General features: G+C 66.3%; 101 protein-coding genes, 1 pseudogene and 1 riboswitch (2 of these 103 only partly in view). Of the genes and pseudogenes, 49 read left to right on the forward strand and 53 right to left on the reverse strand.

Going from position 1 to position 113,329, the window contains the following annotated elements; translation table 11 throughout:
* Positions 1-657, reverse strand: partial view of a putative Na+/H+ antiporter gene (locus EYS42_RS07690; protein WP_130967497.1) — the 5' portion only. Its footprint begins 603 nt before the window's first position; 657 of the gene's 1,260 nt are visible here — the first part of the coding sequence; the start codon lies at positions 655-657; the stop codon falls past the left edge of the window.
* 216 nt (positions 658-873) lie between these two features.
* Positions 874-2,100: a hypothetical protein gene (locus EYS42_RS07695; RefSeq protein WP_130967499.1), complete on the reverse strand. Its 1,227-nt coding sequence runs from the start codon at positions 2,098-2,100 to the stop codon at positions 874-876.
* Between the two features lie 208 nt (positions 2,101-2,308).
* Positions 2,309-2,486, forward strand: a riboswitch (yybP-ykoY riboswitch).
* 15 nt (positions 2,487-2,501) lie between these two features.
* On the opposite strand from EYS42_RS07695, the gene EYS42_RS07700 reads away from it, so the two are divergent.
* Complete coding sequence (locus tag EYS42_RS07700) at positions 2,502-3,080, forward strand: TMEM165/GDT1 family protein (protein ID WP_130967501.1); 579 nt, start codon at positions 2,502-2,504, stop codon at positions 3,078-3,080.
* Between the two features lie 71 nt (positions 3,081-3,151).
* On the opposite strand, the gene EYS42_RS07705 is transcribed toward EYS42_RS07700, so the two are convergent.
* Complete coding sequence (locus tag EYS42_RS07705; RefSeq protein ID WP_130967503.1) at positions 3,152-5,377, reverse strand: PhoX family protein; 2,226 nt, start codon at positions 5,375-5,377, stop codon at positions 3,152-3,154.
* 90 nt (positions 5,378-5,467) lie between these two features.
* Complete coding sequence (locus EYS42_RS07710) at positions 5,468-6,466, reverse strand: sodium-dependent bicarbonate transport family permease (protein WP_130967505.1); 999 nt, start codon at positions 6,464-6,466, stop codon at positions 5,468-5,470.
* Between the two features lie 85 nt (positions 6,467-6,551).
* Between EYS42_RS07710 and EYS42_RS17470 the strand changes: the two are divergent.
* Both EYS42_RS17470 and EYS42_RS07715 read left to right on the forward strand, forming a co-directional pair.
* Positions 6,552-6,683: pseudogene (locus EYS42_RS17470) on the forward strand (helix-turn-helix domain-containing protein); the annotation flags it as partial.
* Between the two features lie 126 nt (positions 6,684-6,809).
* The gene (locus tag EYS42_RS07715; RefSeq protein WP_425358881.1) at positions 6,810-7,463 is read left to right on the forward strand and encodes a LysR substrate-binding domain-containing protein; all 654 of its coding nucleotides are present in this window, start codon (positions 6,810-6,812) and stop codon (positions 7,461-7,463) included.
* On the opposite strand, the gene EYS42_RS07720 is transcribed toward EYS42_RS07715, so the two are convergent.
* Positions 7,448-8,500, reverse strand: a complete 1,053-nt coding sequence (locus EYS42_RS07720; RefSeq protein WP_130967509.1) for an AraC family transcriptional regulator — start codon at positions 8,498-8,500, stop codon at positions 7,448-7,450. The two genes, EYS42_RS07715 and EYS42_RS07720, sit on opposite strands and share 16 nt — an antisense overlap.
* 112 nt (positions 8,501-8,612) lie before the next feature.
* On the opposite strand from EYS42_RS07720, the gene EYS42_RS07725 reads away from it, so the two are divergent.
* From EYS42_RS07725 to EYS42_RS07740, 4 genes are all read left to right on the forward strand, one after another.
* Positions 8,613-9,671: a 2Fe-2S iron-sulfur cluster-binding protein gene (locus EYS42_RS07725; protein ID WP_130967510.1), complete on the forward strand. Its 1,059-nt coding sequence runs from the start codon at positions 8,613-8,615 to the stop codon at positions 9,669-9,671.
* 59 nt (positions 9,672-9,730) lie between these two features.
* Positions 9,731-10,927 (forward strand): alkane 1-monooxygenase, encoded by a 1,197-nt coding sequence (locus EYS42_RS07730; protein ID WP_130967511.1) that lies wholly within the window; start codon positions 9,731-9,733, stop codon positions 10,925-10,927.
* A gap of 230 nt (positions 10,928-11,157) precedes the next feature.
* The gene (locus tag EYS42_RS07735; protein WP_130967512.1) at positions 11,158-12,648 is read left to right on the forward strand and encodes a flavin-containing monooxygenase; all 1,491 of its coding nucleotides are present in this window, start codon (positions 11,158-11,160) and stop codon (positions 12,646-12,648) included.
* Positions 12,649-12,886: 238 nt separating this feature from the next.
* The gene (locus EYS42_RS07740) at positions 12,887-14,173 is read left to right on the forward strand and encodes an HD-GYP domain-containing protein (protein ID WP_165456671.1); all 1,287 of its coding nucleotides are present in this window, start codon (positions 12,887-12,889) and stop codon (positions 14,171-14,173) included.
* Positions 14,174-14,182: 9 nt separating this feature from the next.
* On the opposite strand, the gene dinB is transcribed toward EYS42_RS07740, so the two are convergent.
* The gene (gene dinB, locus EYS42_RS07745; protein WP_130967514.1) at positions 14,183-15,367 is read right to left on the reverse strand and encodes a DNA polymerase IV; all 1,185 of its coding nucleotides are present in this window, start codon (positions 15,365-15,367) and stop codon (positions 14,183-14,185) included.
* 27 nt (positions 15,368-15,394) lie between these two features.
* The gene (locus EYS42_RS07750) at positions 15,395-16,663 is read right to left on the reverse strand and encodes an ABC transporter substrate-binding protein (protein ID WP_130967977.1); all 1,269 of its coding nucleotides are present in this window, start codon (positions 16,661-16,663) and stop codon (positions 15,395-15,397) included.
* A 174-nt stretch (positions 16,664-16,837) separates the two neighbouring features.
* Here EYS42_RS07750 and EYS42_RS07755 point away from each other — a divergent pair, with 174 nt between their 5' ends.
* Positions 16,838-19,591, forward strand: a complete 2,754-nt coding sequence (locus EYS42_RS07755; RefSeq protein ID WP_130967515.1) for an ATP-binding protein — start codon at positions 16,838-16,840, stop codon at positions 19,589-19,591.
* Positions 19,592-19,606: 15 nt separating this feature from the next.
* On the opposite strand, the gene EYS42_RS07760 is transcribed toward EYS42_RS07755, so the two are convergent.
* Positions 19,607-20,194 carry a hypothetical protein gene (locus EYS42_RS07760; RefSeq protein WP_130967517.1) on the reverse strand — a complete coding sequence of 196 codons (588 nt, stop codon included), beginning with the start codon at positions 20,192-20,194 and terminating at the stop codon, positions 19,607-19,609.
* Positions 20,195-20,282: 88 nt separating this feature from the next.
* On the opposite strand from EYS42_RS07760, the gene EYS42_RS07765 reads away from it, so the two are divergent.
* The 9 genes from EYS42_RS07765 (at position 20,283) to EYS42_RS07805 (ending at position 28,277) form a co-directional block, all read left to right on the forward strand.
* The gene (locus tag EYS42_RS07765) at positions 20,283-21,494 is read left to right on the forward strand and encodes a PAS domain-containing sensor histidine kinase (RefSeq protein WP_130967518.1); all 1,212 of its coding nucleotides are present in this window, start codon (positions 20,283-20,285) and stop codon (positions 21,492-21,494) included.
* Positions 21,491-22,141, forward strand: coding sequence for a response regulator (locus EYS42_RS07770; protein ID WP_130967520.1), 651 nt, complete (start codon positions 21,491-21,493; stop codon positions 22,139-22,141). Before EYS42_RS07765 ends, EYS42_RS07770 begins: the two co-directional genes overlap by 4 nt.
* 130 nt (positions 22,142-22,271) lie before the next feature.
* Positions 22,272-23,675, forward strand: coding sequence for a CmpA/NrtA family ABC transporter substrate-binding protein (locus tag EYS42_RS07775; protein WP_130967522.1), 1,404 nt, complete (start codon positions 22,272-22,274; stop codon positions 23,673-23,675).
* 3 nt (positions 23,676-23,678) lie between these two features.
* Positions 23,679-24,563: a nitrate ABC transporter permease gene (gene ntrB, locus EYS42_RS07780; RefSeq protein ID WP_130967524.1), complete on the forward strand. Its 885-nt coding sequence runs from the start codon at positions 23,679-23,681 to the stop codon at positions 24,561-24,563.
* The gene (locus EYS42_RS07785; protein WP_130967525.1) at positions 24,553-25,485 is read left to right on the forward strand and encodes an ABC transporter ATP-binding protein; all 933 of its coding nucleotides are present in this window, start codon (positions 24,553-24,555) and stop codon (positions 25,483-25,485) included. The genes ntrB and EYS42_RS07785 overlap by 11 nt, the downstream gene beginning before the upstream one ends.
* Before the next feature lie 23 nt (positions 25,486-25,508).
* Complete coding sequence (locus EYS42_RS07790; RefSeq protein ID WP_130967978.1) at positions 25,509-25,937, forward strand: nuclear transport factor 2 family protein; 429 nt, start codon at positions 25,509-25,511, stop codon at positions 25,935-25,937.
* Between the two features lie 69 nt (positions 25,938-26,006).
* Positions 26,007-26,450 carry a cyanase gene (gene cynS, locus EYS42_RS07795; protein WP_130967527.1) on the forward strand — a complete coding sequence of 148 codons (444 nt, stop codon included), beginning with the start codon at positions 26,007-26,009 and terminating at the stop codon, positions 26,448-26,450.
* 127 nt (positions 26,451-26,577) lie between these two features.
* Positions 26,578-26,799, forward strand: a complete 222-nt coding sequence (locus EYS42_RS07800; RefSeq protein WP_130967529.1) for a hypothetical protein — start codon at positions 26,578-26,580, stop codon at positions 26,797-26,799.
* Positions 26,796-28,277 (forward strand): M20 family peptidase, encoded by a 1,482-nt coding sequence (locus EYS42_RS07805; protein ID WP_130967530.1) that lies wholly within the window; start codon positions 26,796-26,798, stop codon positions 28,275-28,277. The genes EYS42_RS07800 and EYS42_RS07805 overlap by 4 nt, the downstream gene beginning before the upstream one ends.
* A gap of 42 nt (positions 28,278-28,319) precedes the next feature.
* On the opposite strand, the gene EYS42_RS07810 is transcribed toward EYS42_RS07805, so the two are convergent.
* Positions 28,320-29,033 (reverse strand): class I SAM-dependent methyltransferase, encoded by a 714-nt coding sequence (locus tag EYS42_RS07810; RefSeq protein ID WP_130967532.1) that lies wholly within the window; start codon positions 29,031-29,033, stop codon positions 28,320-28,322.
* A 195-nt stretch (positions 29,034-29,228) separates the two neighbouring features.
* Here EYS42_RS07810 and EYS42_RS07815 point away from each other — a divergent pair, with 195 nt between their 5' ends.
* Positions 29,229-30,152, forward strand: a complete 924-nt coding sequence (locus tag EYS42_RS07815) for a CPBP family intramembrane glutamic endopeptidase (protein ID WP_165456672.1) — start codon at positions 29,229-29,231, stop codon at positions 30,150-30,152.
* Positions 30,153-30,158: 6 nt separating this feature from the next.
* Here the strand turns inward: EYS42_RS07815 and EYS42_RS07820 are convergent, their stop codons facing one another.
* The 3 genes from EYS42_RS07820 to EYS42_RS07830 are packed head-to-tail and all read right to left on the reverse strand — an operon-like array spanning position 30,159 to position 31,088.
* The gene (locus tag EYS42_RS07820) at positions 30,159-30,434 is read right to left on the reverse strand and encodes a hypothetical protein (RefSeq protein ID WP_130967536.1); all 276 of its coding nucleotides are present in this window, start codon (positions 30,432-30,434) and stop codon (positions 30,159-30,161) included.
* A gap of 7 nt (positions 30,435-30,441) precedes the next feature.
* Entirely contained in the window at positions 30,442-30,687 is a 246-nt protein-coding gene (locus EYS42_RS07825; protein WP_130967538.1) for a DUF3297 family protein, read from the reverse strand.
* A gap of 20 nt (positions 30,688-30,707) precedes the next feature.
* Positions 30,708-31,088, reverse strand: a complete 381-nt coding sequence (locus EYS42_RS07830; protein ID WP_130967540.1) for a RidA family protein — start codon at positions 31,086-31,088, stop codon at positions 30,708-30,710.
* Positions 31,089-31,204: 116 nt separating this feature from the next.
* Here EYS42_RS07830 and EYS42_RS07835 point away from each other — a divergent pair, with 116 nt between their 5' ends.
* Entirely contained in the window at positions 31,205-31,828 is a 624-nt protein-coding gene (locus EYS42_RS07835) for a methyltransferase domain-containing protein (protein WP_130967541.1), read from the forward strand.
* A gap of 43 nt (positions 31,829-31,871) precedes the next feature.
* Here the strand turns inward: EYS42_RS07835 and EYS42_RS07840 are convergent, their stop codons facing one another.
* Entirely contained in the window at positions 31,872-32,516 is a 645-nt protein-coding gene (locus tag EYS42_RS07840) for a flavin reductase family protein (protein ID WP_130967543.1), read from the reverse strand.
* Between the two features lie 16 nt (positions 32,517-32,532).
* On the reverse strand, positions 32,533-33,345 hold the full coding sequence (locus EYS42_RS07845) for a hypothetical protein (protein WP_130967545.1): 813 nt from the start codon (positions 33,343-33,345) through the stop codon (positions 32,533-32,535).
* Between the two features lie 235 nt (positions 33,346-33,580).
* On the opposite strand from EYS42_RS07845, the gene EYS42_RS07850 reads away from it, so the two are divergent.
* On the forward strand, positions 33,581-35,617 hold the full coding sequence (locus tag EYS42_RS07850) for a CocE/NonD family hydrolase (RefSeq protein WP_130967547.1): 2,037 nt from the start codon (positions 33,581-33,583) through the stop codon (positions 35,615-35,617).
* A 15-nt stretch (positions 35,618-35,632) separates the two neighbouring features.
* Here EYS42_RS07850 and EYS42_RS07855 read toward each other — a convergent pair whose 3' ends face one another.
* Together EYS42_RS07855 and EYS42_RS07860 are read right to left on the reverse strand one after the other, a co-directional pair.
* The gene (locus EYS42_RS07855; protein WP_245503559.1) at positions 35,633-37,987 is read right to left on the reverse strand and encodes a heavy metal translocating P-type ATPase; all 2,355 of its coding nucleotides are present in this window, start codon (positions 37,985-37,987) and stop codon (positions 35,633-35,635) included.
* A 56-nt stretch (positions 37,988-38,043) separates the two neighbouring features.
* The gene (locus EYS42_RS07860) at positions 38,044-38,739 is read right to left on the reverse strand and encodes a Crp/Fnr family transcriptional regulator (RefSeq protein WP_130967550.1); all 696 of its coding nucleotides are present in this window, start codon (positions 38,737-38,739) and stop codon (positions 38,044-38,046) included.
* 127 nt (positions 38,740-38,866) lie between these two features.
* Between EYS42_RS07860 and EYS42_RS07865 the strand changes: the two genes are divergently transcribed.
* Positions 38,867-39,412: an Mpo1 family 2-hydroxy fatty acid dioxygenase gene (locus EYS42_RS07865; protein ID WP_130967552.1), complete on the forward strand. Its 546-nt coding sequence runs from the start codon at positions 38,867-38,869 to the stop codon at positions 39,410-39,412.
* Here EYS42_RS07865 and EYS42_RS07870 read toward each other — a convergent pair.
* Both EYS42_RS07870 and EYS42_RS07875 read right to left on the reverse strand, forming a co-directional pair.
* A complete protein-coding gene (locus tag EYS42_RS07870) occupies positions 39,402-40,238 on the reverse strand; it encodes an SDR family oxidoreductase (RefSeq protein WP_130967554.1) in 837 nt (278 codons plus the stop codon). The genes EYS42_RS07865 and EYS42_RS07870 overlap by 11 nt on opposite strands.
* Positions 40,235-41,209, reverse strand: a complete 975-nt coding sequence (locus tag EYS42_RS07875) for a 3-hydroxyacyl-CoA dehydrogenase NAD-binding domain-containing protein (protein WP_207301133.1) — start codon at positions 41,207-41,209, stop codon at positions 40,235-40,237. Before EYS42_RS07875 ends, EYS42_RS07870 begins: the two co-directional genes overlap by 4 nt.
* A gap of 132 nt (positions 41,210-41,341) precedes the next feature.
* Between EYS42_RS07875 and EYS42_RS07880 the strand changes: the two genes are divergently transcribed.
* On the forward strand, positions 41,342-42,052 hold the full coding sequence (locus EYS42_RS07880) for a TetR/AcrR family transcriptional regulator (RefSeq protein ID WP_130967555.1): 711 nt from the start codon (positions 41,342-41,344) through the stop codon (positions 42,050-42,052).
* Between the two features lie 5 nt (positions 42,053-42,057).
* Here the strand turns inward: EYS42_RS07880 and EYS42_RS07885 are convergent, their stop codons facing one another.
* Complete coding sequence (locus EYS42_RS07885; protein WP_130967557.1) at positions 42,058-43,041, reverse strand: NAD-dependent epimerase/dehydratase family protein; 984 nt, start codon at positions 43,039-43,041, stop codon at positions 42,058-42,060.
* Between the two features lies 1 nt (position 43,042).
* Positions 43,043-43,858 carry an SDR family oxidoreductase gene (locus EYS42_RS07890; RefSeq protein ID WP_130967558.1) on the reverse strand — a complete coding sequence of 272 codons (816 nt, stop codon included), beginning with the start codon at positions 43,856-43,858 and terminating at the stop codon, positions 43,043-43,045.
* A gap of 85 nt (positions 43,859-43,943) precedes the next feature.
* On the opposite strand from EYS42_RS07890, the gene EYS42_RS07895 reads away from it, so the two are divergent.
* Both EYS42_RS07895 and EYS42_RS07900 read left to right on the forward strand, forming a co-directional pair.
* Positions 43,944-45,086: an AraC family transcriptional regulator gene (locus EYS42_RS07895; RefSeq protein ID WP_130967560.1), complete on the forward strand. Its 1,143-nt coding sequence runs from the start codon at positions 43,944-43,946 to the stop codon at positions 45,084-45,086.
* A gap of 79 nt (positions 45,087-45,165) precedes the next feature.
* The gene (locus tag EYS42_RS07900) at positions 45,166-46,455 is read left to right on the forward strand and encodes a GGDEF domain-containing protein (protein WP_130967562.1); all 1,290 of its coding nucleotides are present in this window, start codon (positions 45,166-45,168) and stop codon (positions 46,453-46,455) included.
* On the opposite strand, the gene EYS42_RS07905 is transcribed toward EYS42_RS07900, so the two are convergent.
* Complete coding sequence (locus tag EYS42_RS07905) at positions 46,388-46,951, reverse strand: TetR/AcrR family transcriptional regulator (protein WP_130967564.1); 564 nt, start codon at positions 46,949-46,951, stop codon at positions 46,388-46,390. The two genes, EYS42_RS07900 and EYS42_RS07905, sit on opposite strands and share 68 nt — an antisense overlap.
* A gap of 96 nt (positions 46,952-47,047) precedes the next feature.
* On the opposite strand from EYS42_RS07905, the gene EYS42_RS07910 reads away from it, so the two are divergent.
* The 4 genes from EYS42_RS07910 (at position 47,048) to EYS42_RS07925 (ending at position 52,496) form a co-directional block, all read left to right on the forward strand.
* Positions 47,048-48,271 (forward strand): DAPG hydrolase family protein, encoded by a 1,224-nt coding sequence (locus EYS42_RS07910; RefSeq protein WP_130967565.1) that lies wholly within the window; start codon positions 47,048-47,050, stop codon positions 48,269-48,271.
* 81 nt (positions 48,272-48,352) lie between these two features.
* Positions 48,353-48,811: a MarR family winged helix-turn-helix transcriptional regulator gene (locus EYS42_RS07915; RefSeq protein WP_130967567.1), complete on the forward strand. Its 459-nt coding sequence runs from the start codon at positions 48,353-48,355 to the stop codon at positions 48,809-48,811.
* 21 nt (positions 48,812-48,832) lie between these two features.
* Positions 48,833-49,702: an alpha/beta hydrolase family protein gene (locus tag EYS42_RS07920; protein WP_130967569.1), complete on the forward strand. Its 870-nt coding sequence runs from the start codon at positions 48,833-48,835 to the stop codon at positions 49,700-49,702.
* Positions 49,703-49,805: 103 nt separating this feature from the next.
* Positions 49,806-52,496 (forward strand): bifunctional acetate--CoA ligase family protein/GNAT family N-acetyltransferase, encoded by a 2,691-nt coding sequence (locus EYS42_RS07925; RefSeq protein WP_130967570.1) that lies wholly within the window; start codon positions 49,806-49,808, stop codon positions 52,494-52,496.
* Here the strand turns inward: EYS42_RS07925 and EYS42_RS07930 are convergent.
* Positions 52,484-53,554: an acyltransferase family protein gene (locus EYS42_RS07930; protein ID WP_130967572.1), complete on the reverse strand. Its 1,071-nt coding sequence runs from the start codon at positions 53,552-53,554 to the stop codon at positions 52,484-52,486. The genes EYS42_RS07925 and EYS42_RS07930 overlap by 13 nt on opposite strands.
* 87 nt (positions 53,555-53,641) lie before the next feature.
* Here EYS42_RS07930 and EYS42_RS17475 point away from each other — a divergent pair, with 87 nt between their 5' ends.
* The 9 genes from EYS42_RS17475 (at position 53,642) to EYS42_RS07975 (ending at position 65,978) form a co-directional block, all read left to right on the forward strand.
* On the forward strand, positions 53,642-54,004 hold the full coding sequence (locus tag EYS42_RS17475) for a DUF2946 family protein (RefSeq protein ID WP_165456673.1): 363 nt from the start codon (positions 53,642-53,644) through the stop codon (positions 54,002-54,004).
* 177 nt (positions 54,005-54,181) lie between these two features.
* On the forward strand, positions 54,182-56,239 hold the full coding sequence (locus EYS42_RS07940; RefSeq protein ID WP_130967576.1) for a TonB-dependent receptor: 2,058 nt from the start codon (positions 54,182-54,184) through the stop codon (positions 56,237-56,239).
* Positions 56,236-57,804 (forward strand): ABC transporter substrate-binding protein, encoded by a 1,569-nt coding sequence (locus EYS42_RS07945; RefSeq protein ID WP_130967577.1) that lies wholly within the window; start codon positions 56,236-56,238, stop codon positions 57,802-57,804. Before EYS42_RS07940 ends, EYS42_RS07945 begins: the two co-directional genes overlap by 4 nt.
* A complete protein-coding gene (locus EYS42_RS07950; RefSeq protein WP_130967579.1) occupies positions 57,801-58,760 on the forward strand; it encodes an ABC transporter permease in 960 nt (319 codons plus the stop codon). The genes EYS42_RS07945 and EYS42_RS07950 overlap by 4 nt, the downstream gene beginning before the upstream one ends.
* Positions 58,761-58,765: 5 nt before the next feature.
* Positions 58,766-59,587, forward strand: a complete 822-nt coding sequence (locus tag EYS42_RS07955; protein WP_245503560.1) for an ABC transporter permease — start codon at positions 58,766-58,768, stop codon at positions 59,585-59,587.
* Positions 59,587-61,059, forward strand: coding sequence for an ABC transporter ATP-binding protein (locus tag EYS42_RS07960; protein WP_130967582.1), 1,473 nt, complete (start codon positions 59,587-59,589; stop codon positions 61,057-61,059). Before EYS42_RS07955 ends, EYS42_RS07960 begins: the two co-directional genes overlap by 1 nt.
* Positions 61,060-61,315: 256 nt before the next feature.
* The gene (locus EYS42_RS07965; protein ID WP_130967584.1) at positions 61,316-63,319 is read left to right on the forward strand and encodes a methyl-accepting chemotaxis protein; all 2,004 of its coding nucleotides are present in this window, start codon (positions 61,316-61,318) and stop codon (positions 63,317-63,319) included.
* Between the two features lie 208 nt (positions 63,320-63,527).
* A complete protein-coding gene (locus EYS42_RS07970; protein WP_130967586.1) occupies positions 63,528-65,081 on the forward strand; it encodes a methyl-accepting chemotaxis protein in 1,554 nt (517 codons plus the stop codon).
* A gap of 18 nt (positions 65,082-65,099) precedes the next feature.
* A complete protein-coding gene (locus EYS42_RS07975) occupies positions 65,100-65,978 on the forward strand; it encodes an alpha/beta hydrolase family protein (RefSeq protein WP_165456674.1) in 879 nt (292 codons plus the stop codon).
* Between the two features lie 11 nt (positions 65,979-65,989).
* Here the strand turns inward: EYS42_RS07975 and EYS42_RS07980 are convergent, their stop codons facing one another.
* The 6 genes from EYS42_RS07980 to EYS42_RS08005 form a co-directional block, all read right to left on the reverse strand.
* Entirely contained in the window at positions 65,990-66,676 is a 687-nt protein-coding gene (locus tag EYS42_RS07980) for a response regulator transcription factor (RefSeq protein ID WP_245503561.1), read from the reverse strand.
* Complete coding sequence (locus EYS42_RS07985; RefSeq protein WP_165456675.1) at positions 66,673-68,562, reverse strand: sensor histidine kinase; 1,890 nt, start codon at positions 68,560-68,562, stop codon at positions 66,673-66,675. The genes EYS42_RS07980 and EYS42_RS07985 overlap by 4 nt, the downstream gene beginning before the upstream one ends.
* A gap of 29 nt (positions 68,563-68,591) precedes the next feature.
* The gene (locus EYS42_RS07990; RefSeq protein WP_245503562.1) at positions 68,592-68,789 is read right to left on the reverse strand and encodes an oxidoreductase-like domain-containing protein; all 198 of its coding nucleotides are present in this window, start codon (positions 68,787-68,789) and stop codon (positions 68,592-68,594) included.
* 35 nt (positions 68,790-68,824) lie between these two features.
* Positions 68,825-70,231, reverse strand: a complete 1,407-nt coding sequence (locus EYS42_RS07995; RefSeq protein ID WP_130967592.1) for a saccharopine dehydrogenase NADP-binding domain-containing protein — start codon at positions 70,229-70,231, stop codon at positions 68,825-68,827.
* Positions 70,228-70,557, reverse strand: coding sequence for a hypothetical protein (locus EYS42_RS08000; RefSeq protein ID WP_130967594.1), 330 nt, complete (start codon positions 70,555-70,557; stop codon positions 70,228-70,230). The genes EYS42_RS07995 and EYS42_RS08000 overlap by 4 nt, the downstream gene beginning before the upstream one ends.
* A gap of 104 nt (positions 70,558-70,661) precedes the next feature.
* Positions 70,662-71,933 (reverse strand): FAD-binding domain-containing protein, encoded by a 1,272-nt coding sequence (locus tag EYS42_RS08005; protein WP_130967596.1) that lies wholly within the window; start codon positions 71,931-71,933, stop codon positions 70,662-70,664.
* A 189-nt stretch (positions 71,934-72,122) separates the two neighbouring features.
* Here EYS42_RS08005 and EYS42_RS08010 point away from each other — a divergent pair, with 189 nt between their 5' ends.
* Positions 72,123-72,734 (forward strand): TetR/AcrR family transcriptional regulator, encoded by a 612-nt coding sequence (locus EYS42_RS08010; protein ID WP_130967598.1) that lies wholly within the window; start codon positions 72,123-72,125, stop codon positions 72,732-72,734.
* 17 nt (positions 72,735-72,751) lie between these two features.
* Here the strand turns inward: EYS42_RS08010 and EYS42_RS08015 are convergent, their stop codons facing one another.
* From EYS42_RS08015 to EYS42_RS08080, 14 genes are all read right to left on the reverse strand, one after another.
* Complete coding sequence (locus EYS42_RS08015) at positions 72,752-73,807, reverse strand: putative solute-binding protein (protein ID WP_130967600.1); 1,056 nt, start codon at positions 73,805-73,807, stop codon at positions 72,752-72,754.
* Positions 73,804-76,872 (reverse strand): efflux RND transporter permease subunit, encoded by a 3,069-nt coding sequence (locus EYS42_RS08020; protein WP_130967601.1) that lies wholly within the window; start codon positions 76,870-76,872, stop codon positions 73,804-73,806. The genes EYS42_RS08015 and EYS42_RS08020 overlap by 4 nt, the downstream gene beginning before the upstream one ends.
* Positions 76,869-78,008, reverse strand: a complete 1,140-nt coding sequence (locus EYS42_RS08025; protein WP_130967603.1) for an efflux RND transporter periplasmic adaptor subunit — start codon at positions 78,006-78,008, stop codon at positions 76,869-76,871. Before EYS42_RS08025 ends, EYS42_RS08020 begins: the two co-directional genes overlap by 4 nt.
* Positions 78,005-79,513: a TolC family protein gene (locus EYS42_RS08030; RefSeq protein ID WP_130967605.1), complete on the reverse strand. Its 1,509-nt coding sequence runs from the start codon at positions 79,511-79,513 to the stop codon at positions 78,005-78,007. Before EYS42_RS08030 ends, EYS42_RS08025 begins: the two co-directional genes overlap by 4 nt.
* Positions 79,510-80,310: an SDR family NAD(P)-dependent oxidoreductase gene (locus tag EYS42_RS08035; protein WP_130967607.1), complete on the reverse strand. Its 801-nt coding sequence runs from the start codon at positions 80,308-80,310 to the stop codon at positions 79,510-79,512. Before EYS42_RS08035 ends, EYS42_RS08030 begins: the two co-directional genes overlap by 4 nt.
* Positions 80,311-80,404: 94 nt before the next feature.
* On the reverse strand, positions 80,405-80,632 hold the full coding sequence (locus EYS42_RS08040) for a VF530 family protein (RefSeq protein ID WP_130967609.1): 228 nt from the start codon (positions 80,630-80,632) through the stop codon (positions 80,405-80,407).
* Between the two features lie 217 nt (positions 80,633-80,849).
* Entirely contained in the window at positions 80,850-82,157 is a 1,308-nt protein-coding gene (locus tag EYS42_RS08045; RefSeq protein ID WP_130967610.1) for an MSMEG_0569 family flavin-dependent oxidoreductase, read from the reverse strand.
* A 46-nt stretch (positions 82,158-82,203) separates the two neighbouring features.
* Complete coding sequence (locus tag EYS42_RS08050) at positions 82,204-82,491, reverse strand: MSMEG_0570 family nitrogen starvation response protein (protein WP_130967612.1); 288 nt, start codon at positions 82,489-82,491, stop codon at positions 82,204-82,206.
* Positions 82,484-83,701 carry an MSMEG_0565 family glycosyltransferase gene (locus tag EYS42_RS08055; protein ID WP_130967613.1) on the reverse strand — a complete coding sequence of 406 codons (1,218 nt, stop codon included), beginning with the start codon at positions 83,699-83,701 and terminating at the stop codon, positions 82,484-82,486. The genes EYS42_RS08050 and EYS42_RS08055 overlap by 8 nt, the downstream gene beginning before the upstream one ends.
* The gene (locus tag EYS42_RS08060) at positions 83,698-84,726 is read right to left on the reverse strand and encodes a sll0787 family AIR synthase-like protein (protein WP_130967981.1); all 1,029 of its coding nucleotides are present in this window, start codon (positions 84,724-84,726) and stop codon (positions 83,698-83,700) included. The genes EYS42_RS08055 and EYS42_RS08060 overlap by 4 nt, the downstream gene beginning before the upstream one ends.
* Positions 84,727-84,785: 59 nt before the next feature.
* Positions 84,786-85,391, reverse strand: a complete 606-nt coding sequence (locus tag EYS42_RS08065; protein ID WP_130967615.1) for an MSMEG_0567/Sll0786 family nitrogen starvation N-acetyltransferase — start codon at positions 85,389-85,391, stop codon at positions 84,786-84,788.
* Positions 85,392-85,426: 35 nt separating this feature from the next.
* On the reverse strand, positions 85,427-86,599 hold the full coding sequence (locus EYS42_RS08070) for an MSMEG_0568 family radical SAM protein (protein ID WP_130967617.1): 1,173 nt from the start codon (positions 86,597-86,599) through the stop codon (positions 85,427-85,429).
* A 23-nt stretch (positions 86,600-86,622) separates the two neighbouring features.
* Positions 86,623-87,657 (reverse strand): Nit6803 family nitrilase, encoded by a 1,035-nt coding sequence (locus tag EYS42_RS08075; RefSeq protein ID WP_130967618.1) that lies wholly within the window; start codon positions 87,655-87,657, stop codon positions 86,623-86,625.
* Positions 87,658-87,688: 31 nt separating this feature from the next.
* On the reverse strand, positions 87,689-88,171 hold the full coding sequence (locus EYS42_RS08080; protein WP_130967620.1) for an MSMEG_0572/Sll0783 family nitrogen starvation response protein: 483 nt from the start codon (positions 88,169-88,171) through the stop codon (positions 87,689-87,691).
* Positions 88,172-88,534: 363 nt separating this feature from the next.
* On the opposite strand from EYS42_RS08080, the gene EYS42_RS08085 reads away from it, so the two are divergent.
* A complete protein-coding gene (locus EYS42_RS08085; protein ID WP_130967622.1) occupies positions 88,535-89,929 on the forward strand; it encodes an aminotransferase-like domain-containing protein in 1,395 nt (464 codons plus the stop codon).
* An 18-nt stretch (positions 89,930-89,947) separates the two neighbouring features.
* Here the strand turns inward: EYS42_RS08085 and ccoG are convergent, their stop codons facing one another.
* Positions 89,948-91,351, reverse strand: coding sequence for a cytochrome c oxidase accessory protein CcoG (gene ccoG / locus EYS42_RS08090; protein ID WP_130967624.1), 1,404 nt, complete (start codon positions 91,349-91,351; stop codon positions 89,948-89,950).
* 76 nt (positions 91,352-91,427) lie between these two features.
* Between ccoG and EYS42_RS08095 the strand changes: the two genes are divergently transcribed.
* The gene (locus EYS42_RS08095) at positions 91,428-92,840 is read left to right on the forward strand and encodes an aminotransferase-like domain-containing protein (RefSeq protein WP_130967625.1); all 1,413 of its coding nucleotides are present in this window, start codon (positions 91,428-91,430) and stop codon (positions 92,838-92,840) included.
* 19 nt (positions 92,841-92,859) lie between these two features.
* Here the strand turns inward: EYS42_RS08095 and EYS42_RS08100 are convergent, their stop codons facing one another.
* Positions 92,860-93,741: a metal-dependent hydrolase gene (locus tag EYS42_RS08100; RefSeq protein WP_130967627.1), complete on the reverse strand. Its 882-nt coding sequence runs from the start codon at positions 93,739-93,741 to the stop codon at positions 92,860-92,862.
* Positions 93,742-93,931: 190 nt separating this feature from the next.
* Here EYS42_RS08100 and EYS42_RS08105 point away from each other — a divergent pair, with 190 nt between their 5' ends.
* Positions 93,932-95,383 (forward strand): amidase, encoded by a 1,452-nt coding sequence (locus EYS42_RS08105; protein WP_130967629.1) that lies wholly within the window; start codon positions 93,932-93,934, stop codon positions 95,381-95,383.
* Between the two features lie 7 nt (positions 95,384-95,390).
* Here the strand turns inward: EYS42_RS08105 and EYS42_RS08110 are convergent, their stop codons facing one another.
* A complete protein-coding gene (locus EYS42_RS08110) occupies positions 95,391-96,350 on the reverse strand; it encodes an esterase/lipase family protein (protein ID WP_207301134.1) in 960 nt (319 codons plus the stop codon).
* Between the two features lie 117 nt (positions 96,351-96,467).
* Here EYS42_RS08110 and EYS42_RS17045 point away from each other — a divergent pair, with 117 nt between their 5' ends.
* From EYS42_RS17045 to EYS42_RS08130, 4 genes are all read left to right on the forward strand, one after another.
* Positions 96,468-96,920: a rhodanese-like domain-containing protein gene (locus EYS42_RS17045; RefSeq protein WP_165456676.1), complete on the forward strand. Its 453-nt coding sequence runs from the start codon at positions 96,468-96,470 to the stop codon at positions 96,918-96,920.
* A 65-nt stretch (positions 96,921-96,985) separates the two neighbouring features.
* Positions 96,986-98,473, forward strand: coding sequence for a methyl-accepting chemotaxis protein (locus EYS42_RS08120; RefSeq protein ID WP_130967633.1), 1,488 nt, complete (start codon positions 96,986-96,988; stop codon positions 98,471-98,473).
* A 108-nt stretch (positions 98,474-98,581) separates the two neighbouring features.
* Positions 98,582-99,664 (forward strand): amidohydrolase family protein, encoded by a 1,083-nt coding sequence (locus tag EYS42_RS08125; RefSeq protein WP_130967634.1) that lies wholly within the window; start codon positions 98,582-98,584, stop codon positions 99,662-99,664.
* A gap of 33 nt (positions 99,665-99,697) precedes the next feature.
* Complete coding sequence (locus EYS42_RS08130; RefSeq protein ID WP_130967636.1) at positions 99,698-100,894, forward strand: serine hydrolase domain-containing protein; 1,197 nt, start codon at positions 99,698-99,700, stop codon at positions 100,892-100,894.
* Here EYS42_RS08130 and EYS42_RS08135 read toward each other — a convergent pair.
* Positions 100,882-101,544 carry a TetR family transcriptional regulator gene (locus EYS42_RS08135; RefSeq protein WP_130967638.1) on the reverse strand — a complete coding sequence of 221 codons (663 nt, stop codon included), beginning with the start codon at positions 101,542-101,544 and terminating at the stop codon, positions 100,882-100,884. The genes EYS42_RS08130 and EYS42_RS08135 overlap by 13 nt on opposite strands.
* A 236-nt stretch (positions 101,545-101,780) precedes the next feature.
* A complete protein-coding gene (gene cadR / locus EYS42_RS08140) occupies positions 101,781-102,215 on the reverse strand; it encodes a Cd(II)/Pb(II)-responsive transcriptional regulator (RefSeq protein WP_130967640.1) in 435 nt (144 codons plus the stop codon).
* A 90-nt stretch (positions 102,216-102,305) separates the two neighbouring features.
* Between cadR and EYS42_RS08145 the strand changes: the two genes are divergently transcribed.
* Both EYS42_RS08145 and EYS42_RS08150 read left to right on the forward strand, forming a co-directional pair.
* Entirely contained in the window at positions 102,306-102,962 is a 657-nt protein-coding gene (locus EYS42_RS08145) for a cation efflux transmembrane domain-containing protein (protein WP_130967641.1), read from the forward strand.
* A 4-nt stretch (positions 102,963-102,966) separates the two neighbouring features.
* Positions 102,967-103,317 carry a DUF3703 domain-containing protein gene (locus EYS42_RS08150; RefSeq protein WP_130967983.1) on the forward strand — a complete coding sequence of 117 codons (351 nt, stop codon included), beginning with the start codon at positions 102,967-102,969 and terminating at the stop codon, positions 103,315-103,317.
* 343 nt (positions 103,318-103,660) lie between these two features.
* Here the strand turns inward: EYS42_RS08150 and EYS42_RS08155 are convergent, their stop codons facing one another.
* From EYS42_RS08155 to EYS42_RS08170, 4 genes are all read right to left on the reverse strand, one after another.
* Positions 103,661-105,487 (reverse strand): hypothetical protein, encoded by a 1,827-nt coding sequence (locus tag EYS42_RS08155; protein WP_130967643.1) that lies wholly within the window; start codon positions 105,485-105,487, stop codon positions 103,661-103,663.
* Positions 105,484-105,963, reverse strand: coding sequence for a hypothetical protein (locus EYS42_RS08160; RefSeq protein WP_130967644.1), 480 nt, complete (start codon positions 105,961-105,963; stop codon positions 105,484-105,486). Before EYS42_RS08160 ends, EYS42_RS08155 begins: the two co-directional genes overlap by 4 nt.
* Entirely contained in the window at positions 105,960-107,126 is a 1,167-nt protein-coding gene (locus EYS42_RS08165) for a dsDNA nuclease domain-containing protein (RefSeq protein WP_165456677.1), read from the reverse strand. The genes EYS42_RS08160 and EYS42_RS08165 overlap by 4 nt, the downstream gene beginning before the upstream one ends.
* Positions 107,127-107,824: 698 nt before the next feature.
* Positions 107,825-108,859 (reverse strand): AraC family transcriptional regulator, encoded by a 1,035-nt coding sequence (locus EYS42_RS08170; RefSeq protein WP_130967648.1) that lies wholly within the window; start codon positions 108,857-108,859, stop codon positions 107,825-107,827.
* A 112-nt stretch (positions 108,860-108,971) separates the two neighbouring features.
* Between EYS42_RS08170 and EYS42_RS08175 the strand changes: the two genes are divergently transcribed.
* On the forward strand, positions 108,972-110,471 hold the full coding sequence (locus EYS42_RS08175; RefSeq protein WP_130967649.1) for an amidase family protein: 1,500 nt from the start codon (positions 108,972-108,974) through the stop codon (positions 110,469-110,471).
* Between the two features lie 146 nt (positions 110,472-110,617).
* On the opposite strand, the gene glmS is transcribed toward EYS42_RS08175, so the two are convergent.
* Positions 110,618-112,510: a glutamine--fructose-6-phosphate transaminase (isomerizing) gene (gene glmS, locus EYS42_RS08180; RefSeq protein ID WP_130967651.1), complete on the reverse strand. Its 1,893-nt coding sequence runs from the start codon at positions 112,508-112,510 to the stop codon at positions 110,618-110,620.
* Positions 112,511-112,644: 134 nt separating this feature from the next.
* Between glmS and EYS42_RS08185 the strand changes: the two genes are divergently transcribed.
* Positions 112,645-113,157, forward strand: coding sequence for an Lrp/AsnC family transcriptional regulator (locus EYS42_RS08185; protein WP_245503563.1), 513 nt, complete (start codon positions 112,645-112,647; stop codon positions 113,155-113,157).
* 10 nt (positions 113,158-113,167) lie between these two features.
* Here the strand turns inward: EYS42_RS08185 and EYS42_RS08190 are convergent, their stop codons facing one another.
* Positions 113,168-113,329, reverse strand: the end of a protein-coding gene (locus tag EYS42_RS08190; RefSeq protein WP_245503564.1) for a J domain-containing protein. It continues 642 nt past the right edge of the window; the window shows 162 of its 804 coding nt (coding positions 643-804); its start codon lies beyond the right edge, outside the window — the gene reads right to left on this strand; the stop codon is at positions 113,168-113,170.

The following is a 113,329-nucleotide window of genomic DNA, read 5'->3' on the forward strand; positions in this document are numbered from 1 at the left end:
CGCATTCACCAGCACCGCCACAGCGGCCTTCCAGCCGAAGTTGGAGACCATGAACCACATGTCCCAGTTCCACTTGGCCGCCACCATCAACACCGGGGGCGCCGCAAACGGCGTGAGCGTGCCACCGATCGACACATTGACGAACAGCACACCCAGGGTCACATACTTGAGCTTGTTGGACACGGGCCTTGCCAGCAGGGTGTCACGCAGCATCAGGGCGGCCAGCGTCATGGCCGCCGGCTCGGTGATGAAGGAGCCCAGCAAAGGCACCAGTGACAACACCAGAAAGTACAGCGCCATGCCTTGCGGCATGGGCACATACCGGGCCGTGAAGCGCACCAGCGCGCCCGCCAGCTGCAGGATCGGCCGCGTGGCGGCGATCACCATGATGGCGAACACGAACAAGGGCTCGGTGAAGTTGCGGCTGTCGAGGTAGGCCGTGGCCTGCTGCTTGCCCTCGATGCCGAACATGAACAGCATGAGCACCAGAGCCCAGAAGCCGAAGACCACTTCGACCTCGCCCAGCAAATGCCACAGCCCCGCATGCCTGGGGTAGGTGTGCGAGAGACGCTCGAAAAACTTGGTGGAGAAGGTGTGCAGAACGGCCAGTGCAAACAGCACGGCACCGATCACCTGGATCAGGGTGGGGTCAGTCATGGCGAGCCAGCGCGAATGAACGCGTGAAAGCCGCGAGGCGGCCCGACCTTCGCATGAACCTGCCCTGCGTTCACCACCCATCTGCTTCGAGGCCGATGGCGGCAGCAAGACACCCGCTTCGAGTTTAACCGGAATGCAAAAGGCCCGTGCCGCCGCCGAAGCGACCGCACGGGCCAGGTACCCAAGGGCCCTGGGCCCCCAGGGTTCACCCGCCGATCAGAGGATCGGAGCGTCGACCAGCAGCGCGTCCGGCTCGGGCTTCGGACAGGTCGCCTTCACGCTCTGGCCATTGCCGTTGAACTGGAAGGTGGCCGCAGCCGAACCCATGCCGATCACCATGAACTTGGCGGTGGCATCAGGCTTGTAAGGACCAGCCTGGACGGTGCCTGCGGTGGGCAGCGACAGCACGATGGGCTTGTCACGCTCCAGGCGGGTCAGCGGGATCTCGGTGCCGGTGGGCAGCACATTGGGGCTGTTGGGCGTGCCGCCTTCAACCACCAGGCGCAGCTCGTCGACACGGCCTTGCACGGTGGTGATGCCGTCATCCAGCATCTGGTTCACGGTGGCGGCCGGCACGGTCAGGGCACCCGAGGCATTGGTGAACGACAGCGTGCTGGTGCGCTTGACGGCCAGCGGGAAGTTGCCACCCACCGCGATGCCCACGGCGTACTGCTTGCCGTTGATGGCGCAGTTGTAAGGGGCGTTCACGATGCCGACCACGCCACCACTGGGCGCCTTCGGGAAGTTCAGGGGCTCGCCCTCGTAGCGGGCCGGTGCCGAGGCGTCCACCTGCGGGCCCACGGCCACCGACAGCAGGGCATTGCCTTCCGAGGCCACACATTCGGCCCGCACCTTGAGGTTCACGCCCAGGTTGCTCTTGAGGTTCACGTTGGCCGAAGCACCTTCGAAGCGGAACTGCACGCGACCGTCGGCAGGCGCCTTGTAGGGGCCGACCAGGAAGTCACCGGTCTTGGGCAGGCCCACCACCACCGGCTTGCCGGCCACCACGGGGATGTCGGTCAGGGTAAATTCCTGGGGGTACTTGGTGGCCAGGTTGATGGTGGCCGGCTCAGAGCGCGTGGCGCCGATCAGCAGGCTGTCCACCTGGGCATCGGCCTTTTTGACCACGACCAGGCCGCCCAGGGTGGACAGCCACGCCGGCAGGGTCAGCTCGCCACGGCCCTGGGTCAGGTAGAACTCCTGGCCCGGGCCCAGTTGCACCGGCGCAATGCCCTGGATGTCCACGGTGCCCTTGATGGTGATGACCTTGACGCCCCCCAGCTTGATGCCACAGCTGATGGGCAGCGTGAAGCGGCCGGTGTCGGCGCCGATGGACGGCACCAGGGCAGGGTCGAGTGCCAGGGCCGACGTGTGAACGCCAGCGATGGCGGCCCAGGCCGCGAGGGCCACGCCAGTGCGTTGAAGGAGGGTCAGGTGTTTCATGCGGAAAGGCTCCATCTGTGTGGAATGTGTGAAAAAAGGACGAAGAATCGTCCGGAGAGCACGGGCGTGAGTTGATATGCCATCTGAATGATCAAAAAGCCGGATTTCCCCTTGCAAGTCATCAAATGACAGCCGTTGCACGAAAAAAATGAAACCAGGTGCAAGCGGCAGCTGGCTCCTGAGTGCGCTGGAGGGCTGTGGCACAATCCAGACCGTCATTGGGGAGTAGCCGCTCGAACCCGCCCCAGGGTTCCTGGCGAACGTCAACACACTTGGCCCGCAGGCCATGGCGTTCGCAGTTGCACAACCTGGCAAGACCATTGACCACGCCGCACCCGCTTCTGGCCGGAGGTGCGCGTCGTGGTCATGTGTCTGATTCCGGCCAGAAGTTCGTTCCCCTCATGGAAGCCCTCCTCGTCTCCACCGGCGTTGTCGCCCTTGCCGAAATCGGCGACAAGACCCAGCTGCTGGCCTTCTTGCTGGCCGCTCGCTTCAAGAAGCCCTGGCCCATCGTGATGGGCATCCTCGTGGCCACGCTGGCCAATCACGGTCTGGCCGGTGCACTGGGTGCCTGGGTGACCACCGTGCTCAGCCAGGAGGTGCTGCGCTGGGTGCTGGGCCTGTCGTTCGTGGCCATGGCCGTGTGGATGCTGATCCCTGACGAGATCGAAGAAGACGAAGCTGCCCTGGCGCAACGCCTGGGCGTGTTCGGCGCCACGGTGGTGACCTTCTTCCTGGCCGAAATGGGCGACAAGACCCAGATCGCCACGGTGGCCATGGCCGCACGCTTTCCCGAGCCGATCATGGTGGTGGTGGGCACCACGCTGGGCATGATGCTGGCCAACGCGCCCGCCGTGTTCCTGGGCGACCGCCTGGCCGGCAAGATCCCGATGAAGCTGGTGCATGGCATCGCGGCCGCCATCTTCGCGGTGCTGGGCGTGGCCACGTTGGCCGGTGCGGGGCAGGCCTGGGGCTTCTGACCCCCGATGAAAAAAGGGCCCTGTCCGCCGAACCGGTACAGGGCCCACCTCTCACGGAGACTTCGCAGGCATCAGGAGCCGATCACACCGCCGTCGTTCTTGGTGATGACGATGGTGGCCGAGCGCGGGCGCAGGCCAGCCCCATACCCGGCATTGGCCGGCCACTGGCTGGTGTACTTGCTGGGGTCGGCCACGTCGGCGGCCTTGGTGCTTTCGCCCGGGTGCTGGATGTTCACGAACATCGTGCGGCCATCGGGCGTTTCGCAGATGCCGGTGATCTCGCAGTCCTTCGGGCCCACCAGGAAGCGCTTGAGCTTGTCGGCCGCAGGGGCCTTGCCAGCGTAGGTGGTCACGCTCACGGTGCCGTAGTTCAGGGTCTTGCTGCCACCGTCACCCACCTGCCCCGGGATGCCCGCCAGCATCATGCAGTTGGTGGTGTCGGTGTAGGCACCGTCGTCGGTCTGGATCCAGCAGATGCCGGTCTTGGGGCTGAACCACAGGCCGTCGGGGCTGGAGAAGTCCTGATCGCTGGTCAGGTTGCTCAGGTTGATGAGCCCGGGGGCAGCGCCAGCCTCGGCACCGAACAGGTAGACGTCCCAGGTGAAGGTGGTGGCGGTGGAGTCACCCAAGCCTTCCTTCAGGCGCAGGATGTGGCCGTTCACGTTGCCCTGCTGCGAGGTGGCCGCACCCTTGATGTCGGTGTAAGCACGCGGGTTGGCGGCATCCACATTGACCTGACTTCCGGTGAGCGTGGTGCTTGCGCGGCGGTTGCTGTTGTTCGTCAGCGTGAAGTACACCTCGCCTGTCACCGGGTGCACGCTGCACCATTCGGGGCGGTCCATCTTGGTGGCGCCCATGGCATCGGCGGCCAGGCGGGCGTTCACGCACACATCGCCCTGGTCGGCGAAGGTGTAGGTGGTGTAGCTGGCCGGGATGTTGGCCACGCTGAGCTCTTTCCACTCGCCCGTGCCGTCGGCCTTGAACACGGCCACGTACAGCTTGCCCTGGTCCAGGTACTTGGCCCCGGTGGCCAGGCGATCGGTGGGGTTGGCGTCGGCGTCAGACCAGGTGGCGTCGGTCACGAACTTGTAGATGTACTCGTTGCGCGAGTCGCAGCCCATGTAAACCGCCAGCTTCTGGCCGGCCTTGGGCAACGAGAACACCGCGCTTTCGTGGGCGAAGCGGCCCAGGGCGCTGCGCTTCTTCAGGCGAGAGGTGGGGCTGTAGGGGTCGAGCTCGACCACATAGCCCATGCCGTTCATCTCGTTGCGGTAGTCGTCCGAGCCATCTGGCGAGCTGCCGGTTTTGGAGATGTTCCAGCGGGCGTACTGATCGGCCACACCGCCGGTTTCCCAGCCATGGCGCGACGCTTGGCCCTGGGTGCGGCCATAGCGGTTGAGAGCCACCACGCTCTGGTCGCCACGGGCGGCATCGTCGGTGCTGCTGCGGGTGAAGTAACCGAACCAGTTTTCTTCGCCGCTCAGGTAGGTGCCCCAGGGCGAGTTGCCGGCGCCGCAGTTGTTGATGGTGCCGCGGGTAACAGTGCCGTCCAGGCTGTACTTCGTGACCAGCAGGTCATGACCGCGGGCCGGGCCCGTGATGTCGGCTTCGGTCAGGGGCGTGATGCGACGGTTGAAGTTGCTGGCCTGCTGGTAAGCCCACTGGCCATTGGTGCGGCGCACTTCCACCACCGACAAGCCATGGATGGCCACCTCCTTGTCCACCTCGGCGGCCGGGCGTGGCAAGGTCATGGTGCCGCCGTTGGCGTGCAGGAAGAAGGACGACAGCGTTTCGTCGGTCGTGGCCTCGTGGTTCACGGCCAGCAGGCCGCGGTCGTTCGCGGTGCCGGAGGGCAGACCGGCGGCGCTCAGCGGGAAGAAAGCCATGCCGTCGTGGTGGTCGCCGGCACGCTGGTCGAGGTTGGTGTCGGTGCCGTCGTTCTTGAAAGCCGGCAGGCCCGCCGCCAGCGGGTCGCCCAGGGCGTAGATGGGACGGGCGGTGTAGCCGGCAGCCACGGTCAGCACGTCGGCGGTGGCCTTGGCCACAGGGGTGAACGTCAGCGACGTGATGCGCTCATTGGCCGAAGAGGTGGCGGGCGTGGCGCTGTCGCCGCCACCGCCGCAGGCGCTCAGGGCCAGGCTGCCGAACACGGCGGTGGTGGCCGAGCCGACCGCTCCGCGCAACAGGCTGCGGCGGCTGAGGCGCGCCGACAGCACCTGCTGGAAGTGCGGGTTGTCAGAGGTGTTGGAGTCTTCGTCGTGAAGATCGATGGAGGGGGCGCCGTGTTGCTTGCTCATGACTGCGTTGCTGCCGTTGGGTGTTTCTTGGACAGCCGAGACAGTAAGCAGCGTGCATGACGCTCGCGTGAAGCTTGTGTGACACCCCTGTCATCCGGACAGCACCTGACGCGCGGCCCAGGTGTAGGCCGGAATGCCCAGGATCAGGTTGAGCGGGAAGGTGATGCCCAATGAGAGCCCGAAGTACAGCGCCGGGTTGGCCTCGGGCATGGCATCACGCAACACAGCGGGCACCACGATGTAAGACGCACTGGCCGAAAGTACCATCAGCAAGGCCGCGTCGCCCACCGACAGGCCCAGCAACGCGGCCAGCCCCAGTGCCAGCGCGGCATGCACCATGGGTGCCACCACGGCGTAGGCGATCAGCCAGGCCGAGTTCTGGCGGGCCTGCGGGAAGTGGTGCGCCACCTTCAGGCCCATGTCGAGCAGGAAGAAGGCCAGCATGCCCTTGAACAGGTTGGTGGAAAACGGCGCCATGACGGCCTTGCCCTCGTCGCCACTGAGGAAGCCGACCAGCAAAGACCCCAGCAACAGCACCTGGGCCCCGTCGGTGAACGATTCGTGCAGCACCTGCCGGATCGAAATGTGCCCGCTTGCAGGCACGGCCTGCGAGGAGGAGTTCTTCAACGCTTCGGCCTGCGCCTTGGCGCGCAAGGCATTGGCCAGCACCACGGCCATCAGGATGGCGGGCGACTCCATCAGCACCATGGCCACGGCCATGTGGCCGCCGGGCTGAATGCCCTGCCCTTCCAGGTACTGCATGGCCGTCAGGAAGGTCACGGCACTGACCGAACCATAGGCCGCAGCCACAGCCGCCGCATCGAACTTCGACACCCGATGACGCAACACTGCATACCCCATGGCGGGCACCACGAAGGCCATGAGCATGGCCGCGCCCACACACAGCATCACATCGGCGCTGAGGCCCGCATGCGCCAACTCGAAGCCGCCTTTGAGGCCCAGGGCCATCAGCAGGTACAGCGACAGGAATTTCGAAATGGCCGGGGGAATCTCCAGGCTCGATTTGACCGCGCCGGCGAACACGCCCAACACGAAGAACAGGATCGCCGGATCCAGAAGGCTTTGCATCACATCTCCAATCAGGCGTGATGCTAGGGGCTCGCGTCAACAAAGTAAAATCGATTGTGAAGCCTTCATCCATCGACAAAAGTCTATGAACATCACTTTCCGACAACTGCGTCTGGTGCTGGCCCTGGCCGACACGGGCAGCGTGACCGGGGCGGCGCGCGCGATGCATGTCACACAGCCCACTGCCTCGATGCAGCTCAAAGAGGTGGCCGAATCGGTGGGTCTGCCGCTGTACGAGGTGATCGGCAAGCGCGTGCACCTGACCGAAGCCGGCCAGGCCCTGGCCCGCACGGCGCGCCAGATGGTCACGCAATGGGAAGCCTTCGAGCAGCAGGTCGACAGCATGAAGGGCCTGACCCGTGGTCGACTGCGCGTGGCGGTGGTGAGCACGGCCAAATACTTCGTGCCGCGCCTGCTGGGCGGCTTCTGCGCGCGCTACCCCGACATCGACATCGCACTGGAGGTGCTCAACCGCGACGGCGTGGTACAGCGACTTCGCGAGAACCTCGATGACGTCTACATCATGTCTCAGCCCCCGCATGACCTCGACCTGGAAGACCAGGTGTTCATGCCCAACCCCATCGTGGTGGTGGCACCGCTGAACCACCCGCTGGCACGTAAGCGGGGCCTGAGCCTGTCCGATCTGGCGCAAGAGCGCTTCATCCTGCGTGAACAGGGGTCGGGCACCCGCATGTCGGTCGATGCGCATTGCAAGGCCCAGGGCTTCGTGCCCCAGGTGCGTCTGGCCCTGGGCAGCAACGAAGCCATCCGCGAAGCCGTGGCGGCGGGTCTGGGGCTGTCGGTGCTGTCCAGCCACTCGCTCAAGCGGGACCCTGCGCAAGATGGCGTGGCCGTGCTCAAGGTCAAGGGCTTCCCCATCGAATCGTTCTGGCATGTGGTGCACCCGCAAGGCAAGCAGCTCTCGCCCATTGCGCAGGTGTTCCACGCGCATCTGCTGCGGCAGGCGCGACGCTGGCGCGATCAGCCGGTGGCCTGAGGCGGCCGCCAGGCCGACGGCGCCACGCCCTCCCAGCGCTTGAAGGCGCGCCGGAAGTTGGCCACCTCGGTGTAGCCCAGCAGCCAGGCGATCTCCTGCACCGACAACTGGCCCGCCTTGAGGTGCCCCACGGCCAGCTGGTGGCGCACACCCTCCAGCACCTGCTGGAAGGTGGTGCCTTCGTCTTGCAGGCGCCTGTGCAAGGTGCGGGGCGTCATGTTGAACAGGCGGGCCACCACCTGCAGCGACGGGAAGCCCTGGCGCTTTTCCAGCAACACGCGGCGCACACGGTCACTGAAGGTTTCGCTGCGCTGCAGCTTGTCGAGTTCGTGCTGGCACACCTGCAGTGCCTGCTGGAAGGCTGCGGCATCGGCCATGGCCAGCGGGGCGTCGAGCTGCCCGGCAGGCAACGCAAAACCGGCCCAACCCTGGCGGTAACGCACTTCACAACGGAACAGGTCTTCGGCCAGCGGGGCGTAATCCGGCCTCGCAAATGGAAAGGCCGCATAACGCACTGCACCACCACCGCGGGTGATGAAATCGAGCACATTGCGGACGGTCAACACCACCGCCTCCAGCACCGGGCGGCGGGCCTCGCCCAGCGGCTGGCATTCGGTGATGCGGATGTGGGCTTCGGCTGCAGGCCCCTCGCCCACCTCGTGCAGGCTCACCGAGATCATGGAGGTGCGCAGGTGCACATAGGTTTCGAACAGCTGCACCGCCACGCGGATGGTGTGGCTGGCCGCGGCAGCGAAACCCAGCATGCCGTGGGTGTTGACCAGCAGCCGCTCCCCCACCAGCAGCCCCATGGCGGGCTCGCCCGTGACCTCGATGCCGTCGGACACCAGGGCCTGGAACTGCGCCATGGGCATGTCGATGGTGCCGTCGTTCAGACGCGCTTCATTCAGGCCATGGCGGGCCAACCAGGCCGGAACGTCGGCCCCCATGGTGCGGAGCTGGTCAGCGATCTGGCGCAGGTAGGGCGCCTGCAGGCTCAGGGTCTGCCCGGGGTCGGAAGGGGTGTGCGAGGTGGCCATGGGCGGCGATTGTCAAAAAATGACCCCCGCCTGTCAACAGCCGATCTTCAGCCAGACGCCGTGAATTTTTACGATTCATCCACCTTGAACCAACATCCCTTGAGGAGTCTGCATGCTGGGTTTTCTGTTCGGCAAGAAGTCCAACGCCGCACCGGCCACGGCTCGCATCAACGGCCAGGCCATCACCCTGCAGCCCAAGGAAACCCTGCTGCAAGCGGCCCTGCGCGAGGGCATCGAATTCCCGCACAGCTGCCGTGTGGGCGGCTGCGCCACCTGCAAGTGCAAGCTGGTCAGCGGCCAGGTCAAGGAACTGACCGAGACCGGCTACATCCTGTCGGAGGCCGAACTGGACCAAGGCTACATCCTGGCCTGCCAGGCCGTGCCCAAGGGCGATGTCAGCGTCGAAGTGGACCTGAGTGCGCAGAAGGCCCGCCAGCAGGTCAGCGGCCGCGTGCTGCGCCAGGACAAGCTCACCCACGACATCACGGCCCTGACCGTGCGCCTGGACGCCCCCTTGCTGTGGAAGGCCGGGCAATACGCCCAACTGAGCGTGGCGTCGATGCCGGGAGTGGCTCGCAGCTACTCGTTCGCTGACCCGGTGCAGCCCGAAGGCACGGCCCGCTTTTTCGTGCGTGAAGTGCCCGGGGGTGCGTTTTCCACCCACGTGAACCGCACAGCGCTGGAAGGCCAGACCGTGCAGCTGGACGGCCCGCTGGGCGAGTTCTGGCTGCGCCCGGACGCCCAGGCCCCCCTGCTGATGATCGCCGGTGGCAGCGGCCTGGCCCCCATCCTGGCCATGCTGAAAGATGCACTGACCCAGGGTGTGCAGCGCCCCGTGACCCTGCTGTTCGGCGCCCGCACACAACGCGACCTGTATGCCCTGGACGAGATCGAAGCCCTGGCCCGTCTGAGCACGGCCGGCCTTCGCTTCGTGCCTGTGCTGTCGGAAGAGCCGGCGGACAGCGACTGGCGCGGCGCACGAGGCCTGGTGACCCACGCGCTGGCCGATGCCTCGCAAGGGCTGGTGGTGCCCGGCTGTCACGCCTACCTGTGCGGCCCGCCGCCCATGATCGACGCCGCCCTGCCCCTGCTGGTGCAGCAGGGCGTGGCCCGCGGCCACATCCATGCCGACCGATTCACCACGCTGCATGACCAGCCGGTGGCCGCCTGAGTCGGTCCCCTTTCACGCTTTTCATTCCCACGAAACGTTCACCCCCAAGGAGACATCCGATGAACGTCCTTCACTACCTGAAGTACTTCCTGTTCCACGCCATCGGCCTGCTGGCCGCTGGCTTCATCATGGCCGGCCAGGGTTATGTGACCCTGGGCCTGCTCACGGTGCTGGTCATCTACATGGTGGGCGACGCCGTGGCCGGTGACGACACCAGCACCCCCACCTTCAAGCACCCTGGCATCCTCACCTTCCAGCTGTGGATGGCCCTGCCCCTGCTGACCTTGATCGTGTGGTGCGCGCTGTGGAGCTTCAGCAGCACCGACCCGCTGGGCTGGGGCGCCTTCGTCACCCAGATCACAGGCCATGACGTGATCGCCGCACGCGACGGGACCTTCTGGGCCCACCAGGTGTCGACCGTGATCCTGACCGGTCTGATGATCGGCATGGTGGGCACCATCACGGCCCACGAACTGACACACCGCACCTGGGACCCGGTGTCCATGCTGATCGGCCGCTGGCTGCTTGCTTTCAGCTTCGACACCATCTTCTCGATTGAGCATGTGTACGGCCACCACCGCTACGTGTCGACCGAAGAAGACCCGGCCACCGCGCCCCGCGGTCGCAACGTGTACTTCCATGTGGTGGCCTCGACCCTCAAGGGCAATGTGAGCGCCTGGAAGATCGAGCAAAAGCGCCTGGCCCGCAAGGGACAAGCCCTGTTCGGCTGGCACAACGCCGTGCTGCGCGGCCATGCCATGAGCCTGTTGCTGGTGGCTGGCGCCTGGGCGGTGGCCGGCCCCCTGCCCACCGCATTGCTGGTGGTGTGCATGCTGTGGGGCAAGGCCCTGCTGGAGATCGTGAACTACATGGAGCACTACGGCATGGTGCGCAACCCGGCCACCCCGGTGCAGCCGCGCCACTCGTGGAACACCAACAAGCGCATCAGCTCGTGGACCATGTTCAACCTGACCCGCCACTCGCACCACCATGCCCAGGGTGAAGTGCCTTACCAAGACCTCAAGCCCTTCCCCGACGCCCCCATGATGATCGGCGGCTACCTGACCACCATCGTGGTGGCCATGCTGCCCCCGCTGTGGCACAAACTGATGACGCCCAAGGTGCTGGCCTGGGACCGCGACTACGCCACGGCCGAAGAACGCGCCCTGGCCGCCCGCGCCAACGCTGCCAGCGGCATCCCGGCCATGATGGCGGCCAACCAGGCCCAGCCGCAGCTGTACCGCGCCGCCGCCTGATCGGCAACCCGCCCCGGCACGACCGATCCAGCCCCTCGGTGGGGCGGTTCAGGCCACGTTTCACGCCCCGCAGGCCTTCAGGCCCCGGGGCGTGACTTTTTGCAAGCGCCCTCCCCGTGATCGGATGGATCTAGGGTTTTCACCGGGATTCGCTCGCGACACGCGCATTGACAAGGCGCGTTGTCACAATAAACTGACAACACTCAATTCCTTTTTCGCAGGTGTGTGTCATGTCCGAAAAATTCGATGTCCTGATCGTGGGTGCTGGTCTGTCTGGTGTGGGTGCTGCCCGCCACCTGGCCAAACACTGCCCCGGCAAGAGCTTCGCCATTCTCGAAGGCCGTGACACCATGGGTGGCACCTGGGACCTGTTCCGCTACCCCGGCATCCGCTCCGACTCCGACATGTACACCCTGGGCTACAACTTCAAGCCCTGGACCGAAAAGCAGGTGATCGCCGACGGCGACCGCATCCGCAACTACATCAAGGACGCCGCCCGCGAGGCCAGCATCGACACCAAGGTGCGCTACGGCCACAAAGTGGTCTCGGCTGCCTTCGACAGCAGCACCGCCCTGTGGACCCTGCAGGTGCAGAAGAAGACCGGCGAGACCGTCGAGATGCAATGCGGCTGGCTGATGATGTGCTCGGGCTACTACAACTACGAAGAAGGCTTCACGCCCGAATTCAAGGGCCGCGACGATTTCAAGGGCCAGGTCATCCATCCGCAGTTCTGGCCTGAAAAGCTGGACTACAGCGGCAAGCGCGTGGTCGTGATCGGTTCGGGCGCCACCGCGATCACCCTGATCCCCTCGATGACCGACAAGGCCGGCCACGTGACCATGCTGCAGCGCACGCCCAGCTACGTGGTCTCGGTGCCCCAGTTCGACCCGATGGTGCGCTTCCTGCTGAAGTTCCTGCCCGAAATGACGGTCTACAACCTCAGCCGCGCACGCAACAACTTCATCACCCAGATGATCTTCAAGCTGTCGCGCAAGTACCCGAACTTCATGCGCAAGCTGCTGCTCAAGCAAGTGAAGGCCCAGGTCGGTCCGAACTTCGACATGAAGCACTTCACCCCGCCCTACAACCCCTGGGACCAGCGCCTGTGCGCCGTGCCCAATGGCGACCTGTTCAAGGCCCTGCGCCGTGGCAAGGCCTCGGTGGTGACCGACCACATCGACCGCTTCGTGGACAAGGGCATCCTGCTGAAGTCGGGCCAGACCCTGGAAGCCGACATCATCGTGACGGCGACGGGCCTGAACCTGCGCCTGTTCGGCGGCATGAACCTGTCGGTGGACGGCAAGGCCATCGAGATGAACAAGCACATCTCGTACAAGGGCTTCATGTTCAACGACATCCCCAACTTCTCGAACACGCTGGGCTACACCAACGCCTCGTGGACGCTGAAGGCCGACCTGATCGCCGAATACGTGTGCCGACTGTTCAAGCACATGGACCAGAGCGGCACCAAGATCGCCGTGCCCCGCCGCAACGACCCGAACATCAAGGAAACGCTGCTGCTGGACATGACCTCCGGCTACGTGGCCCGCGCCGAGGCCCACCTGCCCAAGGGCGCCGACCGCGCCCCCTGGAAGCTGTACCAGAACTACGCCATGGACCGCGAACAGCTGCACCACGGCGATCTGCAGGACGGCGTGATGGAGTTCTCCAAGCCCAAGGCCGTGACCGCCGGCAGCACCCCGCAACGCGCCGTGGCCTGAGGCCTGCACGGCCTGGCGCACTCCCGCTCACAGAGAACCCGGCTACGGCCGGGTTTTTTCATGGGCGCGCCCACCGCGGGGCAAGTCGGCATCAAGGGGGCAAGCCCCCCTTTTTTCGTCCGAATTTCACGAACTCCAGCCGCTTACAAAGCAGGGTGCAGTGCGCTGCATTTCCGCATCCCGCAGACTCGACTTCAGCCCCATGCCGGGGTGAGCCTGCTTTTTTGGAGTCATGGCGATGGTCGACACCACTTCCCCCTCGGCCTTCCAGACGGCCAACCCCCACGCCCTCGCGGTGATCCTCGATGCGAGCGAGACCCGCTCGATCATGGCCTCCGAAGACATCTTCGACCTCAAGGGCATGAAGCTGTGGGCCCGCAACCAGCCGGTCACGGCCGACCTTCAGCGCAAGCTGATGGACCGCGCCCTGCAGCGCCCGCTGGAAACCTGCCTGATGGTGGAAGATGGCGTGACCGTGCAGACCCTGAAAGAGCGCCTGAGCAGCCGCGTGCGCCAGCACCCCACGCTGGCGGCCCTGCTGGGCCCGCAGGAAGACCGGCTGATCAAGGCCATGGGCCAGGTGCGCCTGCACTCGGTGGTGCAATTGCTGCTGTCGGCCTGTGAAAGCGCGCGTCCGGCCACCTTCGAACACTCGGTCGACGCCATGGCCCTGGCCGGCGCCCTGCAGGCCACCGCCGGTGGCGACGACACCGCCGTGGCCCGCGCCATGACGGCGGGCCTGCTGCACGACATCGGCGAGATGTACCTGGCGCCCACGCATGGCGAAGGCGATGCCGCCAACAACCTGGACATCGACACCTTCCGGCAGCTGGTGGTGCACCCGCACATCGGGCAGCTGCTGCTGAGCCAGTTGACCGACTACCCGAAAGAAGTGGTGCGGGCCGTGGCCGAGCACCACGAGCGGCTGGACGGCTCGGGCTACCCGCACCGTCTGAAGGCCGATGGCATCAGCCCGCTGGGCCGCCTGCTGGCCGTGACCGAAGAGACCCTGGCCGCCCTGCGCCAGCCGGGGGCAGGCCTGGCCCAGGCCAGCGTGGCCCTGCGCGTGGTGCCGGCCGAGTTCGACGAACGCCACGCGGGCACGGTGGTGGGAGCAGCACGGCGTGCCGCGCAACTGGTGGCCCACCTGAGCGACCAGGAGCTTCATGCCAGACTGGACAGCCTGGACAGCAACCTGGCCATTGCGCTGGAGCGGCTGGAAGGACTGATCGAAGACACGCCCTCGCCAGCCTCACTGCGCCAGGCCGTGATGCTGGGCCACCACCTGGTAAAGCGCCTGCGGGATGGCTGGAACGCCAGCGGCCTGTGGAGCACCGATGGCATCGAAGGTGAAGACGCCGCCGAGGCCGAAACCGTGTGCGCAGCACTGCAGGCCCGTCTGGAGGCCATCGAACGCTCGGTGCGGCTGACCGCAGGCCAGGGCCTGAGTGAAGACGAGCAGGAAACGCTGGATCAGTTGTGCGCCATCATCATCGACCACGCACCCACGGGCGAGGTGGCGTGACCTGACGGGTCAGAACAGGGGCAGGCTTTCCTGCACCTGCAAGGCCGGGCTGTCGGGCACGGTATCGGCCGATTGCAGGCCTTCCACCCGCACGCCCATCAGCCGCAGGCGACGGTCGAGGTCGATGTCGCGCAGGCTGCGGGCAGCCCAACGGCGCAAGGTGGGCCCATCGGCGGTGGGCTGGGGCATGGTCAGGCTGCGCGTGACGATACGGAAGTCTTCATAGCGCAGCTTCACCCCCACGGTGCGCGCCACCAGCTGCTTGCGCGCCAGGTCGGCGGCCACCTGTTCGGCCAGCCGCGTCAGCAGCGCGCCCAAGGCTTCGCGGTCATGGCGCGGGTGCAGGTTCCGCTCGAAGGTGGTCTCGCGGCTCATGGACTTGGGATCGCGCCAGGTCACCACCGGGCGCTCGTCACGGCCATGCGCTGCATCGTGCAACCACTGACCCTGCCGACTGCCGAAGTGGCCGGCCAGCCAGGCCGGATCGGCCGCGGCCAGTTGCCCGATGGTCTCGATGCCCAGCTCGCGCAGGCGCTCGGCCGCCTTGGGGCCAATGCCGTTGATGCGACCGGCCGGCAAGGGCCACACCCGCGCGGGCACCTCGGCATGGGTGAACAGGGTCAGCCCATCGGGCTTGTCCATGTCGGAGGCCAGCTTGGACAACAGTTTGTTGGGCGTCACGCCGATCGAGCAGCTCAAGCCCGTGGCCTCACGCACCGCCTGCTTGAGGCGCTGGGCCACGGCACGCACGCCGGCATGGGCGTCATCGGGCGCGCTGGCCTGGGCACCGGGCACGTCGGTCAGGTCGAGGTAGATCTCGTCGATGCCGCGGTCTTCCATCACCGGTGCGATCTCCAGCACCGCCGCCTTGAACAGGCGCGAGAAGTGCCTGTAACGGTCGAAATCGACCGGCAGCAAGATGGCGTCAGGCGCCAGCAAGGCCGCCTTCATCAGCCCCATGCCCGAGTGCACCCCCAGAGCCCGCGCCGGGTAGGTGGCGGTGGTGATCACGCCGCGACCTGCGTAGTCCCGCAGGCGAGGCCACGCCGGGCTGTCGGCCGGGGGGACGCCTTCTGGCAAGGCCCTGCGCCCGCCGATCACCACCGGCTGCCCCTGCAGCTGAGGGTGGCGCAACAGTTCGACCGACGCGTAAAACGCGTCCATGTCGAGGTGAGCGATCCATCGTTGCAACATGCCGCGAGCATGCCAGAGCCTGTGGGCTCAGCGCGTCGTGTCCGACTCCTTCATGCGCCGAACCACCAGGGCCTGGCTGCGTGCCAGAACTTCGTCCACGGTGACGGGGTCGGTCAGCAGGCTGGCCAGTTGCTGGCCGACCGCAGTGCCGATCGACTGGAATTCCGGCATGATCGGGAACTGGATGCCGCTGTAGGGCGACTTGGGCAAGGTGCTGTCACGCGGATCGGCCTTGGCCAGGGCCTCTTCCTCGATGGCGGCATGGCGTGCCTGCTGCCTGAATGCCGGGTTGGCGTAGGTGCTGAACCGGGTACCGCCGGGCACGGAGCCCCAGCCCTGTGTGGCCGCCACACGCTGCAGGTAGGTCTTGGACGTGGCCCATCGCACGAAAGCCTGCGCCTGAGGCTGCTGCTTCGACGACGTGGGCACAGCCAGCGCCCACACCCACAACCAACTGGCCCCCTTGGGCGTGCTGGCCACGGGGGCATGCAGAAAGGCCACCTTGCCCGCCACTTTCGATCGCTTGGGGTTGTCCACGAAACCGCCGGCCACGGTGGCATCGACCCAGATGGCGCACTTGCCTTCGCTGAACAGGGTCAGGTTCTCGTTGTAGTTGTTGGCCACGGCACCCGGCGGACCGTACTTGCGCAACAGGTCGGCGTACAAGGACACCGCCTCTTTCCAGGGGCGGGTGGTCAACTGGGGTTGCCACTTCATGTCGAACCACTGGCCGCCATGGGTGTTCACCATGGTCGAGATCAGACTGATGTTGGCGCCCCAGCCAGCCTTTCCGCGCAGGCAGATCCCATACACCCCCCGGGCCGGGTTGTGCAGGCGGGCCGCGGCGTCTCGGATCTGCGCCCAGGTCGGATGCAGCGGCAGCTTCACGCCAGCCTGCGCCATCAGGTCGGATCGCACCATGGTCATGCTGCTTTCCCCGTAGAACGGTGCCGCCATCAACTGGCCATCGACCGTCAGGGCTGACCGCACGGTGGGCAGCAGGTCATCGACCTGCCAGGCGGCATCGGGCTGGATCGGGGCCAGCCAGCCTTTCTTGCCCCACAGCGGCGCCTCCAGCGATCCAATGGTCAGCACGTCGAACTTGCCAGCCCGGGTGGCGATGTCGGTGGCCACCTGCTGGCGCAACGGCTCTTCATCGAGTGTGACCCAGCGGATCTTGACCCCAGGATTGGCCTTCTCGAACTCCTGGCTCAGGCCCTGCAGGGTGATCATGTGTCCGTTGTTCACGGTGGCCACCACCAGCTCGGCCGCCGAAGCCGCCAGCGGCATGACCATGACGGTGGCGAGGTGCAGCCGGGCGACGAAGGAAGGGTTCACGTGAATTGCTCCCGAAACAGACCTTTGGGCGCATTGTGCGCCAGCCCGTGTCGTTTGGTTTGCACGTCAGACCGGGTACACAGGCAGAATCCACAGCGCTAGACTGTTTGAATTCACCGCCGGACCGCCTGGATGTCGACGGATCAAACCACAAACACCTTCAGCAAGCACCCCGTTCACCGCAGCATGCGCGCACGGTCGGCCGTCATCATCGGACTGACAGGGCTGGTGTTTGCTGTGGGCCTGACGCTGTTCGTGGAAATCGACCAACGGGCGCAACTCACGCGCACCATCAGCGACAACAGCCGCCGCGAGGCGCAGTTCCTGGGGCACAGCATCAGCATGTCGCTGAAAGAGCGTGTGCTGCAGATCCGTCAGGTGGCCGCCATGCCCGAGGTCTCCAGCGGCCTGGGCGACCCGGGCAAGATGCGGCTGGCCCTGGAGCAGGTGCGCAACTACCACAACGAACTGACCTGGCTGGGCATCGTCAACCGCAAGGGCCAGGTCGAGGTGGCCACCGGGGCGTGGCTGGAAGGTCAGACCATCACCTCCCGGCCCTGGTTCACCGAGGGGCTCAAGGGTGTGTGGGTGGGACAGCCCCGCCCGGCAGGCGAACTGGCCGACAAGGTGCCACGTGATCCGGACGGCTCGCCCCCGTTGTTCATGGACCTGGCCGTGCCCATCATCGATTACGAAGGGCGCACCATCGGCGTGGTCACGGCCATGCTCGACTGGTCCACCGTGCGCGAGCAGCACCGGGCCATGACCAGCCAGCAGGGCGAGATGGGGGTGAACAGCTTCCTGATCTCGCCCACGGGCGAGGTCACCATCGGCGAGCCCGAACAGATCGGCAAACACCTCGATGTGCCAGGTCTGCCCGCGGTCATGGCCAATGGCAAGGCCGAAGTGATCGATTGGCCTGATGGCAAGGCCTACCTCACGGCGGCCGCCCCGATCCGCCTGATGGACGATCCCAATGCACCGGCCTGGACCCTGGTACGCCGCCAGGAAGCCAGTCAGGCCCTGGCGCCTGTGGCCCGCGCGCGCGACCGTGTGCTGGGTGCCGCCTTGCTGATGTCTCTCCTGTTCATGGCCGTGAGCTGGCTGATCGCCGGACGCATTGCCAACCCCTTGCGTGAACTGGCGCGCACGGCCCAGCGGCTGCGCGCGGGCGAACAGGTCGATTTCCCGCCAGACCGCGACGAAGCCCCCACCGAGTTGCGCACACTCACCAACGCCCTGCGTGAGATGGAGTCGTCGCGGCAGGCGCAGCTGAACCAGCTCCAGTCGAGCACAACGCGCTTTCGCACCCTGATCGACACCATCCCGGAAAGCCTGGTGGTGGCGCAAGACGGACAGATCCAGCTGATCAACCGGGCCTGCCTGGCCATGCACCAGATCGACCAGCCTGACCGACTGCTGGGGCAGCCGGTGCTGTCGCTGTTCACCGCGGCCGAACAGATCCGCATGACACAGCAACTGGGCCAGCTGGGCCATCAGGACCACCTGCCGACCTTCGAAACCGAGCTGCAAACCGCGCAAGGAACCGCATTGCCCGTGAAGGTCAATGCCTGGGCGATCCAGACCGCTGCCGGTCGGGTACAGCACCTGCTGATCGAAGACATCAGCGAACGACAGCGCCTGCAGTCGGAGCGTGAACGCTATCAGCAGGACCTGGAAGAGCAGATCCGCGAACGCACCCTCGAGCTGCAACAGGCACGCGACAAGGCCGAATCGGCCAACCGGGCCAAGAGCGCCTTCCTGGCCAACATGTCGCACGAGATCCGCACCCCGATGAACGCCATCATCGGCATGACCTACCTGTTGCGTGAGCGCCCCAACCCCGCCGAAGACACCAAGCGCCTGACGCTGATTGCCGAAGCGTCCGAGCACCTGATGCGCCTGCTCAACGACGTGCTCGACCTCTCCAAGATCGAATCTGGCAAGATGACGATGGAGACCATCGACTTCAGCCTGGCGGCCACAGTGTCGCGCTGCATGGAACTGATCCGCGACAAGGCGCAGGGAAAGGGTCTCAAGCTGATTGTCGATCGTCGGTATGCCGACGACACCATCGCGGGCGACCCCACTCGACTCTCGCAGGCCCTGCTGAACCTGCTCAGCAACGCCGTGAAGTTCACCAGCCAGGGGTCTGTCACCCTGAGGGTGATGCACACGCAACTGGACGCTGGTGAACCGGCCATCCGATTCGAAGTGGAGGACACAGGCATGGGCATCGCCCCTGACCAGTTGCAACGCATCTTCGAACCCTTCGAGCAGGCCGACAACTCAACCACCCGACGCTATGGCGGTTCAGGTCTGGGGCTGACCATCACCCGCAGCCTGGTCGAACAGATGGGTGGACGGCTGGGAGCCACCAGCGAGCCAGGGCAAGGCAGCCTGTTCTGGTTCACCGTGCCAGCCCAGGACAGACCATCGGTCCATGTGGCGACCAGCGAATCTCCCAGCAACAACGGTGTGCGTTCCGACGCCGATGTCATCCTGAAACAGTATCACCAGGACAGCCGGGTGCTGCTGGTGGAAGACAACCAGGTGAACCGCCTGCTGGCCCAGGAACTGCTGTCGATGGTGGGATTGCGTGTGGATGCCGTGGTCAATGGTGCAGAGGCCGTGGCCCACGCCGCACAGCATCAGTACGACATCGTGCTGATGGACGTTCACATGCCCGAGATGGACGGTCTGGAAGCCACACGGCGCATCCGTCAAAACACGCTGTATGCCAGCGTGCCGATCGTGGCCATGACAGCCTCGGTCATGGCCGATGAGCAGGACGCCTGCCTCACGGCAGGCATGAACGCCCTGATCGAAAAGCCGCTGGACGCCCGCAAGTTGTACGACACGCTGCTGCGCCTGCTCAGACGCTGACCACCGACGCGCCGCTCAACGCCCGCTGGTACGGGCCCCCTCCAGCAAGCGACGGCTGTTGACGTCCTTCAAGAAAGACTCGACCACCTCGCGGGTGCGGAAGTTCAGCAGGTTGTCGCGGTCGCGCACAAAGCGTGGCCGCTGGTTGAACAGGGATTCGACACGCCGGCCGCGGCTTTGCTGCAAGGCCACGGTGAAGTCGTAGCCGAAATACGCCTGGCCCTGGCGTTCACCCACGGTATGGGCCACCTGCACCAGCCAGTCACACCCTGACGCCTGCCACTGCTGGTGGATGGTGCGCCGCTGGGTGGCGGTGTCGGCAAAAGGCACCGCGTAGGGCTGAACGCGGTAGCCCTGCTCCACCATCACCTGCTGAAGCTGCTCGGTGAGTTGCAGATCGAGGTCGTACCACACGCGCGCGGCCAGGGCCTCGGGCGAATCGGCAGGAGGAGCTGGCGCATCGTCGCCCAGCCCGCCCGACACGAAAACGCACGGCGCACGGCCAGCGTCCACCTCGCTGGCGCACACCACGGCGCTGCCCAGGGCAGCCAGCCCCCCGATCACGCCCCCGGTCAGGCACGAACGCCACCTTGCAAACCCCATCTTTTCAGCTCCTTCTCGAGGCTGAACAGCCTCCATGAAACGGCGGTCAGTGTGCCAATGGCACGAAGTTTGCAAATCAGGGAACACCATGCCTCCGCCCCTTGCCATGCCACCCGGCAGATCGACCTCGCCCCCCTGGTCACCCGTCACTTCGTCAGGCGTGACCCTGTGGCATGACCGCCTGAGCCTGTTGCTGGCCTCCACCGGAGAGGGCATCTACGGGGTCGACACCGACGGCCTGTGCCACTTCGTGAACCCCGCCGCCGCCCGCATGCTGGGTTACCACGAAGAGGAACTGCGGGGCGTGAACATGCACGAGCGCCTGCACCACACGCACGCCGACGGACAACACTACCCGGCCGACCAGTGCCCCATCTACCTGGCCTTCCGCGAGGGCGTGCCCTGCCGCATCGACAGCGATGTGCTGTGGCGCAAAGATGGCACGGCCATCCCGGTGGAATACACCTCCTACCCGATCCTGGAAGACGGACGGGTGCTGGGCGCGGTGGTCACCTTCGTGGACATCAGCGCGCGCAAGCGGCAGGAGGCCCAGCTGCGGCATGCCCAGGAGCAACTGGAGCGCCGGGTGGAGGAGCGCACCCAGGCGCTCAGCCAGGCCCTGCAGCAACTGCGTGACCTGCAGGCCCACCTCGAGCACGTGCGCGAAAGCGAACGCACCCGCATCGCTCGCGAGATCCATGACGAACTTGGCAGCCTGCTGGTCGGCCTGAAGATGGACGTGAGCTGGATGGAAAAGCGCCTGGTCGACCAGCCAACCCTGCGCTGCAAGTGCCAGGGCATGCGTGGCCTCATCGACGACGCCGTGGGCAATGTGGGCCGCATCATCACAGACCTTCGGCCCTCCATCCTCGACCACCAGGGCCTGTGGGCCACGCTGGAATGGCAGCTGCAGGATTTCATCGACGCCAGCGAGCTGGCCTGTGACTGGACGCTCGACATCCACCCCCAACTGCAGGCCCCTGAAGGCCCGGTGGCCACGGCCATCTTTCGCATCTTCCAGGAAATGCTCAGCAACGTGGCCCGCCACGCGCAGGCCAGCCAGGTCGAGATCCGGGTGCGGGCCCAGCCGGGTGAACTGACGCTGCTGGTCAAGGACAACGGTCGCGGCGCGCCACCGGGGGCCTTCGAGCGCCCCGATGCTTACGGTGTGATGGGCATGAAGGAACGCGCGGCACACCACGGTGGGTGGCTGCAGATCGACAGCCGCGTGGGCGGCGGCACCCAGGTGATCCTGGCCATGCCCTTGCCTGCGCGCCTGATGTCGGAGGAAGCCGCATGATCCGGGTGCTGCTGGTCGATGACCACCGCATCGTGCGGCAGGGCCTGCGCCAGGTGCTGGCCGATGTGCCCGACATCGAGGTGGTGGGGGATGCGGGCGACGGTGCGCAGGCCCTGAGCCAGGTTCGCAGCCTGGTCTGCACCCCCGAGGGCTTGCAGGTGGTGATGCTGGACATCGCCATGCCCGGGCGCGACGGGCTGGAGGTGCTCAAACTGATCAAGGCCGAGTTCCCGCGCCTGGCCGTGCTGATGCTGAGCACCTACCCCGACCGGCAGTTCGCAGTGCGCTGCCTGCGCGCCGGTGCGGCCGGCTACCTGCACAAAAGCGCCGACCCCGACGACATGGTGGCCGCCCTGCGCAAGGCCGCAGCCGGCGGCCGCTACATCACACCCTCGGTGGCCGAACTGCTGGCCACCTCCATCAGCGAGCCCCACGACCACGCCCCGCATGAGGCCCTGTCGCAGCGCGAGCACCAGGTGTTCAGGCTGCTGGCCCAGGGGCACAGCGTGGGCCAGATCGCTCAGAGCCTGAGCCTGTCGTCGAACACGGTGTCCACCTACCGGGCACGCATTCTGGAGAAAACCGGCACGCGCAATGACGTGGAGCTGGCGCTGTACGCGGTGCGTCAGCAGATGGTGGAACCCTGAGGCCGGGGCGGCCGCGTGTAGGGCCAGCCCTACATGCGAATCATGGCGCGCACGATGGTGGCCAGTGGCCTGACTTTCTACAGTGAGACATCACCCACACCGCCACGCAGGCGGCTCACTGGAGTCTCCGATGTCACGCCACTTCGACCCCTTCGACGCCGACCGCCCCCTCCGCCTGAGCTGCGCCTGCGGCCAGGACCATGCCCCCGATGAACACGATGCCGCCGTGCAGCGCGGCCAGGCCATCGACACGCTCAAGCAACGCAGCGAGAGCGAAGACTTCCTGGCCTATTCGCGCGAGTTCATCGAAGCCAGCCTGATGAAGGCCCTGTTCCCGCAGGACGACACGCGCCGCCGCTTCCTGCGCGCCGTGGGCAAGGGCACGGCCATGGCGGCCGTGGCCAGCGTGCTGCCCACCGCCAGCCTGCAGGCCATGGCCGAAGAAGCCGCGCCACTGGAAAAGAAGGAGCTGAAGATCGGCTTCATCCCCATCACCTGCGCCACCCCGCTGATCATGGCCCACCCGCTGGGCTTTTACCGCAAGCAGGGCCTGGACGTGAGCGTGGTCAAGACGGCTGGCTGGGCGCTGATCCGCGACAAGATGATCAACAAGGAGTACGACGCCACGCACTTCCTGTCGCCCATGCCGCTGGCCATCAGCATGGGGCTGGGCTCTACGCCCAAGCCCATGCACGTGGCCACCATCCAGAACACCAACGGCCAGGCGATCACGCTGCATGTCAAGCACAAGGACAAGCGCGATCCGAAAGACTGGAAGGGCTTCAAGTTCGCGGTGCCCTTCGAGTACTCGATGCACAACTTCCTGCTGCGCTACTACGTGGCCGAGCACGGGCTCGACCCCGACAAGGACATCCAGATCCGCGTGGTGCCGCCGCCCGAGATGGTGGCCAACCTGCGCGCAGGCAACATCGACGGTTACCTGGGCCCCGACCCTTTCAATCAACGGGCTGTGTTCGAAGAAATCGGCTTCATCCACCTGCTGACCAAAGAGCTGTGGGACGGCCACCCCTGTTGCGCCTTCGGCACCAGCGCCGAGTTCATCCAGCAGAACCCCAACACCTTCGCCGCCCTGTACCGCGCCGTGCTGACAGCTGCGGCCATGGCCCGCCAGGCCAAGAACCGCGAACTCATCGCCAAGGTGATCTCACCGCGTGAATACCTGAACCAGCCTGAGGCCGTGCTCGCCCAGGTGCTGACCGGCAAGTTCGCCGATGGCCTGGGCAATGTGAAGAACGTGCCCGACCGCGCCGATTTCAACCCCATCCCCTGGCAGTCGATGGCCGTGTGGATGCTCACGCAGATGAAGCGCTGGGGCTATGTGAAGGGCGACGTGAACTACCAGCAGCTGGCCGAGAAGGTGTTCCTGCTGACCGATGCCAGAAAGCACATGAAGGCCCTGGGCGAAACACCGCCGACAGGCACCGCCTACCCGGGCTTCAAGGTGATGGGCAAGGCCTTCGATCCGCTCAAGCCCGAGCCTTACATCAACAGCTTTGCCATCAAGCGCACCTGAACCATGGCCACCTTGCACACGCCCTGGTGGCGCAGCGAACGCGCCCGCGCCACCCTGCTGTCCCTGCTGATCCTCGGCGTGCTGCTGGGGGTGTGGCACCTGGCCACCCTGCCCCGCAGCGCACCGGCGGTGACGCTGAGCGCCGAGCAGATCGAGTACCTCAAGCTGATGGGCAAGGACCCCACGGCCTCGGCCGATGCCGGGGGTAGCGGTTTCCCGACCCTGGCGCAGATGGGGCAAACCATCGTCGGCCACCTGGCCGACCCGTTCTACGACAACGGCCCCAACGACAAAGGCATCGGCATCCAGCTGGCGCATTCGCTGGGCCGCGTGGGCCTGGGCTACCTGATCGCCATGCTGGTGGCCATCCCGCTGGGCTTTGCCATCGGCATGTCGCCGCTGACCTACCGGGCGCTCGACCCTTTCATCCAGGTGCTCAAGCCCATTTCACCGCTGGCCTGGATGCCGCTGGCCCTGTACACCATCAAGGACTCGGCCACCTCGGGCATCTTCGTGATCTTCATCTGCTCGGTCTGGCCCATGCTGATCAACACGGCCTTTGGCGTGGCCAGCGTGCGCAAGGACTGGTTGAACGTGGCCCGCACGCTGGAGGTGTCGGCCTGGCGCACCGCCTTCGAGGTGATCCTGCCGGCCGCAGCACCCACCATCCTCACGGGCATGCGCATCAGCATGGGCATTGCGTGGCTGGTGATCGTGGCCGCCGAAATGCTGGTGGGCGGCACGGGTGTCGGCTACTTCGTGTGGAACGAGTGGAACAACCTGTCGCTGCCCAACGTGATCTTCGCGATCCTGGTGATCGGCGTGGTGGGCATGGTGCTCGACGCCTTGTTCGCCCGACTGCAAAAGGCGGTGACCTATGTCGAATGAAACCGGTCAGGCCTACCTGAAGGTCGAGCACCTGGGCAAGACCTTTCCCGGGGCCACAGAAGCCGTCTTCGAGCACGTGAATTTCCAGATCGAACGCGGCGAGTTCGTCTGCATCATTGGGCATTCGGGCTGCGGCAAGACCACCATCCTGCAGGCCCTGGCCGGGCTGGAAACCGCCAGCGAAGGCCATGTGTTCATGGACGGACGCGAGGTGAACGCCCCAGGGCTGGAGCGCGGTGTGGTGTTCCAGGGCCACGCCCTGATGCCCTGGCTGACCGTTCGTCAGAACATCGCCTTCGCCGTGCGCTCGCGCTGGCCCGACTGGCCGGCCAGCCAGGTGCAGCAACAGGTGCTGCACCACGTGAAGCTGGTGGGGCTGGAACACGCGATCGACAAGAAGCCCTCGCAGCTGTCGGGCGGCATGAAGCAGCGGGTGGGCATTGCCCGCGCCTTCGCCATCGAGCCCAAGATGCTGCTGCTCGACGAACCCTTCGGCGCGCTCGATGCGCTCACCCGCGGCACGATCCAGGACGAGTTGCTGCGCATCTGCGCCCAGACCCGCCAGACCGTGTTCATGATCACCCACGACGTGGACGAGGCCCTGCTGCTGGCCGACAAGATCTTGTTGATGAGCAACGGCCCCCGGGCCCGCATCGCCGAGGTGGTGGTCAACACCCTGCCCCGCCACCGCACGCGCGCCGGCCTGCACCACGACCCGCAGTACTACCCCTTGCGCAACCACCTGGTCGACTTCCTGGTCGATCGCGCCAAAGGCCTGAGCGGCGGGCGTGCACCCGCGGTGCCTGTGGAAGTGCGCCCGGGGCTGCGCTCGCTCATGGAAGCCCACACCGCAGTTCACACGGCAAGGCCAGCACCGGTCGACACAGACCAGGATGACAACCCCGCCTCTGCTGCCGCCTGAAGCCTTTCCAACGCATGAACCCCATGACCACCGACACCCGCATCAGCCGCCCACCGCTGCCACCGTTCACGGAAGAAACCGCCCGTCTGAAAGTGCAGATGGCCGAAGACGCCTGGAACAGCAAGGACCCGGTCCGCTGTTCACTGGCTTACACCCCGGACTCGTGGTGGCGCAACCGCAGCGAGTTCCTGCAAGGCCGTGAGGCCATCGTGGCTTTCCTGCAGCGCAAGTGGGCCAAGGAGCACGACTACAAGCTCAAGAAGCACCTGTTCGCCTTCACTGACAACCGCATCGCCGTGTGCTTCGAGTACGAATACCACGACGACGCAGGCCAGTGGTTCCGCGCCTGCGGTAACGAGAACTGGACCTTCGACGAGCACGGCTTCATGGCCCGCCGCGAAGCGTCGATCAACGATGTGCCCATCGCCGAGACCGATCGCAAGTTCCGCTGATCGCACGCCGACCCGAACCTCCCCGCATTCACACCTCACCTCACCTCACCTCACGCTGAAGGAGCACACATGAACCGCGAAGACGTCACCGACCTGATCATCGAAGCCAAGGTCAAGAAGGGCATCAAATGGGCCGACGTGGCCACCCGGGTGGGCCTGAGCAAGGAATGGGTCACGGCCGCCTGCCTGGGCCAGATGACCCTCACGCCCGAACAGGCCGCCACCATCGGCGACATCTTTGACCTGCCCGACGAAGCTCGCCTGTGGCTGCAGGAAGTGCCCTACAAAGGCAGCCTGCCCACCAGCGTGCCCACCGATCCGCTGATCTACCGCTTCTACGAACTGATCAGCGTGTACGGCACCACCTTCAAGGCCCTGATCCACGAAGAGTTCGGTGACGGCATCATGAGTGCCATTGACTTCAAGATGGACCTGCAACGCGAACCCAACCCGGCGGGCGACCGGGTCAGCATCACCATGTCGGGCAAGTTCCTGCCCTACAAGACCTACTGACCCCCCAAAGGGCTCACGCACCGCCCCCTCAGATGGGCCCCTCCAGCCAGGCGGGGCGGGAGAACGCCAGTGGGTTCGGCACGACAGGCCGGCTACCATCTCGTGTTTGATCATGAGGTGTTTGTCCATGGGCCGTCTGCTTGCTGCCGTCTGTCTGCTCTGCACTGCGGGGCTGACGCTGCCTGGCTGCACGGTGCTCAATGTGGCCAGTGCGGCTGTGTCGGTGGCCAGCACCGCGGTCAGTGTCACGGCCAAGACCGTGGGGGTGGCTGCCGACGTGACCGCCGCAGGGGTGCGGGCGGTCACATCCGATGACGATGACCCGACCGACGAGGCGCCGCTGCCATGAGTCGCGCCTGGTTGCTGTCAGGCGCGGCAGCTGCCGTGGTCGTGACCGTGGGGCTGGGCCTGAGCATGGCCTGGCAAACCCAGCAACTGCGCCAGAAATTGCCCCCCGTGGTCCAGCCTCGGCCTGGTGCTGTCGTGGACCAGGCTGCCGCCGCTGCGCGCTTGTCGGCAGTGCTGCGCCTGCAAACTGTCTGGACCGAAGACGACCAGTTCGGTACAGAGTTTCAGGCTTTGCATGACACCCTGGCGGCACAGTTCCCCCGCGTGCACACCCAGCTCAAGCGGCAGGTGATGGGGCGGCACACCCTGGTCTACACCTGGCCCGGGCTGGATCCCCAGGCGGCTCCCATCGCCTTCATGGCCCACCAGGATGTCATCCCGGTGGCCCCTCAGACTGAAAGCCGCTGGACCCACCCACCTTTTGCCGGTGTGATCGAAGAGGGCCAGGTGTGGGGGCGCGGCGCATGGGACAACAAGGGCAACCTCATGGCCATGCTGGAGGCCGTGGAAATGCTGCTGGCCAGCGGCCACAGACCCCGCGAAACCATGTACCTGATCTTCGGCGACGATGCCGAGGCCGAAGGACAGGGCGGGGCTCGACAAGTGGCCCAATGGATGAAGGATGAAGGCATCCGCCTGCGCTTCCTGCTGGACCAGGGCTCAATGATCACGCAGGGCATGGTGCCGGGTGTCGGACGACCGCTGGCCATGGTGGGGATGGCCGAAAAGGGCCAGATGACCTTGCGCCTGACTGCGCAAGCCAGGCCTGGACAGGCCAGCATGCCGCCCACACGCAGCACCATCGGGGTGTTGGGCGAAGCTGTGAACCGGTTGGAACAGGAGCCTGCCCCCGCCCGGCTTCACGGCCTGCCGCGCGAAATGCTGGAAACCCTGGTGCCCCACGCTCAAGGCTTGCTGCCGTGGGTGTTTGGCAACCTCTGGCTGACCGAACCACTGGTGCTGCATTCGATGGCGAGCCACCCCGCCACTCGGGCCATGACGCGCACCACGGCTGTGGCCACCATGCTGCAAGCTGGCGAGCGCAGCAATGCCCTGGCGGCCGAGGCCTCGGCCCTGGTGAACGTGCGCCTGCAACCCGGTGACCGTGTGAGCGACGTCGAAGCCCATGCTCGCCGCCTGCTGGCCAACCTGCCAGTATCAATTGAAAGGTTGCCCAATGCCACCGAAGCCTCGACGGTGTCGAGCACACAGACGGCCAGCTTCAGAGCCCTGTCGCGCACCCTGCGGGAGTTGCACCCTGACGTGGTGGTGGCACCCGGATTGCTCGTGGGCTACACCGACTCGCGCCACTTCCTGGAGGTGGCCGATTCGATCTACCGCTTCAGCCCCCTGCGGGCCACCCCGGCCGATCTGGACCGGCTGCACGGCACCAATGAACGCATCGCTGTGCGCAACCATGTCGAGCTGATCCAGTTCTACGAACGGTTCATGCAGCACAGCAGTGCTGCGCGACCCTGAGTGCGCTTGAACGCGCCGAGACGTCCCTGAACGCTCCAAGCGTCAGCAGGTGCTGCTCACAGCCCCGCGTGCATAGCGCAGCAAGCGGCCCCGGTAGGCCTGGCCCTGCGTCGCCTCTGTCGCAGGCTGGCTGAGGTCGGTTTCGTCAAGGGTGAACCCGGCGGCGGCCATGCGTCGGCTGAACGCGGCACGGTTGCCACGATTCGGGTCCACGATCAGCACCTGGGCTTGCGGCGCGGCATGGCGCACGATGAAGTGAGACAAGGCGCCGTCTTCGTCGCGCTCGTAGAGCACGTCGCTGCCCATGATCAGATCGAATTCTCCCTGCACCGATGGCGACAGACCGGGGACATCGGCGTCAGAGCGCAAAGCCCAGTTGCCGTGGCGATAGGGCAAGGGCATCAGGCCGTTGAGGCCCAGATTGACCGACAGGAACTCCGGCACCAGCGGGTGGCAGTCGGAGGCTGTGACATCAGCGCCTCGCCGGTGCGACACCAGACTGGCCAGCCCCAGACCACAACCGACCTCGAGGATGCGCTCGCCTGCCACCAGCGGACGGCGCGCCATCCAGGCGGCCAGTTGCAGGGCGGAAGGCCACAACATCCCGAACAGAGGCCAGGTGGCGCTGGACACCCCCACGGCTTCGGCTTGCCCGTCGGTGTCGGCAAACTGCTGCCGGTCCAGCAACGAACGGATGATGAGATCGGCCGCGCCCTCGATGGTGATCGGGGCCTGAGTGGTCAGGTAACCTGGCATGGGGTGCCCGCAGAGACTGCCCGCCCGGGCTGAATGACCCAGGGGCAAGTGAATCGGCGCGATGCGGCGGGCTCATGGTCAGATCGGCAGGAACCCACCCGGGGGGGAAGGGGTCGACCGACATGGCACTCACGCGGGGCACAACGAAGAAGGCGCAGTGTATCGCAGGCCCTGCTTGTGTGTAGGCTTGCGGCCATGCCCGATTCCCTGAACCCGACCCTTCTGGTGCTGTCCCTGCACGTGGCCGCCTTGTGTCTGCTGTGGCGGCATGCGCGCGCCGCCACGCTCGTCTTGGCCTTGTCGATGGCAGTGGCCTGGCATGTCGGGCTGATGGACCTGCGTGGGGTGCTGTCCGCCGTGCTGGTGGGCAGCACCGTGCTGGCCGCCCGCCTGTGGACCGCCCATGACTGGCCGGCGCACGGGCTGGTGAGGTTGACCGCCGCGCTGACGTGCCTGGCACTGGCGCTGCACCTGCTGCCCGGTTTTCACAACCCCCGCTTGCTGGACCAGGTGCTGGTGCGCGAGGGGGCCACGCCCTTCACCCTGTACGCCAGCCTGGACAAGGCCCTGGCGGGCTGGATGCTGCTGGCGCTGGTGGGCCTGGGCTGGCGAGACCGTCAGGCACTGCGGGCGGGCCTGCGCGGCACGCTGGCCCCGGTGGTGCTGACCTGCACCGCAGTGATCGGCCTGGCCTGGGCCATGGGGCGGGTGCAATGGGAAGGCTGGGAGGGCCTGTGGCCCATGCCGCCGCAGGCCCCGCATGCAAGCTGGGTGTTCCTGGTGGTGAACCTGTTCATCACCTGTGTGGCCGAAGAAGCCTTCTTCCGGGGCTGGCTGCAGTCAAGCCTGCAGCGCGCACTGACCCGGGTGCAGCAAAGGCACGGGCCCGCAGGCACCCACGGCCTGTGGCAGGCGTTGCCCGGCCTGTGCGGGGCCCTGCTGTTCGGTCTGGCCCACGCGGCCGGTGGCGTCCAGCAGGTGGTGCTGGCCACGCTGGCCGGGCTGGGCTGTGCCTGGGCCTTTCACCGCACCGGAGGCAGCCTCGAGGCCGCGGTGCTGGTGCACTTTGCGCTCAATGCCCTGCACTTCCTGGCCTTCACCTACCCGGCTCTGGCCTGACACGGCTCAGGCCAGGGTCTTGGGGCCCTCGGGGCCTGGGGGGCCGCCGCGGTGCTGCTTCGACCAGCTGTAATCGGCCGGCAGCTCGCTGCTGACCCCGGGCTTGCTCACGCAATGGCCCAGCTCGGTGCTGATGGTCACGTGTGCATTGGCGGCCAGCCCCTGAGCATCGCGGTCTTTGCGACGCGCCTCGGCAAAGGCCAGCGCCTCTTTCAGCTGGGCATCGTCAAAGGGCTGCACATGGGGGCGCCCCTCGCACAGCCAGTACACGACGATGCTCATGCCAGCCTCACTTGTAGAAGGCTTCGACCTGGCCCTTGAGCTTGATCAGCAGGGCACGGCCCTTGCGATCGAGCGTCTTGCCGGCCGGCACCTTGATCCAGCCTTCGCTGACGCAGTATTCCTCGACGTCGAAACGTTCCTTGCCATTGAACTTGATGCCGATGTCATGCTGAAACACGGCGGCGTTGTAGGCAGCGTTGCGCGGGTCGATCGACAGGTGATCGGGCAGTTCGGGGCGGGTGGTGTCGTTCATGGGGCGAGATTGTCGCAGGATCAGGGCACGGTGCGAGCGGCGGTGACGATCACCTCGATGCGCCAGGCCGGGTTGACCAGAGGGGCCTGGAAGGTGGCACGCGGCGGTGCCGTGACGCCCGCGAACCAGGCCTCCCACACGGCGTTCATGGCGGGCACGTCGGCGATGTCGCGCACGATGCACTGGGCCATGAGGATGCGGCCTCGGTGGCTGCCCGCGCGCAGCAGCAGGGCATCGATCTGTTCGAGCACCTGACGGGTCTGCGTGGCCATGTCGGCCTCGGGGTCGGTAGGCACCTGTCCCGCCAGGTACACGGTGGGGCCGTGGATGGCCGCGTCCGAGTAACGTGGCTCGGGGTTCAGGTAGACGATGTCGGCGGGGGTGTGGGGCTCGGCGCTCATGGCCGCCATTGTGCGCCGAACCCCACACACGCCCTGCCGATCCGTGGGTGCGCACCATGATGGAGAGCCCAGCGGTCCGGACTAGGATACGGGGTCTGCATCTTTCTGCACCCACCATGGCCGGCCCCACCATCGACTTCTGGCAAGCACGCTTCGAAACCGGCCAGACCGGCTGGGACCGTGGCGGCCCTCACCCCCGTCTGCTGGCCTGGATCGCGCAGGGGTTGCCAGCAGGCTCGCGGGTGGCGGTGCCGGGCTGCGGCCGGGGCTGGGAAGTGGTGGCGCTGGCCCATGCCGGCCTGGATGTGACGGGGCTGGACTACACGCCCGCCGCTGTGGCTGAAGCCCAGGACAATCTGGCCCAGGCACTGGGCAGCACCCCCGCCCACGCGCGGATCGAGCGGGCCGATGTGCTCACGCACCAGCCGGCCAGGCCCTACGACGCGGTGCACGAGCAGACCTGCCTGTGCGCCCTGCACCCCGACCACTGGGTGGCCTACGCGGCACAGTTGCACCGCTGGCTGCGACCCGGCGGCACGCTGCATGCCCTGTTCATGCAGGCACCACGCGAGGCGGCCCTGCAGCAAGGCCGCATCGAAGGCCCGCCTTACCACTGCGACATCAACGCCATGCGGGCGCTGTTCCCCGACTCGCTGTGGGTGTGGCCGGCTCCGCCTTATGCGGCGGAGCCCCACCCCAACGGCATGCACGAGCTGGTGGTGCCCCTGATCCGGCGCTGATCCGGCGCTGATCCGGCGCTGATCCGGCGCTGATCCGGCGGCCTCAGGTGCTGCCGGGCCGGCTCATGTGGAAGTGGCCGCCCGGGCTCAAGGTGAAGTAATCACCCCCACCGCCGCCCCGCAGCACGGGCTGGGCCGACAGCGTGTGAAAGCGCCCGTCGGCCAGGGTGCTGCGGTGCAGGTGCACGCACACCACCTCGCCCAGCACCAGCCAGGTGGGCAGGGTGTCACCCTGGGCGGTCTGCAAGGGCACGATCTGCGTGACCCGGCACTCGAACTGCGCAGGGCTGAGCGCCACACGCCGCGCCTGCACATGGCGCGCAGGCAGCCAGTCCAGGCTGGCCAGCGCGAACTCGTCCACCTCGGGCGGCACGGCCGCGCAGCTGGTGTTCATGGCCTGGGCCAGCGGTTCACTCACCACGTTCCACACGAACTCGCCTGTGCGCTCGATGTTGCGCAGCGTGTCTTTCCGGCCCAGGCTGGCAAAACCCACGATGGGCGGCACGTAGTTGAAGGCGTTGCAGAAGCTGTAGGGCGCCAGGTTGTGGTGCCCCTGCCCGTCGTGCGTGGCGATCCAGCCGATCGGTCGCGGGGCGACGATGGCATTGAACGGGTCATGGGCCAGACCATGGCCCAGGCGGGGTTCGTACACATGCCAGTCAGAGGCCTGTGCGCCGACACCGCTCATGGGGGCGTCCATCGGGTCACCCATGGCCAGCCCCGAGCGTGCCAGGCGACCGGTACAGCACGGCGGCTGCATCGATGCGCTGCGCCATGGGCACCTGCGGGTCCTTCATCACCGCCAGCAGGAACTGCCGCGCGGCATCGCGGGCCTGGGTGTCCGATGCGCAGGCCGCCGCGGGCGTTGTGGCGTGCACGGCGGGCTCTCCAGGGTCTGCGGGGTCTGCGGTGCCAAGGCCGGGTTGCGGCTCTGGCTCGTGCTCAAGGGCCAGCACGGCCTCGAAGGCCCGAGGCTCGATGCGCGCCACCCGGGCCAGCAGGTCGGCCTGCCCTTCCGGGCTGGGTGGCAGGTCCAGCCAGGGGCTGCCTTCGAACACGGGCGCCAGGTCGCGCGCCACAAAGGCCGACCACACGTCACCGCCGGGCTGCGGGGCCGGAATGGCCGCCGGCACGGTCCCCGGGCCGGGCCAGGCGTTAGCAGCTGCGCTCACCGGCCTCAAGCGCTCGGCCGGCAAGGCCTGGGGCAACAGGGTGTGCAACAGCGTGCGCAAGGCCAGGGCACGGCGCGCGGCCGGTACAGCCGCCTCCAGCGACCACCACAGCTGGTACCCCTGCTGACCATCGATCGCGATGGCCGCTGCAGGCCAGTGCCATTCGTCTTGAGCGGCCGCCCACACCAGGGCCACATCGCTCCAGGGCACCTCGCGCCCGAAGCTCAGCACCAGCGCCCGGCCCGGTGTGTACAGGCGCGTCCATTCGGCCAGCAAGCGCCCAGCCAAGCCCTCGGGCGGCGCTGGCTCGGGGGGGCTTTCCACAGGAAGCATCTCGTGTGTCATGCCGTGCACTCTACGCGCTTCCCAAGGCCGCCACGACCTCAGGGGACAAGGCCATGCGAGCGGCGTCGGCAGGCGCCTCAGCGGCGGGCACGATCACGCACCCGAAGCACGCACAACCACCCCACGGTCAACGATGATCGATACAACACATGACGCCTCCTGCCAAGGGTCTGACCCAATGTGCGACACCCGAATTAAGTAGAGATCATTACCGTTTCCAACAAGAGGAGACGACATGAAACGATTCCGGTTTCTCGCCTCGGGCCTGAGCATGGCCTGCGCCGCCACCCTGCTGTCCTGGGGCACGGCCGCCCTGGCCCAGACCACCACGCTGGGCACCCGCAACAGCCTGAGCCAGCCCAACCCGGCGCTGGCGCCCACGGCCCAGCAGCGCTGGACGGCCTACAGCCGCGCCGAGAACCACCCGAACGCCGTCTCCCTGCCCCTGGAATTCATCACGCTCAAGTCGGGCAAGAAGATGGCCGTGCGCGTGTCGGTGCCGGCCGACTGGCTGGGCCGCCCGGTCAAGGGCAAGTTCCCCGCCATCCTCACCCAGACCGCCTACCGCATCGACGTGGGGCAGATTCTGGGCAATGTGGCCAGCAAGGACACCACCTTGCTGATCGGTGGCCTGGACAAGTTCATGATCCAGCGCGGCTACATCTCGGTGGCCGTGGACGTGTGGGGCACCGGCATGACCGGTGGCGTGACCGCCCTGATCGGCGAAGAAGAGCAGGCGGCCTACCAGGAAGCGCTCGACTGGGTGACCCGCCAGCCCTGGTACAACGGCAAGGTGGGCCTGGCCGGCACCTCGTACCTGGGCATCACCTCGCTGCTCACCGCCAGCAAGGGCCACCCGGCCGTGCAGGCCGTGTTTGCCGAGGTGCCCATGGGCGACCCCTTCCGCGGCACGGTGGGCACGGGCGGCCTGCTCAACCCCCTGTTCCTGGGCAAGTGGCTCACCCTCACGCAAGCCCTGTCGGTGCAGAACGGACCGGCCGCCTTGCTGCACCCCTGGTACGCCAGCACCATCAACGCGGCCACGCGCGACCACGAAGCGGCCATCGACCGCTTCTACAACCCCACCTGGGACGCCGGCACGCAAGGCCAGGTGGGCATTGCCACCGACGACGGCACCTTCTGGTCGGTGCGCTCCCCGCTGGAAGTGGCCGCCCAGATCAAGGCGCCCACCTTCATCGTGGGCTCGAACCTCGACATCTTCCAGCGCGACGAGCCCCTGCTGTACGAACAGCTCAAGAACCGGGTGGACACCAAGCTGCTGATCGTGCCGGGCGCCCACCTGCAGGCGGTGCTCAATGCGCAGAAGGACACCACGGCGCAAGGCGGTGCACCAGGCTCATCGGCCCTGCTGCTGCAGTGGTTCGACCAGTACCTCAAGGGCATCGACACCGGCGTGAAGGCCATGCCGCGCGTCACGCAATTTGTCGACGGCTACGGCACGGACAGCAGCCCGCGCTTTGCCACCGCAGCCGACTGGCCGCACCCGCAAATGAGCCCGCAGCGCTGGTACCTGCGCGCCGACCACCGCCTCAGCACGCAGGCGCCACAGGGCATGGAGGCCAACCACGCCATCCCTGAACCCGCCGCGCCCAAGGTGTCTCGCAGCCAGCTGGGCAATTTGTGGAGCGGCAAGGTCGAGATCAACGACGGCAGCGACTGCTCGAACAGCCACGTGCAGTGGACCCTGGGCATGGCCAGCCTGCTGGGCAGCAAGCCCTGCTACACCGACAGCCGCACCGTGGAGGCCGCACAGCAGGCCGTGGTGTACGAGACCGAGCCCCTCGCGCAAGACCTCTACCTCAATGGCCCCATCCAGGCCGATGTGTGGATGTCGGCCACCCGCTCGCAGGCGGCCCTGTCGGTGCGTGTGGACGTGGTGGACGCCACCGGCAAGGCCCGCACGATCACGCATGGGCTGATGTCGGCGGCCTATCGCGCGGTCGATGCCAGCCGTTCGCGCCAGGTGCAGGGCGTGATGATCCAGCCCTGGCACCCCTTCACGGCCGCCTCGTCGCAACCGCTGCAGGCCGGCCAGCCCGTGCTGGTGCCCGTGGAAGTGTTCCCCACCGCCGCACTGGTCAAGGCTGGCCAGAAGCTGCGCGTGGCCATCAGCGCCAGCAACCAGGCGCAGGGCGTGTGGACGCTCGACCGCCAGACCCAGGCCGACGGCAATGTCAGCACGATCTACAGCGACGTGCTGCGCCCCTCCAGCATCGTGCTGCCGGTGGTGCCCCGCCAGGCGCTGAACTGATGGGCGGGCGGCGGCTCAGCGAGGGCCGCTGCCTTTCCAGCGCCGCAGCAGCAACGCATTGCTGACCACGCTGACACTGCTGAAGGCCATGGCCGCACCGGCCATGACCGGGCTCAGCATGCCGAGTGCGGCCAATGGAATGCCCAGCACGTTGTAGGCAAAGGCCCAGAACAGGCCTTGCCTGATCTTCTGGTGCGTGCGCCGCGAGATGTCGATGGCATCGGCCACCAGGCGCACATCGCCACGCATCAGGGTGATGCCGGCGGCCTCCATGGCCACGTCGGTGCCGGTGGACATGCTCAGGCCCACGTCGGCGGCCACCAGGCTGGGGGCATCGTTCAGGCCGTCACCCACCATGGCCACCACCTGCCCCTGTTGCCGCAAGGCGGTGATGACATCGGCCTTGTCACCGGGCAGCAGCTCGGCCTGCACCTCGTCCAGCCCCAGCTGGCGGCCCACGGCCAGGCCACTGCCCCGGTTGTCACCCGTGAGCATCACGGTGCGCAGGCCCAGTGCCTTGAGACGGGCCACGGCGTCGGCGGCTTCAGGCTTGAGTGCATCACCAAAGGCCAGCAGACCGATCACCTCGGGCGGCGCGCTGGACATGGCGCTGTCACTGGCGCCTGGCTGGCCCGTGCGGCGCACCAGCCACGACACGCTGCAGCCCTCGGCCTGCCACGCCTCGGCCAGGGCGGCCAGCGGGCCCGGCTCGGCCTGCAGTTCGCGCAGCCAGCGGGCACTGCCCAGGCCCCACCAGGCGCGTTGACCCTGCACCGTGGCCAGGCCCTGCACGCCTCGCCCTGGCACGGCCTGCCCGTCGTCCAGCGGCGGCACCTCGGTGTGCTGCGCCTGGGCACGGGTGCGCACGGCCCGGGCCAACGGGTGGTCGCTGTGCTGCTGCAAGGCAGCTGCGGCCTGCAGCACCTCGCCCTCGTCATGGCCGGCCGCGGCCGCCAGATGCACCACCGCCGGCTGGCCCACCGTGAGGGTGCCGGTCTTGTCGAAGGCCACCGTGGTCACGCGGTGGGCCTGCTCCAGCGCCGCCACGTCCTTGATGAGGATGCCCTGGCGGGCGGCCGCCCCGGTGCCCACCATGATGGCGGTGGGCGTGGCCAGGCCCAGCGCACAGGGGCACGCGATCACCATGACCGTGACGGCATGGATGAGCGCGGCCTCCAGCCCGGCACCCTGCCAGGCCCAGGCCAGGCCGGTCAGCACGGCCACACCCAGCACCACCGGCACGAACACGGCGCTGACCTGATCGACCAGGCGCTGGATGGGTGCCTTGGCCATCTGTGCGTTCTCGACCATGCGGATGATGCGCGCCAGCGTGGTCTCGGCCCCCACGGAATCGGTGCGCACCACCAGCACGCCCTCGCCGTTGATGGCGCCGCCCGTGACATGGGCGCCCACCTCGCGCAGCACCGGCAGGCTCTCGCCGGTGATCAGGGACTCATCGACGTGGCTGCGGCCCTCCAGCACGCGGCCATCGACCGGCAGGCGCTCACCGGGGCGCACCACCACCACATCGCCCACGGCCACCTGGGCCACCGGCACCTCCAGTTCCTGCGCAGCGGCACCGGTGCCCACGCGCACGCGGGCCAGCCCCGGGCGCAAGGCCTGCAGCGCACGGATGGCGTCGGTGGTCTGACGCCGGGCTCGGGCCTCCAGCCACTTGCCCAGCAGCACCAGCGTGATCACCGAGGCCGAGGCCTCGAAGTACAGGTGGAGCGCTCCCCCATGGGCGCCATGGCCCGGGTGCCCTGCCTGCTGCGCCTGCCCGTGCCGCCACCACAGCCACAGCGACAGCCCGTAGGCGGCCAAGGTGCCCAGCGACACCAGCAGGTCCATGTTGCCGCTGCCGTTGCGCAGCGCCTTGAAGCCCGCCACATGAAACCGCAGCCCGAAGCCCAGCAGCACCGGCGTGGCCAGCACGAACTGCCACCACGGCGAAGGCATCCAGTGCAGGCCCAGAGGCCACAGCAGCATGGGCCCCACCATGGGCAGGGTCAGCAAGGCGCTGGCCAGCACGGGAGCCCATTCGGGCCAGCCGGGGCCCGGTGTCGCGGCCGAACCGGCCGCATCGGCCGCATCGGCACCGAGCTCATCCGGCACCACGCGCGCTTCGTAGCCGGCCTTGACCACGGCCGCGGCCAGGGTGGCGAAACTCACCCCCGCAGTGGCCTGCACCTGGGCCCGCTCGGTGGCCGGGTTCACCGAAGCACTCTGCACCCCGGGCACCTTCTTGAGCGCCTTCTCCACACGGGCCACGCAAGCGGTGCAGGTCATGCCGCCGATCTGCAGCTGCAGGGTGTGGAGGTCGGCCGATGCGGACCCATCCGGCGAAGAGGCTGTGGCGGTGTGGCTCATGGGCCGAGTGTGCCGCATGCCCATGCAAGGCGCATGGAGCCAGCGCAGTGGCCCTGTCAGCGACGATCCGGTCGCGACAGGCCCTGCAGGTCCAGGATCTCGACCCCACCCCGCAAACGGCGGATCAACCCCTCGGCCTCCAGCGTCTTGAGCGACTGGTTGACGGTCTGCCGCGTCAGGGCCAGCATCAGCCCCAGCTGCTCCTGCGACACCTGCACCACACGGTGGCTCTGCCCGGCCAATGCACCATGCCCTGTGGCCATGACGGCCAGGCGGCGCGCCACACGGGCTGTCGCCGACAGCAGGGCTGTCTCTTCCAGCCCGCGGAACAGCTCGCGCAGCTTGCGCGTCAGCAGCCGACCCAGGTGCGGCCAGTGCGCAGGCTCGGCCTGCAACAGGGCCACCAAAGGGCCTTGTGGGATCTGCATCAGCAGGGCATCGGTTTCGGCCCAGGCATCGTGTGTGCGGGGTTCGTGGTCGAACAGGGCGATCTCGCCGAACCAGTGGGGTGGCTCCAGCAGGGCCAGCAGCACCTCGTCACCGTCATGCGAAATGCCCGTGATGCGCACCGCGCCGCGGCACACCAGGTACAGGCCGTCGGGCGCATCACCGCGGGCGAACAGGCGCTGCCCGGCCGACAGGCTGCGCGGCACCGCCATGGCCTGCAAGGCCTGCCGCAAGCCGGGCGGCAGCGAGGCCCACCAGGCATCGGCTTTCGGGCCAGGCCAGACATTCGTCACGTCACCGTTCATCAGGGATGTCCCTCAGGGGCAGGGCGGGTCTTGTGTCGGGTGGCTGACACCCGCATCATGCAGATCAGGGGAGGATCATGCCATCGCGCTGCCCTGCAGCCGCACCACCTTGCGTCTGGAGCCCTCCATGAAGTCCCTGCACGACCAGCTGGCCAACTACGCCGCCTACCACCGCGACGCCCGCAACATCGCCACGCATTTCGTGGGCATCCCCATGATCGTGCTGGCCGTGGTGACCCTGCTGTCACGCCCCTGGGTGGCCGTGGCCATGCCCGGCAGCACCCACACCCTGGCCCTGAGCCCGGCCCTGCTGTGCGCACTGGCCAGCGCGGCGTACTACCTGCGGCTGGACCTGCGCCTGGGGCTGTTGATGAGCCTGCTGCTGGCCGCGGCCCTGCAGGTGGGCCACCAGCTGACGGTGCTGCCCACCGGGGCATGGCTGGGCTGGGGCCTGGGGCTGTTCTTCGTGGGCTGGGTGTTCCAGTTCGTGGGCCACTACTGGGAGGGCCGCAAGCCGGCCTTTGTCGACGACCTGATCGGCCTGATCATCGGCCCGCTGTTCGTGGTCACCGAAGCGCTGTTCATGCTCGGGCTGCTGCCCACGCTCCGCCAGCGCATCGAAGCCCAGGTCGGGCCCGTGCGCCGTGGCGGTTCGTCGGCGCTCAGCGCTTGACCCGGTCCAGCTGAAACTTCTTCTGCAGGATGCGGTCGAGGGTGCGCACCGGCACCCATTGCTTGAGGAAAGGCAGCAGGCGGCTCTTCTCGCCCAGGCGGATGATGGGCGGCACATCGGCGGCCAGCAGCCGCTCGACCAGCAGGCGCGCAAAGGTGTCGGCCGGCATGGCCTGGCTCTGGCTTTCGTTGGCACGCGCCAGCACCCCGGCCTTGACCTCCTGGAAGGGTGAGTCGGGCGCCAGGTGCACCTGGCTGGTGGCGTTCTGCCCGAACGACGACTGGATGCCGCCCGGTTGCACGGTCACGACCTTCACACCGAAAGGCCCGACCTCCATGCGCAAGGCGTCAGAGGCCGCATTGAAGGCCGCCTTGCTGGCGCAGTAAGGGCCGGCAAACGGCGTGGTCATCACACCCGACACGCTGCTGATGTTGACCACCAGGCCCTGCCTGCGCGCGATCATGCCGGGCAGCACGGCGCGAGCCAGGGCCATGGGTGCAAACAGGTTCACGTCGAACTGGCGTTGCCACTCGCTGGCCGGAATGTCCAGCATGGGGCCCATGGCGCCATAGCCGGCGTTGTTCACCAGCGTGTCCACGTGCAGACCTTCGGCCTGCAGTTGCACCAGCAGCGCCTGAACCGCGGCCGGGTCGGTCACATCGAGCGCTCGCGTGATCAGCCCCTCGGCCTTGAGCGGCGCCAGGGTGTCCAGGCGGCGCGCGGTGGCACACACCTGCAGGCCGCGGGCATGGAAGGCGCGGGCCAGGGCCTGGCCGATGCCGGAGCCACAACCGGTGATCAGCACCACGGCAGAAGACGAACTCATGGGGACTCCTCAGACGACAACTTGGACGAAGGCTCGGCGGCAGGCCGCAAGGCCCGCAACACGGCATTTTGCTGTGCATCGCGTCGGGCCGACAGCACCTCGATGCTGTCACGCCCATAGCTGTGCAGCACCTCGTCGGCCAGCGCTTCGCGAGCACCTCGGGTCAGCAGCACCGGACGCAAGCGCATGTGCAGCCACAGCAACTGCAAGCCACCAGCGAACTGCCGGAAAAAACCCTGGATGCCGCCGGGCCCACCGCCCAGGTGGGCCGACAGGAAAGGCCCACCCACAGCCCAGCGCGGGCCCAGCGACTGGGTCACGGCCACATCGAGGTCTTCGGCCGACACCACACCCTGGCGCACCAGCGACACGCTTTCGCGGATCACGGCCGCCTGAATGCGGTTGGCGACAAAACCCGGGATCTCCTTGCGAAGCACCACCACCCGTTTGCCCAGGCTCTCGTAGAACACGCGGGCGCGCTGCAAGATGTCGGGCGCCGTGCGCTTGCCAGGCACCAGCTCCACCAGCGGGATCAGGTGCGGCGGATTGAACGGATGGGCAATCAGCATGCGCTCCGGGGTGCGCATGCGCGTGGCCTGCATGCTGGCCGTGATGCCGGAACTGGACGAGGCCAGCACCGCATCGGCACGGCACAGCGACTCCACCTCGGCCCACAGCTGTTGCTTGAAACCCAGACGCTCTGGCCCGCATTCCTGCACCCAGTCGGCCAGACGAACGGCCGATGCCAGCGTGGGCTCCACGCGCAAGCGCGGCGTTTCCGGGTCCAGCGAGAGACCCAGGGCCTCAAGGCTGGGCTGCACCTGTCGCAGCACCTGGCGGACACGCAACTCCACATCAGGTGCCACATCGTGCACGACCACCTGGTGTCCGTGGGCCAGGAACAAAGCGGCCCAGGAGGCGCCGATCAGTCCCCCACCGATCACCGTGATGCACAGCGATGGTGGCGGCAAGCAAGTGTGATCAACCGGCACAGGCTCTCCCGTCAGGACTGGAATCGATAATTATCGTACACATTCATCACGAATATCAAACCGCGTGCCCGCAGGTGATGCGGCACAGGGCACTGCCCCGATAATTGCCACATGCCTCATGTGCCACACCCAGCCGAGCCCGCGCCCAAGCGCGGACGCGGGCGCCCACCACGGTCGGCCGCAGAAACCGAAGCCATTCGACTGCAGATCCAGCAGGCTGCGGCGCAGGTGTTTGGCGAACACGGTTACCACGGGGTGTCGGTCGAACTGATCCTGCAGGCCTGCGGGCTCTCCCGCCCCACGTTTTACCGCTATTTCCCCAACGCCGATGCGGTGATCGACCGCGTGCTCAAGGAAGCCAACGATGCGCTGATCCACGACGTGGTGACCGCCATCCGCAAGGCCGCCCTGCCCATGGACAAGGTGGAAGCGGGGCTGCTGGCCTGGCGCGACTGGGGTGCCCGTCAAGGCCCGCTGCTCAAGGCCATCTTCGCAGAGATCCACGATGTGCACTCGCCCGCCGCCGCACACCGTCAACGCGTGCTGCAGGCACTGGAAGCCGAGCTGAATGCCACCATGGTGGTGCTGGGGCGCCCCCCCTTCGACCCCCTTCAGATCGCAACCTTCGTGATCGGTGTGGAGTACCTGGGCTACTGTTACCACTTCGGGCCCGAAGGCGCCTCCGATGCGGCATGGCAACGCACCCGATCGACCATGCTGCGCCTGGCCCTGGGGCTGCTGGGTGGTCCCATGGAGTGGGCCCACGCACCGCAACTGGCGGCACTGATGCGCATCCAGCTCGACGGCCCCGACGCAGCCTGAGCCCCTCAGAGCCCCCGTTGGCGAATGTCCTGGGCGATCGCCTCCAGGGCCTGTGCATGCCCCACACGCGGACGCCAGCCCAAGGCGCGCGCCGCACCGGTCGGGAACTCGTTGGGCCAGGCAATCAGGTTCAGCGCTTCGCGTGTGACCGGCGGGCGACGGCCAGGCCGGCAACGGCGCCACACACCTTCGGTGAGATCGGCGCCAAGGTACGCCAGCCACCGAGGCACCGAGCGCGGCGCCGGCGCGCCCAGCAACCGGGCCAGGTCATGGAAGTGGTCGGCCCAGGTGTGAGGCAAGTCGTCTTCGATGTTGAATGCCCGCCCCACCGCCTCGGCCGATGTGGCCGCCAGGCACAGGAAATCGGCCACGTTGTCCACCACCGTGAGGCCGGCACGCACCCGGCCGCCACCGATCAGGGCCGGCATGCCTTGCCGCAGCGCCTGGCAAGCGTCGGTCACCCAGGGCCCACACCCTGGCCCGATGATGTTGGCCGGGCGCACCACCACCACCTCGCCACCTTCGGCCTGAAAGCGCCAGGCCAGTTGCTCCTGCATCTGCTTGGCGCGGCTGTAAGGCCCCTGGTGCCGACCAGGGGGCGTGCCTTCCGGGCAAGGCCCTCGCTGGATGGCATCGCCATAAGCGCAGATGCTGGTGGTCAGCACCAGCCGGGCCTGCTGGCGACGGGCCAGCTCGATCACACGGGCCGTACCCCCCACCGTCACACGCTCGTGCTCGGCGTACGACGCACCATCACCCACCAGCGCCGCCAGGTGAAAGATCACCTGACAGCCTTGTCCAGCCGCCTCCACATCGGCCGCGATCGTGATGTCGCCACGGAACACGCGCACGTCAGACCCCCATTGGTGCGGAGTGGCCTCATGGGGCAAGGCCAGCACATGCACAGGGGCCACGCCCCTTGCCAGCAAGGCCTGCACCAGGTGTCGTCCCAGGAAGCCGGCGCCGCCGGTGACCAGCACAGGTCCCATTTCAATACCCCGCCATGCGGGCCGTGACCCACCGGTTGACAAATCCAGGCGACAAGCGCGCCGCCCAGGCGAACAAGGCGGTCTGCCAGCCCACCGTCACATGCACGGTGGTGGCCGATTGCGGTGAGGACGCCAGGCGCCAGACCCGATCGGCCACATCGTCTGCGCTGAGCCGCACACCCAGGGTGCGCACGGTCTGCATGCGGGCCACGTCCTCACGCACCATGGCCGTGTCCACGAAAAGGGGCAGCACATCGAACACCCGGATGCCCTGCGCTCGCCACTCGATGTCGAGCGCCTCGGTCAGGCTGCGCACGGCCGCCTTGGTGGCCGAATAACTGCTCAACATGGGCTGACCGTGCAGGGCCGAGGCCGAGCACATGTTGATCACACGGCTGCCTGGTGTCTGGCGCAGGTGGCGATGGGCCGCATGACAGCCCAGCACCACACCCTTGACGTTCACGTCGATCACGGCAAGGTGCCGGCCGGCCGGGGTCTCCTCAAAGGGCGCGGTGGCCGAGATGCCGGCGTTGTTGAACAGCAGGTCAAGCCGGCCCTGGGTGTGGGCGCAGAAGGCATCCAGGGCCTGCTGCCAGGCCTGGGCATCGGTGACATCCAGGCGGCAGGACCACACGCGCCCAGGCTCGACGCCTGGCTGTGCGAGCAGGCATTGCACCAGCTCGGCCAGGCCCGGGGTGTCCACATCGGCCAGCCCCACGCACCAGCCTTCCCGCGCAAAGCGCAAAGCGGTGGCCCGCCCGATGCCGGCGGCTGCCCCCGTGATGAACACGCTGGGCACGAAGGTGGAACTGCGCATGGGAACTCCTTGGTCAGGCCAGCACCTTATCGCGTGGAGGTTGCACACCTGTTGACAGTTTCTGCCATGAACTTGACAATTTCTCATGCCAGCCTGGAATGCTTCAGACACTTCACAGCCCGGCGCCGCCGCTGCACGGTGGCCTGGCCGCACCAGCCTGAGCACCGCCGCCCTGATGCGGCTGGTGCAGCGAGACACCGTGCACGGCACATTGCCACGGGCCCTCCTGGTGGTGCTGGCCGAACACCTTCACGCCCGTGGCCTGCCCGCCAGCCCCCTGATCGACGCCGACTTGTGGCCCCTCGAGCAAGAGCCCTTGGGGCGCTTGCCGGTCGAGCGCTTCTGCCGGCTGCTGACACGGGCGGCCTTGCGCCTGCAGGACGAACACCTGGGGCTGCAGCTGGGGCAATCGATGCAGGTGCACCAGCTGGGCGCGCTGGGCTACCTGCTGCAAGCCAGTGCCCGACTGGGTGATGCCCTGCTGCAGGTGCAGCAATACCACCGCCTGCTGCATGACCTCAACCCCATCGAAGCACGGGTCAGCGGCGACCGCTTCATGCTGTGCTGGGGCGTGGCCCATGGCCGCCCCGGGCCGCTGTTCGACGAAGCTGGCGTGGCGGGCATCGTGTCGCTGGGGCGTCGGCTGTGCCAGCAGCCCCCCAGGCTGTTGTCGGTCGATTTCGTGAACCCGCCGCCCACCGATGCAGGCCCTCACCAGGCCTTCTTCCAGTGCCCTGTGCGCTGGGCCCAGGCCGAGACCCGCATCGTGCTGCCATTGGCCGACCTGGACCAGCCATTGCGCCAGGCCGACGCGCGCTTGCAGGCCCTCATGAGTCACCAGCTGGCGCCTGCACTGGCCACGCTGGGCCAGGCCGAGGACCTGAGCGCGCGCATCCGGCCGGTGGTGGTGCATCTGGCACGGCAGGGCTTGCCCACCCTGCCTGCGGTGGCTGCCGCCCTGAAGTGCTCCCCTCGCGCACTGGAGCGGCGCCTGAAAGCGCAGGGGCTGGGCTTTCGCACCTTGATGGCCGACACCTTGCGTGACGAAGCCATCCGGTTGCTGGGCAACCCGGCCTTGTCCGTGGCACGGGCTGGCGAATTGCTGGGCTACTCGGAGTGCAGCGCCTTCACACGGGCCTTCAAGGCCTGGACGGGTCTGGGCCCCAGCGCGTGGCGCGAACAGGCCGAGTCCCGACAATCCTCAATCGACGCGAACCTGACAAACTGAAAACCGCGACGGGTTAGCCCTAATGCAGATGTCTGTCAAAGCATTTGTCATACACACAAAGGCCAATCAAGGAGTGTGAATGACGTGGGAGACCGTCCAAGAGCCTGCCGCCCTCAGTCTGTCGTCGCTGCGACTGCTCAGGGTCCCGACCTCGTTGTTGCCGCTGTACCGCATCTACTGCATCGGCGAAGTCCGTGAGCTGATCCACCGATGGTGGTTTCTTTTCTGCCTGGTCATTGCCTCGCTCAATCTCATGGCTTTTGGCACCCTGACGCATCCCTTTGGGACGGCCTATCAACCGGTGCTGATGTCGGCGCTGTCGACCACGGTCCTGAACATGGGCGCACTGGCTTTTTCCTTCCGCCCGGTCGCGCAAGTGCACTGGAACCGTTGGGTGCCCGCGGTGTTCGCCATCACGGTGTTCCTGCAAATCTCCTGCAACCTGGCCGTTGATGCCGCAGACCCAGGGCATCTGGTGTTTGCCATCCAAATCACGGTGATCACCTGCCTGATCGGCCTGTACGTGCTTCAACTGCGCGTGCGGGCCACGGTGCTGGCGGCCATCGGCGGGGGGATGGCTTTCATGCCAACCGCAGTGTCGACTGCATCCAATGCCTACTGGGCATTCCTCGTGAGTTATGCGTCGGTGTGCACGATCCTGGTGATCTGCAGCGCCGTGCGCGACGAGCGCCGACGCGTGACCTTCATGCTGGCGGTCACCCTGAGCCAACAGAACGCACGCATGAAACAGATCAACCGCGTGCTGGAGGTTCAGGCGCTGCGTGATCCGCTGACTTTGCTTCGTAACCGCCGTGCCTTCGAAGAGCAGCTGCACCAGGAATGGGTACGGGCCATGCGGCAGGCCACGCCGCTGTCCGTGCTGATGATCGACATCGACCATTTCAAACAGTACAACGACCACGCCGGTCATCCAGCAGGTGACCGATGCCTGCTGACCGTGGCCACGGCCTTGTCGGAAACCATTCGCCGACCAGGAGACTGCGTCGCACGCTATGGCGGCGAAGAGTTCGTGGCCTTGCTGCCGAACACCGATGCAGAGGGTGCGCTTCATGTGGCGCAGCAATGCTTGCAGAAGATCGATGACCTGGCACTGCCTCATCCAGGGCTGGAGCAGGGTGCGCGCGTGAGCCTCAGCATCGGCTGCGCCTCCACATGGCCCGAGTTTCATCGGGATCGACAGGCACTGGTGAAATGGGCCGATGAGGCGCTGTATGTCGCCAAGAACAACGGCAGGCATCAAGTGGCGCAAGCGCCCAGCCGGACATCGCGCCCGAAGCAGCTCACCGCATCAGCGCCCGCAGCATGTCCAGGCAGGCTTGGCGATCCAGGGACTGATCTGGCTCGTTGAGCGTGCTCATCAGAAGGCCGTCCACCGCCATCACCACCCAGGCGGCACGGCGCTGTGGGGCATCGACCCCCGCGCGTTTCAGAGCGGCCACCGTGGCTACCACAAAACCCTGGCGCAACTGATGCAAGGTGCAGGCCAGCTCAGGCTCAGCCGCTGAGATCAGGATCAGTTCGAAGCGGGCGCGCAGATGTGCCCTCCGATCAGCCTGGGCCCAGGCCACCACCCGTGTGGCCACCGTCTGCAGGAAGCCTTCCAGGCTGGCGTCTTTCGCCGACCATTGCCGACCGTCGGCCTTCAGATCGGCCATGTCCAGTGCCGCATGACGCTCCACCGCCAGCTTCAGCAGCTCCAGCCGGGTTCGGCAATAAAACGAGGTGGATCCGTTCGGCAAGCCAGCCTGAGCGTCCACCGCGCGGTGGGTCAGGCCTTTGGCGCCCCCCATGCCCAGCAGGTGCAAGGCGGCATCGGCGATCAGTGTCTTGCGGTCGGTGTCCATGGCCCGATTGTGCCCAAGGCATGCCCTTCCTGAAGCCCCACTTGCTAAGCTCTACATTTGTAGAGTAGCATTCGCCGCACACCAAAGGAGACCCTCATGGCCGTCATGACCGCTCACACCTTCGCCTGGCGCACGCCCTTGCTGGCCTGTGCCACCGCCCTGGGCAGCCTGCTGCTCACTGCCACCCTGCCCGGCCCGCTGGGCTCGAGTGCGCACGCGCAGACCACGACTTCGGCCTTGACTGTCCCACTGGCCGGTGTGCGCCCCGAAGCACTCAGCTGGTGGTGGGACAACATCGATGCTGCCTTGCTGAAAGCCGCCAACAGCGAAGTGCTCGCTTTCGAATGGCTGCAACGCCCGGCCAGCCCGCAGCATCTGGGCTATTCGGCCGGGGCCCGACAGCGCCAGACCGTGCTGCTGCAAGGGCAGAACCGCCAGGTCGACATCACCTACCTCGATCCGGTGCTGGTGCGCACGCATGTGGCCTCTGACAACTTCCTGGGCAGCAAGCCTTACAGCTTTGTGGCCCAGCAGGTCAGCATCGACGGGGGCCAGGCTTTCACGGTGCTGGTGCAGTACAAGGCCCAGGGCAAGCAGTTCACCGACACCAGCGCCAGCATCACGGTGTTGGGCAGCGCGCCGGCCCTGGCCGCGCCTTATGTGGCGCACCTGGGCAAGACCTTGTCGGGCCTGAAGGCCTCGGTCATGGGCGCACTGGATCAGCGCTACTTCAATGGCGTACTCAAGGGCCGCGGCTTCTACACCATCGGCAAGGTCGACAAGCAGCTCAACGTCACCCTGAACGTGACCCAGGAGATCAAGGGCATCACACCCGACATGCTGTCGTGGTGGTGGGATCACATCGGCAACACCGAGCGCTACAAACTGTGGCAACCCATCGACCACGTGTCGTTCGAATGGAGCGTGCCTCCCACCACCCCCGACATGCGCTACGACATCGGGGCCGTGCAGAAGGTCAAGGAAAACATCGGCAAGACCCTGATGACGCTGAACATCACGGGTGCTGATCCGGCCGTCAAGGCCCCACCTGTGCCGCTGGATGACCCGGGCTATTTCTACGCCCTGGCCAATCCCACGCTGCTCGATGGCCTGCTGCCCGACAACCAGCTGGTGCACCAGTGGAAGCCCAACCCCACCGGCGATGGCGTGATCCTGCGCAGCACCTTCAAGAACACGGCACTGGCCCGGGTGATCAACAGTACCTTCTTCGAAGACCTGGGCAACCATGCGCTGCGCGAGTTCCAGATGCTGCCCTACTTCCTGCCTCGCCTGTACCGACGCGAAGCCCTGGGCGAGTGAGCCACCCAGCGCACCGCCAGGCCCCTGCTTGCAGGGGCTTTCATTTGCGCTTATATTTCGCATACGAAGTATTTAATTCGCATGCAAAGCAAAAAAGCATCCCATCGCTTCATCCACCTGCTCAACAGCGCTCAACGGCATCTGCAGCAATGGATCGCGCACCAGCAACAGGTGGCGGCAGAGGCCATGGGCCACACGCTGCCCACGCCTGCGCAGGCGGGTGCGCTGTTCGTGCTGGCCCAGGACGACGGGCGCACCATGGGCGACATCGCCCGCGCGCTGGACCTGGAGCCCCCCGCGGTGTCGGGCCTGGTGCAGCGCATCGAAGCCCTGGGCTGGGTGCAGCGACACCCTTGTCCGCAAGACGGTCGCACCCAGCGGGTGTGGCTCACGCCGCTGGGCCAGTCGCTGCTGCCCCCGCTGCGCCAGGTCACCCAGAAGGTGCAGGCCAGGCTGTGCGCAGGCTTTTCACCCCAGGAACTCGACACCGTGGCCCGCTGGCTCGACCACGTGCGCCAGCTGGACCGGCCTGCCCCTTGAACCCCTTGTCAACCCACTGCCATGCAAGCCCCTGAAGCTGTCACCCTGCGCTGTGCCGATGGCACCGAATTGCAAGGGCATTTCCTGCCCGCCCATGGGGGCCTGGCCCCCGCCTCGCGCCTGCCGGTGCTGCTGTGCCCGGCCACAGGCGTGAAGCAGCACTTCTACCTGCGCTTTGCCACCTGGCTGGCCCAGCAAGGCCATGACCTGCTGGTGTTCGACTACCGAGGCATCGGGCTGTCGCGCCAGGGTTCGCTGGCGCAGTGCAAGGCCACGCTCGCCGAATGGGGGCAGCAGGACCAGGTGGCCGCGCTGGGCTGGCTGCTGCAGCGCACAGGCGCACCCCAGGTGCTGCTGCTGGGCCACAGCGCCGGTGGGCAGATGATCGGGCTGATGCCCAACCACGCGCACATCAAGCGCCTGGTGGGGGTGGCGTGCTCCACCGGCTGGTTCAGGCGCATGCGACCGGCCTTCCGGGCACAGGCCGTTTTCGGCCTGCAGATGTTCGTGCCCCTGAGCATCCGATTCAAGGGCTACGCCCTGACCTCCCGCATCGGCCTGGGCGAAGACCTGCCGGCCCAGGTGGCCCGTCAGTGGGGGCAGTGGTGCAGCCGCGGCGGTTACGCCACCAATGCTGTCAAGGGCCAGCCCGAGCGTGACTTCCACGCCGAGGTGCGCACCCCCATCACCGTGCTGCACGCCAGTGACGACGACATCGCCAACGAAGGCACCGTGGCCGACCTGCTGCGCACCTTCCCTGGCGCACCGAAGCAGGCACACCGCATCCAGCCGGCCGACCATGGGTTGAGGGCCATCGGGCACATCGACTGGTTCCGGCCCTCGCACCAGGCCCTGTGGCCGTTGATCGCGCAGGCACTGCAGGCCGACTGACATGTGGTGGCCCTTGCAGCGGGCTGTGACGCAATCGCCGGAAAAGCAAGGCCTTTGAGCCGGCGCATTGCGGCACTGCAGCCAGCTGCCTACACTGCGACGCATGGACACGCACTACCTTGCGCCGCTGTTCGCCCCACGCTCGCTCGTGGTCATGGCCGGTGGCTCCGATGCCGAGCACGCTGCCACCCCGCAGGCCATCACCCTGCTCGAAGCGCTGAAAGCACAGCGCTTCCAGGGCTCGCTGCAGTTCCTGCACACCCAGACCAGTGGCACCCTGGCCGACCTGATGGAGATTCAGGCCGACCTGGCCTTGATCGCCCTGCCACCGGCCGAAGTGCCGGCCGCGCTTGAACTGACGGCCCGCATGGCCTGCAAGGCGGCCATGGTGCTGTGCACCGGCATCACGGCCGAGCAGGCCTCCGTTTGGCACAAGCAGGCTCGGCGTGAGGGCCTCTACCTGCTGGGGCCCAACACCCTGGGGCTGCAACGCCCGGCCCTGGGCCTGAACGCCAGTGTGCTGGGTCCCCTGGCCCAAGCTGGCCCTCTGGCGCTGGTGTCTCAATCGGGCTCGCTCACGGCCGCCATGCTGGACTGGGCCGCACGCAATGCGGTGGCCTTTTCCTCGGTGGTGTCACTCAGCCCACGCTCACCCGTGGGCCTGGCCGAGGCGCTCGACTTCCTGGCCAACGACCCGCACACGCAAAGCATCCTGGTGCACATGGAGGGCATCGACGACGCGCGTCGCTTCATGAGCGCCCTGCGCTCGGCCGCCAACGCCAAGCCCGTGATCGTGCTCAAGGCCGGTCGCCGTGCCGCCGGGCGGGCCGCCGCCCTCACCCACACCGGGCACCTGGTGGGCAACGACGACGCCTTCGACGCCGCCTTGCGGCGCGCAGGTGCCGTGCGCGTGAAGTCGTTCGACGAGATGTTCTCGGCCGCGAAGTGCCTGGCCACCCGCCTGCGCCCACGAGGCAAGCGCCTGGGCATCGTCACCAACGGAGGCGGGCCCGGCGTGCTGGCTGCCGACTGGGCCCACGAGATTGATCTGACCCTGGGGCAGTTGTCGCCCGACATGGCCGCTGCCCTGCAGTCGGTGCTGCCCCCGTTGGCCTCGCTCAGTGAGCTGATCGACCTGTCGGAAGACGCCAGCCCCGCGCAGTACCGCGCCGCGATCGACGCCGCCAACCGCGACCCGGCCATCGACGGCCTGCTGGTGATCCATTCACCCAAGCCCGGGGCCGACGCTGAAGGCTGCGCCCAAGCCGTGGCCGATTGCAAGGCCAACCTGTCCAAACCGCTGCTGACCTGCTGGATGGGCGACGAGACCGTGGGCCCTGCGAGGCGCCTGCTGAACGACGCCAACATCCCGACCTTCCGCACGCCCGAATCGGCCGTGGGGGCTTTCGGCAACCTCAGCACCTTCTACCAGAACCAGACCCTGCTGCAGCAAACCCCACCGCCCCTGTCGGCGCTGGCCCAACCCGACATCGAAGGCGCACGGCTGGTCATCGAAGGCGTGCTGGCCGAGCGCCGCAAGACGCTCACCGAGATGGAGTCGAAGACCCTGCTGTCGGCCTTCCACATCCCCATCACCGAAACCATCGTGGCACGCAGCGCGCACGAGGCCATGATGATCGCCACGCAGCTGGGCTTTCCGGTGGCGCTCAAGATCGACTCGCCCGACATTTCGCACAAATCCGACGTGCAGGGCGTGGTGCTCAACATCGACAACGGGGCGGCCGTGCGCGACGCCTACCAGGCCTTGATCGAACGCGTGAAACGCCTGCGCCCCGACGCCCGCATCCAGGGCGTGACCGTGCAGCAGATGGCCCGCACCCGCTCGGGCCGCGAGATCTGCATCGGCGTGGTCACCGACGACGTGCTGGGCCCCGTGGTCACGTTCGGCGCCGGCGGCACCATGATCGAGCTGATCGACGACCGCGCCATGGAGCTGCCGCCGCTGAACCAGTACCTGGCACACCGCCTGATCGAGCGCTCGCGCGTGGCCAGCACCCTGGCCGAATGGCGTGGGCTGCCACCGGCCGATCTGAGCGCGCTGGAGCGGGTGCTGCTGCGCGTGTCGGAAATGGTGTGCGAGCTGCCCCAGCTGCGTGAGCTCGACATCAACCCCATCATCATCGACGAGCAAGGGGCTGTGGCCGTGGACGCCCGCATCGTGGTGGGCACCGGCCCGCAGGCGGTGGGTGGCCGCTCAGGGGCCTACAGCCACCTGCCCATCCTGCCCTACCCGGCACGGCTTGAGCAGGTGTGGCCTTTGCGGGGTGGCGGCGAATACACGATCCGCCCCATCCACACCGAAGACGCCCAGATGCTGCAGGCCTTGGTGCAAAGCCTCAGCCCGGAAAGCCGTTACTTCCGTTTCGTGTCGCACATGAGCGAGCTGCCCGCGTCGATGCTGGCCAAGCTCACCCTGATCGACTACGACCGCGAGATGGCCCTGGTGGCCGTCTACAAGGAACGCATCGAAACACCGGAAGGCGAGATGGTCGACCGCGAACGCATCATCGGCGTGTCGCGCTACATCACCAACCCCGACCAGACCAGTTGCGAGTTTTCGCTGGTGGTGTCGGACGCCTTCAGCGGTCAAGGGCTGGGCTCACGCCTGATGGAAAGCATCATGGGGGTGGCCCGCGAGCGCGGTCTCAGCGAGATCGTGGGCCTGGTGCTGACCAACAACGACGGCATGTTGCGGCTGATGCGCAGCCTGGGTTTTTCGGTCAAACCTTGTGCCGACGACCCGGATTTCCGGGTGGTGACTCACCCTCTGTGAGGTCGGGTCGCCTGGGTCAGGAACCACTGCTCGAGCGTGTGGCGCGAGCACCAGGCGATGCCGACAGACAACAACGTGCCCACCCCAGTGATCCACAAGAACCTGTCGATCGGTGAGGCTTGAGGCTCCACCAGGGAAACCCAGGGTGCCAGCCGGTCGTACACCCACTGATGCACGAGATAGACCCCGAAGCTGATGTGTGAAAGCCAAGCCAACCCGGCCGACAAGGTGCCAGATCGCGGTGCCTTGGCTGTCAGCATCACACACAAAGCCCCGCAGAACAGCAGCAGCCAGGGGCTCAGGCGCAGCACCTGTGCCCATGAAGAGGACAGATTGGAAGCCCAGGCCATCTGCCATGCAAGGCCCAAGGCCCCAGCCATCAGCAAGACCCTGCCCACCCCACTCAATGAGTGGCCCTGACGGTGCCACACCGCCACCAGGGCACCGGCCGCAAAGAAGTCTGCCAACACCCACGTTTTGTAACTGATGTCCTGGAAGGCTGGGGGTGCCCATGCCAGAAGGGCCCATTTCCATAGTGGCATGCCCAGGATCATGGCCAAGCACATCGCCGATCGCCATTCCGGCCGACACAGGCGCAGCACCCAGGGCCAGACCAGGTAGAACTGCTCTTCGACCGACAGCGACCAGAATGGGCCGTACTCGCTTTGCTGTGCCAACAGGCCAGGCATGTTGCACAAGAAGAGCAGGCACACCAGCACATAGGGTGTGGTCACAGTTCCGGTCAGCCACAACAACCCCACCATCAGCAGGTAGGCTGGCAGGATGCGGGCCGCTCGGCGCACGTAGAAGTGGCCCAATGCGCCGGGTTGGCTCTGCGTGTCCAGCAGGATGCCGGTGATCAGAAACCCCGACAGCACAAAGAAGAGGTGAACGCCACTCCAGCATTGCTTGAAGACCAGCAGCAAGGCCTCAGCGGGTGGCGGCAAGGCTGCAATCTGCGGGTCGGTCAGCACGCAACTGCCGTGATACAGCAACACCATGGCGATGGCCAGGCCACGCAAAACGTCGAGCCCAGGGGCCCTGTGGTTCTGATTCATGTCTCCCGATTCCCGAGGGGGCAGGCAGGGGCTGCATCTGGACTGTGGCCCATGCGTTTGAGGCGCACGTTATCATTTGCGAATCACATGCGCCACCGCCCATCCCTCATTTTGCTGCTGACCGTGTGGCTGCACACGGTGCTCAACGTGCCGTGGCACCATGCCCAGCACGTGGCAGATCTGTGGCCACACACCACCTTGTCGGCGGAGTCCGCAGCCCACGCCGGCGCTGCAACCGACACAGAGAATCATGGCCCCGACGACGAGTCGCACCACAGCCAGTGCGCCTGGTGCACGGTGCTGGCGCATGCAGTCCTGGGTGCACCGTCACTGCAGGCACCGCCTGCCCTGCTGACATCGACCAGCCGAACAGCCGTCGCCCTGCCCATCGGGCCCGGGCGACAAGCCTGGCGTCTGGCTTGGGCCAGAGCGCCCCCTGCCTCCACCTGACACGCGCTCTGCCCTCTTGGAGGGCCCTGTCTGCGACCGTCAGCCCCATGCGGGCCTGACGTCGCCTTTGCCGTGCGTGGCCATGCACTGTCATGCCATACCCGGTGCCTGATCCTCGGTCAGGTGCGTGTCCTGGCCCCACCAGGGGCCAGTGCGGTCGCGCCTGCGTTTACGCCCATGAAACACTCTCACATCGCCCTGGCCATGGCTGCTGCCTGGCCTTTGCTCCCTGCCTCCGTGCTTGCCGACGAATCCACCCAGGTGCTGGGTGACATCCAGGTCACGGCCCGCAGTGGCACAGGTGCCCTGCTCACCCGCAACGTGCTGACCTCGGTCGACGTCATCACCGCGGACAAACTGCAGCACCAGAACGTGCTCAACAGCTGGGAACTGCTCGGCCTGATGCCCGGCCTGCAAATGACCGAAACCCGCATGGGGGCCGAGTCGGGCAAAGCCACCTTCCGGGCCTTCAATGGCGAGGGCTACCTCAATGGCATCAAGGTGCTGATCGATGGTGTGCCCAGCAATGTCAACAGCGGCAACCAACGCTTCATCGACATGATCTTCCCCATCGAGCTCGACTACATCGAGGTGGTGCGGGGCACGAACGACCCGCGCCATGGGCTTCACAACATCGGCGGCAACTTCCAGATGGTCACCCGCCAGGGTGGTCAGTATCAGGAAGGTCGCGTGACCGTGGGCAGCTTCAACACCCGCGAAGTGCAACTGGCCCTGGGGCATGAAGCCGGCAACTGGTCACAGAACTACACCCTGGCCCACCAGGCCTCTGACGGGCACCGCGACCACAGCGAGCAAGAAAAACTTTCGCTGAGTGGCAAATGGTTCTACAGCCTGCCTGCACAGGGCCTGAAGGCGGGTCTGGTGCTGCGCGCCTACCAGCACGACGCACTGGAGCCTGGTTACCTCACGGCCTCTGAACTGGCTCAAGACAGGGCGCAGTCGCCTGCGAAAAATGCCAATGACCGCAGCGACCGCGAAATGCACCAGGCGGCCTTGCACCTGGACTGGCAGGCCACCGACCAGCTGTTCTGGAGCAACCGCCTGTACCTCAATGCCTACGACGACGACCGCCGCATCACCTTCACCAGCAACCCGGTGGGCAACGGCCCACGGCAACGCCGCCAATGGCAGGAAGAACAGCTGGGCTGGGTGAGCAGCCTGACCTGGCGCGCCAATGCCCAATGGCAATTGGAGGGCGGGCTGAATGTCGAGCGCCAGGACAACCATTACCGGCGCGTGCGCTTCAATCACAGCGTGCCCACGCAGTTTGATGTGACGCCAGCGTTCATCCAGAATGACGACGACTACACGCTGAACAACGTCGGCGCCTACGTGCAGGCCGTGTGGCGGCCTGACGCCCACTGGAAGGTGGTGCCTGCACTGCGCGTGGACCGCTTCTCGGGCAACACAGTGCTGCAAAACAGCGCGCAAGCCGAGTACCCGCTTCAGAGTTATGGCTGGATCGAGCAGCCCAAGCTGAGCGTGGTGTACAGCCCCAGCGCAAAGACCAGTGTGTACGCCAACTGGGGCCAGACCTTCCAGGCCCTGACTGGCTCGCGCGACCCCGCCTACATGCGGCCCGGGGTCAAGGCCTTCCAAGCGTCCATCAACACCGGCAAGGAGTTGGGCGTGAAGTTCAAGCCCCTCGACCGCACCGAGGCTCGCGTGGCCCTGTGGCGCCAGGATTCTCCGGAAGAAGTGGCCAACATGCCCAGCATCGGCAGCACGGTGAACCTGGGCAGCACGCGTCGCCAAGGCCTGGACCTGCAGGTCAGCGCACGCCCCACCGAACGCCTGCAGGTGTGGGCCTCTCACTCGGCTCAACAGGCCAAGGTTCGGCGTGGCACGGTGGACGGCGTGGTGCTGGACGGCAATGAGGTGATCTCGACACCCCGCCACATCAGCAACCTGGGGGCGGACCTGAAAGCCACCGATCGCTTGACACTGGGGGTGCAGGCTCGCTCGCAAGGCAAGTACTTCATCGACAACGCCAACCGCCAGGGCCGCTTCGGCAGCTTCGCACTGCTGGATGCGCGCGCCGGTTACGCCTTGAGCCGCCAGGTCAGCCTGGACCTGCAGGTCAAAAACGTGACCGACCGCGCCTACGAATACGTCTGGTATGACAACTTCTGGTGGCCTGCCGGACAGCATCAGCCCATGTTCTCACCGGGTCCAGGTCGTGCGCTGTTCGTGTCGGTGAACGTCAAGCTGTGACCACCCAAGCCTTGAGCCCCTGGGGCCTGTCGAGAAGGCAGGCCCTGGGCGCCTTGCCCACGCTGGCTGCCCTGGGCACAGAGCAAGCCTGGGCCACCGCCGAGCGCACACTGCAACTGGTGGCGCCCTGGGAAGTGGGCGGGCTGTCACCGCTGCGCAGTGGCCACCTGTTCGTGCGCCTGCAGGTGGCAGAGACCTTGGTCGACACCGACCTTCAGGGGCGGCTGAAGGCCGGACTGGCCCAGGCGTGGCAGGTGTCGTCCGATGGTCTGCGCTGGCGCTTCACCCTGCGCCCGGGGGCACAGTTTCACCACGGCCAACCGGTGCGCGCGCAGGATGTGGTGCAGGCGCTGGAAAGGGCCCGCACGCCTCCGGGCATGCTCAGCTGCCTGCCCATTGCACGCCTGGAGGCTGCCGCATCCAACGTGGTCGATCTGCACCTCATGCAGCCGCTCCACAGCCTGCCCCATTGGCTGACGCACCCCACCACCCTGGTGCTGTCGCCCGACAGTTACGACGCGAAAGGGGTTGTTCAGCGCCTGATCGCAACAGGCCCCTACGAGGTTGTGCATTACGCACCTCCGCAGTCTCTGACGCTGCAAGCCGCAGCCTCATGGCGGCACCAGGCCCCGCCTCAGGCGGTGAGGCAGGTGCACTATCTGGCTGCAGGGCGGGCCGAGACGCGGGCCTTGATGGCCCTGGGCCAGCAGGCTGACGTGGCCCACGGGCTGGACCCGGTCAGCCTGGCACGCGTGAGGCGCGACCCCAGACTGAACGTGCTCGCGGTCACAGTGCCACGTGCCGTGGTGCTCAAGCTCAACAGCGCCCACCCGGCCCTGCAAGACCTGCGTGTGCGCCAGGCCTTGAGCCTGGCGCTGGACCGCACGGGCGTGGCGCGCGCTCTGCTGCGAGACCCCGACATGGCAGCCACGCAGTTGCTGCCGCCCAGCCTGCCCGACTGGCATTTCGCCGACCTGCCACCGCTGCGGCATGACCCTGTGGGTGCGCGTGAGTTGCTGCGCCAGGCAGGGTGGCGCATGCACGATCGAACGTGGCAACACCCTCGCCATGGCCGCCTGCAACTCACACTGCGCACCTACCCCGATCGCCCTGAGTTGCCCTTGATCGCCACCGCGTTGCAGGCCCAGTGGCAGGCCCTGGGGGTGCCAGTGCGCGTGCAGATCGGCAACAGCGGAGACATTCCCCTGGGCCATCGCGACGGCAGTCTGGAGATGGCCCTGATCGCACGGCTGTACGGCAGCTTGCCCGACCCCGCTGGCACCCTGCTGCGTGACTTCGGCCCGCAAGGTGGCGACTGGGGCGCCATGGGTTGGACGGATGGGGGGATGGTGCGCGCACTTGAACAACTGGTGCGTGAGCCCTTGCCGCAGGCGCGTGCTCAGGCTTTGCGACACCAGGTGAGCACCGTGCTGCAGACCCAGCTGCCGGTGGTGCCTGTGTGCTGGGTGCGGCAACAGGTGGCTGTGGGCCCGCGGGTGAAGGGGCTGGTGCTCGACCCGCTGGAGCGAAGCCATCGGCTCACGGACCTGAGGTGGCGTGCATGACCCGGCTGATGCTCCAGCGACTGGCCACCGCGCTGGCCGTGTGCACCCTGGTGGTCAGCCTCAGCTGGGCCATGGTGTGGATGTTGCCCGGTGATGTGGCCATGCGGGTGGCCGCGGGTCGTCATGGTCACGACCTGGTCACTGTGGCAGCCGCCGACGCGGTGCGACAAGAGTTGGGGCTGGCGCTGCCCGTCTGGCAGGCCTGGCTTCAGTGGTGTCTGACCTTGCTGCAGCAAGGTCTGGGGCATTCATGGGTGTCAGGCCGATCGGTGTGGGCTGAGCTTCAGCACCAGTTGGGCGCCACACTGAGCCTGACCGGTACGGCACTGCTGGCCGCACTGGCCATCGGCCTGCCTCTGGGCTGGCAAGCGGGTCGCCATCCTGGCAGCCTCACCGACCGGCTGGGCATGGCCGCTTGCGTGCTGTTGCGGGCCCTGCCACCATTTTTGCTGGCGGTGGTCCTGATGCTGTGGGTGGCCGTGCACTGGGGCGTGCTGCCCGTGGCCGGCATGGCTGGCGAGATGAGCGGTGTGCTGCCCGCCCTCACCTTGGCTTTGGGACTGGCGGCCAGCCTGGCACAAGTCACACGGCAGGCCGTCCTGGCAGCGGTGAGCCTGCCCTCGCATCAGTTTGCGCGCACCTGTGGCCTCAGCGAAGCGCAGGTCGCCTGGCAACACGATGCACGCCATGCCGCAGCCCCTGTGCTCAGCCACCTGGGCGTGCAAACGGTGTGGTTGCTCGAAGGTGCCGTGGTGGTTGAAAGCCTGTTCGCATGGCCAGGCATTGGCCATGCCCTGGTGCACGCGGTCTTCGCGAGAGACGTCCCCATGATCCAGGGCTGTGCGCTGTGCATGGCCCTGCTGTTCGTGGGGGTGCGCACAGCGGTCGACCTGCTCTGTCAACAACTGGATGCGCGCGGACACCCGGCCAGCCTCCACGGAAGGGCCTCCACATGACCCCCATGGCTGTTGGCCGCCGGTGGACACAGTGGGCTGGCTGGTGCCTGCTGGCCATGCTCTCCGTGTGTGCAGCCTTTGGCCCGCACTGGGTGGGCCTTGATCCGCACACCCAGGACCTGAGCCAGAGCCTGCGTCCGCCCGATGCCATGCACTGGCTGGGCACCGACGTGTACGGCCGCAGCGTGCTGGCACGCCTGTGCCACGCCAGTCGGTTGTCGATGGGGTTGGCCTTGCTGGCCAGCCTCACCGCTGTGGCCGTGGGGGCCTCGCTGGGTGTGCTGGCCGCCTGGCGACCCCATGGGGCTGCCAGCCTGCTCGACGGGGTGGCCGACACCGTGCTGTCGGTGCCTGGGCTGCTGCTGGTGCTCATGGTCTCCACCCTGGCGCCTGGTGAGCACGCACCGCTGTATGCCGGGCTGACGCTCGTGCTGTGGGTCGAGCCCTACCGTGTGTGCACGGTCGTGTCTCGGCCCGTGCTGGCCGGGCCAGGCGTGCAGGCCAGCCGGCTCCTGGGTCTGGGCATGGTGCACACGCTGCGGCATCACCTGTGGCCAGCGTTGTCACCACTGCTGAGCACCTTGCTGGCCCTCGGCACAGCCCAGGCGGTGTTGGCCATGGCAGCGCTGGGCTTCATCGGGGTGGGGCTGCACCCGCCGACCGCCGAACTGGGTCTGCTGATGACCGAAGCGCTGCCCCATCACGAAGAAGCGCCCTGGCTCATGGCGGCTCCGGTGGCCTGGCTGTGCCTGCTGGTGCTGGCCATGCTGCTGCTTCGGCCCGACAGCAGCAACGCCGCTGTCGGGCCGCCAGGAGGTAATCGCTGATGCCCACACCGACACCCACTCTGCGGCCCGTCTCCCTGCCTGTGCTGCAAGCCCACGGCCTGAGCGTGTGGTCTGCTGCCCACTGCCTCATGCCGCCCATCGATCTGGCACTGCAAGCCGGAGAAGCCTTGTGCGTGATCGGCGAAAGCGGCGCGGGCAAGTCACTGCTGCTGCAAGCCATCATGGGATTGCTCCCCGAGGGACTGAGGGCAGAAGGGAACTTGCTGATACAGGGGCAGGCCTCATCGGCTGCCGATGCCCGGGGCCGGCGCGCACAGTGGGGACGGCAGCTGAGCCTGCTGCCCCAGGAGCCCACCCGCGCGCTCGATGCCTTGCGTTCCGTGCACCAGCAACTCGACGCCGTTCATCGCTGGGTGGCCCAGCTGCCTGCCAGCACGCGGCCATCACACAACCTGGACGCCCTGAAGCGGGCACGACTCACCGACGCCTGCTCGCTGAGACCCTGGCAACTGTCCGGGGGCATGGCCCAACGCGCAGCCACTCAACTGGCCCTGGCGGGCGGTGCCAGCTTGTTGCTGGCCGATGAACCCAGCAAAGGCCTTGACCCCGAAGGCATCCAGGCCCTCATCGTTCAGCTGAAAGCCCTGATGGACCGCGGCGGTTCGGTGGTGGTGGTCACGCATGACCTGCGACTGGCCCAGGCCCTGCCCGGGCAGACGATGGTGATGCGGCACGGGCAAGTGGTCGAACACGGAGCCACAGAGCAGGTGCTGACACAGCCCCGACAAGCCTTCACACGCCAGTGGCTGGATGCAGCGCCGTCTCGCTGGCCGCGCCCGCAGCCACCTGCACAGGCCGTACAAGCCAGCGGCTCGGCCACGGTGCTGCGCGCGGAGAACCTCGTGATCACCCGAGGCCACCGGATCCTGCGACAAGGCCTGAACCTGCAGTGGCGCACCGGTGATCGCCACGTGATTCAGGGGCCCAGCGGCTGCGGCAAAAGCACCTTGGGTGACACCTTGCTGGGCCTGCTGCCTCCGCACCGAGGGCGCGTGCTGCGCGCCACTGGCCTGGCTCCCACCGCCTTTCAGAAGCTCTACCAGGATCCGGTGCAGTCGTTCGCCCCCCACCAGCGCCTCAAGCATCACCTGCAAGAGGTGGCGCGTCGGCATGGCACCCCCTGGCCACAGGTGCTGCAGTGGCTGGATGACTGCGGTGTGGCAGAGCCCATGCTGGATCGACCCGCCACGCAGGTGTCAGGCGGAGAGCTGCAGCGGGTGGCTGTGGTCCGAGCCCTGTGTGCCCGGCCCGTGTTTCTGTTTGCCGACGAGCCGACCTCCAGGCTCGACCCAGTCACACAGCAATCCACATGCGAGATGTTGCACAAGGCCCTTGCACCCGAAGGCACAGCGACGCTCTGGGTCACGCATGACGCGGATCTCGCCCATGCGCTCAGCCCATCACCCCTTCAATGGCGCCTCGGTGCGGAGGCGTCCAGCGTGTCTCAGTGAATGCCCTTGGGGGACACCCACTGGACATGGGGCTGAAAAAGCGCAGTTGCGAGTGCCATGCCGTGGTCAATGAAGCGCGTACCGGCGCCTGCTGACCTGAGGAGCCCCCTCCATGACAACGCGTCACACCTGCAGCCAGCCGAGGCGCCTTGTCCGCGTTTGACAAAAAACGCTACAGCGTGAATTCGTTCATCCGATAAACCAGATTCACAGAGACCGGCCCAGGGTGCCGGTCTCAAGTTTGCAGGAAGTCGTGATGTCGAACGCAGTTTTCCCCTCCCACCGCCAGGTGTCCCCGCAGCCTGACCAGGGCGGGGCCCGTGGGGCCCACGGGCTGAGGCACTTCACCCTGACCACCAAACTCAGCGTCGCAGCCACGGCCTTGTGCGTGTTGTGCGTGACGGTCACCAGCGCCGTGCTGGGCTGGCAGACCTATGGCGCGGCCCATGCGCAAGCCGAACAGCAGGTCATGCTGGCCGCCCGTGAAGCCGCCACGCAGGTGTCGGCCGAACTGGGTCGCAGCCACAGTGCCGTGCGGGCACTGGGCGATGCGTTTCAGGGCATGAAGGCCTCGGGGCATCCCCCCAGTCGCGAACAGCTTGACGCCATGGCCCGGCAGGTGCTGGAGGCCAGGCCCGAGTTCATCGGCGTGTACTCGATCTGGGAGCCCAATGCCCTGGACGGTCGCGATGCCGAGTTCGTCAACCACTCGCCGGCCCACGATGCCACCGGTCGGTACATTGCCTACTGGAACCGAGGGGCTGGCAAGATCGGCGTGGAGCCATTGCTCGACTACGAGAAGGCGGGCGCCAATGACTGGTACGACATCCCTCGCAAGACACGCGGCAACGCCCTGATCGAGCCCTACCTGTACCCGGTGGCGGGCAAGGAGGTGTTGATGACCACCATGGCGGCGCCTGTGCTGGTGAACGGACAGTTTCTGGGCATGGCAGGAGCCGACTTGCCCTTGCAGGATCTGGCCAACCGGGTGTCGGCTCTCAAACCACTGCCCGACAGTCAGGTGTCGCTGCTGTCGGCTGGCGGCGTGTATGTGGCGGCACCGCAGGCCAGCCTGCTGGCCAAAAAGGCAGAAGACCTGCCCGCGAAAGCGCTGGCGCACATCCAGGCAGGCAAGCCCTTCCATTACACCGACGCGCATGGCTGGGTGCACCGCATCGAGCCTGTCATGGTCTTGCCTGGCACCGCGCCCTGGGCCGTGCGTGTGTCCTACCCGCAGCAAACAGCCATGGCTGCAGCTGACGCGTTGCTCGCTGCCGCGGCACTGGCAGCCCTGCTGGCCTGCACACTGGCGGCCGTGGCCATGGTGGCCCTGGTGCGCCACTTCCTGCAGCCCCTGCGCCAGCTCAGCCAGACCATGGGCCGGTTGGCCAATGGCCAGGCCACCTTGCAGGTGCGCCTGTCGGAGAACGGTCAGGACGAACTGGCCTCGATCGGCCGAGGCTTCAATCGCTTCATGGACAAGATCGGCCAGGTGATCGGGCAAGTGCGGCATAACGCCGAGGGCGTGGCGCAGTCGAGCAGCGAGATCGCCAGCGGCAATGCCGATCTGTCCATGCGCACAGAACGTCAGGCCAGTGGCTTGCAGCAGACCGCTTCCACCATGGAAGAGTTGAGCCAGACCGTGAAGGTCAATGCAGACAGCGCACGCGAAGCCAACGAACTGGCCAGCCTGGCCACCGAAGCCGCCCAGCACGGCGGGCAGGTCATGGGCGATGTGGTCAGTACCATGCGCGAGATCCATGACACCTCGCGGCGCATCGCCGACATCATTGGCACCATCGACGGCATTGCCTTCCAGACCAACATCCTGGCCCTCAATGCGGCCGTGGAGGCCGCGCGGGCGGGTGAACAAGGCCGAGGCTTCGCGGTGGTGGCCAGTGAAGTGCGCAGCCTGGCGGGGCGTTCGGCCGAAGCTGCGCGCAGCATCAAGACGCTGATCGGCTCCAGCGTGGAACGGGTGGAAGCCGGCAGTGCCCTGGTCGATCAGGCGGGCCAGACCATGGGGGATGTGGTGCAGCGCATCGAGCGGGTCACGCGCATCGTCAGCGAAATCACCACCGCCAGCCGGGAACAGGCCGAGGGCGTCAACGGCGTCACCCGCACCGTGAGCGACATGGACCGCAACACCCAGCAGAACGCTGCACTGGTCGAGCAAATGGCCGCCGCCTCGGTGAACCTCAAGGAGCAGGCCAGTGCCCTGATGGGCGCCATCAGCGCCTTCCAGGCCGACACCCACTGACACGATCCACACCCTCATTCTCCAGAGGCCCTTCGGGGCCTTTTTTCATGCAGGCCTGCCGCTGAAGTTGGACAAAAGGCACCGAAAGCCAGTCAGACAATGGACAAAAACTGATCACGAAGACTGTGACGCCCATCACGCTCAAGCCGATGAGGGGGTGTCCGAATAAGCAGCTTTCCACCCTTCATCCAGACCTCGAGGACATCCCATGCGAGTCAATCACCCGGTCACCCAGCAGGAATACGAGTTCCCAGAAGGTGCGACCTTGATGTCAAGCACCGATGAGAAGAGTCACATCACCTACGCCAACGAGGCGTTCATCCGGGTCAGCGGCTTCGAGGCGGCCGAGCTGATCGGCCAGCCGCACAACCTGGTGCGCCACCCCGACATGCCGCAGGAGGCCTTCCGCGACATGTGGGCCACCCTGAAAGCTGGCATGTCATGGACCGCCCTGGTCAAGAACCGGCGCAAGGACGGTGACCACTACTGGGTGCGCGCCAATGCCACCCCCGTGCGCCGACAGGGCCGCGTGGTCGGCTACATGTCGGTGCGCACCAAGCCCACGCGTGACGAGGTGCATGAGGCCGAGCGCCTGTACGCGCGCATCCGCAGCGGTGAGTCGAGCCACCTCACCTTCCACCGCGGCCTGATCGTGCACACCGGCTGGCAGCGCTGGCGCTCGATCGGCCAGGTGCTGCCCCTGAGCTGGCGACTGCGTCTGGCCCTGTTCGGTGTGGTCGGTGTGGCCCTGGTGGCCGCGCATGCCATCGGGCTGGATCAGCAGGGCCTGCTGCAGCTGGCGGCCGTGATGATCACCGGCACGGTGCTCAAGACCTGGCTGCTGGAAAAGCAGATCGTTCAACCGCTCAAGCAGGTGCTGGCTCAGGCCCAGGCCGTGGCCGCAGGCCAGGCCGGCGAAAACCTGCATTTCAACCGTGTGGACGAGATCGGCATGCTGATGCGCGCCGTGAACCAGAGCGGGCTGAACCTGCGCTCGCTGGTCGATGATGTGGGCGGACAGGTCATGGGGGTGCGCCAGGCCAGTGAAGAAATCACCCGGGGCAACCAGGACCTCAGCGAACGCACCGAAGTGGCCACTGCACAGTTGCAGGAAACCGCTTCGTCGATGACGCAGATGACACAAACCGTGCGGGCCAGCACCTCCGATGCCACCTCGGCCTCCAGCCTGGCCAACCAGGCCAGCCAGGCCGCCAGCCAGGGTGGCGAGGTGGTGGCGCGGGTGGTTTCGACCATGGACGAGATCAGCCAGAGCTCACGCCGCATCGCCGACATCATCGGTGTGATCGACGGCATCACCTTCCAGACCAACATCCTGGCCTTGAACGCCGCGGTAGAAGCTGCGCGGGCGGGTGAGCAGGGGCGCGGCTTTGCAGTGGTGGCGGGCGAAGTGCGTAACCTGGCGCAACGTTCGGCCGAATCGGCCAAGGAAATCAAGCACCTGATCCAGAGCAGCGTCGAGCGTGTGGATGCCGGCGCCACCCTGGTGAACGACGCCGGACAAGCCATGGAGCAAATTGTTCAAAAGGTGCGTGAAGTCACCGCGCTGATCGAAAAGATCAGCACGGCCTCAGGCGAGCAGATCAGCGGCATCGAACAGGTCAACAATGCCGTGACCTCACTGGACGATGCCACCCAGCAGAACGCGCGCATGGTGCAGGAATCGACCGAAGCCGCCCGCGCACTGCAGGAGCGTGCCAACCGGCTGGCCGACGCCATCCGTGTGTTCAAGGCCTCGGCCTGATGAGGTAGAAAGACGGGCATGAGTTCACGGCCCGTTTTCATCCCAGCCCGCCGGCTCACCGTGCTGGCGGCCTGTTGCATGCTGAGTGTGCTGGCAGGCTGCGCCTCCGTGCCCACACCTGCAGAGCGGGAGGCCAACGCCCGAGACCAGGCCGCACACGCCGGCCTGGTCTGGACATCTCTGCCCACAGCACGGCCCATGGTGGCCGCCCTGCCTGCACCGACGCACGCCGCGCCCCACCTGGTGGTGTACATCGAGGGTGATGGGCTGGCGTGGCGCACGGCCGATTGGCCATCGGACGATCCCACCCCCACCCATCCGCTGGCGCTGCACCTGGCCCGCGTGCACCCGTCCGACACACCGCGTGCCTGGCTGGCACGGCCCTGCCAGTATGTCGATGCGGCACACACGGGCTGCCCGGTGGCACTGTGGACCTCTGCACGGCAAGGCAGCGAAGCGCTGCGCTTGAGCCATCAGGCGCTGGACGAGATCAAACGCCGACTCGGTGCGCGCACGCTGACGCTGGTGGGCCACTCCGGTGGCGGCACGCTGGCTGCCTTGCTGATGAGCGAGCGCGCTGACGTGACCCACCTGGTCACCGTGGCAGGCAACATCGACCTGGCCCACTGGGTGTCCCTTCACCGGCTCAGCCCACAGCGCGACAGCTTCGACCCGGCCGACCGCACGGGGGCCTTGCAGGGTCGCTCTCAGCGCCATCTGGTGGGCGGGCGTGATCAGGTCGTGCCGCCATCGGTGGCACAGGCCTTCGCGAACCGATTCCCACCCGGATGGCGCCCAGTGGTCGAAGTGCTGCCTCTGGCTGAGCACGAAGCGGGCTGGCAAGCGCTATGGAAGGCGCAGGGCGCCCAGTGGCTGAAACCGCTGCAGCGGCCCTGAGTCTCGATGCTTCAGGGGATCAGGCCGCTGACACGCGCCTCGAAAATGGCTTCCACCCGAGAGCGCACATTCAGCTTGCGGTAAGTGCGCCGGATGTAGGTCTGCACGGTGTGGTGCGACAGGCCCATCAGGCCCGCGATTTCTTCGGCAGTGAAGCCCTTGGTGATGTAGAGCAACACCTCGTGCTCACGGGCCGACAGGGCTGCTTCGTCAGTACCGCCCTTGGGCGAGACTGCCGACTCACGCAGCACCGGAGTCTCGTCTCGGACCTGAAAGCGGCCGAGCAACTTGCGCGCCATCAGCGGGCTGATGGGGCTGCCACCCATGTGCAGCATGCGGATGTCATCGCGCAGGCGCTGCGCATCGTGCTGCTTGAGCAGGTAGCCGGTGGCACCGGCCTCGAACGAGCGCAACACACTCTGCTCGTCACCCAGCACCGTGCTGACCAGCACCTCCAGCCCCGCCCGGCGATTGGAGGCATCGCGGATCAGTTCGATGCCCGAGCCGTCGGGCAAGCCCAGATCGACCACGAGCACGTCGAGCCGTGGCTGCTCCAGCAGGCTGCGCCCCGCCGCCAGGGTGGGTGCCGAGGCCACCACCTGCATGTCGGCCTCGGTGGCCAGTGCCTCCAGAACGAACTGGATGAAACGGGCGTCGTCATCGACAACCGCCACATGGATCACGTGGTTCTCGCTCACGGGGTCTGCTCATCCGGGCCAGGCCCAGGGGTCAAGGGAATGCACAACAGGGTCTCGGTGCCTTCGGGCCCTGATTGCCAGGACACCCGACCACCAATCGCCTGCGCGCGCCGTTGCTGGTTCTGCAGGCCACGGCCGAGCACAGACTGATCGGTCTTCACCTGGAACCCGCGCCCATTGTCGCGGATCCGGATGCGCACGTCATGTGGCGTGACTTCGGACACCAGGGTCAAGCGGTCGGCACCGGAGTGCTTGAGGCTGTTGGTCAGGGCCTCCTGCACGATGCGCATGATGTGCAGGGCCTTGCGAGGCTCCAGGCCCTGCAGTTCGGGCAGGTCATGCACCTGCCAGTCCAGCGTCAGGCCCGCCTGTTTCAGGCGCGGGCCCAACCGGTGGCGCAAGGTGGCCATCAGCAACTGAAGGTCGGCGTGGGCCGGGTCCATCGAGTCGATGGCCAGGTGCAAATCGTCGATGCAGCCGCGCAGCACGTCCAGCACGTCGGGCGCACTCAAGCGGCCATGCTCCACTGCACGCAGGGCCGAATGCAAGGCCGAGCCCAGGCCATCGTGCATGTCCTGCATCATGCGCTGACGCTCGGTCTGCAGGGTCTGCTGACGTTCGATGTCACGCAGGCGTTCATAGCTCAGGCGCAATTCGGCTTCGCGCTCGGACAGCTTCTGCCCCAGCAGCACGTTCGATTCGCGCACCCCGTCGACCGCACGCATGTAGTGTCGGAACATGATGGTGCAGAACAGTGCAAAGTTCAGGATGTTGGCGTAGGGGCCGAGGTACCAGCTTTCAGCGCCCAGCAGGTTGTTCTGAATGGCCCAGTCGTTGAAGCCGAACAGCGTGCCGATGATCACGGCCAGGGCCACCAGCATGCCATCCACCGAGCGTCGCCACGACAGTCGGAAGCCCGCGTAAGCCACCAGCGGGCTGGTGACCATGGCCAGCACGTAGACCAGTGGGGAAAAATCAGGCGTGTTGGGCAGGTGGTGCAACACGGGCAGCGACACCACGAACACGGTACCGATGATGATGTGCAGCACCCGCGTCAGCCGGGGCATGGTGCGTTGGTGCAAGCGCATCTGCAGGTGGTGCACCGCGCCGATCAGCCAGAACAGCGAGTTCACGGTGAGCCAGCCGAGCAGATCGTCACTGACGACCAGGTCCACGTAATAGTGCAGACCACGGATGAACGATGCCACGGCCAGCACGGCAAACAGCAGGAAGGCCACATCGCCCCGGCTGCGCAACCACACGAACAGAGCAAACAGCCCCACGGCCAGAAAGGCGCCCGCGCCCATGGCTGGCACCTGCAGTTGCAGCCACTGGCGCGCCACGTAGCGCCAGCGGATGCTGTCAGGGTGCCCCAGCCACAGCGAGGCCAGGGCCGTGCGGGTGTGGGCCGGGTGCGCCATGCGCACCAGCACCTCGCGGGGTGCGGCATGCCGCTGCCCTCCGTCGACCGTCAGCCAGAACGGGGCCCAGTACCACTGCACCCCGTCGAGCTGCCATTGCGCCACAAGCCGGCCGTCCACATACACCGCCACCGGGCCATAGCCTTTGGCCCTGGCGCCGTACAGCATCAGCGGCTGAGCCGCCCAGGTTGTGGCGGGCACCTGAAGCCGGTACCAGGTCACGGCCGTGGTCTGCGGCCCAGACAAGGCGGCCGATGCCTGGGCCACGATGGCATGGGGCTGGGCATGCGGCAGTTGAACGGGCTGCCAAGCGCCAGGCAACTGGCGGCTGTCCACCACCATCGGTGGCGGCACTTCACGCGGCAGCACTTGCTGCACCACCTCGGCCTGTGTCAGGTGCAGGGGCTGAACGTCGGCACGGGCCGCCTGACCGACCAGCAGGGCCACCAGCAACAGCCAGAGCATGCGTGTGAACTGGACCATGCCCAGGCCCGTCAGCCCTGAGCAGGCGGTGGGGCCTGACGCGCTTCCCAGGCTTTCAGGGCCTTGCGGTAGTCGTCCATGGCCATGTCGTGCAGGTCAAAGATGCACGGGTCACAGCCATTGCCGCAGCAGGCGTCGAAATCTGGCGGCTCGGGTGGGGTGGGCTTGGGGTCGGTGTCCGCTGATGAAGAAACGTCGGGCATGCTCATGGCCCTCATTGTCGCGCAGCGATGCCCTCGCGGCATCAGTCCAGGAACTGATCCAGACACCAGCGCCCAGCGTCCTGGCTGGCCTGTCCCCCCCGAGGGTGCCACCCGAAGTGTCGCACCACCAGCGGCTCCCAGTACGGCGCGGCATGGTGCATCAGCACCGTGTGGTCCAGGTCTTCCGATTCGACAATGCCTGCCATGGGGTTCTGCAGCAACCAGTGCACCGCCCCCATGATGCTGCCCACCACCTGCAGGCTGGTGGCATTGTTGTGTGGCGCCAGTTCACGGGCTCGCGCCAGTGACAACTGCGAGCCGTACCAGCACGCGGGGTAGCGGTCACTCAGCAACAACACGCCGAGTTCATCAACGCCATCCACTAGTTCGTCTTTCAGGACACGGGTGTGCGTCACGGCATCGCGGCTGCCATCGGCCAGCAGCTGCAGGCTGTCCGCCGCCTGGTCGCAAGGGTGGTAGGCGTAGTACACCGTGGGCCGGTAGTGCACCTGATCGCCGTGCTGCAACGTGAGCCAGGCCGCGATCGAGAAGGCCTCGTTGTGGCTGATCAGCCAGCCGCGCACCTCACCGGCCAATGGGGTGAAGGTTTTCACGCGGGTGTGCACCCCCAGTTGCTCGGCATACACACCACTGCGGTCACCCTGGGCATGGCCATGCACGCGTTGCGCCCAGGGGCCATGGACTTCGTGTGTGCCCCAGCCCATCTCCACCGGCTGCAGGGCTTCAGCCACGAAGCCATCGACCGACCAGGTGTTCTGGAACTCGCCCGCGGCACGGGCCTGCGGGCTGAACTGCGTGTCGCGCTCGGACACCTGGATCACACGCACGCCCAGCGTTTCGGCCAGCAGGGCCCACTCGCGGCGCCCCACCGGAGCCGCCCTGACCGGCAGGTGCAGCCGGGCCATGTGCAACAAGGCTTCCTTGACGAAGATGGACACCATGCCGGGGTTGGCACCATGCGCCACAACGGCCGTGGGCATGGGCACCGTGGCCGCGCGCTGGGCCTGCTGCCGATCGATCACCGCCGCGCGCATGCGGTAGTTGGTGTTGGCGCCGTCGGCCAGTTCGCCGTCCTGGTAGGCCCAGGGGTCGATGCAGGTGTCCAGGTACCAGGCCCCACGGGCCTGCGCCCAGCTCAACACCGTCAGGCTGTCGATGGAGGTGGCCAGGTTCAGCACCAGCGCGCCAGGGCCCACCCAGGGGGTCAGCAGTGCTTCGTGGTTGTGCGCCTCGATGCGGGCCTGTTGCCAGCCAAAGCCATGGGCTTGTGCCACAGCCACCTGGTCGGGCGCCATGCGCTCGTCGATCACGTGCACGGGCATCTGAGCAAAGCACTGACGCAACAGGGGCGACAAGGCCTGAGCGATGTTGCCAAAGCCCATGATCAGCACGGAACGCAGTTCAGCCGGCTGGCTGTGGCGCCTCATGCCTCACGCCCCACATTCATCACCAGCACGGCCGCCAGGGCCAGGGCCACGCCTGCGCCTTCACGCCAGGTGAAGGGCTCCTTGAACACCACCACCCCCAGACCCGCCACGATGATCAGGGTGGCCACCGAATAGAAGACGGCCACGGTGGCCAGGTTGTGCTGCTGCATCAGCAGGTACCAGGCGAAGGCTGGAGAGCCATAACACAAGGCACCCAGTGCAAACTGCCAGGAGTTCAGGCCAGCGCCGGACGCAGCCAGCTTGATGAGGTAATCACCCACCACGGTGAGCAAGGTGGCCACGGCGAGCCAGAAAAGTGTGGTCATGGGGTCGATCCAGAATCGGACACGAAAAGTGCGCGATTCTCAGGACCTGCCCAGGTGACCACAAGCCCTAAGGTATGGGAGCCTCGTGGGCTGGATGCAACCCTTCATGCTGCCAGCAGGGCATCGACGCTGTCGATGCCCCGCGTGGCTTCGCGCCACCATTGCGAGAACGAATGGCAAGGGCGCGCCACGTGGGGAAACAATGCCGTGGGCGGCAGGCAGTCGGCCAGTGTCGGCAGCCAGGGCTTGAGGTGCGGATCGGTCACCGACACCACACGGCGCGCACCGCGCAGCGCGTCCTTGACCTGGGCCAGGCTGCCATGCCAGCGCAGCGGGGTCAGCCCGGCCATGCGCTCGCCCACGAATTGCCATCGCACCGGGCTCCAGGGCCGTGCCTGGTGGAACTCCGACAGGCACATCGCCACCACCACCGTGTCGGCCGTCACCACCGAGGGCAAGGGGCCCAGGCACCAGGGGTGCACCAGGAACACTTCGCGACCCGCCACGGCCTGCGCATCGGGGGGCGCAAAGCCCCAGGAAGTCGGAGGAGCGGTCATCAGGTCGGGCGGCTGCAGGGGCTCAACCACCGGGTCGAAACGCCGCTGGCCTGTGAAGGGCTGCAGTGGCCTGACGTGACGCGCCATGCGGTCCAGCGTGTCGTAATCGGTGTCGATCACGGTGCCCGGGCTGTGCCATTCGGCAGGTGCGTACCGGGCCACGTTCTCGGCATTGAACAGGTAAGGCTTGTGGCTGCCGGTGCCGGCCACCCATTGCCAACTCAGGTGGTTGCTGGCCAGGTCACCGTCCAGCAGGTGGGCGTACAGCCAGTCGGCCCCCGCGCGCCAGTGCACCTTGCGCACATGCACCACGTAACTGGCCAGCCACATGCGGGCGTGGTTGTGCAGGTAGCCTGTGCGGTACAGCGTGCGCACGGCCTGGTCGATCACCGGCACGCCCGTGCAGCCCTGCACGATGTCGGCAGGCAGCTCGCGCACGTAGGCGGCATCGGGCAAGGGGCCTTCGTGAATGGACTGGAAGATGCCTTGTCCACGGTGCGCCCAGGCGTGGTGAAAGAAGGCCCGCCAGCCCAGTTCGTACACCCACTTGTGCTGCACGTCCAGCGGGTGCCGTGCATGCACCCTGGCCAGTGCCTCGTGCAGGCTCAGGAACCCGTGCGTGATGTAGGGCGACAGACCCGACACCGCGCCATTCAGCGCATTGCGTGTGCGGGCGTAGGCACCGGGGTGCACCTGGGCCAACCGCGCCAGAGCGGCCTCGCGCGTGGGCGCCCAGGCACCCGACGCCAGGGAAGCCACCGTGGCATGCTCGGCGTGCTCGGTGGGGTCCAGAAGGCTGGGCTGGTGCATCTTGCGCATGTGGGCTCCTTTCTGCGAAGTCTAGGGGCCTGCAAGACACATCAGGCGCACGGCGTGCCACGCACACAGCGCACGGGCTTGCACAAACCGTGGACACGCCCCCGGGCAACTCCAAGGTGCCGACCTTGAGGTCCTGACGGATAATTGCGAGATCAAACGCCAACCGGCCAAGCCCTTGAATCCACCGCCATGGGACACGCGAAAGACGAAGACCTCGGGCTGAAGGACGCCTGCCTTCAGGCAGCGCGGGAGTCCATCGCCGAGCACGGTGTGGAACGGCTCAGCCTGCGAGAAGTGGCTCGGCGTCTGGGGGTTTCGCACCAGGCGCCCTACCGGCACTTCCCGTCTCGCGACCACCTGCTGGCCGAAGTGATCCGGCAGTGCTTTCAGGACTTCGCCTGCTTCCTGGACACCCGCGACAAGCAACCATCGCCTGACCAGGACCTCAATTGCCTGGGCACCCGCTACCTGCAGTTCGCGATGGAGCGCCCACTTGAGTACCGGCTGATGTTCGGCACCCCCTGGCCCGAACCGGCTGAAGAGGTGGGGCTGGTGCGCGATGCCCTGCACGCCTTCAACATCCTGCGCAGTGACCTCCAGGCCATGCATGGCGAGGGCGCCGAGGTGCAAGCCCAGGTCGATCTGGACGCCATGATGATCTGGTCATCGATGCACGGCCTGGCCTCGATCCTGCAATCGAGCGCGGTGCGGCACCTGGACCTCGCGCCCGGGGTGCCGCCGCAGGTGCCTGCCTACATCATGGCGCGCATGCGCTCATTGCTGACAGGCACCGCGCACTGATTGCCCGCTGCGCGGCATCAATCCACTTCGGAGGGCGTCGCGCACTCGGCGTTTTCGGCGTTGGCCGAACAACGCGCTTTCTTCAGCAGGTTGAGGGTGCGCTTCGCGTACAGCCCCTCCTGCGCGCCCATCAGTCGGCCCTGGCGCAAGGCGTCGACATAAGCGGGCAGCACCTCGGGAGACACCTCGACCCACGCACGGCCCGGAATGCCCGCTTCAGCCCTCTGGATGTTCTGGACCTGACGGTCAAACTGCGCCAGCCAATGGGCGCGTGAAGCCTCGCCAAAGCCGGCTGGCAACTGATCGGCCCGGAACACCAGTTGCACGGTGGGGAACATGGCCGGCACGCGAATCACCGCCCCCTGAGTGCCCATGCCCTTGCCCAGCTCGAACGGCTTGTAGGTGATGGCTGGCAGGTGGATCATGTCCACCAGACCGTTGTTGAACTTGGTGCCCACGCTGGCAATGTCCACGGACACGGGCTGCGCGCCCAATCGCTGGATCAACAGGGCCTGTGGCCGGTCCTGATCGAACACGCCAATGCGTTTGCCTGCCAGCTGGTCGATGCGGGTGGCGGTACGGTCTTTGACCATGGGGTATGCAGCGCCCACGGGCAGCATGCCCCCTATCTCGTGCTGGCCTTCGCGCATCAGTCGGGCCCCCTGCGGACTGGACAAGGCCGTGATGACACGCCGCAGCACCTCCTGACTGGCCGCCATGTCCACCTTGCCCGCCTTGACCACCAGGGCCGAGCCCATGCTGTCGATCGAGCCGCTGACCGCATTGAACACACGCGCACGAAAGCCCGTGACCACCAGGCCTGCACACTGGCCGGCGCGGTAGTCTTCCATGGCCACCCGTTCGTCGGTGTAAGGCCGCAAGTCAAAGGGCATGCCCAGACGGGCCATGTGCAGGCTGTGGTCCAGCACGAGGTTGTAGACATCACCCGACTTGCCCAGGATGTCCCACACACAGAACTGGGGTCGATCGGACGGCGTCTGGGCCTGGACCGAACCCCACGTGGCCAGGGTCATGCAGAGGGCGCCAAAGGCGCGAATGGCAGAGGTCTTCAACGAACTTCTCCTTCTTGAGGGGGCGCCACCTTGAACCAGGCGGCATAGAGCGCGGGCACGAACACCAGCGTGAGCGCGGTGGCCACCACCAGGCCACCCATGATGGCAATGGCCATGGGCCCCCAGAACACGCTGCGGCTGAGCGGGATCATGGCCAGGATGGCTGCAGCAGCGGTCAGCACCACGGGACGTGCGCGGCGAACCGTCGCATCGACAATGGCCGCCCAGGCCTGCTCGCCGGCCTGAATGTCCTGATCGATCTGGTCGACCAGGATGACCGAGTTGCGCATGATCATGCCGCCCAGGGCGATGACACCGAGCAGGGCCACAAAGCCGAAAGGTGACTGGAACACCAGCAAGGCGGGCACCACGCCAATGAGTCCGAGCGGGGCGGTGAGGAACACCAGCCACATGCGCGAGAAACTCTGCAGCTGAACCATCAGGAAAAACAGCATCACCAGGAACATGACCGGGAACACCACGAACAGGGCCTGGTTGGCTTTGCTGCTTTCCTCGACGGCACCGCCCACTTCGATGCGATGCCCCGCTGCCAGCCCTTGCTGGATGGGCTCCAGCATCGGTGCGATGCGGGCCGAGGCAAACGGCCCCTGCACCCCATCGACCAGGTCGGCGCGCACCGTGATGGTGGTCTCGCGGTTGCGCCGCTGCATGACCGGCTCATCGAAGCCCGACTCCACCCGGGCCACCTGGGCCAGCGAGACCGAGCCGCCCTGCGGCGACACCAGCTGGATGTCCTGCAGGCGTTCAAGCCGCAGCCGCTCGGCCCCTTCGGCCCGCACGACCACGTCCACCAGTTCTTCGCCACGGCGCATCTGCGTGACCGGTGCACCTTGCAACACGGTCTGCAGCACCTGGCTGACGTCGCTGCTGGCCAGCCCCAGTTGCGCCAGCTTGTGGGTGTCCAGCTGCACCCGCTGCACGCGGGCTTGCTCGCCCCAGTCCAGCTGCACGTCACGCACCAGCGGGCTGCGGGCCACCACCTGCCGCACGGCCTCGGCTGCGCGGCGCACTTCGTTCACATCCGGGCCCACCACACGGAACTGCACCGGAAAGCCCACCGGTGGCCCGAACTCCAGCCGCGCCACCCGCCCGCGCAAGGCGGGGAAGAGCTCGTTGCGCTCGAACAGTGCCATCAGTCGGGCGCGCACGGCTTCACGGGCCTGCAGGTCGCGGGTCATGATCACGAACTGGGCATACCCGGGGTTGGGCAGCTCAGGGGCCAGCGACAGGTAAAAGCGTGGCGAGCCCGCCCCGGTGTAGGCCGTGAAGAAGGCCACATCGGGATCCTTGATCAGCAGCTGCTCGAGCTTGCGCACCTCGGCCTCGGTGGCCTGGAAGGCGGCCCCCTCGCGCAGGCGCAGTTCGACCAGCAACTCCGGGCGCGAGGCCGTGGGGAAGAACTGCTGCTGCACCCAGCCCATGCCCACCAAGGCCAGCACAAAGGCCACACCTGTGCCCCCCAGCACCCACCAGCGGCGCTGCACAGCCACCGTCACCCACCGACGGAGGCGACGCAGGATGGGCCGGTCATGCGGGTCCTGATGGACATGCCCCAGCGTGGCAGGCAAGAGCTTGACGCCCAGGTAAGGCGTGAACACCACCGCCACCAGCCACGAGACCATCAGGGCCAGGCCCACGATCCAGAAGATGCCGCCAGCGTATTCCCCTGCGGTGGACTTGGCAAAGCCCACAGGCATGAAGCCGGCGACCGTGACCAGCGTGCCCGTGAGCATGGGAAATGCCGTGGAGGTGTAGGCGAAGGTGGCTGCCCGCACGCGGTCCCATCCCTGTTCGATCTTCACCACCATCATCTCGACGGCGATGATGGCGTCGTCCACCAGCAGGCCCAGGGCGATGATCAGGGCGCCCAGCGAGATGCGGTCGAGGCTCCAGTCCATCAGGTGCATCACGATGGCCACCAGGCCCAGCACCAGCGGGATGGAGGCGGCCACCACGATGCCGGTGCGCCACCCCAGGAACAAGAAGCACACGGCCAGCACGATGGCCAGGGCTTCGAGGAAGGCCCGCTCGAACTCCCACACCGAGGCCTTGACCACGCTGGGCTGATCGGCGTAGCGACTCAGGGTCACGCCCTGAGGCAGATTGCGCTGAAACTGGGTCACCTCGCGCTGCAAGGCCTCTCCCAGGTGCTGGATGTTGGCCTGGCGCATCATGGTCACCCCGATGGCCAGCGCGGGCTGCCCCTGGTGGCGCACCGTGAAGGTGGGGGGGCTTTCGTAGCCAGGTTCGACCGTGGCCACATCGCCCAGCCGAACCACCCGGGGCCCGACAGGCACCTGCACGTCACGGACATCTTCCCAGCGTCGGAAGCCGCCCGACACCAGCACGTGCACACGGTCTTCCGCCGTTTCCTGAAAGCCCGACGGGGTGACCTGGTTCTGGCGGGCCAGCGCCTGCATGATCGACTGAAGTGACACGCCCTGCGCAGCCAGCCGCTGGCTGGAGAAGGTCACCAGCACCTGCTGCCGCTGCTTGCCCAGGATGTTGACCTTGGCCACATCGGGCACCGACTGCAGCCGCCGCTTGAGTTGCTCGGCCAGCTCCTGCAGTTCGGCCCCACCCAGGTCGGGAGACTGCAGCGCATAGAGCGTGGTGTACACATCGGTGTACTCGTCATTGAAAAAAGGGCCACGGATCTCGGGGGGCAATTGCCCACGGATGTCGGACACCTTCTTGCGTGCCTGGTACCAGATGGCTTCGAGCTCGGCCCTGGACTGGCGGCCCTTCATCCACAGGGTCAAGCCACCGTAGCCCTGTCGCGAGAAGCTGCGGATGTTGTCGATGCCCCCGATGTCCTGCAAGGCCTGTTCGATGGGATTGATGACGTGGTCGTGCATTTCGCGCGTGGTGGCACCAGGCCAGGCCACGACCACCGTCATGGAGGGCACGTTGAACTGCGGGTCTTCCGACTGACCCAGCTGGAAAAACGAGGCCACGCCACCGACGAGGGTGGCGATGATCAGGAACAGCACCATGGCCGGGTGCGACACCGCCCATGCCGACAGGTTGAAACGCGGGTTCATGGATGCGCCCCCGAGCCCGTCGACACCTCGAGGTGCGTGTGGCTGCGCTCACGGGGCGCCACCAAGGTGCCAGCCACCAGCTTCTGCGCCCCCACCGACACCACACGGGCGCCCCTGGGCACGCCGTCCACCACCACCCCGTCGGTGGTGTGTCGGCGCACCACCACCGGCTGGCGCACGAGACGGTTGTCAGGGCGGCTCACCACCCACACATGGGGCGCCTGGTCCCGCAGCACCAGGGCACCGGCCGGCACGGCCATGGCCACGCCACTGGAGGCAGCCGGCCACCGCACTTCGGCGGTCTGTCCCCAGCGCCATGGGAGGGTCTGGCCAGCAGGCACGGCCAGGCTGTAGCGCACCCTCACCTGCCGCGTGGGAGGCGTCCCCATGGGGGCCACCTCGCGCACGGTCAATGGCATGGGCTGGTGCGAGGTGGGCGAGCCCCCGGTCAGGACCAGCTGGGCCGCCACCTGTCGCGCCTGGGCCGCCAGGTCCTCCGGCAGGAAAACCTCGGCTTCGGCTTCACCACTGCGGGCCAGCATGAACATGGCCTGGCCCTCGGGCAGCACCTGCCCCACATCGGCCATGACCTGCAGGACCACCCCATCGAACGGCGCCTTGAGCACCGCATGGGCCACGCGGTTGGCCGCCAGCTGTTCGCCTTGTCGCGCTGCCTCCAGCCGAACCTGAGCCGCGCGCACCCGGGTGCGTTGTCGCTCCAGTTCGGCCGCAGGCGCCGACCCATCGACCGACAGCCGGGCCAGGCGCGCTTCATCCTGCTGCAGCTGGGCCAGTTCCGTCTCGGCGCCCAGCACCTGTTGCCGCGCGGCTTGCTGACCGGTGACCAGGTCGTCGGTGTTCAGCTCGGCCAGGGTCTGGCCCGCACGCACCTGCTGGCCGGCTTCCACCAGGCGCATGGCCACACGGCCACCCACCCGAAAACCCACCGGGCTTTCGATGCGAGGCACGAGCACGGCAGGAAACACGCGGGCGTCTGTGTCGGCCACCGGCGTGGCCAGGCTGACCCACACCACGGGCACGGTGGCCGTGGGCGCTGTGGTGGGCTGGCAGGCGCCCAGCAGGGCCAGTGGCGCCAGGCTGCCCCAACGGATCAGGGAATGGACAGGGGGCTTCATGGCTGAGGCTCCGAAGGCAAGGATTGAACAGCGGCCGCATCGGCCTTGGCGGGGTGGGTTGGCCAACCACCCCCCAGGGCACGCTGCAGCTGGATGTGGGAGAGCCACGCCGCCTCGACCGCGTCGATGCGGGCCAGGCGCGCAGCCTCCAGGGCCTGCACCAGGGCCAGGCGCTCGGGCTGGGCAATCTGGCCCTCGGCATACAGGTGGGCCGCACGCTGGGCGGCACGTTCTCGCGCCGCCAGCACACGGGCCTGGTCTTGCGCGCGACGGGCCGACTGGCGGGCGTCCACCAGCGCCACCTCGACGTCTTCAAAGGCCTGGCGCGCAGCCTGTGCATAGCGGAGCTCGGCGCGTTGCAGCAGGGCGTCCTGGCGCTCGATGCCCGCCCTGATGCGGCCTGCATTGAACAGGGGCAAGGCAAAGGCCAGTGCAGACTCGTGAAAACTCACGGGCGACAGGTCCAGGCCATTGAGACGCAAGTCCTGGCGACCGGTCACCAGGCTCAGGAACACACGTGGCAGCAGGTCGGCCTCGGCCGACGCTCTGCGCGCCTGTTCGGCCATCCATTGGGCGCGGGCGGCCATGAGGTCAGGCCGGCGCTCCAGCAAGGTCACCGCCTGTCCCGACGGCACGGGTGGCGGCAGGTGGTCCCAGGGCAGTTGCACCGAGGCGTCCAGACAACCGGCCAGCTCGGCATCGGTCACGTCGGCCAGGGTCTTGAGCCGCCCGCGGGTGGCCGCCTGCAGGGTGTCCAGCTGCCGCTGCTGCGCGCGAAGCTCGTCCAGGCGAGCCGTGGCCGCGTCCACCGCCAGCAGGGACTCCTCCCCTTCGGCGGCACGCCGTGTCAGGGCCTGCACCACCCCCGCCTGAGCCTCGGTCAGTCGCCCCAGGGCCTCCTGCCGTTGCGCTGCGGCCCGATGCAGCACATGCTGCCGGCTGATCTCGGCCATCAACAGCAGGCGAGCCCCGGCCACACCGGCCTCGCTGGCCAGCACGTCCTGGGCGGCACCTCGACGGGCGGCCTGAGCCCGCCCGAACAGGTCCAGCTCCCAATCCAGGTTCAGCGACGCCTGCAGCGCTCGGGTGTCGGGGCGCCCCTGCTTGACGGGCGCCGGCAAGTCGGATGCCGTCGTGGCACGGGCGCCTTGCAAGGACAAGGTGGGCCAAAGGGCCGACCCCTGCGCCACCTCCCCTGCCCTGGCTTCCTGCACGCGGGTCAGTGCCAATGCCACGTCGTGGTTGCGCGCCAGGCCCCAGCGCACCAAGCGGTCCAGCGGTGCGCCACCCACGGCACGCCACCAGGCATCGTCGCGGACAGGCACGGGCTGCGCCCGCGAGGTCGCATCGCCAGCGTCAGCAGCGTCGGCCGTCGCCGAGGAAACCGATGTGAAACGGGCCTGGGCCAGCCAGGCCGCTGATGCATCGTCGCGGGGGGCATGCGAACAACCGGCCAGCCCCGCCAGCGACAGCCCGACGGCCGCCCCCCATGACCCGGCCCTCATGCCGGGCCCCTGTCGGCGGTCATGCCCTGCATGATCTGCCCCATGATGCGCACACGCAGTCCGCGCGGGGCCGTGCCCAGGGACCAGCCCAGCACCTTGGCCAGCCACCCTGGTCGCACCGTGCTCTGACGACCCAGCGCCTTCAGGGTGGCCCGGGCCACCGCCTGCGGGTCGGCCGCCTGGGCCATCTGCATGCGCGCCCTCGCGGCAAAGCCCGTGTGCACGGGCCCCGGCGCGCACGAGAGCACATCCACCCCATGCGGCCGCCACTCAACGTGCAGGGCCTCGGCCAGCGACTGCACGTAGGCCTTGGTGGCGGCGTAGTTGGCCGAGCCCGGGGTGCCATGAAAGCCCAGCAAGGAGCCGAACAGCACGACCCCGCCGTGGCCACGGGCCTTCATGGCCCGGCCCAGGTGCCAGACCTGCGCCAGCACCGCGCGCACATTGACATGCACCATGTCCAGCTCGTTGTCGAGGGACTGGTCGAGCAAGGGGCCGGCACTGCCATGCCCTGCCGCAGCCACCAGCAAGCCCACCTCCAGATCGGCCACACCGGCCATCAGCTGCAGGTGGCCCGCGTCGGTGGACAGGTCGGCCGCCACCACACGCACCTGCACGCCATGGGCGGCCTGGAGGGTGTTGGCCAGCGCGATGAGGCGTTCGACACGCCGGGCCACCAGCACCAGGTGCAGGCCCTTGGCGGCCAGTTCCTGGGCACAGGCCCGGCCCATGCCGTCGGTCGCTCCGGTGACCACGCCCCAGGGGCCATACCGTTCGCGGAAGGTCTTGTCTTGCATGCATCACCCCACACAGTTGACACTGTCAACCATGTTGGGCGATTTTGTTGACAGTGTCAACAGGGTGTTCCATGCGCCCTTGGACGCCTCTCGCTCACAGGCCCCGTGCGCGCCTCCAGGTCTCCACGTACAGGGCTTCCACCTTCTCCCGCGCCCAGGGGGTCTTGCGCAGGAACTTCAGGCTGGACGACACGCTGGGGTCGTGCGTGAAGCAGCGGATGGGCACCATGCGGCCCAGGGTGTCCCAGCCGTAAAAGTCGGCCAGGCTTTCGACGATGTGCTGCAAGGTGGCGCCTTGCAAAGGGTTGTTCGGTTGGTCCATGCCGGGTGATGGGGGCAGATCTTTCGGGGTCGTCACTGCGGGTGACGCTGGTGCTGACCTGCTTCTCGGAAGGGTTCAGGGTGCGCAAGGTGTCGCGGACCACCGTGAAGTATGGCACCGGCGCACAGCCGTGCCACTGCTTGAGCCGCTTCAAGCTACACAGGCGCGCGCGTCTTGGCATGCGAGCACAGACCCCACGGCATGTTGACAAGGCGCGTCAACAAGGCGTGGCGGAGGCCGACCTCGGCGAACTTGTGCCGGCCTGCTTCGCGGGCAGGTGACGGCACTGCGCGGCATCGATCTGCTCGGCCAGGTAGAGCGCATCACGCGCCACACCTGAAAAGCGCCCCGACCCCCAGGTGTGCAGCCAGGGCAGCCCGAGGAAGTACAGGCCCGGTTGCGAGGTCACGCCACGGTGGTGCACCGGCTGACCACGCCCATTGAACACCGGCGCATCGACCCAGGCAAAGTCGGGCTTGAAGCCGATGCACCAGATCACGGCCGTGATGCCGGCCGCGGCCAGATCGAGCCGGGTGTGGTCCACGCTGGCCAGCGGCTGCCACACCGGCTCGTACACCGATGGCGGCGGTGCATCCAGGCCCTGCTGGGCAATGTGCCGGTCGATGGCCGCATTGATGCCGTTGTAGACGCGGTCGGCCTGGTCCAGCGAATCCTTCAGCGTGTCCTGAAAGGTCATCACACCGTCCTGCAATCCTTCCAGCAGGCCGTGCAGCTTCATGCCTTGCAAGGCAAAGGCACGCAGGTCGATGTCCCGGCCACCGTCACGCCCGGTGACATAGTGGTTGGTGTTGTCGCGCACGCCTTCACGCAAAGGGTGCTGGTCCACCGGCATGTCGTAGTAGCCCATGTCGGCCAGCCAGTCGACCACGTCACGACCACGGTAAAAGCGCGCGCACCGCGGTGCATCGCCCACGGCCAGGTGCACTTGCTTGCCGGCCAGGTGCAGGTCTTCAGCGATCTGTGCGCCCGACTGGCCCGAGCCCACCACCAGCACGGCCCCATCCGGCAGCGCTTGCGGGTTGCGGTACTGCTCGGAGTGCAACTGCACGATGTGAGCCGGCAACCGCTCGGCCAGGCGCGGCACCACCGGCTCGTGGTAACCGCCTGAACACACCACCACCTGCCGCGCCGAGAACTCGCCCGCCGAAGTGTGCACGGTGTAGCCTGTTGACGTGGGCTTGACATGCCGCACGGTGACACCGGTCATCAAGGGTGGGTTGACCTTGACCAGGAAAGCCTCCAGGTAGGCAATGATCTCGCCCTTCTTCATGAAGCCGTGGGGCTCCGGGCCTGCGTAGTCGTGCCCGGGCAGCTTGCACTGCCAGTTGGGCGTGACCAGACAGAAGGCATCCCAGCGCTGGTGCCGCCAGGCGTGCATGGGGGTGTTCTTCTCCAGCAGCAGGTGGTCGATGCCGCGCTGCTGCAGGTAATGGCTCAGCGACAGGCCAGCCTGGCCTGCGCCCACGACGATGACATCGTGGTGTCGGGGTGGGGTGTGGGTCATGGGTGTCCTCAGGGGGGCAGATGGCAGGCAGCGAGGTGCTGTGGGTTCAGGTGTCGAAGCGAAGCACTTCGACCTGTGCGTTGTGCTGGTTCGCATAGGTTTCAGCGTGGTGCGCAATGGCCGACCACTGGTCCATGGCGCGCGAGCAGGCAAAGCCATACTTGGCCGCCACGCGGTCACTGGCGATGGTCAGCGCCTCCTGGGTGCGGGCCAGGAAGTCAGGCAGGGGGTAGCGTTGACCCGGCACCAGGAAGTCCTGGACGACCAGCGAAGGCGAGTAGCAGGTGTGCTCCTGGCCATCGGGCCAGAGAACGGTGAAATGCATTTCAGGCATGGCTGTTCAACGTGTGGGTGGATTGGCGGGCGGTGGATGCCAGCGCCCTTCGGTACAGGGAGAGGTGCTGCTGCGCACAGGCCGACCAATCGAATCGGGCGGCCACGCTGCGGGCGCACCTGGCGACGCGTGCACGTTGCTCAGGATCGAGCGTCAAACGCAAAGCCTGCTGGATGTCGTGCACGTCCAGCGGGTCGACCCAGAAAGCTTCGCCGGGCTGCAGGTGCTCTGTGAACGGCGCCACACGGGACACGATGGCGGGCGTGCCGCAGGCCATGGCCTCGATGGCCACCAGCCCAAAGCCTTCCTTGGTCGAGGGCATGGCCAGGGCCGTGGCGCGTCGGTACAGCGCAGGCAGCACGCCATCGGGCACAGGCCCGGTCACCACCAGGCGGTCGGCATGGGGCTGCCCAGGCGCCAGGCCGTGTGCTTGGCGGATGCTTTCGAACTCGGCCTGGGCCTGCGCATGCTCGAGCAGGCTTGCCCCTCCGACAATCACCAGGCGTGCGGAAGGTGCGGGTGCCCTCAGCGTGGCAAAGGCCTCCAGCAAGCGGGGCGTGTTCTTGCGTTCTTCCACCCCGCCCACGGCGAGCCAGTAGGGTGAGCCGTCCTGCAGTCCGAGCTGGGCCAGCACCCGGGCATCGGCCTCGTGCTGTGCAGCGCTGAGCGCCGGCTGAAACCGACGCAGGTTCACGCCGTTGCGCACGCGGTGCGCGGCACGGTGCCAGTCGTGAGCCAGGGTTTGCTGCCACAGGTCGCTCACGCACAGCAACTGGGTGGCGGCGTTCACGCCGCGTGCCTGCCATGCGCTGAGCTGGGCATCGTCAAAAGCATCCAGGTGGTGCACCGTGCGCCAGAAGCCTTCGATGCGGCCCTCGGCCTTCAGGTCGGCCAGCGCGTTGGCGGTGATGCTGTCTTGCGAATGCAGCACATCGAAGGCGCTCAGGTCGAGCCTGCGCAAGTGGGCGGCCACCGCCTGCATGCGTGCGCCCACCATGGGCACGAGCGCGGGCGGCAAATCGCCGAGCGGGGCCACCGACAAAGCAGCGGCCGTGGGGCGAAACAGGGCCTGGCCAGGGCGCCCTGCCGCAATGACCGTGACCGCGTGGCCCTGCGCACACAGTGCGTCGGCCAGCTCCAGCGTGTGCACCACACCGCCGCGCGGGTTCAGCGAATGCATCAGCAAGGCAATGCGTAGCGGGCGGTTCATGCCTTGCCCCGGGCCAGGTGGCCGCCGATGAAGGGCTCGCACGCCCAGTCCCACAGCAACGCGGTGTCGTGGGTGTCATGGCGCTGAAGCCACACAGCGCTGCCCTCGACCACCTCGCCGATGGGTGCACAGGCCAGGCCACGGGCCAGGAATCGGCCCTGCACCGCGGGCACGGCGTCTGTCGCCACGCTCAGCAGATAGCCAAAGCTGGGGAAGGCCTGCAGCCAGCGCAGCCTGGCGTCGGGGGCATCGCCGGGCCCATGCCCTGCAGGATGCGGCAGGGCGCTCAGGTCGATGCGCAGGCCCACCTGCGAGCACTCGGCCAGCATCAGCGCCGTGCCCAGCACACCCGCCATGCTGATGTCTTTGGCCGCACCACACAGGCCAGCCTCTGCGATCTCGGGCAGCAGGGCCAGGTCGTCGCGCAGGCGATGGGCCGGCGCCCCGGTGGAGGCATTCCAGAACGGGTAGCCACCTTCCCACTGACCGCGCAGGTCAACGGCCATCAAGAGGGTGTGGCCTGGCCGGGCCGCAAAACTGCTGAGCAAGGCCTGCGCACGGCCCAGCACCGCCACCGCCAGTTGGGCCCGTGCCGCCTGCTGGTTGCTGTGGCCCCCCACAATGGGCACGCCGTAGGCCGCCGACGCAGCCGCCATGCCCTGCAAGATGGGCTCGGCCTGCGCACTGCCTGCGCTCCAGAGCGCATCGACCACGGCGATGGGGCGCCCTCCCATGGCCGCGATGTCGCTGAGGTTGACCATGACGGCGCTGTACCCGGCGAACCAGGGCATGGCCTCCACAAAATCGTCCACCAGGCCTTCGATCGCGAACAGCAGGTGGCCGCTGTCGTCGGGGATGACAGCGCAATCGTCACCCAGCATCACGCCTTCGCCATGCGCCAGCGTCAGGTCGGCGCGACCGCCAGGCAAATGGCGCGTCAGGGCGTCGGTCACGGCCGAGATGTCTTTCTTGTGCGCAAAGCCGCGGCTGCTGCGCAAGGCCTGCACCACCGCACTGAGCGGCATCGTGGGCGCGGGCTCGGGCGTGCCGTGCCCGACAGACCGCGGCGGGGTGGACACCATGCTCATGCCGAGGCTCCCGTGGTGACCGTGGTGTCCGTGTGCCGTGCAGACCACTGGGTCATGAAGCCCCAGTCGGGCGCATGGCAAGGCGGGTAATGGGCCAGGTCGGCCTGCATGCGTGCATGGGCACGGCCGTGCAGCATGAGGTCGTCCACACGCGCCCAGTGCAGTCGGGTGAACAGCGGCACATTGGGCTGCTGCACGTGCGCCCAGAAGGCGGTGGCGCCCTGCGCGTGGGCGGAGCTCACGGCCAGCTGGATCAGCGTGGCCCCGATGCGGCCCACATGCCGGAAAGAGGGGTGCACGGCCAGGCGCGAGCCCCACCACACGCCCGGCCCGCTCTGGTGGATGCGCACCGTGCCAACCACCTGGTCGCATTCACCGGCCACGGTGGTGCAGGCCACCAGCAGCTGCGCGTGGTCGTCGATCGCATCGCGGTCGTCTCCCACAAACAGGCCCTGCTCCACACAGAACACGGCGCGGCGCAAGGCATGCGCGTCACGCACCGCCCAGTCCTGGCTGGCGCGTTGCACCCGGAAGGCCACCGGCTGGAAGGTCAGCGGCAACTCGCACAGGGCTGTGGTGTAAGGAACGGTGTCGACATTCATGGGCGTGTCTCCGTGGGGTGGCGATGGGCCTGGCCTCAGGCGTCTGCGGCGTCTGCGGCCTTTTCGTAGACCGACAGCGACGAGCAGGCCCCGCATTTGCCGCACCCCGCCTTGATGTCGTCGGCACGCAGGCCGGCCTGTCGCACCATGCGGCCCAAGGGCGCCAGCACCGCCTGCATGAACTGCGGATCGGGCGCCGGGTGGCCTTCCAGCGGGGTGCCGCTGATCGGCACGAAAGGCACGACAAAGGGGTACACGCCCAGGTCGAGCAGGCGCTGGCTCATGGCCAGGATGTCGTCCACGCTGTCACCCAGCCCGGCCAGGATGTAGGTGCTGACCTGGCCCCTGCCGAACACCGACACGGCCGCCTCGAAGGCGCTGAAGTAAAGCGACAAGGGCACGCTGGCCTTGCCGGGCATGATGCGTTCGCGCACCGCGGGCGTCACGGCTTCGAGGTGCAGGCCCACGGTGTCGACCCCGGCGTCTTTCAGGCGCTGGAACCACACGTCGTCATCGGGTGGCTCGCACTGCGCCTGGATGGGCAGATGCGGCACGGCCGCCTTGATGGCGCGCGCACTGTCCACCAGCACCGCGGCACCACGGTCAGGCGTGGCGGGCGTGCCCGTGGTCAGCACCATGTGCTTCACGCCGTCGAGCTCGACGGCTGCGCGTGCCACCTCGGCCAGCTGTACAGGCGTCTTGTGCGCGATGGTTCGCCCTGCGGCCAGCGACTGCCCGATGGAGCAGAACTGGCAGGTCTTCTTGCGGCTCTCGTAGCGGATGCAGGTCTGCAGCACGGTGGTGGCCAGCACATCGCGGCCGTGCAGCGTGGCGATGTGCGAATAAGGCACGCCCTCGGCGGTGTGGCGCTCGTAAAAACGCGGGGTGCTCGGGAAGCTGATCTGCGCAATCGGAATGCGCGCATGCTTGAGCATGCTCACCCCGCCGGCGTCAGGTGCCTCGGCCACAAAGGGCGAATCGAAGGCCGGTGCGGTGTGCACCGGCACCATGACCGTGTGGCCATCGATGGTGACGGCCTTGTGGTCGGAGGGCCCCGCGCCCCCGCGGCGGCTGGCCACCCCGGCCGACGGGTCGGTCAGGCGCAAACCGCGGGACTGGAGCTCGGCGATCAATGCTGCCGTCTGCGCAGACATCGCCACGTCTGGCGGGATGGGGTCTGACGGTGAGGTGTTGAGCACGGCCGACATGGCGGTCTCCTTCGGTTGTGGCGTCAAGCGACGCGCAGCGGTTGGGTGGCAGACACAGGCGCGCAAGCCAAGGGAACCAGCAAGGTCTCGGTGGCTGCCCCTTCGGCTGCCACACCGCCTGCACGGCTTCGCGCATGCACAGGGGTGGTGGGCCGGTCATCGAGGTTCAGGCTGAGCAACTCGGGGCGCGCGTAGTGCCCCACCGAATCCATCATGCGTTTGCGCTTGGTGACCAGGCTCATGTCCAGGTCGGCGATCAGCAGGCCCTCGCCCTCCTTCAAAGGCGGCGCCAGGTGCACGCCTTCGGGCGACACGATGGCCGTGCAGCAACCGCCCCGCAGCGCACGCTGCAGCCCCGGTTCCGGCGTGATCGACTGGATCTGTTCGTCGGTCAGCCAGCCGGTGCTGTTGATGACGAAGCAACCCGCCTCCAGGGCATGGTGGCGGATGGTCACTTCCATCTGGTCGGCAAAGATGGGACCTACCAGGGAGCCGGGGAACTGCGCGCAGTGGATCTCTTCGTGCTGCGCCATCAGCGCATATCGGGCCAGCGGGTTGTAGTGCTCCCAGCAGGCCAGGGCCCCCACGCGGCCGACACCGGTGTCGACCACCTTGAGGCCGCTGCCATCGCCCTGCCCCCACACCATGCGCTCATGGAAGGTGGGCGTGATCTTGCGACGCTTCAGCCGCAAAGCGCCCGTCTCGTCAAAGATGATCTGGGTGTTGTAGATCGTGCCGTGGTCGCGCTCGTTGACCCCCAGCACGACCACCATGCCGTGCTGGCGGGCGCGCTGCGCCACCGCGTCGGTGACAGGACCGGGCACCACCACCGCATGCTCGTACAACGCCATGTGCTCGGCCCCGGAGGTCATGGGCGGCCGGATGAACGAGAAGTAGGGGTAGTAAGGCACGAAGGTTTCGGGGAACACGATGATCTGCACACCCTGGCGAGCAGCCTGATCGATGGTGTCCAGCACCTTGTGCAGGGTGCCCTCGGCTTCGTTCAGCACCGGCGAAATCTGCGCCGCTGCGGCCTTGATGATGCGTGCGTGGCTCATGGTGGGGTGCCCGTTCTGGCTCATGCTGGGGTCACAGGGTCCAGGTGTCGATCACGACGGCGTTGGCCTTCTTGTGCAGCAGCACGATGTCGAGCACATCGAGCGGGTTGATCGGGCGGATGCCTTCGATCAGCGAGCCTTCACCGTGGCCATACAGGGCCTGCAGGGCAAAGCGGCAGGCGTACACCTTGCCACCTTCTTCCATGAACTTGGTGATCTGCTTGTTGAAGTTCTGGTGCCCCGGGAAGGCTTCGTCACCCAGCTTGGGAAAGCCTCGCTTCACCCCCAGGGTCACGCCCGGTCCATACAGCAGCACCGAGGTCTCGTAGCCCTTGCGCTGCAGTCGCGTGGCCTGCAGCAGGTTCACGAAGCCGATCGAGCCCTCGAACGCCACGGTGTGGAATGTCACCAGGGCCTTCTCGCCCGGCGCGGCCTTCACGTCTTCAAACACCTTCTCTTCGTAGTCGACCAGGAAGTCGCCGATGGCATTGGGGGCTTTGGTCACAGCAGGCATGGGATCTCTCCATTGGGTGGGTGGTGGAACTGCGTGCATTGCACCGATGTGCGCACTGCCCTCCTCCGTGCATCGGGTGTGCCAATGCAGGCCATGAAGATCCGATCAATGCGCGATCAAGCGCGGCTTTCATGCAGATGTCATGGGGTTGGCCAGGGCGCCTGGCCATTGATCGGGTGAAATGCCATCAAGCACCGATGGCATGTGGATCACACGCCGAGGACATGGCCGCGGCCCTTGCGCACCAGAAGCGATCAATCACACATTCAGCATGAACCAAACAGGCGCAACCGGCAGCCCACGCACCCATTGAGTGCCATGAAGCACACAATCAATTGGCACACCGCATGCAATCAATGGGGCATGACCTCTTTCACACGCCATTGGGCCCAACGCCTGCGCGACAGCCACAAGCCTGCCTACCTGCTCATTCCGGAACTGCTGGCCGAAGACCTGGCCAGCGGCCGGCTGACACCCGGAGACCGCCTGCCCCCCTTGCGTGAACTGGCGCAGGCCCTGGAGCTGAACTACACCACCGTGGCACGGGGCCTGGCCGAAGCGCAAAAGCGTGGGCAGATCGATGCACGCCCCGGGCGCGGCAGCTTCGTGCGCAGTGCCGCACCCTCTGTGCCTTTGCGGGGCGGCACCGCGGCCGAGATGACCATGAACCTGCCGCCTGAGCCCGACGATGCCGCGCTGCTGCAACGCATGGCCGAGAGCTTCGCGCAGATGTGGTCTGACCCGCAGCGCTTGCGGGCCCACCTGCGTTATCAGGATTTCGGCGGCAGCCCGGCCGACCGGGATGCGGGCGCACGCTGGCTGCAAGGCATCATGGGCCCCACCCAGGCCGACCGCGTGCTGGTGGGGCCGGGCATCCATGGGGTGTTGAGCGGCTTGCTCAGCCTGCTGGCCCGCCCGGGTGACACCGTGTGCGTGGAGTCGGTGAGCTACCCCGGCATCAAGGCCCTGGCCACGCAGTTGGGCATCAAGCTGCATGCCCTGCCAGTGGACGACGAAGGCCCTTGCCCGCAGCACTTCGAGGAGGCCTGCAAACACGTGCACCCCAAGGCGCTGTACTGCAACCCCACCATGCTGAACCCCACGGCGATCACGGTGAGTGCTGCACGGCGCGAAGCCCTGGCCGACATTGCCCTGCGCTACGCCATCCCGATCATCGAAGACGATGCCTACGGCGCGCTGCCCTCGAAGCGACCCACCACGCTGGCCGAACTGGCGCCAGAACTCACCTACCACGTCACCGGGTTTGCCAAATGCCTGGGCGCCGGGTTGCGCGTGGCGTATGTGCAGGCCCCCACCGTGCAGGCCGCACAGCGTGTCGCGGGCGCCTTGCGCGCCCTGACCGTGATGGCAGCGCCACCCATGGTGTCACTGGCCACCCAGTGGATCAACGACGGCACGGCCAGCGCCGTGGTCCACGCCGTGCGCCGCGAAACGAATGTGCGACAGGCCTTGCTGCTCAAGCACCTGCAGGGCTGGAACGTGTGGAGCCAGCCCGACTGCTTCCACGCCTGGCTGAAGCTGCCCGACACACTCAGCCCCAATGAAGCGGCCTCGTTCTGGCGCTCACGTGGTGTGGCGGCGGTGGCCAGCACGGCCTTTGCCACCAACACCGCGCCCCCCAGGGCCGTGAGGCTGTGCCTGGGCGGGGCGACCACGCTGGACCAGTGTGAACAGAGCCTGCGCGTGGTGGCCGATGTGCTGCGCCACCCCGAACAGGTTCATGCGTCGGTGATGTGAGGCCAGCGACTGGTCAGCTCACCTCGGCACCCCGAACGTGCTGCCCTCGGCCACGCGACTGGTGCCTTGTGACGTGCGCGTGGCCACCTCGAACTGCAAGGGCAAGGTCTGCCCTGCCAGCCGAGCGACCTGCTGCGCAGGCAAGCGCACCGACACCTGCACCCATCGGTCTTCCAGCGGGGCCAGCACCACCGCCGGGGCCTGCAAGGCAGCACCCTCCAGGCCGCCGAGTTGCAGATCCACCTGCAGAGGCTGCTCGGTCTGGCTCATCAAGCGCACGCGGTACACGTTTTCAATGGCACCTTCGTCGAGCACGCGGGCCATCACGCCACGGTCGCGCATCACGTTCACGCGCACATCGGGTCGCACCGCCAGGCTCCAGGCCAGGGCGGCCAGCAAGGCCCCCATGATGCCCAGGTACATGTGCACACGCCGCTGGTGCCAGGCCGGGGCCTGCGGTGCCGGCTGCGCCCGCCCGGAAGCCGCCAGTGTGCGCTGCGTGGCCATGCGCACCAGGCCACGCGGCTGGCCGATCTTGTCCATGACCGCGTCACAGGCGTCGATGCACACGCCGCAGCCGATGCAGGCCGCCTGCAATCCATCGCGGATGTCAATGCCCGTGGGGCACACCTGAACGCAGATCGTGCAGTCGATGCACGCACCGCCCTGCTGGCTTCCTCGCGGCTCACCACGCGCTCGGTCATAGGCCACGATGCGGGTGTCGGCGTCCATCAGGGCGCTCTGGAAGCGGCCATATGGGCACATGTGCAGGCACACCTTCTCGCGCAGCACACCGGCATTGAGGTAACAGAAGCCCCCATAGAACAAGGCCCAGAAGCCGTCCCAGAAACCGAGCTGCCCCTGCCACGCGCTGGCCGCCAGCTCACGCAGGGGCGTGAACCAGCCCACAAATGTCAGGCCCGTGGCCAGACTGATCAGCACCCAGCCCAGCTGCTTGCCGCCTCGGCGCCAAAGCTTGTCGAAGGTCCAGCCTGCACGGTCCAGCTGCAGGCGGCGGTGGCGGTCGCCCTCCATGCGGCGCTCCACCCACATGAACAGCTCGGTGTACACGGTCTGCGGGCAGCTGAAACCGCACCACAGGCGGCCATACAGCGTGGTGGTCACGAACAGCAGCATGGCACTGAAGACCAGCAGCCCGGCCAGGAAGATCAGGTCTTGCGGCAGCAGCACCAGGCCCCCCAGGTAGAAGCGTTGCGCCTCGATGTCGAAGAGCACCATCTGTCGGCCGTTCCAGTTCAACCAGGGCAGCACCAGAAAGAACAGCTGCGTGGCCCACAGGGTGGCCGTGCGCCAGCGCGTGAAGCGCCCCTGGGTGGCGCGGGCCTGCACCTTGTGGGCCGCCTCGACGCCTCCCAGCAGTTCGCTCGGCAGGATCGGGATGATGCGTCGGGATTCACTCATGCCTGCATGGTGCGCGGCCACCATCTGATCCACCAGACTCAGATTTCTGCGAAACTGACCAGATCAGTTTCGCCCCATGAGCACCCTGTACGAACAGCTGGCCGATGCGCTGGCCCAGCGCATCCACGAAGGCAACCTGCAACCCGGCGAGCGCCTGCCCTCGGTGCGGCAAGCCTGTGCGCAAGCCCAGGTCAGCCCGGCCACCGTGTTCCAGGCCTACGACCTGCTGGAAACACGCGGCTTGATCGAAGCACGGCCACGCTCGGGCTTTTATGTGCGGCGCACCCCGCAAGCCTTGCGGCAGCCCGCGCTGCCAGCCACCGCGCGCCGCGAGAGCACGCCTGTGGCCATCAGCGAGCTGGTGTTCGAGGTGCTCAGCAGCACGCGCGACAAGGAGGTGGTGCCCCTGGGCTCGGCCTTCCCTTCGCCGACCCTGTTCCCGCTGGAGCGACTGGCCCGTGATGGCGCACGCGCCATGCGGCAATTGGCGCCTCTGGCCTTGACCACCGAGCTGACCACGGGCAATGCGCGGCTGCGTGAAGCCGTGCGGGCACGGTGCGTGCGCCACGGCCTGCGGGTGAGCGCGCAAGAGCCCGTGATCACCAATGGCGCCATGGAGGCACTGAACCTCAGCCTGCAGGCCGTGACGCAACCGGGTGATGTGGTGGCCGTGGAGGCCCCCACCTTCTATGCCGCATTGCAAGCCCTCGAACGCCTGCACCTGCGCGCCGTGGAGGTGCCCACCGACCCGCAGCTGGGGGTGGATCCCGATGCGCTGGCCGAGGTGCTGCAGCGCCACCACGTGGCCGCCTGCTGGCTGATGCCGAACTTTCAGAACCCGCTGGGGGCCCTGATGCCGCACGCTCGCAAGCAGGCCGTGATGCGCACCCTGCAGCAAGCAGGCACACCGGTGGTGGAAGACGATGTGTACGGCGAGTTGCACCACGGCAGCGAGCGCCCCTTGCCGCTCAAGGCCTTCGACACCGAGGGGCAGGTGCTGTACTGCAGCTCGTTCTCGAAGTGCCTGGCGCCAGGCTACCGTGTGGGATGGGCCCTGCCCGGCCGGCACAGCCATGCAGTGCAGAAGCTGAAGATGATGAGCTCGCTGGCCACCTCGGTGCCTTCGCAGCTGGCCCTGGCCGAGTACCTCGAAGAAGGCGGCTACGACCGCCACCTGCGGCAATTGCGCAAGACCCTGGCCGACAGCCTGCACCAGTTGCGCACGGCCGTGCTGAAACACTTTCCGAAGGGCACGCGCGTGTCACGCCCGGCGGGCGGTTACTTCCTGTGGGTGCAACTACCCGACGGCGTGGACACCCTGGCCCTGCACCGCCAAGCCCTTGCGCAAGGCATCAGCACGGCGCCGGGGGCGCTGTTTTCGGCCGATCAGCGCTTTCGCTCGGCCCTGCGGCTCAATGGCGGGCACCCGCATGACGCGCGGGTGCTGGCAGCGGTGAAGGTGCTGGGCCGGCTGGCGGGCAAGACCTGATCGTCAACCCGCCGAGGCCTCAATAGGCAGCGCGGTACAGCGCCGCACCCGCTTCCATCGGGTCACCTGTGCGCTCATAGGCTTCGACCCAGGCGTCGTAGTTGTGGATGGCCTCTTGCTGCCAGGGGTGGAAGCCCGGCTTGAAGTAGGCCAGCAGCGTGCCCAGGTGGCTGGAGATGATGCCCTTGTAGCCGAACAGCCACCAGCGGCACTTGGCCATCATCCACATGCGCTTGCCGAACGAGAAACCGTCGTTCTTGAGCAGGCGGTTGGTGAAGCGGATGGTCAGGTAGCTCAGGAACAGGGTCACGTGGATCATGGCGGCGCAACGCTTGAAGTAGCCCACCTTGGCCACCTGCTGCATCACGTCATAGGCCACAGCCTTGTGCTCCATTTCTTCCACGGCATGCCAAGCCATCATGGCGCGCAGCTTGGGGTCGGCGTTCTCCATCGTGCGCTTGTTCACGAAGAAGATCTCGGCCAGCATGGCCGTGAAATGTTCGAAGGCCGAGGTCAGGGCCAGGTTGTATTCCTTCGAGAAGTGCTTGGTGTGGAAGTTGTTGTTGGCGTTGATGAAGTCAACGATGGCGTCGATGTCCATGCCCTGCTCGCGCAGGCGCTGGTTGTACTTCGAGTGCACGATGCCGTGCTGCCCTTCCTGGCGGATGAAGGTCTTGATCTCGGCCAGCAGCTTGGGGTCGGTGGTCTGCTCGCGGAAGGCGCGCACACAACTGATGAAGTAGCGTTCACCATCCGGAAAGGCGGCCTGCAGGGCGTCGACCAGGCGCGACTTGTAGGGGTTGTTCTCGTACCACCAGCGGGGCAGTTCCCCGTCCAGGCCGAAGTCCAGTTTCTCGCGGGCCACCAGTTCCTTGGCGTTGTGCAGGGCTTGATTGCTCATGTGTGTCTCCAGTCGGGCGCCGTGATCGGCTCTCGGTTTGATCTGGCGCAATGGTAGGAGCGGCAACTGGCAATGCAAGGCACTTGGAACGACACAAGGGCAGCGTGGACGTCAGCGTCGCGCGCGGCCTTCGACAAAGGCTGGTCGAGCGCCCCCCTACAATCCAAACGGAGCACATGCAACAACCCACATGAGAAACACAAGCACACCGCGCGTCCATGCTTTCCAGGCTGATGCGCTGGCCGACCACGATGCCGTCGGGCTGGCACAGGCCCTGCGCCGTCGTCAGGTGTCCGTGCAGGAGGTGACGGCGGCTGCGGTGGCCCGCATCGAGCAGGTCAACCCCATGCTCAATGCCATGGCGCTTCGCACCTACGAGCGGGCCCGAAGCTGGCACGCCCGCGCGGATGCCCCGGGTGCATTCGCAGGTGTGCCCACCCTGCTGAAAGACACCGTGGACCTGGCCGGCCACCCGACCCAGCTGGGGTCACGCCTGTTCGTGTCGGCCAAGGCCCGCAAGGACGATCCCTTTGTGCGTCAGTTCCTGGCCCAGGGATTCAATGTGCTGGGCAAGACACGCCTGCCCGAATTCGGCTTCAACGGCACCACCGAGTACCAGGACGGCAGTGCCACGGCCAACCCCTGGCACACGGCCTATTCATCGGGCGGCTCCTCAGGGGGTGCTGCAGCGCTGGTGGCCGCAGGTGCGGTGCCCATCGCCCATGGCAATGACGGTGGCGGCTCCATCCGCATCCCGGCCGCCGCATGTGGGCTGGTGGGCCTGAAGGTGACGCGCAACCGGCTGGTCAATGCGGCCTTGTCGCGCACCCTGCCCTTGAACCTGATCACCGAAGGCGTGCTCACGCGCAGCGTGCGCGACACTGCCACCTTCCTGGCCGAGGCGGAAAAAACCCATCACCACCGTGGCCTGCCGCGCGTGGGCCTGGTGGAGGGGCCCGCGTCGCGGAAACTGCGGATCGGCCTGTGGACCACGCCGCCCAGCGGTGGTGCACTCGACGCCGACACCGAAGCTGCCGTGTGGCGCGCGGCCCGGCTGCTGGAAGCGGCAGGCCACCATGTCGAGCCAATCCAGGCGCGCCTGTCCCAGGCTCACATCGACAGCTTCCTGCTGTATTGGGGGTTGCTGAGCTTTGCGGTCGGGCGCTTCGGCCGTGTGATGTTCAGGGGCACCGACTGGGACCTGAACCAGTACGAGGGGCTCAGCCGCGCGCTGATGCACACCTTCCAGCGGGGCTGGTACCGCATGCCTTCAGCCGCCATGGCGCTGCTGAGCGCCCAGCGTTGGAACGCGACCCACCTGGCCCCGTTCGATGCCGTGCTCAGCCCGGTGCTGACCCATGCCTCACCGCGCCTGGGTTACCTGAACCCCGCGACCGACCCCGACACCTTGTTGCCCCGCCTGATCGAGTATGTGGCGTTCACGCCCCTGCAGAACGCGCTGGGCACGCCAGCCATCTCGGTGCCCATGGGCATGACGCAGGAAGATCCACGCCCCATCGGCATTCAGTTGTCGGCCCAAGCCGGGCAAGAGGGCACCTTGCTGTCGCTGGCCTATGAACTGGAGGCCCAGGCGGCCATGCCGCACTTGGCGTCCACCCCCATGGGACACAAGCTCGGCTGACAGGCTGTCACAGCCCCATGGCCTTGAGCCGCCCGGCTTGGCCCACGTAAAAGGCCACCGGGTCAGGCGCGCCCTTGCCGATCAGGCCAAACACCTGGTTGATCTGGTCCATGTGGTTCCAGGGGTAGTCGGCGCGCAGCATCTTGCCCCAGTGGGCCGCGCACACGGTGACCAGGCCGTCACTGGGTTCAGGACCTGCCTTGAACAGGGCGTCGACCGGGTCCCAGGCATTGGTCTTGACCCCCACACCGGCCACCGAGTAATAGCGCACACCGTTGCTGGCCAGCTCGGGACCGCTGCGGCAAGGCTGCAGTGGCGCACCGGCCGGGAAGGCGCTGTTGAAGCGGGCCGTGTCGGTGGCCCAGGCCTTCAAGGCCTCAGGGTCTTGCGGCAGCGTCGGCGAGCCGCTGAGGGTGTCGATGAACTTGCCCACGCTGGCCACCGTCTTGGGGTCGGCCAGCAGCTGCTGCAGCACCGGGTCTGGGTTGGTGGCGTCGATCACGTGGGGTGAGCCCACGGTGGTGACGCTGGCCACCAGCTCGGGCGCCACACCGGCCACATAGCGCACGGTAGGGCCGCCCTGGCTGTGCCCAATCAGGTTGAACTTGCGGTAGCCCTTGGCCGCAGCCCACTGCTGCAACTGGGCCAGCAACTGCTCACCACGCACGTTGTTGTCATGGACCGCGGACACCTTGGCCACCAGCACGGTGGCACCGCCCTTGCGCAAGGCGGTGGGGATGCCGTACCAGTAGTCGTAACCCAGGATGGCATCCCAGCCCATCAGGCCATGCACCAGCACGATGGGGTGGCGGGTCTGGGCGGAGGTGGCGGCGGTGGTGGCCGTGCTGGGTGCGGGTGTGTGTGCCTGTGCACGTGCAGGGCTTGTGACACTGGCGGCAGCCAACAGGCCCACCGCCATGGTCACCAGGCGCCCAAGCCGACCCCAGCCAGGGGCAATGCGTGTCATGGGTTGACTCTCCAGGTAGACAAATGGATGCACGCCAGCATAACCGGGCTCAAGCCCGGACACACACACACCGATATAAACCGTGCAGATTGCATACCTCACCTGAAAGGATTTCGAATGATTCGTCGCTCTGTGCTCATGGCCGTGGCCCTGTCTTTGCCTTTGCTGGCCCATGCCGGGGAAGCGCCAGAGACGCCTCAGCAACTCAAAGGAGGCAAGGTCATCAGCGTGGAAGAAGCCGGCAAACTGGCCCAGGGCAAAGGGGTGACTTTTGTGGACACCCGCAGCGTGATCAACTTCGGCAAGGGACATGTGCCCGGCGCGGTCACGGCCGCCTACAAGGAAAAGAGCGAGAAAGTGGAGAACTTCGACGCCAGCGTCGACAGCTTCGACTTCGCCAAGATCCCCGCAGACAAGTCCGCCAAGATCGTGTTCTACAGCGATGGCCCCACCGGCTGGAAGTCTTACAAGGCGTCGGTGCTGGCCATCCAGAAGGGACACACCAACGTGATGTACATGCGTGGTGGCTTCGCTGAGTGGACGGCCAAGAGCCTCCCGGTCGAACGATAAGTCACGTCAAAGTCTGGATCAGGTTGCCCCCCGGCCAGAGGGGCCAATGCAAGAAGTGGATCGACATGAACGACAAGACTTTGTGGCCCCAATCGCTCGCTGGCCAAGTCAAACTGGGTGTCATCGTCATGGTGCTGTCAGGCCTGCTGTTGGGGCTCTTTGCGGTTGACGGCTATCGCCGGGCCAACCACATCCTGGAAAGTGCACGACTGGCCACCCAACTGAGTGCATCCCTGCAGAGCACCCTGCGGGGTGTGGGGGAGTTCATCCTCACGGCGGGCGCCAAATCGGCACGCGACCAGACCAGCCACGGCATGGCTGAAACCGAACGGCTGATGCCCTTGGCCCAGGCGGCCAACCCCGGCTTCGCCGCGTCGGCCCAAGCCTGGCCTGAGCACCGTGAACTGATTCAGACCATCCTTCAACAGAAGTCACCCAGTGGCGAAGACGAAGCCACCGTCCTGGCCTTTGGGAAACTCATCGGCAACATCACCGACACCACCCAGCACATCGAGCAACTGGCGAGCAAGACCGAAGCGGAAGCTCGTCAGCAGATCCGCACAACCCTCACCGTGCTGATTGGCGGCACAGGCCTGCTGGTGGGCATGTGCATCATTGCAGGCGTGGCCATCACCCGCACCCTGAAAGCACGCCTGGGCGCCGACCCGAGGGATGTGGTGCGGGTGGTGCGCAAGGTGGTGACGGGCGACTTGTCGACTCCCGTCCGAGTCGAACCTGGCGACGACAGCAGCTTGCTGGCGGAGGTCCACACCATGCAGCAGGCGCTCAATGGCATGGTGACCTCGATCAGGCAGTCGGCGGAGAGCATTGCCACCTCATCGTCTCAGATCGCCGCCGGCAACCTGGACCTGAGCCACCGCACCGAACAGACTGCGGCCAACCTCGAGAACACGTCGGCCGAAGTACAGGCCATGGCCAACTCGGTGCAATGCACGGCGTCCACGGCCCGCACAGCCACCGACATGGCCAGCGCAGCAGCCAGCGCGGCTGCACAAGGCGGCGAGGTCGTGTCCCAGGTGGTCGACACCATGCAGCGCATCGATGCGTCGTCGCGCAAGATCTCGGAGATCATCGGTGTGATCGATGGCATCGCCTTTCAGACGAACATCCTGGCGCTCAACGCAGCCGTCGAGGCCGCCCGCGCAGGCGAGCAAGGCCGCGGCTTTGCGGTGGTGGCCAGCGAGGTCCGCGCACTGGCCGGCCGCAGCGCATCGGCCGCCCGCGAGATCAAGGGCCTGATCCAGTCAAGCGTCGAAGAGGTGGAGACCGGCCGACACCTGGTCGAAGACGCCGGCCACTCCATGCAGAACATCGTGGAACGGGTGGATCAGGTCACGGCCATGATCGACCAGATCGCGAGCTCTGCCCGCCATGAAAGCGAGGGCATCGAGAAGCTCTCCAACGCGGTCAAGAGCCTGGACACCATGACGCACCAGAACGCAGCCCTGGTCGAAGAAGCCTCGGCCAGCGCCAGCAGCCTGGCAGGCCTGGCCGAACAGTTGTCGGGCATGGTCAAGTCGTTCAAGCTGTGACGGCCTCCGGGCCCCCCTGGAAGGAAGTTTGACGGTCGCGGACAAACCCCAATGTCCGCTGGCGCCTGGATGCGTACATTTGTCCTCTTATTGTGAGTGGACAAATCCATGGGCATGCCGTCCAGCGCCTCAAGGCGCCATTGCCTTCAAAGTGCGTTGGGCCTGGCTGCAGGGGCAGCCACCCAGTTCGCGGCCTTGCCCACCCGGGCAGCCGCGGCACCGACTCGCATCGACGTCCATGCGCACCTCATTCCCGACTTCTACCGATCGGCCCTGAAGACCCACGAGGTCGAGGGCGATGGCGGCCTGCCCACCCCCGCCTGGTCACCCGATGCCGCGGTGGACTTCATGAACAAGTTCGGCATCCAGGCCCAGGTGGTGTCGCTGTCAGAGCCGGGCTTTGGCTTCCTGCCAGATCCGTCATTGCGGCGGCAGATGGCCCGGCAGATCAACGACTACATCCGAGATGCGCTCGTGGGTGCACCGGCCTGGTCGAGGTCGCACCGGCGGTTCGGCGGCTTCGCCAGCTTGCCGCTGGGCAACGCCCGAGACAGCAACGAAGTGCTCGCCGCCATCGATGAAGCCAACCGGGCCATGAACCTCCTGAAGCTCGATGGCATCGGGCTGTACACCCACTACCAGGGCGTCTACCTGGGTGATCCGTTGCTGAACCCGCTGATGCGCGCACTCAATGACCTGGAGGCCATGGTCTTCATTCACCCGGTCGCACCGCCTGTGCAGCCCGAGTTGAAGATGCCCACCTTCGTGCTCGAGTTCCCCTTCGAGACCACGCGCGCGGTGACCAACATGCTCTACAAGGGCATCTTCTGGCGTTACCCCAAGATCCGATGGCTGCTGCCGCACGCGGGGGGCACGATCCCCTTCCTCTCGCACCGTGCGGGCCTGTTGGCCTTGCAGCTGAACCCTCGCAACAGTGCGTTCAGCCAGCTGTATTTCGACACGGCCTTGTCGGCGGCGCCGGCTTCCATGGCCGCCACGCGAGAGATCACGCCCACCAGCCACATCCTGTTCGGGTCGGACTTCCCGTATGCCCAGCTGGTGTACGGCCTCAAGTTCCCGGGCGACCCCAACCCCGAACTCAACGACAGCTTCAGTGCGGCCGAGCGACAGATGGTCGACCGCAGCAATGCCCTGACCCAACTGCCCCGCCTGGCCCAACGTCTGGGCTGACGGCTTTCAATCCATCCATCACACCCCAACATCATGCGACACCACTCTGCCCACACCCGCCCATGGAACCGCCTGCTGGCGGGCATCGCATTCAGCCTGGGCCTGACCCAAGGCGTTCTGGCCCAGGGCCTGCCACCGGCCTTGTTCCTGCCTGAGGCGGTGCTGCCCCGCGCCACCATCGATGCGGCCAAAGACGGCCACACCCTGCCCACCGCCGCGCCGCGATCGCCGATAGCGAACTTCCGGTACACGCATGAGGGCGTCAGCAAGTCCTTGGCCCAGTACCAAAGCGAAGCCAAGGTGCGCGCGTTGCTGGTGATCAAGGACGGCAAGATCGTCCACGAGTACAACCGCTTCCCATACCACAAGGGCTCTCTGCACCAGTCATGGTCGATCGGCAAGCAAGTGCTGTCGGCGCTGATCGGGATCGCCATCCACGAAGGTGCGATCCGCTCGGTCGATGACCGCATGGACCGCTATGCCCCCGAACTGGCACTCAACGGCTTTGCGGGCGTGACCTTCAAGCAGGCCTTACAGATGTCCTCAGGTGTTCAGTACGACGAAGAGGCCGATCGCTTCAAGCTGTTCACGGACGTGATCACCGACTACCTCACCGTCGGCCTGTCGGGCAAGACCGTGCTGGACAAGACCCTGGCCCCGGAGCTGACCCCAGCTTTTGCCCCAGGCAGTCGCTACCAGTACGCCAGCATCAACAGCCAGGCCTTGTCACACGCGCTGGAGAAAGCCGTGGGCATGCCGTACCAGCGCTACCTGGAGACTCGCTTGTGGAAGCCGATGGGCACGGCAGACGCGGCCAAGGTGCTGCAGGATCGTGAGAAGAAGGCCTTCACCTTCTGCTGCCTGTACGCCACCACGCGCAGCTACGCCCTGTTCGGGATGCTGTATGCCAATGGCGGCCAACTGAATGGCCGACAGATCGTGCCCGCACAGTGGATCAAGCAATCGACCACCTTCGAGGGCGACCCGAGCAACTGGCGCTCGGTGCCGCGCGCAGGCAGCACCGGCCTGTACGGCTTTGGCTACCACTGGTGGCCACTGGAAGGTGACCGCGGTGATTTCTCAGCGCTTGGCGTGTTTGGGCAGGCCATTCATGTGTTGCCGCGCCAGAACACGGTGATCGTGCGCATGAGCGGTGACTTCGACACGCCGGGCGCGCATTCGGAAGAAAACGTGGCCATGGGCCGCGCGTTGGCCGATTACCTCGACTGAGCCTTGAGTGATTGCATCGCGCCCCCCAGGATCCACTGGTACCCCATCTCGGCGCGATGCAGCAGTGCTTCGCGCCGCTCGGGGTGATGGATGCATTCGAGGCAGAGCAGGAAGCTTTGCTCCATGATCATCCGGACGGCGATGGCCACCACCTCGGGTGCAGGGCTTGGAATGCGACCGGCCTGAGCCCATTCCCTGAGCATGTCGGACTCGATGTCCCGAAGGCCCTGCTCGACCCATTCGGCGGATTCACCCGCCACCCGAAAGCGCTCTCGCATCGACACCACAAACATGTCGCGGTTGGCCTGCGCGAAATCGAACAGCCAGGGCACCACCGTTTTCGACGGTGGCTGGCCAGCCGGCACCCGACGGCGCGCCTGTGACAGCCCCGCCCGAAGCGCCTGGTGAAAATCATGAACCAGCGCGGCCATCAAGGCATCGACGCTCTCGAAGTGCCGGTACACCGAGTTGTGGCCCAGCCCGGCCTCCCGGGCCAGTTCACGCAAGCTGAACCCGGTGTGCCCGTGGCTGGCGGCCAGGCGCGCAGCAGCCTTCAGCAGCTTTTGCCGCCCTTCGCCATACACGTGGGGTTGCGGCTCGGCAGCCACAGCGGGTTGTGCGCCAGAGCGGGCTTGTTTCGGGTGGGACATGGCCCGTCATCATAAACAGCGGCACCACGGATGACGTGGGGGCGCGCGGCCGGCTGGCATGGCGTCGCGCCAAGGAGGCTATTCACAGCAGTTGGGTGCGCAGTGGCGAGAACAGTCACCACCGTTTGGCTGCATGCGGCCTGAGGGTGCGCTTGCTTGGGGAGTGACAGCCATGCAGCGGGTGCAGATGTGTGCCAATCTCAACAGGGCGACTGATTTTCAAGGTTGAAGCTGCTTCAGGCGAGAGAGTCCGCACGATGGCACGCACAAGCCTCGCCGTGAGCAGCAGACACAAGCTCATCGAGAATGCCGCAGTGCCCGCCCAGGCTCTCCCGGCACTGTGATCGCAGCAGCATCAATTGCTTTTCCAAAGCACGCATGCTTTTCAATCTGGCACGCACCCGAGACAGTTGCTGATCCACCAGATCGTTCACATCGCCGCAGTGCATCTCGGGTTCGTCAAGAAAGGACAGCAGGCGTGCCACGTCCGAGAGCGGCATGTCCAGCGCCCGACAATGGCGAATGAAAGACAGTCGCTCCAGATGCGATTCGGCGTAGTTTCGGTAACCGTTGTCACGCCTGGCAGGCGGCGGTAGCAAGCCCTGTTTTTCGTAGAAACGGATCGTCTCCACGTCGACGCCCGTCGCCTGGGAAAGCTCTTTGATCTGCACGCGAACTCCTTCGCTTCAGAGAGAAGTTGACATTGTAGTAACTCCAAGGTTTTCAATGTGATGACCATTTAACCCTGCCCAGGAGCGCCCATGTCGGCACATTGCTGTTCACACGATCCAACCGATCCGAAATCCATCACCCACCTGACCCGTTACCGCCGGATTCTGTGGATCGCGCTGACCGTGAACGTGTTCATGTTTCTGGTGGAGGTGGTTGCAGCCTGGAGCGCAGGATCTTTGTCGCTGTTGGCTGACGCAGTGGACTTCGCGGGGGACGCAATGAACTACGCGGTCTCCTTGGCGGTGCTGGCTACTGCGCTGGCATGGAGGGCACGCGCTGCCGTTTTGAAGGCTGTCAGCATGATGGGCTTTGGTCTGTACGTGCTGGGCGCTGCTGTTTGGTCGGTGTGGAATGGCGAGGTTCCCCAAGCCAGCACCATGGGCGCGGTGGCGGTCGCGGCGCTGTTGGCCAACATCGGGGTGGCTTGGCTGCTGTATGCCTTCCGGGATGGAGACGCCAACATGCGCAGCGTCTGGCTGTGTTCGCGCAATGATGCAATTGGCAACGTCGCGGTGCTGATCGCCGCACTGGGGGTGTTCGGGACCGGGACTGCGTGGCCTGATCTGATCGTTGCAGGCTTCATGGGGGCACTGGCCTTGCATGGCGGCTCGGCTGTGATCAAACAGGCAAGCGCTGAATTGCGTCATGGCAAGACGGCCCCGGAGGAGCACGGCCGTGTCCACTGATGCAATGCACCGGAACCTGTGGAACGCAAGAGCCTTTGAACGCTTGCTGGCCGGCGCGAGCCACTGCCGATCCAGTGAGCAGGCGTGGCTTCACCTTGAGGCTGCCCACGTTGTGGGGCAAATGCGGTGGAAGCCTCACCTGGCTGTTCACTGCCACATGCTTGTGCGTGCATGCAGAGAGCGCAACGTGGCCGAGGTGCTTGGTCAGGCGTTTCGCCTGGGACTTGTCCCGCTGGGGCACTTGTTCCAACGCCTGCCGCGAGGCAACACCGGACGATCCCATGTGAGCGCGTTCCAAACCATGGTCGTTCGTCCGGAGTTGTTGATGCTGATTGACCGCATGGGTGCACCCTGAATGGGGCGCCTCATGCAGTATGCAAATGCGTTGCCTGAGCGCTAGAGAATCGAGTCAGCTTGAAGCTGACCATGCCTTGTGGCGGGCTGCTTTGCAGCGAATGCAGCCGGTCGCCGGCTGCGAACCAACATCCGTTAAACGTCATCAAGATGACTTTCGCATCGGAGAGCAGTAGCGGCTTGGATGTCAGCTATTAAGCGCAGAGCTGACGTCGGTATCGCGACTGTGCGGACGTCCAATACACATGGTGGCGACGCTCGCAGCACGCCCGCTCGTTGGGTGTCTTCGGGCGCATGAATCGGGGCCGAGCCAGTCATGCTGACCGCTGGGTCTACGCTTCACGCTATGGCTGGGTCTTGTCTGCAGGCGGGGGTGGTTCCTCGACGGCCAACAGGTCGCCGTGCTTGCCCAGATACATCGGCTTGTCGGGACCCTTGTAAGCTGGTAGCCACCGCTTGTCGTTCTGACCCGTCGGATGGTCATACTCGGTGGAGGAGAAGACGAGCTGCGCATCATTGGCTTCGCACATCTTCTCAAGCTCCGTCAGATACTGTGCCAAGTCAGCGGTATGAAGTTCTTCTTGCTTCGGCGTGTCCAGAATCAAGAACCGGAACGGGCGCGACTTGTTTGAGAGGTACGCTTCAAACAAGGCTGCGTGAATGGCAAGAACCAACCGAATGGTTGTACTGCTGGTGCCGCCACTTCCGATGGTTTCAATCGCCTCTCCGCCGAACGTGAACCGCAGATTCAAGTCGATGTCTACGTTTGTCGACACATTCTGCGTGACCAGCGTCCGCATCCACTTCACGGTGAGCTCGCGAAGCGTCATCCGCAGCATCTTGAAGTCGTTGTCTGCCCGACCCGTGTTGGTCAGACCGTCGATGCGGTCCTGAATGCGGTCGCGCTCTCGCTCCAGATCGAACAACTTCGACTTCTCGGTCTTCAGCGCCGCTATGCGGCCCAGGTTCGACTGCACGTCGACAAGTTGCTTTGTCATGGCCTGGACGGCTGTGACTAGCTGATCGACTTCCGAAGCGGATGGCGAGTCCAGGTTGTCGGCAAGCGTCTTTCGCTCTGCGCGGAGCTCTTCCAGTCGCTCCTGCAACTGCTCGGCCCGAACTTCCGCGCGCATGCTGTTGCGCTCAAGATCCTTGATCTGGTCCTTGAGATAGAGGAGATTCTTTCCGTACGACTCTGTGCTACCCAGGAAGAGGCCGCAGTTTGGCACCCGGCAGATTTCCTGGAACGAGGTGAATACACGCCTGGCCTCTTCGTTCAAACCAAGCGTCTTGACCTCGCCATCAATCTCGGCGCGGATAGTCTCAATGCCCGCAACGCGGTTCTTAAGGTCGAAAAGTTCGAGCTGTTTGGCGCGAATCTGGACATCCTTCTGGCGCAACATCTCCGTGAGGGCGGAACTTGCTGTGCCCTTCGCGTCTACCGACGTGCGCAACGCGTCGATCTGCGCCGTCAGGTCATCAGCCATGCGCCGCAGCGCCGCTTGATGTGAATCGCTGTCATCTACACCGCGACTTTGGTACTCCAGCACCCGCTGCGCGCCGACGATCTTGCGCGTCTGCGCCTCGAGGGCGGCCTTCTCCTCGATGAGGTTCTTCTTGACCTCGTATGAGTGCTTCGGGTTTAGTCCAAAGGAGAAGCGGACCATCTCTGCGAACTGGTCCTCAATGAAGGCGTTGGGCGACTTGTAGGCGGCGGAGTACCCGTAGCCTTGAATCAGGTAGAAGACCGGCAGCAGTGTCGAGATGTAGGGCTGCGCCTCCTCTCCCTTGTTCGAGACCAGTCGTGGGGGCTTGAGGCCGAGCAGCTTGAACAGCGCGATGGAGAAGGAGCCCTCCGAGTGGTGCTCGGTCTCCTCGCCATCGAAGTCAATCGTCGCATAGAACTCGTTGTTCGTCGCACCCAGCACCCTGCGGATCGTGAGTGGCTTGCCCTCGGACTCTGCGATGAGAACCACAGCCTTGCACTTCTCAAGGATGTCGGTTCGAAACTTGTTCTGGAATCCGAGTGCTGACGCAAGCCCTCGGATGACAGGCGTCTTGCCGCTGCCGTTGGGCGCGAACAGCATCGTCGTCCGCTCGCCGAAAGTCAGAAGCGGGCTTTCCCACCCCGTATCGCCCAGTGGCTCGATCTGCAGTGACTTCAGCCTCAATTCACTTCCCCCCTGGCTCTAGCTTCATCCCGGATGTACTGGTAGCTGAGCTCGATTGTTTTCATGGACACAGCCAGCAGGTTGTCTCCATCCACAGCACCGTTGTAGACCTTCTTCCCTAGGTCGGTTACGGAGATTCGCCGAGTCGCTTCGTCAATGGTCACTTGGCCGGTAGCCTCCAAGAACGTAAGTGCCTTGATCGTGCGGATGCGAAGGTTGCCTGACCAGCCGATTTCCTGCGAAGACCCCTTGAAGCCGGCGACCGTGCGCTCCAAGCACTCACCGACCAGCTGGCCAATTTCAGGTAAGTGTGGCTTAGACTGTCCCTTCGAGATGGCGAGGATGGTCATTGCAAGAAGGGGCAGCTGAAAGAGAGCCTCATTGTCGAGCGTATGAGCTGGGGAAAGTCCTTCCCCTGACACGCTCAACTTCAGCTTGAGCCGCCTGGCTTCGCTGAAGAACTCAGCGGTACTCATCGTGCGGACCTTCTGACCACAGCGGCACAGAACCCGCCGAACACCAGGTCAGTGTCGAGCGTCGGGAACTTCTTCCCGATGCTCGAACTTAGGATGCCTTGAATGAATTCTTCGAGGTCCGAAAAGACGCCGCCAGCGAGCAGCCAGCTCTTGCATTTGCTGTCGATTTCTTGGGTCAAGAGGTCGAAGGTGAACTCCGGGACGTCATGCCGAGCCTTCCGCACCCACATATCCCAAGACACCTTGGCCCGGGAGGCGGTCTCGATCATCGACTCGGTGGCGCCGACCTCCTTAAGCTTGCGCTGAAGGATGGACGCTGCCTTGATGGCCGCAGGGTCGCCCCCGTCTACTATGGTCTGGTAAACCTGCGTGGAGATGCTTAGAACTTTAAGCAAGTCTTCCAGGCCAACGCTCGCTGCCAGGTCGATTCCCGATTTGGAAAGCCCGCTGATGGGGGCGCAGGACTTCTCTTCGACCAGCGTTACCAAGCCTGTCGCGATGCGCTCAACCTCGTGTTGATGCAACTCGATTTCGCTATGCCGGTAGATGGCGGTATGCGCGGCGGCGGCAAAACCATCAAGCGTTTCGCCGATGTACTGCACATTAGCCAGCAGCGACAGCTTCTTCCGTGCGGCCTCGACCTCCTCGGGCGTCATGGCTTTGGTCGGGGAGACAACGTCCGCGAACCTACCAATGAATTGGGTGATGTACTTCTTGCTGGATGACCCAGCTGCCAAGTCCGCTACGACTTCGTGAACGTCGTCGTCGAAGTGCACATTGCTGAGGATCGTGACCTCTCTGCACTGTTCGCCGAACTCTAGCGTGTGCACAAAGAGCTTGCCGGCGATGCTCTTTCGAATCGCTTCAAGCTTCTCCTCGGTATCCAAGGCACCCTTCTTCTTGAGCGCGAACACTTCGGCTACGTCCCACTGCTGGTTTGCCTTGCCCTTTGTCTTGACTTGGAAGAAGTGGTACTCGACGACGCCGGCAACGGTGCGGCGCACGACGAAATCGTCGTGGTAGTCACAGTAAACACGGTCGACCTCTTTGCCGCCCAGAATCTCAAGCGCCGCGTAAGCGGCTGCTTGGAACTGCATTCTGAAACGCGACACCGTGTTTCGCCCGACGGTCTCCCGCGGCGCCTTGGCATGTATGGTGTCCATGGGAATGTTATTTTGCTCCCCGCTTCGCGCACGCCCACTTTGTAGCAGATTAATCCTGGTGGGCGCATAGCGAAGATCACCCGCTCTACGTTTGCGCACTCGCCAGCCTGGAGCTAACCTGCCATGCAGGTGCAGTATCGATCGACCGACATGCAGTCGGACGGCGTATGGAGAGGCGAGATCAAACATTGACATGGCTGTATAAATATACAGTATTCGCGTTTTCGGCGCCTGAAAGCCTTTTGCCGAGACATTGCCGCCGCAACTGCAGCGGACGGGGCACCTACCCCAGGACGCGTGCCCAAGCTCTCTCGTCCTACAGCACCTTGGCGGACTACTGCACTTCCTAGGCGAACTCGTGGAATGCTGCGTTGCGTGAGGCCATACACCTTTCGAAGAGCCGCTGTCAGCCGGAGCCGACATTCCGCCCCAAGGGGCGACCGACTGCATCCAGCCTTGAGCAGCCACTGCTTGGTAAACGGCCGCACTGCACCGATAGTAGGCCTCCACTTGGCCTTCAGCGCTGAAACCCCGATGAATTGGCATCGGTAGCTCCTGTGTCCTTCAGAAGGGCGGCCCGCAGCGCCCCCGGATGACCGCGCTGTGAACCGGCCAACCTGAGCCAATGAATCGCTGAGCCCTTTGATGAAGCCTGGCTGACCGCCAGAACCAGCTGCTTGCAAGCCGTGGCGGGCCGCTCAAGGCAGCCTTGCTCGCCAGGCACTGGGCGTGAGCCCTGTCCACTGTCTGAACGCGCGGGTGAAGTTCGCAGGGTCGGCATAGCCCAGCATCTGAGCGATCTGCGCCACCTCCAGCACTGGGCGCTCCAGCAACGACAGGGCATCTCTGCGGCGCGCCATGTTGAGGAGGTCCATGTAGCCCACGCCTTGCTCTCGCAGCCGACGGCGCAAGGTTCGGGTGCTCATGTGCAGCCGTTCGGCCACGGCCTCGAAACTGGGGTAGCCATCAACCTGCCACACCAACTCGTGTCGCACCCGCTCTGCAATGTCGTCCGTGTGCTTACCCTGCAGGCGCTCCAGCGTCTCGCATTGGCTCAATGCATCGTTCAATCCCAGCGCACTGGCGTTCGGCAGCGGGTCATCCAGCAGGTGCTCGGGAAAACGGATGCAGCATGACGGCATGCCCCAGTGGACGTTGCCCAAACGATCGCGCACAGAACTGGCCCATGGTGGCGTGTCGACATCGAACCAGATGACGATGCCCTCTGACGCATCGCGGTGCAGGCCCAGGATGCCCCGTGCGAAGCCAGCCACCATGGCCTCCAACACCGTTTGGCGGTGTGCGGCCGGGACCACGGCTGGCTGCGTTTGAAAAGACAGCGTGCACACATCGTCGTCGGTCGAGATGCCCAGCGTCACCCCGATGCCATAGAAGCGCCAGAAACGGCGACACAAGGCCAGGGCCTCGCGCCCTGTCGGGCAGGACAACACGGCTGCGCCCAACGGCCCCAACGCGGTCGGTGGGATCCGCCAGCCCATCTCGACGCCAATGCACACCTGTGGCCCCAGCAGGTCGCCGACGGCACTCAGCAGGCGCAGGTACTCAGGCAACGACAGCTCATGTCCCGATGCGATATGCGAAGCCGAGATCCCCGCGCGTCGCAGAACCTGCTGTCGCGCATGCCCATGCTCCTCTGCCAGCGCCAGGTAGCTGCGCGTGAACAGCGCAGGAACCGTGACTGCGGGCAGAGATCTGTTTTCGGATGAGGGCATCGGTCGTGGATGGTTGGCCGAAATTGACAAGCATTATGGCCGCGGAGTCTCTCACGCCGTGGCGCGCCGCGCGCCCACAATCCCGCGTCGCCAACGAGAAGGACTGCCCAGGATGAGTGCCACCGACAATCTGCAAAGCGCCAGGGAGCTCGCCAAGGGTTTGGCTGCGGGACGCCTGGGAAGCCGCGATCTGCTGGAGCAGCATCTGTTGAGGATCAATGAGCGCAATGCCGCCGTCAATGCCGTGGTTGCGCTTGACATTGAGCGGGCACGCAGACGTGCCGATGAGGCGGATGCCGCCATCCGTCGGGGCGAATGCTGGGGGCCCTTGCACGGTCTGCCCATGACGATCAAGGACACCTGGGAAGTGCCCGGCATGCCTTGTACCGCGGGCGCACCCGAGTACGCCAACCACCACCCGCGGCAGCCTGCGCCCGTGGTGCAGCGGCTGCAGCAGGCCGGCGCCATCATCTTTGGCAAGACCAATGTGCCTTACAAGGCGCTGGACATCCAGACCGACAACCCCGTCTACGGTCTCAGCCGCAACCCATGGGCGCCAGAGCTGACCACGGGTGGCTCATCGGGTGGCGCGGCCGCAGCACTTGCATGCGGCTTCACACCCTTGGAAGTCGGCAGCGACATCGGTGGCTCGATCCGCATTCCAGCGCACTTCTGTGGGGTCTATGGGCACAAGACCACGCACGGGATGATCTCGATGCGCGGCCACATCCCAGGCGCCCCCGGGCACATTGGGGAGCCGGACCTCGGGGTTGCCGGCCCCATGGCGCGCAGCGCCGACGATCTCGCGCTTTTGCTGCACATCATCACGGTGCCTCCACCGGGCACGCAGCCCGGCTGGCGACTGGATCTTCCGCCACCTCGGTACGATCGCCTGGCTGATTTCCGGGTATTGATGTGGACAGACGACGACGATTGCCCCATTGATTCGCGCTTGGCCAGCGCATACGGGGATCTGGCCGCGCAACTGTCACAAGCAGGGGCCCAAGTGAGCCGGGGAGCCCCTGCGAACCTGGGACTCATGGACCTGTACCCCAACTACACCTTGCAAATGGGGGCACTGATGAAGGCCTGGCTGACGAGAGGCGAGCGGATGGCAAAGGGCATGGTCGCGCCGGCCATGGGCTGGACGCCGGCTTTGCTGCGGACCTTGGCGAGGTTCATGAGTTCGCCCCAATGCATCGACAAGTTCGTGGAGGGGATGACCATGAGCCACAGCCGTTGGCTGAACGTGCTCGAAGACTCGCTCGTTCTGCGAGAGCGGTTCACGGCCGCCTTTGAGCAATACGACGTGATCCTGGCTCCGCCCACGATGACCACAGCCTTCCCCCACGACGCCTCGCTGTTTGCCACACGCAAGCTGAAGGTCGATGGTCGCTCCCGGCATTACAGCGACCTCTTCATGTGGATTGCCCCTGCCACCGTGCTGGGCCTGCCCGCCACCAGCGCGCCGGTCGCTCGAACATCGGAAGGGCTGCCGGTCAACGTGCAGATCATCGGCGCCCCCTATGAGGACCGGATGACCATTCAGTTTGCAGGGTTGTTGTCCGAGATGCGAGGAGAGGTGTTGGCACCGTTGGCGGGGCGGAGGTAAGAGGAGCCTCCAGCGAAGGATGCCCACGGGTCTTCAGAGAAGGCCGTGAGCTGGCAGTGGCCACACACACAAAAGGGACCCAAAGGTCCCTTTTGTTCTTCGCATAGCGCCTGAACCTCAGCCAGGCACCAGGCGGTCAAGTCACATCACTCCACCGTCACACTCTTGGCCAGGTTGCGCGGCTTGTCCACGTCGGTGCCCTTGGCGCAGGCGGTGTGATACGCCAGCAGCTGCAGCGGCACCACGTGCAGGATGGGGCTGAGCGCGCCGTAGTGCTCGGGCATGCGGATCACGTGGATGCCGGGCTCGGCGTGGATGTGGGTGTCGCCGTCCGCGCACACGTACAGCTCACCACCGCGGGCCTTCACTTCCTGCATGTTGCTCTTGAGCTTTTCCAGCAGCACGTCGTTGGGGGCCACCACCACCACGGGCATTTCGGCGGTCACCAGGGCCAGGGGGCCGTGCTTGAGTTCGCCGGCGGGGTAGGCCTCGGCGTGGATGTAGCTGATCTCTTTGAGCTTCAACGCACCTTCCAGGCCAATGGGGTAGTGCAGGCCACGGCCCAGGAACAGGGCGTTGTCTTTGCGGGCAAAGGCTTCAGCCCAGGCCACCACTTGCGGCTCCAGCGCCAGCACGGCCTGCAGCGCGGCGGGCAGGTGGCGCAGCTGCTTGAGGTAGCTGGCTTCGGCCTCGGCGTTCAGGTGGCCACGCAGCTTGGCCAGGGTCAGGGTCAGCAAAAACAGGCCGGCCAGCTGGGTGGTGAAAGCCTTGGTCGAGGCCACGCCAATTTCCACGCCCGCACGGGTCACGTAGGCCAGCTTGCATTCGCGCACCATGGCGCTGGTGGCCACGTTGCAGATGGTCAGGGTGTGCTCCATGCCCAGGCTGCGCGCGTGCTTCAGGGCCGCGATGGTGTCGGCGGTTTCGCCTGACTGGCTGATGGTGACCACCAGGGTGCGGGCATCGGGCACGCTGTCGCGGTAGCGGTATTCGCTGGCGATCTCGACATTGCACGGGATCTTGGCGATGCTTTCCAGCCAGTACTTGGCGGTGCTGCCCGAGTAGTAGCTGGTGCCGCAGGCCAGGATCAGCACGCGGTCGATCTGGCTGAACACCTGCTCGGCCTGCGTGCCAAACAGCGTGGGCGTGATGGCCTCCACGCCTTCCAGCGTGTCGGCAATGGCGCGCGGCTGCTCGAAGATTTCCTTTTGCATGTAGTGGCGGTACGGGCCCAGCTCCACGGCGCCGCTGTGGGCGGTCACGGTGCGCACGGGGCGCTGGGCTTCGCTGATGCGCACGTGGGCCACCGCACCGCCCTCGCCGGCCTGGGCTTGTTCGATCCAGTGGCGGCCGGGTTGCAGGTCGACCACGTCGCCTTCTTCCAGGTACACGATCTGGTCGGTCACGCCGGCCAGGGCCATGGCGTCAGAGGCCAGGAAGCGCTCGCCGGCATCCACACCGCCGACACCCATCACCAGGGGCGAACCATGGCGCGCACCCACCACACGCTGTGGCTCATGGGCACAGAACACGGCAATGGCGTAGGCACCGGTCAGGCGCAGGGTGGCGGCCTTCACGGCGGCGAACAGGTCGCCTTCGTACAGGTGGTCAACCAGGTGGGCAATGACCTCGGTATCGGTCTGGCTGAGGAAGAGGTAACCCAGGGCCTGCAACTCGGCGCGCAGCTCTTCGTGGTTCTCGATGATGCCGTTGTGCACCAGAGCGATGTGGCCAGGCTTGGTGTTGGGGGCCTCGGCGCCCGGGCCATGCGAGAAGTGCGGGTGGGCGTTGTGCACGGCCGGCGCACCGTGGGTGGCCCAGCGGGTGTGGGCAATGCCAAGGTTCGCACCCAGGCCATCGGCCTGCACCTGCTCTTGCAGCTCGGCCACGCGCGAGGTGCTGCGGGCGCGTTGCAGGGCGCCGTCTTTCAGCACGGCCACGCCGCAGCTGTCATAGCCGCGGTATTCGAGGCGCTTGAGGCCTTCGGTGAGGACGGGAACGATGTTGCGCGAACCAATGGCGCCGACGATGCCGCACATGCTTTGAACTCCGGTAACGGGTGTGTCGGTGGGAATGCTACGGTGCGCACAGCACATGCGCATTCCATTTCATGCCATTTTTTGGATCAAAATTCCATACCATGACCAACATGAAACAAGAATATCAATAAATCATGAAAATGAATCAAAGCAATCAACTGGATGCGCTTGACCGGCATTTGCTGAGCCTGCTGCAAGAGAACTGCCAACTGTCGGTGCAGCAACTGGCAGAGCGCACGGGGTCGTCGGGCGCCACCTGCCATCGGCGTGTCAAGGCCATGGAGGAGGCTGGCTACATCGAGCGCAGGGTTGCGCTGCTGTCACATGACCGGCTCAAGGCGGCTGGTGTGTCTGTCTTGCATGCCCTGGTGGAGGTGACCTTGGAGCCGCAAACCCAGGAAAACATGGCACGTTTTGAAGCGGCGAGCCTGGCCGAACCCGCCGTTCAACAGTGTTGGCGTACGGGTTCAGGCCCCGATTTCATGCTGGTGCTGGCTGTGCAGGACATGCCTCACTACCAGCAGGTGGCGCAGCGCCTGTTCGTGCAGGCGCACTGTGTGCGCAATGTGAGGGCGTTCTTTGCAACGCACCGGCCGAAGTTCTCGCATGCACTGCCGCTTCAGGCGCCCCAGGGCACAACCCACTGAGCCGCCCCGATCAGGGCGACGTGGCAGAGGACACGTGCCCCGCACCCACCATCAGCGCCATGTTGGGCTGCAGGTCAAGAGACAGGCTGAGGGCCTCGCCGTCGAGCAGGTGTTTGTCTGGAGCGACGCCCGGCACAAAGGGAGAGACCACAGGGGGTGCTGCAGCGCCAAC

The organism is Aquabacterium lacunae (assembly GCF_004310865.1).
Lineage (GTDB): Bacteria > Pseudomonadota > Gammaproteobacteria > Burkholderiales > Burkholderiaceae_C > Aquabacterium > Aquabacterium lacunae.

Coding starts and splice junctions, on each gene's coding strand:
- EYS42_RS08095 (WP_130967625.1), top strand. CDS start 91,428: ATGAGCACCCTGTACGAACAGCTGGCCGATGCGCTGGCCCAGCGCATC.
- EYS42_RS07735 (WP_130967512.1), top strand. CDS start 11,158: ATGTCCGAAAAATTCGATGTCCTGATCGTGGGTGCTGGTCTGTCTGGT.
- EYS42_RS08065 (WP_130967615.1), bottom strand. CDS start 85,391: ATGAATGTCGACACCGTTCCTTACACCACAGCCCTGTGCGAGTTGCCG.
- EYS42_RS08075 (WP_130967618.1), bottom strand. CDS start 87,657: ATGAGCCACGCACGCATCATCAAGGCCGCAGCGGCGCAGATTTCGCCG.
- EYS42_RS08105 (WP_130967629.1), top strand. CDS start 93,932: ATGAGAAACACAAGCACACCGCGCGTCCATGCTTTCCAGGCTGATGCG.
- EYS42_RS08055 (WP_130967613.1), bottom strand. CDS start 83,701: ATGAACCGCCCGCTACGCATTGCCTTGCTGATGCATTCGCTGAACCCG.
- ntrB (WP_130967524.1), top strand. CDS start 23,679: ATGGCCACCTTGCACACGCCCTGGTGGCGCAGCGAACGCGCCCGCGCC.
- EYS42_RS08035 (WP_130967607.1), bottom strand. CDS start 80,310: ATGCAAGACAAGACCTTCCGCGAACGGTATGGCCCCTGGGGCGTGGTC.
- EYS42_RS07885 (WP_130967557.1), bottom strand. CDS start 43,041: ATGGGACCTGTGCTGGTCACCGGCGGCGCCGGCTTCCTGGGACGACAC.
- EYS42_RS08030 (WP_130967605.1), bottom strand. CDS start 79,513: ATGAGGGCCGGGTCATGGGGGGCGGCCGTCGGGCTGTCGCTGGCGGGG.
- EYS42_RS07940 (WP_130967576.1), top strand. CDS start 54,182: ATGAAACACTCTCACATCGCCCTGGCCATGGCTGCTGCCTGGCCTTTG.
- EYS42_RS17475 (WP_165456673.1), top strand. CDS start 53,642: ATGCGCCACCGCCCATCCCTCATTTTGCTGCTGACCGTGTGGCTGCAC.
- EYS42_RS07900 (WP_130967562.1), top strand. CDS start 45,166: ATGACGTGGGAGACCGTCCAAGAGCCTGCCGCCCTCAGTCTGTCGTCG.
- EYS42_RS08000 (WP_130967594.1), bottom strand. CDS start 70,557: ATGACCACACTTTTCTGGCTCGCCGTGGCCACCTTGCTCACCGTGGTG.
- EYS42_RS07800 (WP_130967529.1), top strand. CDS start 26,578: ATGGGCCGTCTGCTTGCTGCCGTCTGTCTGCTCTGCACTGCGGGGCTG.
- EYS42_RS08185 (WP_245503563.1), top strand. CDS start 112,645: ATGAAAATGAATCAAAGCAATCAACTGGATGCGCTTGACCGGCATTTG.
- EYS42_RS07705 (WP_130967503.1), bottom strand. CDS start 5,377: ATGAGCAAGCAACACGGCGCCCCCTCCATCGATCTTCACGACGAAGAC.
- EYS42_RS07810 (WP_130967532.1), bottom strand. CDS start 29,033: ATGCCAGGTTACCTGACCACTCAGGCCCCGATCACCATCGAGGGCGCG.
- EYS42_RS07755 (WP_130967515.1), top strand. CDS start 16,838: ATGTCGACGGATCAAACCACAAACACCTTCAGCAAGCACCCCGTTCAC.
- EYS42_RS08160 (WP_130967644.1), bottom strand. CDS start 105,963: ATGAGTACCGCTGAGTTCTTCAGCGAAGCCAGGCGGCTCAAGCTGAAG.
- EYS42_RS07775 (WP_130967522.1), top strand. CDS start 22,272: ATGTCACGCCACTTCGACCCCTTCGACGCCGACCGCCCCCTCCGCCTG.
- EYS42_RS07950 (WP_130967579.1), top strand. CDS start 57,801: ATGACCCGGCTGATGCTCCAGCGACTGGCCACCGCGCTGGCCGTGTGC.
- EYS42_RS08130 (WP_130967636.1), top strand. CDS start 99,698: ATGCGACACCACTCTGCCCACACCCGCCCATGGAACCGCCTGCTGGCG.
- EYS42_RS07895 (WP_130967560.1), top strand. CDS start 43,944: ATGCCAGCCTGGAATGCTTCAGACACTTCACAGCCCGGCGCCGCCGCT.
- EYS42_RS07765 (WP_130967518.1), top strand. CDS start 20,283: ATGCCTCCGCCCCTTGCCATGCCACCCGGCAGATCGACCTCGCCCCCC.
- EYS42_RS07910 (WP_130967565.1), top strand. CDS start 47,048: ATGGCCGTCATGACCGCTCACACCTTCGCCTGGCGCACGCCCTTGCTG.
- EYS42_RS07960 (WP_130967582.1), top strand. CDS start 59,587: ATGCCCACACCGACACCCACTCTGCGGCCCGTCTCCCTGCCTGTGCTG.
- EYS42_RS08085 (WP_130967622.1), top strand. CDS start 88,535: ATGACCTCTTTCACACGCCATTGGGCCCAACGCCTGCGCGACAGCCAC.
- EYS42_RS07995 (WP_130967592.1), bottom strand. CDS start 70,231: ATGAGGCGCCACAGCCAGCCGGCTGAACTGCGTTCCGTGCTGATCATG.
- EYS42_RS07695 (WP_130967499.1), bottom strand. CDS start 2,100: ATGAAACACCTGACCCTCCTTCAACGCACTGGCGTGGCCCTCGCGGCC.
- EYS42_RS08125 (WP_130967634.1), top strand. CDS start 98,582: ATGGGCATGCCGTCCAGCGCCTCAAGGCGCCATTGCCTTCAAAGTGCG.
- EYS42_RS07975 (WP_165456674.1), top strand. CDS start 65,100: ATGAGTTCACGGCCCGTTTTCATCCCAGCCCGCCGGCTCACCGTGCTG.
- glmS (WP_130967651.1), bottom strand. CDS start 112,510: ATGTGCGGCATCGTCGGCGCCATTGGTTCGCGCAACATCGTTCCCGTC.
- EYS42_RS07710 (WP_130967505.1), bottom strand. CDS start 6,466: ATGCAAAGCCTTCTGGATCCGGCGATCCTGTTCTTCGTGTTGGGCGTG.
- EYS42_RS07790 (WP_130967978.1), top strand. CDS start 25,509: ATGACCACCGACACCCGCATCAGCCGCCCACCGCTGCCACCGTTCACG.
- EYS42_RS08170 (WP_130967648.1), bottom strand. CDS start 108,859: ATGCCCTCATCCGAAAACAGATCTCTGCCCGCAGTCACGGTTCCTGCG.
- EYS42_RS07915 (WP_130967567.1), top strand. CDS start 48,353: ATGCAAAGCAAAAAAGCATCCCATCGCTTCATCCACCTGCTCAACAGC.
- EYS42_RS07930 (WP_130967572.1), bottom strand. CDS start 53,554: ATGAATCAGAACCACAGGGCCCCTGGGCTCGACGTTTTGCGTGGCCTG.
- EYS42_RS07815 (WP_165456672.1), top strand. CDS start 29,229: ATGCCCGATTCCCTGAACCCGACCCTTCTGGTGCTGTCCCTGCACGTG.
- EYS42_RS07970 (WP_130967586.1), top strand. CDS start 63,528: ATGCGAGTCAATCACCCGGTCACCCAGCAGGAATACGAGTTCCCAGAA.
- EYS42_RS07730 (WP_130967511.1), top strand. CDS start 9,731: ATGAACGTCCTTCACTACCTGAAGTACTTCCTGTTCCACGCCATCGGC.
- EYS42_RS08070 (WP_130967617.1), bottom strand. CDS start 86,599: ATGTCGGCCGTGCTCAACACCTCACCGTCAGACCCCATCCCGCCAGAC.
- EYS42_RS07905 (WP_130967564.1), bottom strand. CDS start 46,951: ATGGACACCGACCGCAAGACACTGATCGCCGATGCCGCCTTGCACCTG.
- EYS42_RS07955 (WP_245503560.1), top strand. CDS start 58,766: ATGGCTGTTGGCCGCCGGTGGACACAGTGGGCTGGCTGGTGCCTGCTG.
- EYS42_RS08175 (WP_130967649.1), top strand. CDS start 108,972: ATGAGTGCCACCGACAATCTGCAAAGCGCCAGGGAGCTCGCCAAGGGT.
- EYS42_RS07785 (WP_130967525.1), top strand. CDS start 24,553: ATGTCGAATGAAACCGGTCAGGCCTACCTGAAGGTCGAGCACCTGGGC.
- EYS42_RS07990 (WP_245503562.1), bottom strand. CDS start 68,789: ATGAGCATGCCCGACGTTTCTTCATCAGCGGACACCGACCCCAAGCCC.
- EYS42_RS07770 (WP_130967520.1), top strand. CDS start 21,491: ATGATCCGGGTGCTGCTGGTCGATGACCACCGCATCGTGCGGCAGGGC.
- EYS42_RS08050 (WP_130967612.1), bottom strand. CDS start 82,491: ATGCCTGAAATGCATTTCACCGTTCTCTGGCCCGATGGCCAGGAGCAC.
- EYS42_RS07860 (WP_130967550.1), bottom strand. CDS start 38,739: ATGAACGGTGACGTGACGAATGTCTGGCCTGGCCCGAAAGCCGATGCC.
- EYS42_RS08020 (WP_130967601.1), bottom strand. CDS start 76,872: ATGAACCCGCGTTTCAACCTGTCGGCATGGGCGGTGTCGCACCCGGCC.
- ccoG (WP_130967624.1), bottom strand. CDS start 91,351: ATGAGTGAATCCCGACGCATCATCCCGATCCTGCCGAGCGAACTGCTG.
- EYS42_RS07720 (WP_130967509.1), bottom strand. CDS start 8,500: ATGGCCACCTCGCACACCCCTTCCGACCCCGGGCAGACCCTGAGCCTG.
- EYS42_RS08165 (WP_165456677.1), bottom strand. CDS start 107,126: ATGGACACCATACATGCCAAGGCGCCGCGGGAGACCGTCGGGCGAAAC.
- EYS42_RS07820 (WP_130967536.1), bottom strand. CDS start 30,434: ATGAGCATCGTCGTGTACTGGCTGTGCGAGGGGCGCCCCCATGTGCAG.
- EYS42_RS08135 (WP_130967638.1), bottom strand. CDS start 101,544: ATGTCCCACCCGAAACAAGCCCGCTCTGGCGCACAACCCGCTGTGGCT.
- EYS42_RS07740 (WP_165456671.1), top strand. CDS start 12,887: ATGGTCGACACCACTTCCCCCTCGGCCTTCCAGACGGCCAACCCCCAC.
- EYS42_RS07845 (WP_130967545.1), bottom strand. CDS start 33,345: ATGACACACGAGATGCTTCCTGTGGAAAGCCCCCCCGAGCCAGCGCCG.
- EYS42_RS07965 (WP_130967584.1), top strand. CDS start 61,316: ATGTCGAACGCAGTTTTCCCCTCCCACCGCCAGGTGTCCCCGCAGCCT.
- EYS42_RS07880 (WP_130967555.1), top strand. CDS start 41,342: ATGCCTCATGTGCCACACCCAGCCGAGCCCGCGCCCAAGCGCGGACGC.
- EYS42_RS08005 (WP_130967596.1), bottom strand. CDS start 71,933: ATGCGCAAGATGCACCAGCCCAGCCTTCTGGACCCCACCGAGCACGCC.
- EYS42_RS08080 (WP_130967620.1), bottom strand. CDS start 88,171: ATGCCTGCTGTGACCAAAGCCCCCAATGCCATCGGCGACTTCCTGGTC.
- EYS42_RS07840 (WP_130967543.1), bottom strand. CDS start 32,516: ATGAGCGGTGTCGGCGCACAGGCCTCTGACTGGCATGTGTACGAACCC.
- EYS42_RS08010 (WP_130967598.1), top strand. CDS start 72,123: ATGGGACACGCGAAAGACGAAGACCTCGGGCTGAAGGACGCCTGCCTT.
- EYS42_RS08040 (WP_130967609.1), bottom strand. CDS start 80,632: ATGGACCAACCGAACAACCCTTTGCAAGGCGCCACCTTGCAGCACATC.
- EYS42_RS07760 (WP_130967517.1), bottom strand. CDS start 20,194: ATGGGGTTTGCAAGGTGGCGTTCGTGCCTGACCGGGGGCGTGATCGGG.
- EYS42_RS07830 (WP_130967540.1), bottom strand. CDS start 31,088: ATGAGCGCCGAGCCCCACACCCCCGCCGACATCGTCTACCTGAACCCC.
- EYS42_RS07890 (WP_130967558.1), bottom strand. CDS start 43,858: ATGCGCAGTTCCACCTTCGTGCCCAGCGTGTTCATCACGGGGGCAGCC.
- EYS42_RS08120 (WP_130967633.1), top strand. CDS start 96,986: ATGAACGACAAGACTTTGTGGCCCCAATCGCTCGCTGGCCAAGTCAAA.
- EYS42_RS07725 (WP_130967510.1), top strand. CDS start 8,613: ATGCTGGGTTTTCTGTTCGGCAAGAAGTCCAACGCCGCACCGGCCACG.
- EYS42_RS07985 (WP_165456675.1), bottom strand. CDS start 68,562: ATGCTCTGGCTGTTGCTGGTGGCCCTGCTGGTCGGTCAGGCGGCCCGT.
- EYS42_RS07855 (WP_245503559.1), bottom strand. CDS start 37,987: ATGAGCCACACCGCCACAGCCTCTTCGCCGGATGGGTCCGCATCGGCC.
- EYS42_RS07835 (WP_130967541.1), top strand. CDS start 31,205: ATGGCCGGCCCCACCATCGACTTCTGGCAAGCACGCTTCGAAACCGGC.
- EYS42_RS08100 (WP_130967627.1), bottom strand. CDS start 93,741: ATGAGCAATCAAGCCCTGCACAACGCCAAGGAACTGGTGGCCCGCGAG.
- EYS42_RS08110 (WP_207301134.1), bottom strand. CDS start 96,350: ATGACACGCATTGCCCCTGGCTGGGGTCGGCTTGGGCGCCTGGTGACC.
- EYS42_RS07920 (WP_130967569.1), top strand. CDS start 48,833: ATGCAAGCCCCTGAAGCTGTCACCCTGCGCTGTGCCGATGGCACCGAA.
- EYS42_RS07865 (WP_130967552.1), top strand. CDS start 38,867: ATGAAGTCCCTGCACGACCAGCTGGCCAACTACGCCGCCTACCACCGC.
- EYS42_RS07825 (WP_130967538.1), bottom strand. CDS start 30,687: ATGAACGACACCACCCGCCCCGAACTGCCCGATCACCTGTCGATCGAC.
- EYS42_RS08150 (WP_130967983.1), top strand. CDS start 102,967: ATGCACCGGAACCTGTGGAACGCAAGAGCCTTTGAACGCTTGCTGGCC.
- EYS42_RS08060 (WP_130967981.1), bottom strand. CDS start 84,726: ATGCCGCTCAGTGCGGTGGTGCAGGCCTTGCGCAGCAGCCGCGGCTTT.
- EYS42_RS07850 (WP_130967547.1), top strand. CDS start 33,581: ATGAAACGATTCCGGTTTCTCGCCTCGGGCCTGAGCATGGCCTGCGCC.
- EYS42_RS07700 (WP_130967501.1), top strand. CDS start 2,502: ATGGAAGCCCTCCTCGTCTCCACCGGCGTTGTCGCCCTTGCCGAAATC.
- EYS42_RS07750 (WP_130967977.1), bottom strand. CDS start 16,663: ATGGTCATGCCGCTGGCGGCTTCGGCGGCCGAGCTGGTGGTGGCCACC.
- EYS42_RS08045 (WP_130967610.1), bottom strand. CDS start 82,157: ATGACCCACACCCCACCCCGACACCACGATGTCATCGTCGTGGGCGCA.
- EYS42_RS08145 (WP_130967641.1), top strand. CDS start 102,306: ATGTCGGCACATTGCTGTTCACACGATCCAACCGATCCGAAATCCATC.
- EYS42_RS07715 (WP_425358881.1), top strand. CDS start 6,810: ATGAAGGGCCTGACCCGTGGTCGACTGCGCGTGGCGGTGGTGAGCACG.
- cynS (WP_130967527.1), top strand. CDS start 26,007: ATGAACCGCGAAGACGTCACCGACCTGATCATCGAAGCCAAGGTCAAG.
- dinB (WP_130967514.1), bottom strand. CDS start 15,367: ATGTTGCAACGATGGATCGCTCACCTCGACATGGACGCGTTTTACGCG.
- EYS42_RS07805 (WP_130967530.1), top strand. CDS start 26,796: ATGAGTCGCGCCTGGTTGCTGTCAGGCGCGGCAGCTGCCGTGGTCGTG.
- EYS42_RS07925 (WP_130967570.1), top strand. CDS start 49,806: ATGGACACGCACTACCTTGCGCCGCTGTTCGCCCCACGCTCGCTCGTG.
- EYS42_RS08025 (WP_130967603.1), bottom strand. CDS start 78,008: ATGAAGCCCCCTGTCCATTCCCTGATCCGTTGGGGCAGCCTGGCGCCA.
- EYS42_RS17045 (WP_165456676.1), top strand. CDS start 96,468: ATGATTCGTCGCTCTGTGCTCATGGCCGTGGCCCTGTCTTTGCCTTTG.
- EYS42_RS07870 (WP_130967554.1), bottom strand. CDS start 40,238: ATGAGTTCGTCTTCTGCCGTGGTGCTGATCACCGGTTGTGGCTCCGGC.